This window comes from Bradyrhizobium sp. BRP22 (genome assembly GCF_020194175.1).
Classification (GTDB): Bacteria; Pseudomonadota; Alphaproteobacteria; order Rhizobiales; family Xanthobacteraceae; genus Bradyrhizobium.
In genome coordinates, this window is record NZ_JADYVX010000007.1 from 111185 (window position 1) to 225621 (window position 114437).

Annotated in this window: 98 protein-coding genes, 2 tRNA genes and 2 pseudogenes (2 of these 102 running past the window's edge); 53 read left to right on the forward strand and 49 right to left on the reverse strand. The window is 63.3% G+C overall.

Annotated elements, in window-relative coordinates:
* The 3 genes from I6F35_RS12090 to I6F35_RS12100 form a co-directional block, all read left to right on the forward strand.
* On the forward strand, positions 1-422 hold the end of the coding sequence (locus I6F35_RS12090; RefSeq protein WP_225118033.1) for a phosphatase PAP2 family protein. The gene continues 436 nt to the left of window position 1, outside the view; the window shows 422 of its 858 coding nt (coding positions 437-858); its start codon lies off the left edge, out of view; it ends in the stop codon at positions 420-422.
* 96 nt (positions 423-518) lie between these two features.
* On the forward strand, positions 519-1307 hold the full coding sequence (locus I6F35_RS12095) for a glycosyltransferase family 2 protein (protein WP_225117892.1): 789 nt from the start codon (positions 519-521) through the stop codon (positions 1305-1307).
* Positions 1307-1645: a lipid-A-disaccharide synthase N-terminal domain-containing protein gene (locus I6F35_RS12100; protein WP_225117893.1), complete on the forward strand. Its 339-nt coding sequence runs from the start codon at positions 1307-1309 to the stop codon at positions 1643-1645. Before I6F35_RS12095 ends, I6F35_RS12100 begins: the two co-directional genes overlap by 1 nt.
* A 272-nt stretch (positions 1646-1917) precedes the next feature.
* Here the strand turns inward: I6F35_RS12100 and I6F35_RS12105 are convergent, their stop codons facing one another.
* The 7 genes from I6F35_RS12105 to I6F35_RS12135 form a co-directional block, all read right to left on the reverse strand.
* Complete coding sequence (locus tag I6F35_RS12105; protein WP_225117894.1) at positions 1918-2859, reverse strand: PDR/VanB family oxidoreductase; 942 nt, start codon at positions 2857-2859, stop codon at positions 1918-1920.
* On the reverse strand, positions 2856-3440 hold the full coding sequence (locus I6F35_RS12110; RefSeq protein ID WP_225117895.1) for an MOSC domain-containing protein: 585 nt from the start codon (positions 3438-3440) through the stop codon (positions 2856-2858). Before I6F35_RS12110 ends, I6F35_RS12105 begins: the two co-directional genes overlap by 4 nt.
* 3 nt (positions 3441-3443) lie before the next feature.
* Complete coding sequence (locus I6F35_RS12115) at positions 3444-3833, reverse strand: RidA family protein (protein WP_225117896.1); 390 nt, start codon at positions 3831-3833, stop codon at positions 3444-3446.
* A gap of 36 nt (positions 3834-3869) precedes the next feature.
* Complete coding sequence (locus tag I6F35_RS12120) at positions 3870-4490, reverse strand: DJ-1/PfpI family protein (RefSeq protein WP_225117897.1); 621 nt, start codon at positions 4488-4490, stop codon at positions 3870-3872.
* A gap of 14 nt (positions 4491-4504) precedes the next feature.
* On the reverse strand, positions 4505-5809 hold the full coding sequence (locus I6F35_RS12125) for an MFS transporter (protein WP_225117898.1): 1305 nt from the start codon (positions 5807-5809) through the stop codon (positions 4505-4507).
* 327 nt (positions 5810-6136) lie between these two features.
* Positions 6137-6727, reverse strand: a complete 591-nt coding sequence (locus tag I6F35_RS12130) for an XRE family transcriptional regulator (protein ID WP_225117899.1) — start codon at positions 6725-6727, stop codon at positions 6137-6139.
* A gap of 909 nt (positions 6728-7636) precedes the next feature.
* A complete protein-coding gene (locus I6F35_RS12135) occupies positions 7637-9331 on the reverse strand; it encodes a Na/Pi cotransporter family protein (protein WP_225117900.1) in 1695 nt (564 codons plus the stop codon).
* A 282-nt stretch (positions 9332-9613) separates the two neighbouring features.
* On the opposite strand from I6F35_RS12135, the gene I6F35_RS12140 reads away from it, so the two are divergent.
* Both I6F35_RS12140 and I6F35_RS12145 read left to right on the forward strand, forming a co-directional pair.
* Positions 9614-9859 carry a PilZ domain-containing protein gene (locus I6F35_RS12140; RefSeq protein WP_346283158.1) on the forward strand — a complete coding sequence of 82 codons (246 nt, stop codon included), beginning with the start codon at positions 9614-9616 and terminating at the stop codon, positions 9857-9859.
* A 165-nt stretch (positions 9860-10024) separates the two neighbouring features.
* Positions 10025-10852, forward strand: coding sequence for a tetratricopeptide repeat protein (locus I6F35_RS12145; protein ID WP_225117902.1), 828 nt, complete (start codon positions 10025-10027; stop codon positions 10850-10852).
* Here the strand turns inward: I6F35_RS12145 and I6F35_RS12150 are convergent, their stop codons facing one another.
* The 5 genes from I6F35_RS12150 to metC all read right to left on the reverse strand — a co-directional run bounded on the left by I6F35_RS12150 (position 10853) and on the right by metC (position 16546).
* The gene (locus tag I6F35_RS12150) at positions 10853-12136 is read right to left on the reverse strand and encodes an AAA family ATPase (protein ID WP_225117903.1); all 1284 of its coding nucleotides are present in this window, start codon (positions 12134-12136) and stop codon (positions 10853-10855) included. It lies immediately after the preceding gene.
* The gene (locus I6F35_RS12155; protein ID WP_225117904.1) at positions 12133-12867 is read right to left on the reverse strand and encodes a CpaD family pilus assembly protein; all 735 of its coding nucleotides are present in this window, start codon (positions 12865-12867) and stop codon (positions 12133-12135) included. Before I6F35_RS12155 ends, I6F35_RS12150 begins: the two co-directional genes overlap by 4 nt.
* A gap of 16 nt (positions 12868-12883) precedes the next feature.
* Positions 12884-14335, reverse strand: a complete 1452-nt coding sequence (locus I6F35_RS12160; RefSeq protein WP_225117905.1) for a type II and III secretion system protein family protein — start codon at positions 14333-14335, stop codon at positions 12884-12886.
* A 14-nt stretch (positions 14336-14349) separates the two neighbouring features.
* Positions 14350-15147 (reverse strand): Flp pilus assembly protein CpaB, encoded by a 798-nt coding sequence (cpaB, locus tag I6F35_RS12165; RefSeq protein ID WP_225117906.1) that lies wholly within the window; start codon positions 15145-15147, stop codon positions 14350-14352.
* 205 nt (positions 15148-15352) lie between these two features.
* Entirely contained in the window at positions 15353-16546 is a 1194-nt protein-coding gene (gene metC, locus I6F35_RS12170; RefSeq protein WP_225117907.1) for a cystathionine beta-lyase, read from the reverse strand.
* Between the two features lie 318 nt (positions 16547-16864).
* Between metC and I6F35_RS12175 the strand changes: the two genes are divergently transcribed.
* Genes I6F35_RS12175 through I6F35_RS12190 form a run of 4 tightly spaced genes read left to right on the forward strand, consistent with a single transcriptional unit; the run spans position 16865 to position 21376 of the window.
* On the forward strand, positions 16865-17881 hold the full coding sequence (locus tag I6F35_RS12175; RefSeq protein ID WP_225117908.1) for an amino acid ABC transporter substrate-binding protein: 1017 nt from the start codon (positions 16865-16867) through the stop codon (positions 17879-17881).
* Between the two features lie 18 nt (positions 17882-17899).
* A complete protein-coding gene (locus I6F35_RS12180; protein WP_225117909.1) occupies positions 17900-19102 on the forward strand; it encodes an amino acid ABC transporter permease in 1203 nt (400 codons plus the stop codon).
* Complete coding sequence (locus tag I6F35_RS12185) at positions 19102-20625, forward strand: amino acid ABC transporter permease (RefSeq protein ID WP_225117910.1); 1524 nt, start codon at positions 19102-19104, stop codon at positions 20623-20625. The genes I6F35_RS12180 and I6F35_RS12185 overlap by 1 nt, the downstream gene beginning before the upstream one ends.
* 10 nt (positions 20626-20635) lie before the next feature.
* A complete protein-coding gene (locus tag I6F35_RS12190) occupies positions 20636-21376 on the forward strand; it encodes an amino acid ABC transporter ATP-binding protein (protein WP_249792491.1) in 741 nt (246 codons plus the stop codon).
* A gap of 129 nt (positions 21377-21505) precedes the next feature.
* Here the strand turns inward: I6F35_RS12190 and I6F35_RS12195 are convergent, their stop codons facing one another.
* Entirely contained in the window at positions 21506-22540 is a 1035-nt protein-coding gene (locus tag I6F35_RS12195) for a cysteine synthase A (protein ID WP_225117911.1), read from the reverse strand.
* A 552-nt stretch (positions 22541-23092) separates the two neighbouring features.
* On the opposite strand from I6F35_RS12195, the gene I6F35_RS12200 reads away from it, so the two are divergent.
* From I6F35_RS12200 to I6F35_RS12220, 5 genes are read left to right on the forward strand one after another with little or no spacing between them, the layout of a single operon-like run.
* Positions 23093-24514: an efflux transporter outer membrane subunit gene (locus tag I6F35_RS12200; RefSeq protein WP_225118035.1), complete on the forward strand. Its 1422-nt coding sequence runs from the start codon at positions 23093-23095 to the stop codon at positions 24512-24514.
* Positions 24504-25913 (forward strand): efflux RND transporter periplasmic adaptor subunit, encoded by a 1410-nt coding sequence (locus I6F35_RS12205; protein WP_225117912.1) that lies wholly within the window; start codon positions 24504-24506, stop codon positions 25911-25913. The genes I6F35_RS12200 and I6F35_RS12205 overlap by 11 nt, the downstream gene beginning before the upstream one ends.
* A gap of 51 nt (positions 25914-25964) precedes the next feature.
* Positions 25965-29093, forward strand: coding sequence for an efflux RND transporter permease subunit (locus I6F35_RS12210; protein ID WP_225117913.1), 3129 nt, complete (start codon positions 25965-25967; stop codon positions 29091-29093).
* Entirely contained in the window at positions 29093-32197 is a 3105-nt protein-coding gene (locus I6F35_RS12215; protein WP_225117914.1) for an efflux RND transporter permease subunit, read from the forward strand. Before I6F35_RS12210 ends, I6F35_RS12215 begins: the two co-directional genes overlap by 1 nt.
* Before the next feature lie 34 nt (positions 32198-32231).
* Positions 32232-32954, forward strand: a complete 723-nt coding sequence (locus I6F35_RS12220) for a tRNA-uridine aminocarboxypropyltransferase (RefSeq protein WP_225117915.1) — start codon at positions 32232-32234, stop codon at positions 32952-32954.
* Here I6F35_RS12220 and I6F35_RS12225 read toward each other — a convergent pair.
* Positions 32951-34339 carry an O-antigen ligase family protein gene (locus tag I6F35_RS12225; RefSeq protein WP_225118036.1) on the reverse strand — a complete coding sequence of 463 codons (1389 nt, stop codon included), beginning with the start codon at positions 34337-34339 and terminating at the stop codon, positions 32951-32953. The two genes, I6F35_RS12220 and I6F35_RS12225, sit on opposite strands and share 4 nt — an antisense overlap.
* Positions 34340-34591: 252 nt before the next feature.
* On the opposite strand from I6F35_RS12225, the gene I6F35_RS12230 reads away from it, so the two are divergent.
* Positions 34592-34665, forward strand: a tRNA-Cys gene (locus I6F35_RS12230).
* A 43-nt stretch (positions 34666-34708) separates the two neighbouring features.
* On the opposite strand, the gene I6F35_RS12235 is transcribed toward I6F35_RS12230, so the two are convergent.
* The gene (locus I6F35_RS12235; RefSeq protein WP_225117916.1) at positions 34709-34891 is read right to left on the reverse strand and encodes a hypothetical protein; all 183 of its coding nucleotides are present in this window, start codon (positions 34889-34891) and stop codon (positions 34709-34711) included.
* Positions 34892-35141: 250 nt separating this feature from the next.
* Between I6F35_RS12235 and I6F35_RS12240 the strand changes: the two genes are divergently transcribed.
* The 6 genes from I6F35_RS12240 (at position 35142) to I6F35_RS12265 (ending at position 42180) form a co-directional block, all read left to right on the forward strand.
* Positions 35142-35279, forward strand: coding sequence for a hypothetical protein (locus tag I6F35_RS12240; RefSeq protein WP_225117917.1), 138 nt, complete (start codon positions 35142-35144; stop codon positions 35277-35279).
* A gap of 188 nt (positions 35280-35467) precedes the next feature.
* The gene (locus I6F35_RS12245; RefSeq protein WP_225117918.1) at positions 35468-36370 is read left to right on the forward strand and encodes an ABC transporter substrate-binding protein; all 903 of its coding nucleotides are present in this window, start codon (positions 35468-35470) and stop codon (positions 36368-36370) included.
* Positions 36370-37998: an amino acid ABC transporter permease/ATP-binding protein gene (locus I6F35_RS12250; protein ID WP_225117919.1), complete on the forward strand. Its 1629-nt coding sequence runs from the start codon at positions 36370-36372 to the stop codon at positions 37996-37998. The genes I6F35_RS12245 and I6F35_RS12250 overlap by 1 nt, the downstream gene beginning before the upstream one ends.
* 51 nt (positions 37999-38049) lie before the next feature.
* Positions 38050-39291, forward strand: a complete 1242-nt coding sequence (locus I6F35_RS12255) for an acetamidase/formamidase family protein (RefSeq protein WP_225117920.1) — start codon at positions 38050-38052, stop codon at positions 39289-39291.
* An 84-nt stretch (positions 39292-39375) separates the two neighbouring features.
* Positions 39376-41775, forward strand: coding sequence for an acetamidase/formamidase family protein (locus tag I6F35_RS12260; RefSeq protein ID WP_225117921.1), 2400 nt, complete (start codon positions 39376-39378; stop codon positions 41773-41775).
* Between the two features lie 21 nt (positions 41776-41796).
* Entirely contained in the window at positions 41797-42180 is a 384-nt protein-coding gene (locus I6F35_RS12265) for a RidA family protein (protein ID WP_225117922.1), read from the forward strand.
* 923 nt (positions 42181-43103) lie between these two features.
* Here I6F35_RS12265 and I6F35_RS12270 read toward each other — a convergent pair.
* The 3 genes from I6F35_RS12270 to I6F35_RS12280 form a co-directional block, all read right to left on the reverse strand.
* Positions 43104-43280, reverse strand: a complete 177-nt coding sequence (locus tag I6F35_RS12270) for a hypothetical protein (RefSeq protein WP_225117923.1) — start codon at positions 43278-43280, stop codon at positions 43104-43106.
* Positions 43281-43417: 137 nt separating this feature from the next.
* On the reverse strand, positions 43418-44299 hold the full coding sequence (locus I6F35_RS12275) for an NAD(P)/FAD-dependent oxidoreductase (RefSeq protein ID WP_225117924.1): 882 nt from the start codon (positions 44297-44299) through the stop codon (positions 43418-43420).
* Positions 44289-44744, reverse strand: a complete 456-nt coding sequence (locus I6F35_RS12280) for an Rrf2 family transcriptional regulator (RefSeq protein WP_225117925.1) — start codon at positions 44742-44744, stop codon at positions 44289-44291. The genes I6F35_RS12275 and I6F35_RS12280 overlap by 11 nt, the downstream gene beginning before the upstream one ends.
* Positions 44745-44958: 214 nt before the next feature.
* Between I6F35_RS12280 and I6F35_RS12285 the strand changes: the two genes are divergently transcribed.
* Both I6F35_RS12285 and I6F35_RS12290 read left to right on the forward strand, forming a co-directional pair.
* Positions 44959-45033 (forward strand) — tRNA-Asn (locus I6F35_RS12285).
* A gap of 221 nt (positions 45034-45254) precedes the next feature.
* Positions 45255-46595: an integrase arm-type DNA-binding domain-containing protein gene (locus I6F35_RS12290; RefSeq protein WP_225117926.1), complete on the forward strand. Its 1341-nt coding sequence runs from the start codon at positions 45255-45257 to the stop codon at positions 46593-46595.
* Positions 46596-46644: 49 nt separating this feature from the next.
* On the opposite strand, the gene I6F35_RS12295 is transcribed toward I6F35_RS12290, so the two are convergent.
* The 5 genes from I6F35_RS12295 to I6F35_RS12315 all read right to left on the reverse strand — a co-directional run bounded on the left by I6F35_RS12295 (position 46645) and on the right by I6F35_RS12315 (position 51252).
* A complete protein-coding gene (locus I6F35_RS12295; protein ID WP_225117927.1) occupies positions 46645-46899 on the reverse strand; it encodes a helix-turn-helix domain-containing protein in 255 nt (84 codons plus the stop codon).
* A 306-nt stretch (positions 46900-47205) separates the two neighbouring features.
* Complete coding sequence (locus I6F35_RS12300) at positions 47206-47421, reverse strand: hypothetical protein (RefSeq protein WP_225117928.1); 216 nt, start codon at positions 47419-47421, stop codon at positions 47206-47208.
* Between the two features lie 2 nt (positions 47422-47423).
* Positions 47424-49196, reverse strand: a complete 1773-nt coding sequence (locus I6F35_RS12305) for a Mu-like prophage major head subunit gpT family protein (protein WP_225117929.1) — start codon at positions 49194-49196, stop codon at positions 47424-47426.
* Positions 49196-50605 carry a phage portal protein gene (locus I6F35_RS12310; protein ID WP_225117930.1) on the reverse strand — a complete coding sequence of 470 codons (1410 nt, stop codon included), beginning with the start codon at positions 50603-50605 and terminating at the stop codon, positions 49196-49198. Before I6F35_RS12310 ends, I6F35_RS12305 begins: the two co-directional genes overlap by 1 nt.
* Positions 50605-51252, reverse strand: coding sequence for a hypothetical protein (locus I6F35_RS12315; RefSeq protein ID WP_225117931.1), 648 nt, complete (start codon positions 51250-51252; stop codon positions 50605-50607). Before I6F35_RS12315 ends, I6F35_RS12310 begins: the two co-directional genes overlap by 1 nt.
* A gap of 121 nt (positions 51253-51373) precedes the next feature.
* Between I6F35_RS12315 and I6F35_RS12320 the strand changes: the two genes are divergently transcribed.
* Genes I6F35_RS12320 through I6F35_RS12330 form a run of 3 tightly spaced genes read left to right on the forward strand, consistent with a single transcriptional unit; the run spans position 51374 to position 53771 of the window.
* Positions 51374-51898 carry a hypothetical protein gene (locus I6F35_RS12320; protein WP_225117932.1) on the forward strand — a complete coding sequence of 175 codons (525 nt, stop codon included), beginning with the start codon at positions 51374-51376 and terminating at the stop codon, positions 51896-51898.
* The gene (locus I6F35_RS12325; RefSeq protein ID WP_225117933.1) at positions 51898-53310 is read left to right on the forward strand and encodes a primase-helicase family protein; all 1413 of its coding nucleotides are present in this window, start codon (positions 51898-51900) and stop codon (positions 53308-53310) included. The genes I6F35_RS12320 and I6F35_RS12325 overlap by 1 nt, the downstream gene beginning before the upstream one ends.
* On the forward strand, positions 53310-53771 hold the full coding sequence (locus tag I6F35_RS12330) for a hypothetical protein (RefSeq protein ID WP_225117934.1): 462 nt from the start codon (positions 53310-53312) through the stop codon (positions 53769-53771). Before I6F35_RS12325 ends, I6F35_RS12330 begins: the two co-directional genes overlap by 1 nt.
* Before the next feature lie 311 nt (positions 53772-54082).
* On the opposite strand, the gene I6F35_RS12335 is transcribed toward I6F35_RS12330, so the two are convergent.
* The 3 genes from I6F35_RS12335 to I6F35_RS12345 all read right to left on the reverse strand — a co-directional run bounded on the left by I6F35_RS12335 (position 54083) and on the right by I6F35_RS12345 (position 56487).
* A complete protein-coding gene (locus I6F35_RS12335; protein ID WP_225117935.1) occupies positions 54083-54874 on the reverse strand; it encodes a hypothetical protein in 792 nt (263 codons plus the stop codon).
* A gap of 64 nt (positions 54875-54938) precedes the next feature.
* Complete coding sequence (locus I6F35_RS12340) at positions 54939-55436, reverse strand: hypothetical protein (RefSeq protein WP_225117936.1); 498 nt, start codon at positions 55434-55436, stop codon at positions 54939-54941.
* 109 nt (positions 55437-55545) lie between these two features.
* Positions 55546-56487, reverse strand: a complete 942-nt coding sequence (locus I6F35_RS12345; protein WP_225117937.1) for a RelA/SpoT domain-containing protein — start codon at positions 56485-56487, stop codon at positions 55546-55548.
* Between the two features lie 1173 nt (positions 56488-57660).
* Between I6F35_RS12345 and I6F35_RS12355 the strand changes: the two genes are divergently transcribed.
* The 5 genes from I6F35_RS12355 (at position 57661) to I6F35_RS12375 (ending at position 64651) form a co-directional block, all read left to right on the forward strand.
* Positions 57661-57840, forward strand: coding sequence for a hypothetical protein (locus I6F35_RS12355; protein WP_225117938.1), 180 nt, complete (start codon positions 57661-57663; stop codon positions 57838-57840).
* Positions 57841-57971: 131 nt separating this feature from the next.
* On the forward strand, positions 57972-58637 hold the full coding sequence (locus tag I6F35_RS12360; protein WP_225117939.1) for a protein-L-isoaspartate O-methyltransferase: 666 nt from the start codon (positions 57972-57974) through the stop codon (positions 58635-58637).
* Between the two features lie 331 nt (positions 58638-58968).
* Positions 58969-60348, forward strand: coding sequence for a TolC family outer membrane protein (locus I6F35_RS12365; protein ID WP_225117940.1), 1380 nt, complete (start codon positions 58969-58971; stop codon positions 60346-60348).
* A gap of 402 nt (positions 60349-60750) precedes the next feature.
* The gene (locus I6F35_RS12370) at positions 60751-61533 is read left to right on the forward strand and encodes a DUF2497 domain-containing protein (RefSeq protein WP_225117941.1); all 783 of its coding nucleotides are present in this window, start codon (positions 60751-60753) and stop codon (positions 61531-61533) included.
* A 235-nt stretch (positions 61534-61768) separates the two neighbouring features.
* Positions 61769-64651 carry a valine--tRNA ligase gene (locus tag I6F35_RS12375; protein WP_225117942.1) on the forward strand — a complete coding sequence of 961 codons (2883 nt, stop codon included), beginning with the start codon at positions 61769-61771 and terminating at the stop codon, positions 64649-64651.
* Between the two features lie 52 nt (positions 64652-64703).
* Here the strand turns inward: I6F35_RS12375 and I6F35_RS12380 are convergent, their stop codons facing one another.
* Positions 64704-66956: a carbohydrate-binding domain-containing protein gene (locus tag I6F35_RS12380; RefSeq protein ID WP_225117943.1), complete on the reverse strand. Its 2253-nt coding sequence runs from the start codon at positions 66954-66956 to the stop codon at positions 64704-64706.
* Between the two features lie 246 nt (positions 66957-67202).
* A complete protein-coding gene (locus I6F35_RS12385; protein WP_225117944.1) occupies positions 67203-67814 on the reverse strand; it encodes a DNA-3-methyladenine glycosylase in 612 nt (203 codons plus the stop codon).
* 122 nt (positions 67815-67936) lie between these two features.
* Here I6F35_RS12385 and lipA point away from each other — a divergent pair, with 122 nt between their 5' ends.
* From lipA to I6F35_RS12400, 3 genes are all read left to right on the forward strand, one after another.
* A complete protein-coding gene (gene lipA, locus I6F35_RS12390) occupies positions 67937-68896 on the forward strand; it encodes a lipoyl synthase (RefSeq protein ID WP_225117945.1) in 960 nt (319 codons plus the stop codon).
* A gap of 102 nt (positions 68897-68998) precedes the next feature.
* Positions 68999-69451 carry a DNA topology modulation protein gene (locus I6F35_RS12395; RefSeq protein ID WP_225117946.1) on the forward strand — a complete coding sequence of 151 codons (453 nt, stop codon included), beginning with the start codon at positions 68999-69001 and terminating at the stop codon, positions 69449-69451.
* Complete coding sequence (locus tag I6F35_RS12400; protein WP_225117947.1) at positions 69451-69918, forward strand: SRPBCC family protein; 468 nt, start codon at positions 69451-69453, stop codon at positions 69916-69918. The genes I6F35_RS12395 and I6F35_RS12400 overlap by 1 nt, the downstream gene beginning before the upstream one ends.
* Positions 69919-70025: 107 nt before the next feature.
* Here I6F35_RS12400 and I6F35_RS12405 read toward each other — a convergent pair whose 3' ends face one another.
* Positions 70026-70628, reverse strand: coding sequence for a CinA family protein (locus I6F35_RS12405; protein WP_225117948.1), 603 nt, complete (start codon positions 70626-70628; stop codon positions 70026-70028).
* Position 70629: 1 nt separating this feature from the next.
* Positions 70630-71826 (reverse strand): bifunctional 2-C-methyl-D-erythritol 4-phosphate cytidylyltransferase/2-C-methyl-D-erythritol 2,4-cyclodiphosphate synthase, encoded by a 1197-nt coding sequence (locus I6F35_RS12410; protein ID WP_225117949.1) that lies wholly within the window; start codon positions 71824-71826, stop codon positions 70630-70632.
* Positions 71827-72113: 287 nt separating this feature from the next.
* Between I6F35_RS12410 and dusB the strand changes: the two genes are divergently transcribed.
* The 7 genes from dusB to hflX all read left to right on the forward strand — a co-directional run bounded on the left by dusB (position 72114) and on the right by hflX (position 81593).
* On the forward strand, positions 72114-73115 hold the full coding sequence (gene dusB / locus I6F35_RS12415; protein WP_225118038.1) for a tRNA dihydrouridine synthase DusB: 1002 nt from the start codon (positions 72114-72116) through the stop codon (positions 73113-73115).
* Positions 73112-74287 (forward strand): nitrogen regulation protein NR(II), encoded by a 1176-nt coding sequence (locus tag I6F35_RS12420; RefSeq protein ID WP_225117950.1) that lies wholly within the window; start codon positions 73112-73114, stop codon positions 74285-74287. Before dusB ends, I6F35_RS12420 begins: the two co-directional genes overlap by 4 nt.
* A gap of 9 nt (positions 74288-74296) precedes the next feature.
* Complete coding sequence (gene ntrC, locus I6F35_RS12425; RefSeq protein ID WP_225117951.1) at positions 74297-75739, forward strand: nitrogen regulation protein NR(I); 1443 nt, start codon at positions 74297-74299, stop codon at positions 75737-75739.
* 190 nt (positions 75740-75929) lie between these two features.
* Positions 75930-78302 carry a PAS domain-containing sensor histidine kinase gene (locus I6F35_RS12430; RefSeq protein ID WP_225117952.1) on the forward strand — a complete coding sequence of 791 codons (2373 nt, stop codon included), beginning with the start codon at positions 75930-75932 and terminating at the stop codon, positions 78300-78302.
* A 16-nt stretch (positions 78303-78318) separates the two neighbouring features.
* Positions 78319-79689: a sigma-54 dependent transcriptional regulator gene (locus tag I6F35_RS12435; protein ID WP_225117953.1), complete on the forward strand. Its 1371-nt coding sequence runs from the start codon at positions 78319-78321 to the stop codon at positions 79687-79689.
* Between the two features lie 261 nt (positions 79690-79950).
* The gene (gene hfq / locus I6F35_RS12440) at positions 79951-80199 is read left to right on the forward strand and encodes an RNA chaperone Hfq (RefSeq protein ID WP_027578348.1); all 249 of its coding nucleotides are present in this window, start codon (positions 79951-79953) and stop codon (positions 80197-80199) included.
* An 11-nt stretch (positions 80200-80210) separates the two neighbouring features.
* A complete protein-coding gene (hflX, locus tag I6F35_RS12445; RefSeq protein WP_225117954.1) occupies positions 80211-81593 on the forward strand; it encodes a GTPase HflX in 1383 nt (460 codons plus the stop codon).
* A 171-nt stretch (positions 81594-81764) separates the two neighbouring features.
* Here the strand turns inward: hflX and mazG are convergent, their stop codons facing one another.
* A complete protein-coding gene (gene mazG, locus I6F35_RS12450) occupies positions 81765-82595 on the reverse strand; it encodes a nucleoside triphosphate pyrophosphohydrolase (RefSeq protein ID WP_225118039.1) in 831 nt (276 codons plus the stop codon).
* Between the two features lie 127 nt (positions 82596-82722).
* On the opposite strand from mazG, the gene queC reads away from it, so the two are divergent.
* Positions 82723-83436, forward strand: a complete 714-nt coding sequence (gene queC / locus I6F35_RS12455; protein ID WP_225117955.1) for a 7-cyano-7-deazaguanine synthase QueC — start codon at positions 82723-82725, stop codon at positions 83434-83436.
* Here the strand turns inward: queC and I6F35_RS12460 are convergent.
* Genes I6F35_RS12460 through nthA form a run of 3 tightly spaced genes read right to left on the reverse strand, consistent with a single transcriptional unit; the run spans position 83433 to position 85095 of the window.
* Positions 83433-83813 carry a nitrile hydratase accessory protein gene (locus I6F35_RS12460; RefSeq protein ID WP_225117956.1) on the reverse strand — a complete coding sequence of 127 codons (381 nt, stop codon included), beginning with the start codon at positions 83811-83813 and terminating at the stop codon, positions 83433-83435. The genes queC and I6F35_RS12460 overlap by 4 nt on opposite strands.
* A complete protein-coding gene (nthB, locus tag I6F35_RS12465) occupies positions 83813-84472 on the reverse strand; it encodes a nitrile hydratase subunit beta (protein ID WP_225117957.1) in 660 nt (219 codons plus the stop codon). Before nthB ends, I6F35_RS12460 begins: the two co-directional genes overlap by 1 nt.
* Positions 84469-85095 (reverse strand): nitrile hydratase subunit alpha, encoded by a 627-nt coding sequence (gene nthA, locus I6F35_RS12470; protein WP_225118040.1) that lies wholly within the window; start codon positions 85093-85095, stop codon positions 84469-84471. Before nthA ends, nthB begins: the two co-directional genes overlap by 4 nt.
* A gap of 162 nt (positions 85096-85257) precedes the next feature.
* Between nthA and I6F35_RS12475 the strand changes: the two are divergent.
* A pseudogene (locus tag I6F35_RS12475) lies at positions 85258-85481 on the forward strand (enoyl-CoA hydratase/isomerase family protein); the annotation flags it as partial.
* Between the two features lie 444 nt (positions 85482-85925).
* On the opposite strand, the gene I6F35_RS12480 reads toward I6F35_RS12475, so the two are convergent.
* Genes I6F35_RS12480 through I6F35_RS12490 form a run of 3 tightly spaced genes read right to left on the reverse strand, consistent with a single transcriptional unit; the run spans position 85926 to position 91040 of the window.
* A complete protein-coding gene (locus I6F35_RS12480; protein ID WP_225117958.1) occupies positions 85926-87053 on the reverse strand; it encodes an ABC transporter permease in 1128 nt (375 codons plus the stop codon).
* A 4-nt stretch (positions 87054-87057) separates the two neighbouring features.
* Complete coding sequence (rbbA, locus tag I6F35_RS12485; RefSeq protein WP_225117959.1) at positions 87058-89802, reverse strand: ribosome-associated ATPase/putative transporter RbbA; 2745 nt, start codon at positions 89800-89802, stop codon at positions 87058-87060.
* Positions 89799-91040: an HlyD family efflux transporter periplasmic adaptor subunit gene (locus tag I6F35_RS12490; RefSeq protein ID WP_225117960.1), complete on the reverse strand. Its 1242-nt coding sequence runs from the start codon at positions 91038-91040 to the stop codon at positions 89799-89801. The genes rbbA and I6F35_RS12490 overlap by 4 nt, the downstream gene beginning before the upstream one ends.
* Between I6F35_RS12490 and I6F35_RS12495 the strand changes: the two genes are divergently transcribed.
* Both I6F35_RS12495 and I6F35_RS12500 read left to right on the forward strand, forming a co-directional pair.
* Positions 91030-91323, forward strand: coding sequence for a hypothetical protein (locus I6F35_RS12495; RefSeq protein WP_225117961.1), 294 nt, complete (start codon positions 91030-91032; stop codon positions 91321-91323). The genes I6F35_RS12490 and I6F35_RS12495 overlap by 11 nt on opposite strands.
* 142 nt (positions 91324-91465) lie before the next feature.
* Entirely contained in the window at positions 91466-92305 is an 840-nt protein-coding gene (locus tag I6F35_RS12500; protein WP_225117962.1) for a universal stress protein, read from the forward strand.
* Between the two features lie 244 nt (positions 92306-92549).
* On the opposite strand, the gene I6F35_RS12505 is transcribed toward I6F35_RS12500, so the two are convergent.
* Positions 92550-93680 (reverse strand): histidinol-phosphate transaminase, encoded by a 1131-nt coding sequence (locus I6F35_RS12505; RefSeq protein WP_346283156.1) that lies wholly within the window; start codon positions 93678-93680, stop codon positions 92550-92552.
* Positions 93681-94190: 510 nt separating this feature from the next.
* On the opposite strand from I6F35_RS12505, the gene I6F35_RS12510 reads away from it, so the two are divergent.
* Together I6F35_RS12510 and I6F35_RS12515 are read left to right on the forward strand one after the other, a co-directional pair.
* Positions 94191-95381: an LLM class flavin-dependent oxidoreductase gene (locus tag I6F35_RS12510; protein WP_225117964.1), complete on the forward strand. Its 1191-nt coding sequence runs from the start codon at positions 94191-94193 to the stop codon at positions 95379-95381.
* A 45-nt stretch (positions 95382-95426) separates the two neighbouring features.
* Entirely contained in the window at positions 95427-96230 is an 804-nt protein-coding gene (locus tag I6F35_RS12515) for an NAD-dependent protein deacetylase (RefSeq protein WP_225117965.1), read from the forward strand.
* A gap of 14 nt (positions 96231-96244) precedes the next feature.
* On the opposite strand, the gene I6F35_RS12520 is transcribed toward I6F35_RS12515, so the two are convergent.
* On the reverse strand, positions 96245-97030 hold the full coding sequence (locus tag I6F35_RS12520) for a ThuA domain-containing protein (RefSeq protein ID WP_225117966.1): 786 nt from the start codon (positions 97028-97030) through the stop codon (positions 96245-96247).
* Between the two features lie 177 nt (positions 97031-97207).
* On the opposite strand from I6F35_RS12520, the gene I6F35_RS12525 reads away from it, so the two are divergent.
* The 4 genes from I6F35_RS12525 (at position 97208) to I6F35_RS12540 (ending at position 102717) form a co-directional block, all read left to right on the forward strand.
* Positions 97208-97738 (forward strand): CAP domain-containing protein, encoded by a 531-nt coding sequence (locus tag I6F35_RS12525; RefSeq protein ID WP_225117967.1) that lies wholly within the window; start codon positions 97208-97210, stop codon positions 97736-97738.
* Between the two features lie 337 nt (positions 97739-98075).
* The gene (locus I6F35_RS12530) at positions 98076-99095 is read left to right on the forward strand and encodes a TRAP transporter substrate-binding protein (protein ID WP_225117968.1); all 1020 of its coding nucleotides are present in this window, start codon (positions 98076-98078) and stop codon (positions 99093-99095) included.
* A 45-nt stretch (positions 99096-99140) separates the two neighbouring features.
* On the forward strand, positions 99141-101039 hold the full coding sequence (locus I6F35_RS12535; protein ID WP_225117969.1) for a TRAP transporter large permease subunit: 1899 nt from the start codon (positions 99141-99143) through the stop codon (positions 101037-101039).
* A 28-nt stretch (positions 101040-101067) separates the two neighbouring features.
* Positions 101068-102717: an acyl-CoA synthetase gene (locus I6F35_RS12540; protein ID WP_225117970.1), complete on the forward strand. Its 1650-nt coding sequence runs from the start codon at positions 101068-101070 to the stop codon at positions 102715-102717.
* A gap of 171 nt (positions 102718-102888) precedes the next feature.
* On the opposite strand, the gene I6F35_RS12545 is transcribed toward I6F35_RS12540, so the two are convergent.
* The 7 genes from I6F35_RS12545 to I6F35_RS12575 form a co-directional block, all read right to left on the reverse strand.
* Positions 102889-103701, reverse strand: coding sequence for an MBL fold metallo-hydrolase (locus I6F35_RS12545; protein WP_225117971.1), 813 nt, complete (start codon positions 103699-103701; stop codon positions 102889-102891).
* Positions 103698-104489 (reverse strand): TatD family hydrolase, encoded by a 792-nt coding sequence (locus tag I6F35_RS12550; RefSeq protein WP_225118041.1) that lies wholly within the window; start codon positions 104487-104489, stop codon positions 103698-103700. Before I6F35_RS12550 ends, I6F35_RS12545 begins: the two co-directional genes overlap by 4 nt.
* A 14-nt stretch (positions 104490-104503) precedes the next feature.
* Positions 104504-106447 carry a methionine--tRNA ligase gene (gene metG, locus I6F35_RS12555; protein ID WP_225117972.1) on the reverse strand — a complete coding sequence of 648 codons (1944 nt, stop codon included), beginning with the start codon at positions 106445-106447 and terminating at the stop codon, positions 104504-104506.
* Between the two features lie 57 nt (positions 106448-106504).
* The gene (locus I6F35_RS12560; RefSeq protein ID WP_225117973.1) at positions 106505-107545 is read right to left on the reverse strand and encodes a DNA polymerase III subunit delta'; all 1041 of its coding nucleotides are present in this window, start codon (positions 107543-107545) and stop codon (positions 106505-106507) included.
* Positions 107542-108228 (reverse strand): dTMP kinase, encoded by a 687-nt coding sequence (gene tmk, locus I6F35_RS12565; RefSeq protein ID WP_225117974.1) that lies wholly within the window; start codon positions 108226-108228, stop codon positions 107542-107544. The genes I6F35_RS12560 and tmk overlap by 4 nt, the downstream gene beginning before the upstream one ends.
* Before the next feature lies 1 nt (position 108229).
* Entirely contained in the window at positions 108230-109384 is a 1155-nt protein-coding gene (locus tag I6F35_RS12570; protein ID WP_346283159.1) for a D-alanyl-D-alanine carboxypeptidase family protein, read from the reverse strand.
* A 328-nt stretch (positions 109385-109712) separates the two neighbouring features.
* Complete coding sequence (locus I6F35_RS12575; protein ID WP_225117976.1) at positions 109713-110606, reverse strand: septal ring lytic transglycosylase RlpA family protein; 894 nt, start codon at positions 110604-110606, stop codon at positions 109713-109715.
* Between the two features lie 1214 nt (positions 110607-111820).
* Here I6F35_RS12575 and I6F35_RS12580 point away from each other — a divergent pair.
* Both I6F35_RS12580 and I6F35_RS12585 read left to right on the forward strand, forming a co-directional pair.
* Positions 111821-111948, forward strand: a pseudogene (locus I6F35_RS12580) (SOS response-associated peptidase); the annotation flags it as partial.
* Between the two features lie 135 nt (positions 111949-112083).
* Positions 112084-112344, forward strand: a complete 261-nt coding sequence (locus I6F35_RS12585) for a hypothetical protein (RefSeq protein ID WP_225117977.1) — start codon at positions 112084-112086, stop codon at positions 112342-112344.
* Positions 112345-112875: 531 nt separating this feature from the next.
* On the opposite strand, the gene I6F35_RS12590 is transcribed toward I6F35_RS12585, so the two are convergent.
* From I6F35_RS12590 to I6F35_RS12600, 3 genes are all read right to left on the reverse strand, one after another.
* Positions 112876-113262 carry an NUDIX hydrolase gene (locus I6F35_RS12590; protein WP_225117978.1) on the reverse strand — a complete coding sequence of 129 codons (387 nt, stop codon included), beginning with the start codon at positions 113260-113262 and terminating at the stop codon, positions 112876-112878.
* A 129-nt stretch (positions 113263-113391) separates the two neighbouring features.
* Positions 113392-113607 carry a hypothetical protein gene (locus I6F35_RS12595; protein ID WP_225117979.1) on the reverse strand — a complete coding sequence of 72 codons (216 nt, stop codon included), beginning with the start codon at positions 113605-113607 and terminating at the stop codon, positions 113392-113394.
* Positions 113608-114330: 723 nt separating this feature from the next.
* Positions 114331-114437 carry the 3' portion of a ferritin-like domain-containing protein gene (locus I6F35_RS12600; protein WP_225117980.1) on the reverse strand. The gene runs 391 nt beyond the window's last position, so the window shows 107 of its 498 coding nt (coding positions 392-498); its start codon lies beyond the right edge, outside the window; it ends in the stop codon at positions 114331-114333.

A 114437-nucleotide genomic window follows, 5' to 3' on the forward strand; every position in this document is an offset into this window, starting at 1 on the left:
TCCTGAAATGGATCGTCGGGCGCGGCCGGCCGTTTGTCGGCGGCGAGCCCAACGCCTTCAACTTCTCGCATTTCGCCGGCAGCGAGGCCTATGCGAGCTTCCCCTCAGGGCATGCAACCACCGCCTTTGCGCTGGCCTTTGCGATCTCCGCGCTGTGGCCGCGGCTGCGGTTCGTGATGCTGATCTATGCGCTCATGATCTGCGCTACGCGCCTGGTATTGCTCGCGCATCACCCGAGCGACGTCGTCGGCGGCGCGCTGGTCGGCGTGATCTGCGCCATGGCAGTGCGCTACTGGTTTGCGGCCCGGCGGCTTGGCTTCGCGATCCAGCGCGACGGCACGATTTATCCACTTGCCGGCCCTTCTCTCGAGCGCCTCAAAAGGGTTGCCAAAAGGGTTGCCCGGGGCGCTTCCGCCCCATAAAAGCGGGCGCCGTCCCGCCATGTCAGGCGGTTCCGACCTGCGGGCCGTCCAGAGAATCAAAAATCCAGCCAAGATCCAGTCAACAAGAGTGCCGAATTGCCTTCTTCCGATCAGAGCGCGGTGGCCGTCTCCATCATTGTGCCCGTGCGCAACGAGGCCGAGAACATCGCGCCGCTGATTGCGGAGATCGCTGCCGCGCTCGGTCACCGCTGGGTCTACGAGATCATTTATGTCGATGACGGTTCGACCGATGCGACAGCATCTCGGATCGGCGCGGCCATGACGGAGCGCACCAACCTGCGCCAGCTTCGGCACGCGGTCTCTTCGGGGCAGTCGGCAGCGGTGCGCAGCGGCGTACGCGCCGCGCGCGGCGCGATCGTCGCGACGCTGGACGGCGACGGTCAGAACGATCCCTCGTTCCTGCCGGATCTGATTGCCGCGGTCGAAAGCGGCGGCGGCCGCATCGGGCTTGCCGCGGGCCAAAGAGTGGGGCGCAAGGATACCGGATTCAAGAAATTGCAGTCGCGGATCGCCAACGCCGTGCGTGGCGCGATCCTGCGCGACGGCACGCGCGACACCGGCTGTGGATTGAAGGCGTTCCCGCGCGACGTCTTCCTGATGATGCCTTATTTCGACGGGCTGCATCGCTTCCTGCCGGCGCTGGTCCGTCGCGAAGGATTTGAGATCGCCTATGTCGACGTGGTCGACCGGCCGCGCCGCTCCGGTGTCTCGAATTACGGCTTCTTCGATCGGCTCTGGATCGGGATCATGGATCTGCTCGGCGTCTGGTGGCTGATCCGCCGCAAGAAGCCGACGCCCGTAGTAGCGGAGGTGACCGGGGTCACGGGAGCGACCGGAGATACCAAAGCGACCGAGGAGCAGTGATGCTGATTCAATACGGTGAAGCTCTCGGCGATTATCTCTACGACGTCTTCGTCGCCAAGTTCGATTTCTGGCTGGCGTTCGGCCTGGTCGCGCAACTGCTGTTCACCGCGCGCTTCCTGGTGCAGTGGATTTCCAGCGAGCGCGCCGGGCAGAGCGTGGTGCCGATGGCCTTCTGGTTCTTCTCGATGGGCGGCGGATTGATGACGCTGATCTATGGCATCGCCAAGCGCGAGCCGGTCATCATTCTCGGCCAGGGACTGGCCACGATCATCTATGTCAGAAACATCATGCTGATCGTGAAGAACCGCGGGCAGGGATCGAGAACCCTGGATCGCTGACGCCGTTGCCCGCGGACAAGCGCCGCCGCTCCGGCCTTAGAGCATGATCCGGAAAAGTGGATACCGGTTTTCCGAAAAGATAATGCTCAAACAAAAAGATAGAGCGGGATGATGTTTCGAAGAAAGATCATCCCGCTCTAGGTCGCGATGCTGTCAGCGGCGAGCGCGATCCCGGCGAGGGAGATGTCAGAGCCCTTGCGACCGCGAGTGCATCGTCCACTCACGGCCTGGCGAGCCAGGTTGATGCTGGCATCCAAATCAGGGGACCTTCACTATAGCTCCAATGTTACACTCACCCGGGCGCGCGAGACGCACAGCATCAGCCGGTCCTGCCGCCTCGACGTCGGCAACACCTTGTCGCGATGCAGGACAATGCCGTCGCGATAGCCGCATTCGCAGGAGCCGCAGACCCCGATCTCGCAAGACGACGGCAGCGGGAAATCATGCTCGCGCAGCACATCGAGCAACGACTTGTCCGCAGGCACCAGAATCCGCTGCCCGGTAGATGCGACCGTGGCCTCGAACGGCTCGGGCTTGAAGTTCTCATCCATTGTCATCTGGAAATGTTCGCAGTGAATCTGCTCCTCGGACCATCCCGACAGCGACGACTGCACGGCATCGAGCAGCCGTTGCGGCCCACAGATGTAGACGTGGGTGCCGGGACTGTGCGGACCGATCAGGGCCGGATCGAACCGTTCGCCTTGTTTCGAGAACCAGCACTGCAGGTCGTCGCCGCAGACCTGCGCCAGTTCAGCGAGCAGCGGCGCCTCGGAACGCGACTTCGCACAATAGTGCAGCGTAAACGCCTTGCCCGACCGCTTCAGGCTGCGTGCCATCGCGAGCAACGGCGTGATGCCGATCCCGCCCGCGATCAGGACATAGCGCTCGCCGTCCGACGCGAGAGGGAGATTGTTGCGCGGCGCGGAGATGTGAACCTCGCAGCCCTCCCTCAGCGTCTGGTGCGCCCACACTGAGCCGCCACGGCCGTTTGCCTCGCGTTTGATGGCGATCTCGTAGCGCGCGGTGTCGGCCGGATCGCCGCACAGCGAATACTGCCGCACGCGCCCGTCGGGCAGGCGCATGTCCACATGGGCGCCCGCGCTCCATTCAGGCAGTGCGGGCCGCAGGGGATGAACGAGCTTCAGATGAATAACGTCTGGTGTCGAGTAGCTCAGCTTCTCGACACGCAGCTTCATGATCAAACGTGCCGTCATGTGCTCAACAACTCGATCTCGTCGCCGGGGCGGATGATGCCGCCGCGCTCGATGCCACAGTTCAGTCCGGAGCGATTGTAGAGCGGGAGAAACACCGGCAGACCCAAAAGCTCTTCCAGGTACTTGCACGGAAAGTTCAGTCGCCCACCGCGCAGGATCACGTCGCCGACGCGAAAGCGCCGCCCGACGAGATGGTTCAGCGGAACGCCCTGCACCGTCAGATTGCGGCGGTGGTCGCTCGGCTTCAGCGTGATCGACCCCTCCTGCAGGGGAGGATCGTTGCGGGAGAGCGCATCCAGCGCTTCTTGCTCGATCAGCGTGACCTCGCGCACATCGGGCTTCGGCGAATAGGTGCCGAAACCGTTATAGTAACGGTCGCCGACAATGCCCCGCCCGGTCACGCATTCGGCCTCGGCAAGCTCCTCCATCTCGTAGCTGGCGCCTGGCGCAATGTGGATATGCAGCAGGACGCCGCGCCACTGCGTAGCGCCGCCGTCCTTGGCGACGGCGACCGAACCGGCTGGATGCGCGAACGCCTCGATCATCTTCGGCGGCGGCCGCCCTGGCGAATGCATGTTCATGGCTCATCCTTTCGTGCGCAGCGCAATGGCTTCGATTTCAACCAGCGCATCCTTCGGCAGCCGCGCGACCTCGATGGTCGAGCGCGCCGGCGGCGCATTGCTGAAGACCTGGGCGTAAATCCCGTTCATCACGGCGAAATCGTCCATGTTCTTCAGGAACACCGTGGTCTTGACGACGCTCTCGAACGAGGCGCCGCCTGCTTCCAGCACCGCGGACAAATTGGCCAGCGACTGGCGCGTCTGCTGTTCGATGCCTTCCGGAATCGTCCCGCTTGCAGGATCGATCGGGAGCTGCCCGGACGCAAACACGAACTGCTCGGTGCGCACGGCCTGCGAGTACGGACCCGCAGCGGGCGCGGCCTTGTCGGTGCTGACGAGGAATTTGGTAGTCATGCGGTCTTCTTTCTTTTCTGACGTTCGGGTCGAGGTCTACCCCGCGAGAAATTCCTCGCGGTCCATGTTGGCGTTGCGTGCGCGCTGATATTCGATGACGCGCGCGGTTTCGCTGGCGACAGCTTCACCCAGCATGCGCTGGATGATGTGCAGCGTGGTGTCGATGCAGAGCGACACGCCGCCCCCCGTCACCACCGCACCGCTGTCGATAATGGGAGCTTCCTGCACGTCGATCCGCGGATACGCGGCGCGCATCCGCAGGAGCGGTGACACTTCCGGCGGTACGACCGCGCGTTTGGTGGTGGCGGCGATGCCGTCCAGCACGCCGCTGGCCGCGAGGATCATGCCGCCCGTACACACAGAGGCCACCTGCGTCGAGGCATGGACGCGCCTGACATAGTCGAGCGTTGCCTCCGACGCGGCCTGCTGCTCCCACCCCGGACCGCCGGTCACGATGACGACATCGCACACCGGCGCATCGTCGATGCCGAACTGGGCGATGACATCGAGACCGTTGGACAGGCTGATGATCCCCGCCTTCGGCGCAATGGTGCAGATGCGGATCTGAGGGGCGATCCGGCGTGCCATGGACAGCACGCCGAAAGTCGCGAGATCGATCGGCTCGACGCCGTCGTAGATGAAGATACCGAACAGCATGGAGCTTTCCCGCTTCAGCCGATAGTTTCGTCCTTGGTTTCCCGCGCGGCAAATGCCGCCCACAGCGTCAGGATGGCGATGCCGATCATCATCACCGAGACGCCCGTGGTGCCGCCGAAGTAACCGACCAGTGCCGTAGCGATGATCGGCGAGAATCCGCCGCCGATCGCGGCTGCCGCCTGGAATCCGAACGACGCGCCGCTGTAGCGGACCTTCGGCCCGAACAGTTCGGGGAAGTAGGTGGATTCCAGCCCGAACATCATGCCGTGCCCGAAATTCATGGCGACGATGATGGCCAGCGTCACCATGGCGACGCTCTTGGTTCCTAGCATCCAGAACAGCGGAAACGCGAAGGCGATCGTGAACAGCGCGCCCAGGATGAAGAACACGCGGCGACCGATCTTGTCCGACAGCCAGCCGAACAGAGGCAGCGTGATCAGTTCGAACAATGCGGCATACATCACCGCATCGAGCATCATCTGCTTGGGCAGCGCCAGTGTCGTCGTGGCGTACACCACCACGAACACCGTGAGCATATAGACCCAGGACACTTCGGACAGCTTCAAGCCGACGGCGATGAGGAACGTCTTGAAGTTCTTGCCGACGGCCTCGCCGAACGGGTTCTTCGAGAACGAGTCGGTGGCCCTCATCTTCTCGAAGACGGGCGTCTCCGGAACCCGGGAGCGGATGAACGTACCGAGCGCGAGCAGAACGACGCTGGCCAGGAACGGAATGCGCCAGCCCCACGCCTGGAAATCGGCCTCGGGAAGCTTCGTCGCCAGCGCGAACACCAGCGTCGCCAGCACCAGGCCGATGGGAAAGCCGATCTGCACGAAGCTGCCGTAGAAGCCGCGCTTGTCGGCGGGCGAATGCTCGATGACCATCAGCGAGGCGCCGCCCCACTCGCCGCCGAGGCCGATGCCCTGGACGATGCGGAGCAGGATCAGGAGGACGGGCGCGAGCACACCGATGGAGGCGTAGTTCGGCAGTAGCCCGATGCAGAACGTGCTCAGGCCCATGATGAACATCGTCAGCACCAGCATCGACTTGCGTCCCATCCGGTCGCCGAAATGGCCGAACAGCGCGCCGCCGAGCGGGCGGGCCACAAAGCCGACGGCGTAAGTGCCGAGCGCGGCAAGCGTTCCCGTCAGCGGATCAATGGTCGGAAAGAACGCCTTGTTGAAAACGAGCGCCGCAGCGGTCGCATAGATCAGGAAATCATACCATTCGATGATGGTGCCGACGCTGCTCGCAATCACGATCGATCGCATCTTGGAGCCAGCCGTTCGGGCGTCAGACATGGTTGCAGCAATGCTCATTTCCAACTCCTTATAAAAAGTCCTGAGGAACATATTTCCCCTTTACGAGAGACTTTTCCACGAAAGTGGATGCAAGCGGTGTGCCGGAATCCCCCCGCGGAAAACGCTGAGCTTTTTCGCCAGCTCGAATGATTTGATGAATTTGGAGGCTGCGAGCGTTCAAAAAGCCCGCAAATTTATGGCGCATTCAATTGCGGCAGGCGCGTGCGACAGCGGGCCGACGCCCATCAATTGACCGCGGTGACCGAAAATGCGGCTCCCACTGTCCGTGGAACCGGCAATGGCGGATCAAGGTGCGGATAGGAGAGTAATTTCCACTTCAGTGGATCACGATCGTACCTTCGCGGTGTCGATCACGAGGAAATACTCGCACGGCGTCTTGCCGAGATTGAGGAACGAATGGTCGGCATCCGCCTGGAAATACAGCGAATCCCCCTGATTGAGATTGACGCGCTGGTCGCCGATCGAGACCCGCATCCGTCCGCGCAGCACGAAGATGTATTCCTCCACACCCCGGCGATGGGCCACGAAGTTCCCGGTGTCCGCTTCCGGCGGCAGCGTGTTGAGCACCCAGTCGATCCCGCGCCCGGGAAGGACGGGAGAAATACACCGCCGCAGGAAACCGGATTCCTCGTCCCTCAGGATCGGCTGGCGGGCGGCCGGGATATGAACGATCTCGCGCTCGACCGCCGGTGCCATCAGTTGCGAGAACGTGACGCCCAGCGCCTCCGCCAGCTTGGATAGGATCACCGTCGAGGGAATCGTTTCGCAGCGCTCGATCTTGGAGATCATGGAGCGGCTGACACCCGACGCCTCGGCGAGTTGCTCGAGCGAGAAGTGGTTCTTCTTCCGGAAATGACGAATCTCTTCGGCGAGAACCGAAAGCTGAGAACTGTCAGCAGGATCTAAAGCGCTCAAACCAGGAAGTCCTTTTGGATGCACATTACTCTTAACGGATTCAGAGTGGTATGGGCAATCTGGCGGTTGTATGGGGCAGCGCTACTCTCGCGGATCATCTCCGCTTTGACAGAAAGTTCTGGAAGCTTATTGCTGCCAAGAGCTGCTTCGCCGTGGACGCAAGGGCGATTTCGGCGCGTGGGTGCGACGAACGGTCCGACGGGCAAATCAGGCCAAAAGTCTGTCCAGCCTTGCTACGAAAAATATTCCGCTTCCGTCGTCGGGCAAATCAGTGATTTAACTCCGCGCGTCTCACGGCGGATGAGGGGCGGGTCGCGATCGTCACGAGCGTTGCGGTGGGATGCGGTGGACGCGGGTGTTGCGACTGACGAGCGCGACTATCCGTGGACGGCGAAGTCGTGTGGTTCTGGCGCCCCGACGCTGGCGCTAAGTTCTGTGGATCGAGTATCTGCGGAGCGACGGTGGCAAGAAAGCCCGGTCACCGAGAAGAGCACGAAGTAAGCCGTAAACCATCGCGCAGGGAAAGCCGGAGTTGCTTCGGTTGACCTGTGGTCCTACCCCCGTGCTTTTTGTTGCACGGGGCCCACGGGTGCAACCGGCACCCGGCTTTCCCTGCGCCCTCCGAATCGAGGAGGGTGAAAAGTGTAGCAAACCTCGGACGCAAAGCGCCGCGAGAATGCGAGCTTACGTCCACCCCTTGAATCAGACGTAGGATGGGGAGAACGCAGCGGCGCCACTTGCCTCGGTCGCGATGGGTTTCGCTGCGCTCTACCATCCTACGAGGCTGCTGTTTGAAATTTGAATCAGAACTCTCCCCCGTCATTGCGAGCGCAGCGAAGCAATCCATAGCTTCGCTTGTGACGACGTGGATTGCTTCGCTGCGCTCGCAATGACGGCGGAAGAGACAACCTACCGCGGCGTCGGTTGTGCCATGGTCCCCGGCAGCGCGGTTACATCCTGCTCGGTGCTGCGATCGGCGGTGAGTTCGCCGGCCGCGACGAGGGCGGTATAGGCGACGGAGCAGATGTGCGAATGGATGCGACGGAGGTCGCGCAGCACGTCGAGATGCAGCGACGTGGTCTCGATGGTTTCGGGGCGGCCCTCGCGCAGGCGTTCGAGATGCCGCTCGGTGGCGGCGAACTCGGCGTTGCGCAGCGCGGCTTTTTCCGCAACCAGCTTGCGCGCCTCGTTGAGGTCGCCCGACATGAAGACGCCGAACGCGATCCGGAGCGAGTCCAGCGTGCGCTTGTGGAAGGCCTGCAGTTCCTCGGTGCCTTCAGGCGAGAATTGCAGGCGGCGCTTGATCTTCTTGGTGGCGAGCTCGCTCAGGTTCTTGTCGATGATGTCGCCGATATGTTCGAGATTGATGGCAAACGAGATGATCTCCATCGCGCGCTGGCCTTCGCGCTCGTCGAGACTGCCGCGGGTGAGCTTGGTGACATGGAGCTTGATCGCCTCGTCGAGGCTGTCGACGCTGTTGTCCATCCGCGACACCTGGTCGACCAGCACGCGGTCATCGGTCATCATCGCCGCCATCACCTTGCGCAGCATCTCCTCGACGATATCGCCCATGCGCAGCGCTTCGCGCGCGGCGTCGGCGAGCGCGAGCGACGGCGTCTCGAGCGCGCTCTCGTCGAGATGGCGTGGCCGGGCCGGATCGGTATCCCGGATGCGCCGGGGCAGCAGCGTCTTGAGCAGCCGCGCCAGACGGTCGAGCGCGCCGATGAAGAGGGCCGCTGTCGCGGCGTTGAAGGCGATGTGGAACAGCGCAGTGGCCTTGGCGAGATCCGGCTGCAAAGCGTGCAAATGCGCGGCGACCGGACCCAGGAACGGCGCGATCAGGAGAATGCCGACCACGCGGTTGATGAGATTGCCGAGCGGCAGCCGATAGCTCGCAGGATCGTCGCGGCGCGCCCCCTCGAACAGCGGATTGATGGCGCTGCCGAGATTGGCGCCCAGCACCAGCGCGAACGCCGCATAGGGAGTGATGAACTGCGAATAGGCCAGCGACATCACCAGCAGCACGCTGGCGACGCTGGAATGCACCAGCCAGGTGACGACGGCGCCGATGAAGATACAGAGCACGGGATCGCCGGTGATCGCGTTCATGACGACGCGCACGCCGGGCGCATTCTCCGCCGGCGCCAGCGTATCGAGCAGGATGTGCAGCGACAACAGCATCAGCCCGAGCCCGATCGAGACGCGGCCGATATCCTTGATGCGCGAGCGCGGCCCGCTGCGGAAGGCGACCAGCCCGATGATGAAGAGGAGCGGGGCGACCGCGGCGATGTTGAACGACAGAACCTGCACGATCAGCGTGGTGCCGACATTGGCGCCCAGCATGATCGCCAGCGCCGGAACCAGGCCGACGAGCCCCTCGGACGCAAACGAACTTGTGATCAGCGCGGTTGCCGTCGAGCTCTGCAGCAGGGCGGTGAGGCCGAGGCCGGCGCCGAAAGCGGTGAATCGATTGTTCAGCGCTTTCGCCAGCAGCACGCGCAGATCTGGTCCGAACGCTCGCAGAATCCCGCTGTGGACCATGTGCAGGCCCCACAGCAGCAATGCCACGCCGCCCATCAGATCAAGCAGAACCATGCTTCCCATACTCGTCAGCTTCCCGCCAGTCGGGGACAAAAGATCAGGCTATCGCCAAACGACGGCGGATCAACCCTTTCGTTCCCAAGGAATGGAGGCAGGAATTCACCATCGGCTGGGCCGCATTCGCCCGAGATTGCATCATTTCGAGGAAAAGGCCCGCTGAGCGAGTAAATGGAGTTTGAAGGCGACAGTTCAACTGCGAGCGGTCCTGCTAGCCAGATTCCAACGATTTCTCGCTACAGCAGATCAAGACGTGGGCTAATCAGTGAGCAGGGGCCGGGGATCGACATGTTCGTCAATCGACGTAAGAGCGAGCGTCGTCTGTGCAGGAGTCTCGCCAAAATCCAGTTCGGCACCGGCAGCTTGCCGCGGGACTGCATGATCACCGATATCTCCGAGGGCGGCGTCAAGGTGATCGCCGAATATCCGGAAATACCTTCCGAATTCACGATCATCCTGGGGAATGATCGGCCGCGCCAATGCCGTCTCGCCTGGCGGATCGGCTGCGAGTTCGGGGCTCAGTTCGTCGATTAGACCGCAGGTTGTGGCGCTGTCGAGGATGCATGTCGTCGGTAGCAGCAGCGGGCGCGCAGATGTTCGATTTCGCTTCGAACATGCTGTGCAGCGCGCCCGCTTAACCTGGATTTAGGGTTAAGCTGCGAAGCATTCCGGGCAGTCGCCGACCGTGGTCAGGGGTCCATGTCCCAGAAGTTGCTTCACCGATCTCCCGCCGCAAGGCTCCTCGCCGGCGCGGCAGCATCGGCGGCCCTGGTGCTGGCGCTTGGCGGCTGCCAGACCTCCATCCCCTCCGATATCACGGGTTCGCTCGGCGACAAGGCCGAAGCCAGCCGGTCCTCCGCCGATCCGCGGCGTGACCTCGAGACCTATCAGGAGCGCTTCAAGGCCAATCCGAAGGACGCCGACGCAGCGCTGCAATATGCCAAGGCGCTGCGCGCCACCGGCCAGCGCGCGCAAGCCGTTGCGATCCTCGAGCAGGCGTCGATGACCCAGCCGAACAACAAGGCGCTGCTCGCCGGCTATGGGCGCGCGCTTGCCGACAACGGCAATTTCCAGCAGGCCTTCGACGTGCTCGGCCGCGCCCACAGCCCCGACGATCCGGATTGGCGCATCCTGTCCGCGCAAGGCGCGGCGCTCGATCAGCTCGATCGTCACGACGAGGCGCGGCAATACTATGCGAGCGCGCTCAAGATCGTGCCCGACGAGCCGTCGGTGCTGTCCAATCTCGGCCTGTCCTACGTGCTGTCGAAGGACTTGCCGCAAGCCGAGGAGACGCTGCGCAGGGCCCGCAGCCGCGCGCCGAACGACCAGCGCATCAAGGCCAACCTGGCGCTTGCGGTCGGCCTGCAGGGCCGCACGAGCGAGGCGGAGAGCATCGTGAAGGCGGATTTGGCCCCGGAGGAAGCGGCCGCCAATGTCGCCGCACTGAAGCGTGTGCTGGCCCGCAAGGAAGGGCCGCGGGGTGGTGGCGAGAGGATCCCGGTGGCTGCGGCCGGCGACGCGCGGTAGCTACGCGCCTTTCGATCGGGCGCCGACGGCGCGCAACTTTTCGATGATCGGCGACAGCAGCGAATTGCGCTGCACCCTTGTGTCGGCGCGACCCGTCATCCGCTGCGCAATCTGCAGGAACGTCTTGGTGATGCGATGATTGCCGGCGATCTCTGCGATCATCTGGCCGTTATTGGCGGCCGTGCCGAACAGTTTCGAATCGAACGGAATGGTGGCGATCGGCTGGCTGTCGATGGTCTTGGCGAACGCGCGCACCTCGATCTCGGGCCGCTTGGTCATGCCGACCTGGTTGAGGCAGTAGAGCGGGGGACGATCGTTGGGCCGTGCCGCCTTCAGCGTGTTGATCATGTTCTTGGTGTTGCGCATGTTGGCCAGATCAGGCTCGGCGACGACCAGAATGTCGTCAGCCCCGATCAGCGCGCGGCGGGTCCAGGCGGTCCATTGGTGGGGAACGTCGAGCACGATGCAGGGCGTCGTCATGCGCAGCGTATCGAAGATCGCGTCGAACGCATCGGCGCCGAAATCATAGACGTGGTCCAGCGTCGCCGGCGCAGCCAGCAGGCTGAGATGGTCGGTGCATTTCGCGAGCAGCCGCTCCATCAGCGCGCTGTCCGGACGCTCCGGCTGGAACACCGCATTGGCGATGCCCTGCACCGGGTCCTGGTTGTAATCGAGGCTGGCCGTGCCGAATGCGAGGTCGAGATCGATCACGACGGAATCAAGCCCGATGTCGCGGGCGATGGCCCAGGCGATGTTATGGGCTACCGTGGAAGCTCCGACGCCGCCCTTGGCGCCGCACACTGCGATCATCCTGCCGACGGTGATCGCCTCGGAAGCGGAAAACAGGCTGCAGATCGAGCGCACCACATCGAGCACCTCGACGGGGCCGATGACATAGTCGTTGACGCCGCGTCGCACCAGTTCGCGATAGGGCGCCTTGTCGTCGGCCCTGCCGATCACGACGACGCGGGTGCCGGCATCGCAGACGGTCGCGAGGTCGTCGAGGCCGGCGAGGAAATCGCTGCCGCTCTCGGTCTCGAGCAGGATCACGTTCGGGGTTGGCGCGGTGTGATAGGCATCGATCGCCGCAGCGATGCCGCCCATATGCACTGAGAGATGCGCCTTGGCGAGCCGGCGATCCTCGCTCGCGGCCTTCACGGTCGTCGCGGTCGCCACCGTCGCGCAGAACGCCTGCACCGACACGCGCGGGGCAGGGGCGATATAGTCATCGGCATGCGGCGCGGCTTCGGTTTCGCTGTCAGAGTGTTTGGCGCGGCTGATCATTTGCCTGTGTCGCTGAGCTTGGCCTTGTCGGCTTCGGGGTAGCTGGTAGTGGTGGAAACACCCTTCCGGTACTTCTCGAACGCCGCGTCACGCCGCGGCGCGTAGGCCGGCGTCTCCGTGCGGGGTTGTTCGAGGTCGGCGGGATTGTCGATCATCGCCGCCAGGTTGCGCTGGGTCGCGCAGCCCAGGTTGTAGTAGGGCCTGTTCTGGTTGTAGCCATAGTTGTCGAGCGAGGGGCCGAGATCCTCGGGCCACAGCCCGCAGGGACCAGCGACGGCGGTGATCTTCGGATAGCTCAGGCGGATCGTCGCCAGCGTGCGCGGATCGTCAGGATGGTAGTTGCGCAGCGTGATGGCGCGTGCGGGCACGCCACTGGCCGTGAGCAGCGAGCGGATTTCCTGATAGGTCGCGCCGGCCGCCCGCGCGTTCGGCGTGTCGACCGGTACCTCGGCGATGACCGCGCCGGTGCCTTCGCGGGTCCAACTTCGCGCCAGTCCGATCACGTCGGCGCGTTGCGGGGCAGTGAGGCCGGGCCGTCCGTGCCCGACAAAGATGACCATCGAGCGATCGGCCTCGGTGACGGCAATCGGATGCCGCAGACGGTAGTCGTTGGGAACGGTCGCGGTCGTCAGTTCGTCACCGCCGCTGCGGCAGGCCGCCAGCGCGAGCGACAGACCAATGAGTGCGCCCAGGCGGTACAGTCCGCGATGGTGGTATGTTCTGCCCGTCATTGTCCCGCCCCCAGGCTCAATCAATGATGAAACCGAAATTGGCGGGATAAGCCCCGACCGGCTCGGCCCGGGCCGCCACGCCATAGATGCGGTTGATGCGCGCGAGCAGCGTCGACTGCGAATCGGCGGCCGGCGCGAACCCGTCATCGGGCCGTGACAGTTCCTTCTGGGCGACGGCACGGACGACATAAGGCGTCACCAGCACCATCAGCTCGGTCTCGTTGTTGACGAAGTCCTGGCTCCTGAACAGCGCGCCGAGGATGGGCAATTGGTCGACGCCGGGCATGCCGTTGATGGCCTGCTTGGTCTTCTGCTGGATCAGGCCGGCCATGGCCATCGAGCCGCCGGAGGGGATCTCCAGCGTGGTCTCGGCGCGGCGGGTGGTGATCGAAGGAACCGTCAGCGACGTGCCGGCCTGGTTCAGCGTGATGGCGTTGTCGCTGGAGAGCTCCGACACTTCCGTCATCACGCGCAGGCTGATGCGGCCTTCGGTCAGCACCACCGGCGTGAAGTTCAGGGAGATGCCGAATTTCTTGTACTGGATCTGGGTCGTGCAGACATGCGTGACCGGATCGCAGGAATAGCCCGCGGGAATCGGGAATTCGCCGCCGGCGATGAAGGTCGCGGACTCCCCCGAAATCGCTGTGAGATTGGGTTCGGCCAGCGTCCGCGCAACGCCCGCGCTTTCCATCGCGCGCAAGGTAGCGGTGACGGTGGGAATGCCCTTGGCGACGGCGGAGACGGCGCCGCCATTGTCCGGCACGAGCGGGCGGCCGAACGCCGTGAACGGGTTGGAGTTGTTGAAGTTCACGATCGCCGTGCCGTAGTTCATGTTGGCGGATAGATCGACGCCCATCTGCTTGACGATGTCGCGCCGTACTTCCGAAACATTGACCTTCAGCATCACCTGGTCGCGGCCGCGCACCGTGATGGAGTTGACGACCTTCTCGGCGCCGCCGACCAGCCGTGCCGCGAGATCGCCGGCCTGCTGGGCCTCAATCGGGGACGACACCGAGCCGGTCAGGATCACGCCGTCGCCGACGCCTTCGATCTGGATGCCCGGCAGCGTCTGCTTCAGTGCGGCGCGCACGCCGTTGAGGTCGCGCTTCACCGCGATGTCATAGGAGGCGACCTGCTGGCCATCGACATCGAAGAACACGACGTTGGTCTGCCCGACTGCCGCGCCGATGATATAGGCGCGCTGCGCCGAGCGGACGACGGCGTTGGCGATCTTGGGGTCGGCGACCAGCACGTCCTTCACGTCGCGCGGCAGGTCGACGATCACGGATTTGCCGACGCCGAGCGCCAGGAAGCGGGTCTTGGCCGATGAACTGGCAACCGCTAGCGCGCCCTGGGTCTCGGAATCGGCGGCGACGACCGGCGAGAGCGTCAGTGCGGCCGCGGCCGAAAGCAAGACGATACGGACCGGCGAAGTCCGCACCCCAAATTTGGTTCGACCGCATGTCATGGCAGGCGTCCTTCTCACTTCTGTGTCGTTGTCGAGCTCGGGACGCCGAAGCGAACCACGTTGATGCTCTGGCCCCGCTTCGGGAGCTGGTCTTGGGAGGCATTGTCGGCGACGTTGACATCGGCGATGCTGCGCAGCGCGAGCGACAGGACGCCGGACTGGCGCGACCGCGCCAGCGTCTCGGCCTGCTCGGGCTTCAGTTCAAGCGTGACGGTCTTGCCGAGCAGCGAATTGGCGCCATCCTTTTCCTTCGGCGCCTGGTCGATGGCGAGCACGCGGATGTTGCTCAGGATGATCTCCGAACGGATGATATCCGCGCTGTTCTGGTCCGGGTTCTTCTCGCGCCTCGTAAGGATGACGTCGACACGGTCGTTCGGCAGGATGAAGCCGCCGGCGGCGGTCTCCGCCGAGATTTCAGTCGAGATCGCGCGGCTGCCCGAGGGCAGGATTGCCGCCATGAAGCCCGATCCGTCCGCCTTGACGAGCTTCTGCTCGCGGACCGGCTCGCCGGCGATCAGCGGCGCCCGTGCGATCGAGCCGATCAGGTCCTTGATGGCATCTGGTCTTTCGTTACGACGGATGAAATTGCTGCTTGCGGTCGCCGCCGGCCAGGTCTGCCATTGCAGATTCTCCTGCTTGACCGATTGGCCGAGGCCGATATCGGATTGCGCGACCAGAACTTCGACGGTTGGCAGTCGCTGCTCGACCGGCGCGACCAGACCGGGTTTGGTTTCCGGTTGTGCGACCAAATAGGCCGCGACGCCGCCAGCACCAAGCGCGATGGTCAGGACGACGATTTGTGCGGTCTTCATACGCTTGACTGCTTACACTTACTCGAGACTGCCGACGCCGCGGTGCAATGGCAGCCCAACCCCGGAGCATGAGTAAGGGAACAAAAGTGTAAGGGAACTTGATGAGCGGGATGATTTCGCCGACGCGGATTTGGAGTTCGTCGTCATGGTGAACGCGCGGTTATTGCACGCGCGAAGAAGCCCGCAAAAACCGATGCTCGTGCGCTTACATCGCCGCCTCGAGCGCGGCGAAGCCGCGATCGAGATCGGCCTTGAGGTCGTCGATGCTCTCGAGGCCGATATGGAGGCGCAGCGCCGGTCCGCCCGGCGCCCATTTGGTGGCGGTGCGATACTCGCCGCAGTCGAAGGGGATGATCAGGCTTTCGAAGCCGCCCCAGGAATAGCCCATGCCGAACAGCTTGACGGTGTCGAGCAGGGCGTCGACGGCTTTCTGCGGCGCCGGCTTCAGCACGATGCTGAACAGGCCGGAGGCGCCGGTGAAATCGCGCTTCCAGATCGCGTGGCCGGGATCGCTGTCGAGCGCGGGATGCAGCACCCGCGCCACCTCGGGACGTGCCTGCAGCCAGCGCGCGATCTCCAGTCCCGAATGGTAATGCTGCGCCAGCCGGACCGACAGCGTGCGGATGCCGCGCAGCGCCAGATAGACGTCATCGGGGCCGGCGCAGACGCCAAGCAGGCGAATGCCCTCGGCGAGCAGCGGCCACGCCTTGGCATTGGCCGAAATGGTGCCGAACATGATGTCGGAGTGGCCGCCGATATATTTGGTCGCGGCTTGAATGCTGATGTCGACGCCTTGCTCCAGCGAGCGGTGATAGAGCGGGGTCGCCCAGGTGTTGTCGTCGATCACAAGCGCACCGTGCGCCCGCGCGGCGGCAGCGATCGCGGGAATATCGGGCATCTCGAAGGATTGCGAGCCGGGCGCTTCGACCAGCACCGCACGGGTGTTCGGCTTGAACAGCGCGTCGACACCGGCGCCGGTCAGGGGATCGAAATAGGTGGTCTCCACCCCATAGCGCGCCAGCATGCCGTTGCAGAAATTCCGCGAGGGGCGGTAGACGTTGTCGCAGACCAGGAGATGGTCGCCGGCCTTGAGCACCGACAGTAGCGCCGTGCTGATCGCCGCGAGGCCTGAGGGCGCCAGTCCGACGCCGGCGCATTGCGGCCCCTCCAGTGCTATCAGTACGTCCTGCAGCGCCCGGGTCGTCGGCGTGCCGTGGCGGCCATATTGATATTCGCCGCGATGGGCATGGAGGTCGTCCGCGGTCGGATAGAGCACGGTGGAACCGTGGACGACGGGCGGATTGACGAAGCCCTTCTGCGCCTCGGTGTCCCGGCCGGCGGTCACCAGGCGGGTTGCGGGCTGTTGTGGATGGACCGGTCCGTCGTTGGAAAAGCTCATGCGCTCGCCGTCTTAATGACTTTTTGCCGCAGCAGCCGTGACACGTCGCAAGAAGCGGGCCGGGCCGGGTTTTTAATAACAGGACAGGGAAGAGCCCCGTCAACCCCTTGACCCGGCTCGCCAGTCACTATGTGATGCGCCCAACTTCAAGTCGCCGCACGTTGAGGGGCCTGCCGCGACCTTCGATCCATTGCTTGGCTGATTGGCACGCGAGATGCAGGCCAGATCGGCGATTCGCGAGGGATCATCGGTCGGTCCGTTAACGTTTAAGGCGACCGCACGCAAACCTTCCCGGACGACCCTTGAAAGGCCCAGACCATGAAACGCGTATCGCTGGTTCTTACCCTTGCCCTTGCCGCCGGCCTCTCGGCGCAGGCCGCTTCGGCGCAAACCCTCAAGACGGTCAAGGACCGGGGCCAGCTGTCCTGCGGGGTCAGCCAGGGCCTGCCGGGATTCTCGTCCCCGGACGACAAGGGGAACTGGACCGGGCTAGATGTGGATATCTGCCGTGCGATCGCGGCGGCGATCTTCAACGACGGCTCCAAGGTCAAGTTCGTGCCGCTGTCGGCCAAAGACCGCTTCACCGCGCTGCAGTCGGGCGAAATCGACGTGCTGTCGCGCAACACCACCTGGACGCTGTCGCGCGACACCTCGCTCGGCGCCAACTTCACCGGCGTGACCTATTATGACGGGCAGGGCTTCCTGGTGAAGAAGTCGCTGAAGGTCAATTCGGCGCTGGAGCTGAACAGCGCCTCGGTTTGCGTGCAGACCGGCACCACGACGGAGCAGAACCTCGCGGACTACTTCAAGGGCAACAACATGAAGTATGAGGTGATCGCGTTCGCCTCTGCCGACGAGACGGTGAAGGCCTATGAATCCGGCCGTTGCGACGTCTTCACCTCCGACGTTTCCCAGCTCTATGCCGAGCGCCTCAAGCTCGCCACTCCTGCCGATCACGTCGTGCTTCCCGAGGTGATCTCGAAGGAGCCGCTTGGCCCGATGGTCCGCCATGGCGACGACCAGTGGTTCGACATCGTGAAATGGACGCTGTTTGCGATGGTCGATGCCGAGGAGCTCGGCGTCACCCAGAAGAACGTCGATGAGATGGCAAAGTCTGACAAGCCGGAGTTGAAGCGTGCCTTCGGCACCGACGGCAATCTCGGCGAACAGCTTGGCCTGACCAAGGACTGGATGTCGCGGATCGTGAAGGCGGTCGGCAATTACGGCGAGGCGTTCGATCGTAACGTCGGCGCAGGCTCGAAGCTCGGCATCGCCCGCGGCCTCAACAACCTGTGGAACAAGGGCGGCATCCAGTACGCGCCGCCGATCCGCTAACCCAACTGGCGTGCGGCGATGGCCATCGAGCCCCGCAAACCACCGTCGCAGTTTGTATTCAAGCTGCAACGTGCGCTCGGCGGCCGCGCAGGGTGGGGAGGCTTCGTCCTCCAGCTCCTGTTCGTGGCCGTGCTCGCCTGGATTGCCTATGAGATCGTGGCCAATGCCCGCGCCAACCTGCAGGCGCAGCGGATCACCGCGGGCTTCGGCTTCCTCCAGAACACCGCCGGCTTCGACGTCAGCCAGAACCTGATCCCATATACGGGGTCGGACACCTATACCCGTGTCTTCTTCGTTGGACTGCTGAATACGCTTCTGGTCTCGGTGATCGGCATCTTCTTCGCAACCGTGATCGGCTTCATGGTGGCGCTCGGGCGGCTGTCGCCGAACTGGCTGTTGTCGCGGATTTCCGGCGGCTATGTCGAACTGATCCGCAACCTGCCGCTGCTGTTTCAGATCCTGTTCTGGTATCTCGCGGTGCTCGCAGCGTTGCCCAGCCCGCGGCAGAGCATCTCCGTGTTCGGCATGTTCTTCCTCAACAACCGCGGCCTGGTGATTCCCAAGCCGATCGGCAATCCCGGCTTCGAGCCGTTTGTCGTCGCGGTGTTGATTGCGATCGTGGCGGCGCTGGTGCTGTGGCGCTACGCGCGGCGGCAGCTCTACCAACATGGCAGGATGCTCACGATCTGGCCTTACGTGCTCGGCCTCGTGATCGGCCTGCCGCTGGTGACGGCGCTGATCTTTGGCGCGCCGGTGACCTTCGAGATGCCGGTGCTGAGAGGCTTCAATTTTGCCGGCGGCTCGCGCCTCATTCCGGAGTTCGTGGCGCTGACGCTGGCGCTGTCGACCTACACCGCCGCCTTCATTGCCGAGATCGTCCGTGCCGGCATCCTGTCTGTGCACAAGGGACAGATGGAGGCGGGCTCATCGCTCGGGCTGCATCGCGGCGAGGTGCTGCGGCTGATCGTGATCCCGCAGGCGCTGCGCGTGATCCTGCCGCCGCTCACCAACCAGTATCTCAACCTCACCAAGAACTCCTCGCTCGCGGTTGCGATCGGCTATCCCGACCTCGTATCCGTGTTCGCGGGAACGACGCTGAGCCAGACCGGCCAGGCGATCGAGATCATCGGCATCACGATGGGGGTCTATCTGCTGATCTCGCTGGTGACGAGCGCGATCATGAGCTTCTACGGATGGCGGATCAGTCGGAGCATGGGCTGATGAGCGATATCGCCGTTTCCAACTTCGTCCGCGAGGAACTGGTTCCGCAGCGGCCGGCGCCGGTGAAGACCACGGGCTTTGTGGGCTTCCTGCGCACGCGGCTGCTCAATTCGCCGACCAACATCCTGATCACCCTCATCAGCGTGCTGTTGCTGTGGTTCGTGCTCGTCCCCACGGTCAGATTCCTGCTGGTCGACGCGGTCTGGACCGGCACGGACCGGGCCGCGTGCCTGGCCGAGAATGTCGGGCATCCGGTCGGCGCGTGCTGGCCGTTTGTCCAGGCCAAGCTCAGCCAGTTCATTTACGGGTTCTATCCGGAGCCGGAGCGCTGGCGGGTCAACTTGACCTTCTTCCTGACGGCCGTGCTGCTGCTGCCGCTGTTGATTCCCCGACTTCCGGCCAAGGGCATCAACGCCAGCCTGTTCTTCCTGGCCTTGCCGGTGGTGGCATTCTTCCTGCTGCGTGGCGGCGGGCTCGATGGTTTTGCCGTGAGCTGGATCACGTCGCTGTTGTCAGGCTTCAACGACAGCATCGGTGATGGCGGGCGCAAGCTCGCGGCGGCCGGCGAAGCCACGGCGGTGATCGGGCCGTTGCTCTGGGGGCTCGGAAAACTGATCGTCCTGGTCAGCACGGTGATCTCCTGGGTACTGCTGCCGCTGCAATGGCTGCGTGACCAGATCCAGATCGCCGGTCAGCCGGTCTGGATCGATTTTGCGATCACCGCTGTGATCGTGTCGCTGCTGCTGTTCTTCCTCGGCGGCGGCTTCCGCACCGGCTGGCGGCCGCTGGCTGTGAGCCTCGCGACCTTTGCCGGTATTGGCCTGGTGATATCGATCATGAAGCTCGACCGCGGCGGCTTCCCCGTGGTCGACACCCGGCTGTGGGGCGGCTTGCTGGTGACGCTGGTCGTCTCGGTGACGGGCATCGTCGCCTCGATGCCGGTCGGCATTGCGCTGGCGCTCGGCCGGCGCTCGACCATACCGTTGATCCGCTTCTTCTCGATCGCCTTCATCGAGTTCTGGCGCGGCGTGCCGCTGATCACGGTGCTGTTCTTTGCGACCTACATGCTGCCGCTGTTCGTGCCGACCGGATTCACCATCGATGGCCTGGTGCGCGCGCTGATCGGCATTGCGCTGTTCGCCGGCGCCTATCAGGCCGAGGTGATCAGGGGCGGGTTGCAGGCGATCCCGCGCGGGCAGGGCGAGGCGGCAAGCGCGCTCGGCCTGTCCTGGTGGAAGACGACGGCACTGATCATCCTGCCGCAGGCGCTGCGCCACGTCATTCCCGGCCTCGTCAATAGCTTCATCGCGCTGTTCAAGGATACGTCGCTGGTGTCGATCGTCGCGCTGTTCGACCTGCTTGGATCGCTGCGAGCTTCGTTCAGCGATCCGGTCTGGGCGACGCCGACCACGGCTTTCACCGGCTTTGCCTTCACCGGGCTGATCTATTTCGTCTTCTGTTTCGGCATGTCGCGCTATTCGCTGTTCGTCGAGAACAGGCTGAACGCGCACCGGCGCAACTGAGTGCATCGCCATGAGCTCGAATCCGATCGTCAGCATCAAAGGCCTCAACAAGTGGTACGGCGACTTCCACGTGCTGCGCGACATCAATCTCGAAGTCGCCCGGGGCGAGCGCATCGTGATCTGCGGTCCGTCGGGTTCCGGCAAGTCGACGCTGATCCGCTGCATCAACGCGCTGGAGGAGTTTCAGGAGGGCGAGATCATTGTCGATGGCATCGAGCTTGGTCCGAACTTGCGGCGCGTCGACGAGGTCCGGCGTGAGGTTGGCATGGTGTTCCAGAGCTTCAACCTGTTTCCGCATCTGACCGTGCTCGAGAACTGCACGCTGGCGCCGATCTGGGTACGCAACATCCCGAAGAAGGACGCCGAAGTCGCCGCGATGAAATTCCTGGAGCGGGTGAAAATCCCGCATCAAGCCGGCAAATATCCGGGCCAGATGTCCGGCGGCCAGCAGCAGCGCGTTGCGATCGCCCGCGCGCTCACGATGAATCCGAAGGTGATGCTGTTCGACGAGCCGACCTCGGCGTTAGATCCGGAAATGGTGAAAGAAGTCCTGGACACCATGGTCGACCTCGCCAAGGAGGGTATGACCATGCTGGTCGTCACGCACGAGATGGGATTTGCCCGCGAGGTCGCCGACCGCGTCATCTTCATGGACGCCGGCCAGATCATCGAGTCGAACACGCCGAAAGAATTCTTCGCCCATCCGCAGCACGCGCGGACGAAGCTGTTCCTCAGTCAGATATTGCGGTGATTGTCTCCCTCATGGTGAGGAGTGCGCGATAGCGCGCGTCTCGAACCATAGAGCCCGTGGCCCATCCTTCGAGACGCGGCCTTGCGGCCGCTCCTCAGGATGAGGTCCGTGGGCGTGGCGCCGCCACGCTCACACAAACGGCAGGTCGATCTTGGTGCGCTTCTCGAGCCACGCCGGTACCGGCAGGTTCTTCGAGCGCATGAAGTCCGGATTGAACAGCTTGGACTGGTAGCGGTTGCCGGAGTCGGCGAGGATCGTCACGATGGTCTTTCCGGGCCCGAGGTGCTTTGCCAGCTGGATCGCGCCGGCGATGTTGATGCCGGTCGAGCCGCCGAGACAGAGCCCTTCGTGCTCCAGCAACTCATAGATCACGGTGATCGCTTCCTCGTCCGAGACGAGGAAGGCGTCGTCGACTTTCGCGGTCTCGATGATGGACGTGACGCGGCCAAGACCGATGCCCTCGGTGATCGAGTTGCCCGGCGTCGACTTGGCCTCGCCGTGCTTGAACAGTTCGTACATCGCAAAGCCGTGCGGATCGGCGCAGGCGACGACGATGCCGTTGTTCTTTTCCTTCAGGTAACGGCTGGTGCCGGCGAGCGTGCCGCCGGTGCCGACCGAGCAGATGAAGCCGTCGACCTTGCCGTTGGTCTGCTGCCAGATCTCCGGACCGGTCGACTCATAGTGCGCCTTGGCGTTATCGAGATTGTTCCACTGGTCGGCGAACAACACGCCATTCGGTTCAGTCTTGCGGAGCTGCTCGGCCAGCCGCTTGCCGACATGTTGATAGTTGTTCGGATTGGCATAGGGCAACATTGGTACTTCGACCAATTCGGCGCCGCACAGCCGCAGCATGTCCTTCTTTTCCTGGCTCTGGGTTTCCGGGATCACGATCAGGGTCCGGTAACCGCGGGCGCTGGCGACGACCGCGAGCCCGATGCCGGTATTGCCGGCGGTGGATTCCACCACCAGCCCGCCCGGCTTGAGTGTGCCGCGTTTCTCGGCCTCCAGGATCATCCATTTGCCGGCGCGGTCCTTGACCGACTGCCCGGGATTCATGAACTCGGCCTTGCCCAGGATGGTGCATCCGGTCAGCTCGGAAGCGCGCTTCAACTTGATCAGCGGCGTATTGCCGATGGCTTCGACGACGTCATTGTTGATGGTCATGTCGGGGGTATTCTTTGCCGGTTATTTCGCTCCCGGCTGACCCTAGTGCGGGGGCGGCAAAAGGGAAAGGCCCTTGCGCCGCGGCGCAAGCCGGCCCGAATCGAAGCCCCGCCCGGCGGAAATCCGGCTCGCAACTCCCAACTTGTGAAACGGCTCGCGGATGGTGTCGGTGCATTGGGGTTTTGGGGCAACAGGGGTTCGGAAATCCCCATGAAATGTTCGTAAGATTCGGACGCCTCCCGGCGCTGACGAAATTGAAGTAAGGCCCGTAAAACAAGGACAACTTGGCCTTTCGACGGTTCCCTGGTTGAGCTTGGCCGCAGTCTCCCGTTGGGCCGGCGGGACTGTCCGCTTGCCATGCGCCCGGAGTAATATGACGGGTCGGTTCCATTGGAAGCACCACCCCGTGAAGGTTCTGCAGACCACCCACCAACGCGTTGCGAGCTCGTCGCGACTTGATTCGGCGCGCGGAGGAGAACGGAGGTGAGCCAGCACATCCGGGGGGCTGCTGTCGGCGAACGGCGGCGCGCGCCTGCGTCAAGCCTGGGCGGCGTGCTGCGTGCGCTGACCGGGTTTGTGATCGCGGCGAGCTCGGCCGGCTGCATCCTGACCAAGGACCTTCCCGATCCCGCGCTCGACATTCCCGCCGGTTACAAGGCGGCGCGGCAAGCAAAAGCTTCCGACGCGCCGCCGACGCTCGATTGGTGGCGCGGCTTTCGCTCGACAGAACTGACGAGCCTGATGATGGAAGCCCAGCGGGTCAATCTGGACATTGCGGCGGCCGTGGCGCGTTTCAAGCAAGCGGACGCGCAGGCACGGATTACCGGCGCGGCCCTGCTGCCGACGCTCTCGGCCGCCGGATCAGAGACCTATTCGCGTACCTCCGGCTCGAGCGCGAGCGGGCTGAGCATCGGCGGGCGCGAGGTGGTCAACTACAACGCCTCGCTTGCCGCGAGCTATCAGCTCGATTTCTGGGGCCAGAACCGCGATGCCGCGCAGGCGGCGGAAGAGACCGCGGTCGCCAGCCGGTTCGACCGCGAGGTGGTGGCGCTGACCACGCTCGCCGCCGTTGCCAACGCCTATTTCCAGGTGCTGACGTCGCAGGATCGGATTCGCACCGCCCAGCGCAATATCGCCGCTGCGGAGCGTGTCCTCAACGCGATCAAGGATCGCTTCAATGCCGGTACCAGCACCGATCTCGACGTCGCGCAGCAGGAGAGCCTGGTGGCAAACCAGCGCGCGTTGGTGCCGCCGCTTCGGCAGACCCTCGACCAGAACATCAATGCGCTGGCGACGCTGGTGTCGCGGCCGCCGGAAAGCGTGCGCGTCACCGGCGGCTCGCTCAACAACATCGCCATTCCCCGAGTGACGCCGGGCCTGCCGTCGGAACTGCTGACGCAGCGGCCCGACATCAGGCGGCAGGAGGCGCAACTCGCCGCCGCCACCGCCAATGTCGGCAGCGCCCGCGCGCAGTTCTTTCCGAGCATCCAGTTGACCGGGCAGGGCGGCTATCAGAGTTCGGCGCTGTCGGCGCTGTTCCAGCCGCATGCGGCGTTCTTCAGCCTGGTCGGCAGCGCGACGCAGCCGATCTTCGACGGCGGGCGGATCCTCGGCAATTTCGAGCTGACGCAGGCGCAGCAGGATGAACTGCTGCAAACCTATCGCAAGACGGTGGTGCAATCCTTTGCCGACGTCGACAACGCGCTGGTGGCGATACGCCAGACCACGATCAGGCTGAGGCTGCAGCGCGATGTCGTGGCGGCGTCACAGCGAGCGTTTCAACTGGCCGAACAGCAGTTGCGGGCCGGAACTGCCGACATCGTAACTGTGCTACAAACCCAACAGACTCTATTCCAGGCCGAGGACGCGCTGTGGCAGGCGCAACTGGCCCGGCTGCAGGCGATCATCAGCCTGTACCAGGCGCTGGGCGGCGGCTGGGAGCCAAAGGTGGAGAGACCGGTCGATGCTCTTTAAGCCGGAAGCAAAGGACGACGCGAAGGCTGCGGAGCTGAAGAAGCCGGGCTTGTTGTCGCGCCTGCTCAAGCGAATGGTGTCGCTGACCATCGCCGTCGTGATCCTCGGTGGGCTCGGTTATATCGGCTGGCTGGCATGGGAGCAGAAGGGCGGTAGCCACAACGCCAACGCCCGGCCCGACCTGCCCGTGCCGGTGCTTGCGGCCATGCCGCGCGTGCAGGACATGCCGGTCTATCTCGACGGCGTCGGCTCGGTGCGCGCGCTGAATACCGTCACGGTTCGCTCGCAGGTGGACGGCAAGCTGATCAAGGTGAACTTTGTCGAGGGGCAGGACGTCAAGAAGGACGACGTGCTCGCCGAGATCGATCCCGCGATCTATCAGGCGCAGTACGATCAGGCCGTCGCCAAGAAGGCGCAGGATGAAGCGCTGCTCGCCAACCAGCGGCTCGATCTCGTCCGCTACCAGCAGCTCACCCAAACCAATGCGGGCTCGAAGCAGCAATATGACACCCAGAAAGCGGTGGTTGCGCAGCAGGAAGCGCTGGTGAAGGCCGATCAGGCCGCGATCGACAATGCGGCGGCGACGCTGAGCTACACCAAGATCGTCGCGCCGATCTCCGGCCGCGCCGGCCTCCGTCAGGTCGACCAGGGCAACATCATCCACGCCTCCGACACCACGGGCCTCGTGGTGCTCACCCAGTTGCAACCGATCGCGGTGTGGTTCAGCCTGCCGCAGCAGCAGATCGTGCGCGTGAATGCCGCGGCCGCCAAGGGCGCGCTCGCGGTCGACGTGTTCGGCAATGACGGCGTAACCGTGATCGACACCGGCAAACTGACCGGCATCGACAACCAGGTCGACCCGACCACCGGCACGTTGAAGCTGAAGGCGGAATTTCCCAACGGCAATTTCCAGCTGTGGCCCGGCCAGTTCGTCAATGTGCGGCTGAAGGTCGAGACCCTGGAAAAGGCGATCGTGGTGCCAACCTCGGCGGTGCAGCGCGGGCCGGCCGGAACCTTCAGCTATGTGATCGGCGAGGACAATATCGTCACTGCGAAGCCGGTGACGGTGATCCAGCAGAACGAGCAAGATGCCGTCGTCGGCAAGGGGATCGCGGTCTCCGACCGCGTCGTCACGACCGGATTTGCCAATCTCGCCGATGGATCGAAGGTCATCATCGGCAAGGACGATGCCGCGCCGACCGCCGATCTCGCGCCGCGCAAGCGCAACCGCAGCCCGGACGCGAAGAACGGCCAGAAGGACAGTCAGGCCAAAGACGGCCAGGCCAAGGACGGCGAGCATCGTTCACGGCGTGAGCGCACGCAGGGCGAACAAAAGGGCGCGGGCGGAGCGGCAACGGGGGGTGAAACGTCAGGCGGCGCGGCGAAGTCGCAGCCATGATCGAAGGACCGGCCCGAATGTCTGACTTCGCAAGGACGGGTACGCAAAGCCATGGGCGTCTCTGAACCGTTCATCCGCCGGCCGATCGCGACCTCGCTGCTCGGGATCGCGCTCATGATCGGCGGCGCGCTCGGCTATTTCGCGCTGCCGGTTTCGGCGCTGCCGCAGGTCGACTTCCCGACGGTGCAGGTGTCGACGCAATTGCCGGGCGCCAGCCCCGACGTGATCGCCTCGCTGATCACGGCACCGCTGGAACGTCAGCTCGGTCAGATTCCGTCGCTGTCCTCGATGAACTCGACCAGTTCGTTCGGCGTCAGCCAGATTTCGCTGCAGTTCGATCTCAACCGCGACATCGATGGCGCAACGCAGGACGTGCAAGCCGCGATCAATGCGGCTGCGGGCGTATTGCCGAAGAACCTGCCTTACCCGCCGGTCTACGCGAAAGTGAACCCGGCGGACGCGCCGGTCATGACGCTGGCGTTGACGTCGGAGACGATCTCGTTGCGCGCGATGAGCGATCTTGCCGATACGATCCTCGGCCAGCGGCTGAGCCAGATTTCCGGCGTCGGCCGCGTCGCCGTGCTGGGCGGGCTGAAACCGGCGGTGCGGGTGCAGGCCGACCTGGCACGGCTTGCGGCCTATGGCATCTCGATGGAGGACCTGCGCAACGCGATCGCCGGCGCCAACGTCTCAGGGCCAAAGGGATCGCTCGATGGCGCGCAGCAAGCCTATACGATCGCCGCCAACGACCAGATCGCGGCGGCGGAGGCCTACAAGCCGATCATCATCGCCTATCGCAACGGCTCGCCGGTAACGATCGGCGACGTGGCCGTGATCGTGGACGGGCTCGAGAACGACCGCACCGGCGGCTGGTACCAGGGCACGCCGGCGGTCATCCTCGACATCCAGCGCCAACCCGGCGCCAACGTCATCGATGTCGTCCGTCAGATCCGCGACGAAATCCCGCGACTGCAACGGTTGATTCCGGCCGGCGTCAACCTGACCGTCGTCAGCGATCGCACCGTCACCATCCGCGCCTCGGTTCGCGACGTGCAGTTCACGCTGATCCTGAGCGTCGTGCTGGTGACGCTGGTGGTGCTGTTGTTCCTGCGCTCGCTGCGCGCCACGCTGATCGCGGGCGTGGCGCTGCCACTGTCGCTGATCACGAGCTTCGGCATCATGTATTTTGCCGGCTTCAGTCTCGACAATCTGTCGCTGATGGCGCTGACAATCGGCACCGGCTTCGTGGTCGACGACGCCATTGTGATGATCGAGAACATCGTTCGGCACATGGAAGAGGGCGAGTCGGTCATGGAAGCGGCGCTCAAGGGCGCAAGCGAGATCGGCTTCACGGTGATTTCGCTGACGTTGTCGCTGATCGCGGTCTTCATTCCGCTCTTGTTCATGTCCGGGCTGGTCGGGCGCATGTTCCGCGAATTCGCGTTGACGCTGACCATTGCGGTGGTGACCTCGGCAGTGATCTCGCTGACGTTGACGCCGATGATGTGCTCGCGGCTGTTGACGCATGTCGGTGAGGAATTCGTGCTGCCTGGGCTGGGGGCCATCAGCCGCGCCATCGACCGCATGGTCGCCTTCTACCACCGCACGCTGCTGTGGGTGCTGCAGCGCCAGCGCGCGACTTTGCTGGTGACCTTTGCCACCATCGCGCTCACGCTGTTCATGTATGTGATCGCGCCAAAGGGCTTCCTGCCCTTGCAGGATACCTCATCGATCACCGCAGTGACCGAGGCCGGTCCGGACGTCTCCTTTGCTGAAATGCAGGCGCGGCAGACCAAGGCGGCCGACTTGATCAAGTCGGACCCCGACGTGACCGGCGTGGTGTCCGTGATCGGCGCCGGTTCGGTCAACCCGACCACCAATGTCGGCCGGCTCGTGATGACGCTCAGGCCGCTCGGCGAACGGCGCGACGATGTTTCGACAGTGGTCGCACGGCTGAAGCAGAAGACGGCGTCGATCCCGGGCATGACCATCTATTTCCAGCCGGTGCAGGACGTGCAGATTTCGACCCAGTCGAGCCGGTCGCAGTACCAGTACACGCTGACCGGCACGGACGCGAAAGAGGTGTCGCTCTGGGCGAACAGGCTGGTCGCCGAGATGCGGCGTGATCCGATGTTCCGCGACGTGTCGTCGGAGGCGCAGGAGGCTGGCCTGCGGGCGGCACTCGACGTCAATCGTCAGCGCGCCGGCCAGCTCGGCGTCAGCCTGCAGGCCGTCAACGACACCCTGAACGACGCATTCGCGCAGCGGCAGATTTCAACCATTTATGGGCAGGCCAACCAGTATCGCGTCGTGCTGGAGGCACTGCCGATGTATCAACGCGATCCATCGATCCTCGACAAGCTGTACTTGCCCGGCGTGAACGGCGCGCAGGTGCCGCTGTCGGCCGTGGCGACGCTGACGCGCACCACGGCGCCGCTCGCGATCTCGCACCAGGCGCAATTCCCGTCGGTGTCGCTCAGCTTCAATCTCGCGCCCGGCGAGGCGCTCGGCGACGCCGTTGAAGCGGTGAAGGCAATCGAGAGCCGGATCGGCATGCCCAACAGCATCGTCGGCGTGTACGCCGGCGACGCCGCGGAATTCTCCAGGTCGCTCGCCGGCCAACCGTGGCTGATTCTCGCCGCGATCATCACGATCTACATCGTGCTGGGCGTGCTCTACGAGAGCTACATCCACCCGATCACCATCCTGTCGACACTGCCTTCGGCGGGCGTCGGCGCCATCCTGGCGCTGATGCTGTTCGGGCAGGACCTTTCGGTGATCGGCCTGATCGGCATCATCCTGCTGATGGGCATCGTCAAGAAGAACGCGATCATGATGATCGACTTCGCGCTCGATGCCGAACGGCACCAGGGCATGTCGCCCTATGACGCGATCGTGCAGGCCTGCCTGTTGCGCTTCCGGCCGATCATGATGACGACATTGGCGGCCCTGTTCGGCGCGCTGCCGCTTGCGATCGAAAGCGGCACCGGCGCGGAGCTGCGCTTTCCGCTCGGTATTTCCATCATCGGCGGTCTCCTGCTCAGCCAGTTGCTGACGCTCTACACGACCCCTGTGATCTACCTTGCGCTCGATCGCCTGAACCGGCGCATCGAGCACGCGCTGCCGGATCCGGGTCCGCAGGGCCCGCCGGTCGCGGGGGCGACCGAGGGGATGCAGTAATGGCGTCGATCTCGATCTCGGAGCCCTTCATCCGCCGTCCGGTCGGCACCACGCTGATGGCGATCGGGCTGTTCCTGGTCGGGATCGTGGCGTATGAGTTCCTGCCGGTGGCGTCGGTTCCGAACGTCGATTTCCCGATGATCCGGGTGGCCGCTACGCGACCGGGCGCCGACCCCTCGGTGATGGCGGCAACCGTGGCAGCGCCGCTGGAGCGCCGGCTCGGCGAGATCGCCGGCGTCGAGCAGATCACGTCGACGAGTTCGCTCGGCAACACCAGCATCCAGGTGCAGTTCGCGATCGGACGCAACATCGATCGTGCCGCGCGCGACGTGCAGGCGGCCATCAACGCCTCGATGGCCGATCTGCCGACCGACTTGCCCACATTGCCGATCTTCAGGAAGGCCAATCCCGCGGCGTCGCCGGTGTTCGTGCTGGCGCTGACATCGAAGACGATGTCGACCAGCGCGATGTATGACGTTGCGGATACCGTGCTCGCCCAGCGCATCTCGCAGGTACCGGGCGTGGGTGAGGTCACCGTCTCCGGCGCCGATCAGCCGGCGGTGCGGATCTCGCTCAATCCGGTGGCGCTGTCCAACGCCGGCATTGCCACCGAGGACGTTCGCCAGGCCATCGTCAATGCCAATCCGCTCGGGCCGGTCGGCATCTTCAATGGCGGCCGCCAGAGCGAAACGCTGTCGATCAATCCACAGATGCGGACCGCCGCCGAGTTCCGCAACGTCCTGGTCAAGAGCTCCAACGGCAATTTCGTCCGCCTCTCGGACGTCGCCGAAATCGAAGACAGCGTGCGCAATGTCCGCTCGATCGCCTGGTTCAACAAGCAGCCGGCGGTCCTGATCCAGATCACCAAGCAGGGCGACGCCAATGTCATCGACACCGTCAACCGGGTGTCGGCGATGCTGCCGGAGCTGAAGCAATGGATTCCGGCCGGTCTCGAGATTTCCACCCTCGTGGACCGCACCGGCACGATCCGCGCCAGCGTGCTCGATATGCAGCTGACCCTGCTTGCCACCGCGGGGCTCGTCATGGTGGTGGTATTCATCTTCCTGCGACGGGTGACGCCGACGATTGCTGCGGGTGTCTCGGTGCCGCTGGCGCTGGCGGGCACCTGCGCCGGCATGTGGCTCGCAGGCTTCTCGATCGACAATCTGTCGCTGATGGCGCTGGCGATCTCGGTTGGATTCGTGGTCGACGATGCGATCGTGATGATCGAGAACATGTACCGCAATCTCGAGCGCGGCATGGAGCCTTATCCGGCGGCGCTCGAGGGGGCCAAGCAGATCGGCTTCACCGTGGTTTCGATCTCGCTGTCGCTGATTGCCGCCTTCACGCCGCTGATCTTCATGGACGGCATCGTCGGCCGCCTGCTGCGCGAATTCTCGCTGACGCTGACGTTTGCGATCCTGGTCTCGACCCTGGTATCGCTGACGATCACCCCGATGATCTGCGCGCATTACATCAAGGAAGCGACCTCCGACCGTGCCACCTGGTTCGACCGCCTGATCGAGGGAACCCTGTCGCGCGTCGTGCGCTTTTACACGTGGACTCTGCGCGTCGTGCTCGGCTTCCCGTTCCTGACGCTGCTCGTGTTCTTCGCCACGATCGCGTTGACCGTGACCCTCTACATCAAGACGCCCAAGGGCTATTTCCCGACCGACGACAGCGGCTTCATCATCGGCGCGACGCGGGCGTCACCCGACATCTCGTTCCAGGCCATGCTCAAGCTGCAGCAGCAGGTAGCCGACATCGTTCTGGCCGATCCCGCGGTCGCGAGCATCGGCTCGTCGATCGGGGGCGGCGGGTTTGGTGGCGGCGCAAACCGCGGCACCATGTTCATCAGCCTGAAATCACCGGAGGAGAGGAGCGGGGTTTCGACGCAGCTCGTGATCGATCGCCTGCGCCGTAACCTCTTCATGGTGCCGGGCATCCGCCTGTTCATGTTCGCGGCCCAGGACGTCCGCGCCGGTGGAAGACAGAGCGATTCCGACTACCAGTACACGCTCTCGAGCGCCGATCTCGACTTGTTGCAGAAGTGGGCGCCGATCGTCGCCAAACGCATGGAAACCGTCGAGGGCATCACCGACGTTTCCTCGGACCGTGATCCTGGCGGATTGCAGCTCAACCTGGTGATCGACCGCAAGACCGCCTCGAGCCTCGGCGTCCGCGTGCAGGACATCGACAACGCGCTCAACAACGCGTTCTCGCAGCGGCAGATCTCGATCGTCTATACTCAGCGCAACCAATACATGGTGGTGCTGGAGATCGATCCGAAATTCCAGACGGATCCGTCCAATCTCGAGCGCATTTACGTGGCCGGCGCCAACGGCGTCCAGGTGCCGTTGTCGGCTGTCGTCCATTACCAGCGGGGGCTGGCGCCGCTCGCCGTCTACCACACGCAGTCCTTCCCCTCGACCACGGTGTCGTTCAATCTTCTGCCGAACGTGCCGCTTGAGGAAGCAACTTCGAATATCCAGCGGGCGATCGATGAATTGCATATGCCCGAAGGCATCCGTGGCAGCTTTGACGGCAACGCCGGTGACTTCAACAAGACCAGTGGAAGGCAGCCGCTGCTCATCCTGGGGGCGCTGGTTGCGATGTATATCGTGCTCGGGGTGCTCTATGAGAGCCTGGCGCATCCGCTGACGATCATCTCGACCTTGCCATCCGCAGGGCTGGGTGCGCTGCTGGCGCTGCAACTAACCAACACGCCGCTGACCGTGATCGCCTTCGTCGGCATCATCCTCTTGATCGGCATCGTCAAGAAGAACGGCATCATGATGGTCGATTTCGCGCTCGATGCCGAACGTCAGCGCGGCCTGTCCTCGGCGGATGCGATCTTCGAGGCCTGCAGCGCAAGGTTCCGGCCAATCTTGATGACAACCATGGCGGCGCTGTTTGCCGGCATTCCGCTGGTGCTCGCCACCGGTCCCGGGACGGAGCTGCGCCGGCCGCTGGGCATCACCATCATCGGCGGCCTGTTCGTTTCGCAGATCCTGACGCTCTACACCACGCCGGTGATTTACCTCTTGATCGACCGGTTGCGGCGACGCCCCGAACCTGCGGCGCTGGCGGCGCCCGCGGAATAGTTGAATTGGCGGCCGCGAAGCGTATAGCGGGCGGATGACCGAACCAGACCAGACCATCATTGCCGAGCCGGTCCCGGATTGTCCGCACTGCGGCAAGCCGATGCCGCTGTGCATCTGCGACAGCGTCACACCCATTAAAAACCGGATCGCCCTTTTGATCCTGCAGCATCCGCAGGAGCAGGACAGGGCGCTCGGCACCGCCCGGCTCACCGCGCGCCATTTCGAGGATGCGGTCGTGCGGATCGGGTTGTCCTGGCCGAGCCTGTCAAAGGCACTGGGGCGGCCGGTGACCGACCCGTCGCGCTGGGCCGTGCTCTATCTCGGCTCCGCCAAGGTCGCCGATCTCGATACCGAGGCCGAGGTCGTTGCCATCGACCGCAAGGGCGCACTTGAGCCGAACCAGCGCGGCATCCTCGGACGCATCGAGGGCGTCGTGCTGCTCGATGGCACCTGGAGCCAGGCCAAGGCGCTGTGGTGGCGCAATCCATGGATGCTGAAATGCCAGCGGGTGCTACTCGGCCCCCGCCAGCCGTCACGCTATGGCCAGCTTCGTCGCGAACCGCGCCGCGACGGACTGTCCACTATCGAGGCGGCGGGCATGCTGCTTGCCGCGCTCGAAAAGCAGCCGGACATTGCCGAGACGCTGAACGCCAGCTTTGAGCGGATGCTGGCAAGATATCGTCAGGTGCAGCGCACGATGCCGGAACTTGCCCCAAAGCCGAAGAAGCGCGATTTTCGGCGTCGGAAGCGATCTTAAATCTGCACTGATGTCGGTTGCACCGACGCGCAGGCAGTCGGCGTCGACGGCGCAGCAACGGTCGTCGTTGCGTCCTCCGGCAGGCTCTCCGGACTGTTCCATGGCAGCGTGCCGCGGATGAGCCAAGCGGCCGCGATCTCGATCGATTGCTTCTTCAGGGCTGCGGCGTAGCCAAGAAAGAGAAACAGCGTGATGTCCCGGCTGACCCGGCCGTGGGCAAGTGTCAGCAGAATGGTGAAGGTGAGACCGCAGAGCGCAATCCGGATCTCGGGTGACATCCGCGCCAGTTTGCGCATGCCCGCGCCGCTGACGGAGAGTGTCAACAGGACGAGCGCCACTCCCGCAATCCAGCCGAATTCAATCGCCGCCTGCAGAAAGGTGTTGTGTACCTCGGTGTCGAGGACGCAGCCGAGCCCGATGAAGCGATCTAACCCGAATCCAAATAGGCCCGCGTCTGGAAGAAGCCGGAAGGCGTCCCGGTACAGCTGGCGTCGGATCGCGACGGAATTGTTCATGTGGATCTGGGAGCAGTCGAGTTGCACGGCTGGAGCTGCACTGGCTCTACTGGGGCCATCAGCCCGACCTGTACCGGCGGCGCCGACCTTCGACGATTTCGGCTTCTCGATCTCGACAGCCTCGACGAGTTGCGTCGCGAACGTGGCCGTCATTTCGTGGCGAGCGAGCGTGCCGGCGACGGTTGCCGTGATCACGATGGCGAGGATCGTTGCGCTCAGCCGGCGCCGCGAGGTAGGCGAGAGAATGATGCCGATGGCAAGCGTCACCAGCAGGGCCAGGATCGTGTAGCGAACCATGGAGGCCGCGAAAATCGCGATCGGAATGGTTAACAGCAGCGACGCGAGCAGCGCGTTCCGTGGTGACGAGTTGCCGTTCGCGAGCACCAACAGGCCAAAGCCGAGCAGGGTCGTAAACTGCGCCGGGGCCGCGTCGAACTGGCTGAACACCATCGGCTTGCCGTGATCGCTCCACTGCGTCAGCAGCGCAGGGATCGTCGCCAGCGTGCCTGCGGCGACGATAGCCCCTGCAAGGATCAGCAGACCCCGCATCGGAAAGAAGTGGCCGCCATTCAGCCGTGCGGCGGGGTAGGCAGCGAGCGTCAGCACCAGCAGGCAGAATTCGTTTGGCTCCGCTCCAATGCCGTTCCATGCCAGCGAAATGGCGATGCAGGCGACGAAAATACCGAACAAGGCGTCGCAGGAAGTTGGCGAAAAGGTGCGCCAGTCACCCAGGACGAGCAGGGCGGCGATCGGTGTGGCCAGGAGCAGGCCGGTTACGAGCGATCCGGCATCGAACGCGCCATGCGCGAGCACCGCGAGCGGGCCGGCTGCTAACAACAGTCCGAGCCACGTCGACCTGTCGACGAGCATTCGCAAGGGGGAGAATTCCTTCCAGCCGTAGTCGGCCGAGTTCCAACAGTGGAAAGGATCGACTACGCAACTATTATGAAACTCTCACGACACTTGGCGGGACGACACCTAGGAATGGTTGCATTGCGGCAGAATTTCACACGGCCCTGCGCCTTGGACTACCGCCGTATCGGAGTTTCGGAAATCTGCAAGAACCGGTTCGGGGCCGGTTGCCTAAGCCCTTGAACCTCTGTATTGATCCGCCCCGCTTGGGGCCACGTGGCGGAGTGGTTACGCAACAGTCTGCAAAACTGTGTACCCCGGTTCAATTCCGGGCGTGGCCTCCACTCATACAATCAACGGCTTACGCCTGACAGATGAGAGGCCGCTTCAGCAAGCGGCAAACCAACCATCCGGAAATGGGATGAGCGGCCAGGATGCTTCGTTGTCGTTCGCGGGGCGTGGCGGCGGCTGGAAGCGCGGTAACGGCTGAGCCATGAAATCCTCCTGGGGCGTCGGGGCGACGGCTGCTCGCACGACGTCCAACACCAGATCAAATTCGGCTTCGCTCATTGCGCTCTCCGCGGTTCGGGAGCGCAACGTCGCAAAATGGCTTTGTGGGCGGATTGAGCGGATCGCTCGAATTTTAGCGATTCCGCCACCGCGCCGTAACTTGGTTACCAGAGTCTTGACAGTGCCGTGTGAACGCTATTGCCCGCGGTCTGACCGCACTGTGAGAAAAATCACATTGGACTAAAATCAATTCGCATAAGTCGATCGCGCCTGGCGTAGAGCAGGCACGTGAGCTTAGGGAGATGCGGTGATGAAGGCAAGCACCGTCGGGTTGGCGGCTCTGAAGCGCCGCGCCGGTCGGGTGTCCACTTTCAGCCTCTTCCTCACACTGTCCGCGACCGGCTCGGCCATCCGGCAGGAGGCGTGCGCCGCGGTGTTCGAGCCATGAATCGCGTGGGTCAAATGTCAGGTCATCGCCCGAATACATTTTGAGCAGCCTTTGCCCAAACTGCAGGCCCGCTCCATCCAATTTTTTGTACGCCGCCAGACAAGCTTTTGGGGAGCGGTTCCCCGTAGCCTTCTCGTCGAGCTTTGGGACATGGCCGTGGCCATGACAATGTCGGAGGAGCTGGCAACATGCAGAAGTGGCTTTGTGGGGAAGCACGGCACACGTCACGTTCGTGGCGTCGGGCGTTTCTGGGCGCGATTGTCGCCGCCGGATTTCTGGCGCCGCTAAGCGCGCAGGCGGCGGCGCCGTCGGCATGCGCAGCACTGCAGGAGAAATATCCGGACTGGAAAGGCAAGACGCTCGTCAATGCGATCAACCCGCATACGCCGGGCTATGAATCGATCGATCCGAAAGATCCCAGCAAGTATGTCGGATTCGACATCGATCTCGGCGAGATGATCGGCGAATGCCTCGGCTTCAAACTGACCTACAAGGCTGTGACCTTCGCCGCTTTGCTGACGACGCTGGCCAGTGGGCAGGCCGACATCGTCATCTCGGACATCTACGCCACCGAGGAGCGCGCCAAGGCGGCTGACTTCATCACCTATTCGAAAGTGTTCGATGGCGTGCTGGTCGCCAAGGGCAATCCGAAAGGCATCAACGGCATCAATCTGTCGCTGTGCGGCGCTGCGGCGGCCGAAAACACCGGCTTCGTCGAGGTGCCGCTGGTGCAGGCCCTCATTCCCCAGTGCAAGGCCGCGGGCAAGCCGGAGCCGACGCTGCAGCTCTATGACAACAACGCCAATTGCATCCAGGCGATCCTCGCCGGCCGCGCCGACACTTACATCAATGACGTCAACACCGTCGATAACGCAGTGAAGGCCTATCCCGACAAGCTTGAGAAAGCGATCGCGGTGACGATCCCCTATTCAGTCGGCATCGCCGTGCCCAAGGACAAGCCGAAGTTTCGCGACGCGGTGATGGCGGCGCTGACGGAGATCTACAAGTCCGGCGACCAGCTTGCGCTGCTCAAGAAGTGGGGACTTGATCCCGACAATCTCAAGGAACCGGGCCTTCTTACTGTCAACTGATGTCCCTGTTCCTGCACTATCTCAGCCTGCCTTACCTGCTCGCGGGCATCGAGCTCACCCTGGAGGTGACCGCCCTTGGGCTCGCAGGCGGGCTGATCCTCGGCCTGATCCTGGCCTGGATGCAGCTCAGCCGGTTCTGGTGGCTGTCGGCGATCGCGCGTGGCTACACCGTGATCTTCCGCGGCACGCCGCTGATCCTGCAGATGGTGTTCGCCTACGACGCTCTGCCGCATATCGGCATCAAATTGCCGGCCGTGCTCGCGGCCGGCCTGGCGCTCGCCTGCAACGAGGCGCCATTCATCGCCGAGATGCTGCGCGCCGGCGTGCTCGGCGTCGATCGCGGACAGATATCAGCGGGACAGGCGCTCGGCATGACGCCGGCCGTGCTGATGCGGCGGGTGATCGCGCCGCAGGCGATCCGCACCATGATCCCGGCCTTCGGCAACGAGTCCGTCAGCGCGCTGAAGAACTCGTCGCTGGCCTCCGTGATTGCAGTCCAGGAACTGACCCTGCGAAGCACGCAGCTTGCGTCCTCGACCTTCGATTTCTTCTCGATCTTCTTCGCCTCAGGCCTGATCTATCTCCTGCTGACCAGCGCGATCAGCGGCATCCAGCTCGCGCTGGAATGGCTGCTCGATCTCGACCGTACTTCGCGTGAACGCAAGCTGGCCGACTATCTGCCCTGGCGCCGGGTCGATCTCTTGACCAAGCTCGAGCTTGCGGAGAAGACCGCACCGGCAGTCGATGTCGCGGCTGATATGCTGCCCGACGTCCCGGTGTCGTCGTCCAGGACGCTGACGGCGGATGAGCGTGCCCGGCGCACCGCGACGATCGCGCGCAACAATGTCGCGGTCGAGGTGAAGGATCTCCGCAAGAGCTACGGCGCGCAAGACGTGCTCGACGGGCTGAATCTCACGGTTCGGGTCGGCGAAGTCATCGCGCTGCTCGGACCCAGCGGTTCCGGCAAAAGCACACTGCTCCGCTGCATCAACCATCTGGAGAATTGGGACGACGGCACCGTGCGCGTCGGGGGACGGCGGCTCGGCTTCGACGACAATGGCAAGCCGCTGTCGCCGCGCGCGATCGCCAACGAGCGCGCCAGCGTCGGCGTCGGCATGGTGTTCCAGCAATTCAACCTGTTCAGCCATCTGACCGCGAAGGAGAACGTCGCCGGCCCCTTGCGCTGGGTCCATGGCATGACGCGAGTTGATGCCGACCGCCGCGCGCGCGAACTGCTCGACCGCGTCGGGTTGAGCCATCGCGCCGATGCGCTGCCGCGGCATCTGTCGGGCGGGCAGCAGCAGCGGGTGGCGATCGCCCGAGCCCTGGCGCCAAACCCGAGCGTGCTGCTGCTGGACGAGCCGACTTCGGCGCTCGATCCCGAACTCGTCAACGAAGTCCTGGAAGTGATCCGGCGGCTCGCCATCGACGACGGGCTGACCATGATCATCTCGACGCACCAGATCCGCTTCGCCGACGAGGTGGCCGACCGCGTCGCCTTCCTCAGCGGCGGCAGGATCCTGGAAGAGGGCCCGGCACATGAGGTGCTCTCCAACCCGCGCAACCCCGTCACCGCGCGCTTCCTCAGCGTGATGGAAGCCGACAAGACGCCGGAGCCGGTGAGATGAAGCGTCACGCGCCAGAAGTTCGACCGTTTCGATTCCCGAAGAGGCACTTGCATGAGGCACTTTACGCTGCCGGTCTCGCCGGCCACCGTTCACTGGGGCTACTTCAGCAAGAAGGTCCAGCCTGCGCTCACGCTGCGCTCGGGCGACCGCGCCACCATCGAGACGCTGACGCACCACGCCAACGACGATTACGAGCGCATGATCGCAGGCGATCCCGGCGCCGAGAGCGTGTTCCACTGGACGCGTGAGCACAAGGCGGTAGCGCGCCGCGGCGCCGGCCCGACCGAGGGCCCGTTCATCCGCGGCGCCGGCGAGGGGCTTGGCGTGCACCTCTTGACCGGGCCGGTCGCAATCGAAAACGCCGAGCCCGGCGATGTCCTGGAGGTGCGCATCCTCGACATCAGGCCGCGCCCGAGCTGCAGCGCCTGCCACGCCGGCCGCTGCTTCGGCTCGAACGTCGCAGCCAATTGGGGATTCCACTACCACGACCTGATCGAAGAGCCGAAGCCGCGCGAGGTGATCACGATCTTCGAGCTCGATACCTCGGGCGAGCCGTTCGCGAAGGCCGTCTACAATTACGTCTGGACGCCGCAGACCGACCCCGATGGCATCGTGCACGCGACCATCGACTATCCCGGCGTGCGGGTCGACCACGCGACCATCCGCAAGCGCGAGAACATCCTTACCGGCGTCAAGGTCCCGGCACGGCTGCACTTCGGCACCATGGGCCTCGCACCGTCGGAGGCCGACTATGTCAGCTCGATCCCGCCGAGCTATACCGGCGGCAATATCGACGACTGGCGGATCGGGAAGGGCGCGCGGATGTACTATCCGGTGGCGGTGCCCGGCGCCTTCTTCTCGGTCGGCGATCCCCACGCCGCGCAAGGCGACAGCGAACTCGGCGGCACCGCCATCGAGACCTCGCTGACCGGGGATTTCGAGTTCATCCTGCACAAGAAGAACGATCTTGCCGGAACTGCGCTGGAGGGCCTCACGCATCCGATGCTGGAGACCGATCATGCCTGGTCGGTCTACGGCTTCACCTATCCGAACTATCTCGCCGAGCTCGGCGTCGATGCGCAGACGGAAATTGCCAACCATTCCAGCCTCGACCGAGCGATGCGCGATGCATTCCGCAAGCTGCGGCGGTTCCTGATGACCGTGCACCGGCTGAGCGAAGATGAGGCGATCTCGCTGATGTCGGTGGGCGCCGATTTTGGCGTCACCCAGGTGGTCGACGCCAATTGGGGCGTGCACGGCACAATCCGCAAGAACGTCTTCAGGTGCGACTAATGCATTGAACAAGAGCGACTTTTGATCACCGGCTAGAACCTTCTGGCGTCGTTTTGACGCCGCCATTCCTTGGGAGGATGACGCTTGTCTGGCACGCGGGTTGCTTCGATCGGCTCTGATTGGGTCGAGCCGATGAGCTTCCGTCCGTTCACGAGTGAATCCTACGCGCGAGACGACCGCCTGGAGGCCTGGCGGGACGTCCTGGCCGCGGTCGGCCTGCAGCCGGCTTCCGCAAGCGCATTCGACGATGGTCACGCGACGGCCTCGCACCGCAACGCCGCGGGCGTGGCGCTGACGCGGATCGCCGCGGGATCGCAGGGGATAGCGCCGCTGCCGCAACCGGGCGAGGGATTGCCGATCGCCCTGCTCCCGATCGAGGACGGCGTGATGCTGCGGCAAGGCGCGAGCCACCGTATCGTTCCGGTCGGCCATCTCCTGCTGCTGCCACGTCACGGCGACTGGAGCCTCATGTTCCAGCGCGACATGCGTGCGATCATCCTCTCGGTCACAGCGGAAGCGTTGCACGGACGCATGATCGGCAGGCCGACCGCGTCCGAAGCCCGCATCGTCGCGCCGGGCGGTCTTGCCGACGTCCTCTCGCGCGTGCTGGATGCGACGTCGCGCACCCTGGAGACGCTCAACGACGTCGAATGGGCAACTGTTGCGCAAAGCCTCGTTGATCTCCTGCTGACGCTCGCGCACCAGTCTGGCTCGCCGGCGTCGGATGTAGCCGGCACGGCCACGCAAGCCGCGATCCTGCATCGCATCTGCCAGACCATCGAGCGCAACCTCGACGACCCTGAACTTGCGCCTTCGCGCGTCGCACAGGCCGAAGGTATTTCCGAGCGCTATTTGCAAAAGCTGTTCGAGGGCGTCGGTGACAATTTCTCCCATTATGTGCGGGAGCGGCGGCTGCAGCGCGCCTGGGCTGATCTGTCGAACCCGGCACAGGCGCATCAATCGATCTCCGAGATCGCCTATCGCTACGGCTTTAGTGATTCCGCGCATTTCAGTCGCGCCTTCCGCCACCGCTTCGGCCTGCCGCCGCGCGAGTTTCGCCAGCAGGAGGCCGAGCGCGCAGCGCCGTCGCCGATCGCCGTGGGTCAGCGCGGCTGGCCGCAGGAGGCGCTTGCGCAATTGCGGCCGCACCAGCCATCACGCGCCGGAAGCAATATCGCCGTCGTCATATCCGAGCCGGCCCAAGACGGCGGGCAGGAGTGCCGCCCGGCCCACCACCATCTCCCCGTCGACGCGAGCCGCGTGCATTGGGGCTATTTCAGCCGCACGCTTGCGCCGCAGGCCGAGATCAATTCGGGCGACACGATCACGATCGAGACCCTGACGCAGCATGCCTCGGACGACCCCGAACGGATGATCACTGGCGATGCCGGTGCCGAAAGCGTGTTCGGCTGGACCAGCGACCGCAAGAACGTTGACCGGCGCGGCGCCGGTCCGATGGACGCTTCCGTGTTCGGACGCGGCGCGGGCGAGGGCTTCGGCGTGCACATCTGCACCGGCCCGATCGCGGTGAAGGACGCGCAGCCCGGCGATGTCCTGGAGGTGCGCATCCTCGATATCGTGCCGCGGCCGAGCCGCCATCCGCACCATGAGGGCAGGGTATTCGGCTCCAGCGTCGCGGCGTGGTGGGGCTATCACTACAACGAGTTGCTCGCCGGCCCCAGGCCGCGCGAGGCGGTGACGATCTACGAAATCGATTTCGCAGGCGAGACGCCGCATGCGCGTGCGCTCTACTCCTATCGCTGGGAGCCGCAGACTGATCCGTTCGGTGTGGTCCATACCACCTACGATTATCCCGGCATTCCCGTCGCTCCCGGTTCGGTGAGACGCCGGCACGCCGTGCTCGACGGCATCCGCATCCCGCTGCGGCCGCATTTCGGCGTGATCGCGGTCGCGCCGCGCGAACTCGATCTCGTCGATTCCGTGCCGCCGTCCTATTTCGGCGGCAATCTCGACAATTGGCGGCTCGGCAAGGGGTCGACGGTCTACCTGCCGGTGTCGGTATCTGGCGCACTGCTTTCGGTCGGCGATCCCCATGCCACCCAGGGCGACGGCGAGTTGAGCGGGACGGCGATCGAATGCTCGATGACCGGCACGTTCCAGGTGATCCTGCACAAGAAAGGCAATCTGGCCGGCCAGCCATTCGCCGATCTCAGCTATCCCCTGATCGAGACCGCGACCGATTGGGTGCTGACCGGCTTCAGCCATCCGAACTATCTCGCCGAGTTCGGTGCGCAGGGACAGAGCGAGGTCTATGCGACGTCCTCGCTCGACCTTGCGATGAAGGATGCGTTCCGCAAGATGCGGCGCTTCCTGATGAACGTCAAAGGGCTCAGCGAGGACGAGGCGATCGCGCTGATGTCGGCGGCCGTCGATTTCGGCGTCACCCAGGTCGTCGACGGCAATTGGGGCGTGCACGCCATCCTGAGCAAGTGCCTGTTCGAGGATCGGCCTCCTCAGCGATAGGACAAGAAAAGGATCACGACATTGAAATTCCACATGATCGCGGGCGGGCCGAAACCCGTGGCGCCCTTCAGCCACGCGGTCGAGACCGACGGCTTTGTCTTCGTTACGGGCCAGATGCCGGACACGCCCGCAACCCCAGGCGTGCTGCCGGAGGGCATCGTCGCGCAGACCAAGGCGGTGATGGAAAACCTGCGCGTCGTGCTCGCGGGGCTCGGCCTCGGCTTCGAGCACATCGTGATGTCGCGCATCTATCTCACCCGCTTCAAGGAAGATTATGCCGCGATGAACGAGACCTATCGCAGCTACTTTCCGCCGGACCGCCTGCCGGCGCGCACCTGCGTCGGCGTCACAGGGCTTGCCTATGATGCGTTGATCGAGATCGACCTGGTGTGCCGCCGGCCGTAATGGGTCGGCGCGTCCCGCTGTCATTGCGAGCGGAGCGAAGCAATCCATCTCGCCACTTGTGGAGGCATGGATTGCTTCGTCGCTTGCGCTCCTCGCAATGACGGGGAAGAGTTCTGATTCAAATGTCAAACAGCTTCTCCGCTGTCATCGTCCGGCTTGACCGGACGATCCAGTATTCCGGAGGCGGTGGTGCTTATGCCGAGAGGCCGCCGGATACTGGATGCCCCGCCTTCGCGGGCATGACGGTGGAGTGGATGTGAATTCGCGTTCTCGCGGCATGATGTGCCCGAGGTTTTCATCTCGTTTCGCCCTCTCATTGAAGTGAGGGCGCAGGGAAAGCCGGGTGCCGGTTGCACCCGTCGGCCCCGTGCAGCAAAAAGCACGGGGTAGGGCCACAGGTTCAACCGATTCACACCGGCTTTCCCTGCGCGATGGTTTACGGCTTACTTCGCGCTCTTCCCGGTGACCGGGCTTTCTTGCCACCGTCGCCCGCAGATTATCTCCGCGAACTTAGCGCCAGCGTCGGGGCGCCAGAACCACACGACTTCGCCGTCCGCTGATAGCTGCGTTCGTCGTTCGCAGCACCCGCGTCCACCGCATCTCACCGCAATGTTCGTGACGATCGCGAGCCGCCCCTCATTTGGGTGAGACGCGCGGAGTCATAGTGCTGATTTGCCCGACGGCGGAAGCGGAATGTTTTTCGCGCGAGCGGTGGACAGGGCAAATCACGTTGGAATCGCTTCGAAAAATGTCCCGAGCCGGATTCGGTTTACGACGCGCTCGCGTCGTAAACGTCGGCTGTCCCGCGGCATCTCGGAGCCCGTAGTCGGCGCGCAACCGCGTCGCCGTGCCCGCGCTGGCGACCAGGATCACCCGCCGCGGCTCAACAGAGTTCATCCACTCACGGTCCGTACATTCGCGAGCTAGGCGGCGTCCTTGGCCGCCATCGCCTTGCGCATGTCCGCCGCCAATTCGCGATAGCGCATGGCGAGCGTGAGATACAATTCGCGCTTGGCCCCATCCGTTGCCAGCTTGGCAATCAGCTCGCATTCGGCCGTCAGCGTTTCACATCGCTCTAATCTATCCTGAAGGGTGGTCATGACTGGCGTCTCCCCTAACGCCGTTGAGGGAAGATGAGGTTACGCCTGCAGTTTAGGTCACGGCGAACATCGTTATGCGATAGAACTAAATTTTTGACGGAGCTGCTGCCGCGCTGCCGGTGCGGGCTCTCTTGCTCTCAAAACAGCAGCGATCGGTGCACATGCACTCCCGCTATCGCGCCGTCGCCGACCGCAAGTGACACCGAATGCGGCACTCGCGCGACGTCGCCGCAGGCAAAGGCGCCGGGCACCGTCGTTTGCTTGCCCTCGTCGGTTCGGATCTGGGTGCCGAACGGGGTCTCTTCCATTTCGCAGCCAAGCGCCTGAGCCAATGGCGTCGCGGGGGCGTTACGCGTGGCGGTGAAGAGGCCGGCGAACGGCAGGATGCGTCCGTCGTGCAGTTTGACATCGGCATGGCCTTCGATCCCAGCGATCCGACCCGCCTCAATCGTGACGCCGCGCCCGGCAAGTTCGGCGCGGATGCCCGCGTCCGGCTCAAAAGCACCGTTGAGCAGGAGTGTCACGTCTCCCCATTCCGTAAACAGGATGACGTGATGGAGTGCGTCCGGTCCTGTGGCGATCAGTCCGATCCGTCCTTCATTGAGTTCATATCCGTGACAATAAGGGCAGTGAAACACGCTTCTGCCCCAGCGCTCGGCGAGCCCGTCAATGGCGGGCAGTGCATCGCTGACGCCGGTGGCAAGAAGAAGCCTCTTGCCATGATGGAGTCCGTTATCGGCAGTTGTCACCGCGAAGCCGTCTGCCTGTCGCTTCGCATCCGTTGCGGTCCCCTCCAGCCATGTGAGCGTCGGATAGGCCTTGAGTTGTTCGCGCGCGGTGCGGGCGATCTGAGCCGGATCGACTCCATCCTGACCGAGAAAGCCATGGGATTCCGAGACAAACCGGTTGCGCCGGATGCCCGCGTCGACGACGAGCACCTTGCGTCGGGCGCGCAGGAGTTGAAGGGCCGCAGCCATGCCGGCATAACTGCCTCCCACGACGATCACGTCATGAAGCATTTCGTTTCCTTTCCTTCACGTGCGCCGCATGGCGCCGCGAGAATTCCGCGCTGAGATCGGCGAGGGTGATGGCGCCGAAGCGGTCGAGCAGCAGCGCCTCCGCTTCGGCAAAGGCTTCGTCCAGAACGGCATTCACCGATTGCTCGACCAGGCAATCCGGGTTTTCGTTGCGGTTGCCGATCGCGAACACCGCAGGCTCGCCGAGCGCCTCGTGCAACTGGCGAAGGGTGACGGCTTTCAAATCGGCGGCGAGCGACCAGCCTCCCGCATGACCTTTCGCGGACTGGACGAGGCCAACATTTCGCAAAAGACCCATCGTCCGGCGCACCACCACCGGATTGGTGCCCATGCACTCGGCCAAGTGCTCGGAGGTGAGGGGCTCGCCGCGCTCAGCCATGTGCAAGAGGGCATGGAGCACGGACGAGAGACGGCTGTCTCGTTTCATGTAACTTCGTTTATTACAATACCGATCGCGTTTCAAGGCAGGCGGCTTAGAGCATTTTCGGTTCTGATTGAATCAGAACCGGGCTTACCGATATGGGACAGCAGCCAATGTGATTGGCTGGCGGTTCTCGTTCGGTCCGGCCCATTTGGTCCTTTGCAAGCCGGGAAGGCTTTGTTATAGGGCTCCCCGCAAGCGAAACGCCGGTTTCGCCCATTCCTCGGTAGCTCAGCGGTAGAGCATTCGACTGTTAATCGAATGGTCGCTGGTTCGAATCCAGCCCGGGGAGCCAATAGGCTCTTATTCGCGGTTGTTTTTAGTGGTCCGCGAACCTCCACAAACCCCCGCAACGTATTGAACTGACAGCCTTTTCCGGCCAACGTCGCGTCACGCCCCTGTTCGCGGACCGCCAGCAGCAACCGGCAGCAACCGCCCGAACTGACAATATCGATGACAGTATCGAAAAGAACAGAACGGGCACAATGACAGTATCGAGCCGAAGGCAAAGGGATCATGTCACTGAATGCCATCAGGGTTGGGAACCTGAAACCGAAGAACGCCGACTACCGCGTCGCCGATGGCGGCGGCCTGTACCTGCTGGTGCGCCCCACCGGGTCCAAGTTGTTCCGGTATGACTACCGCCTCAATGGAACCCGTCGCACCCTCTCGATTGGCGAGTACGCTGCGGAGGGCGATGGGGTCCGCTGCTTCACCCTCAAGCAGGCCCGGGACGAGCATGAGGCGGCGCGGGCCGCCATCGCCCGGGGCGAGCACCCGGTCAGTCCGGCGCAGCGCGCCGTCAAGGCCGAGGCGGCGGCCGAGGTCGCCGAACAGGCCCGACTGGAGGCGGCCGATCGCACCTTCGGCGCCCTGGCCGACGAGTGGCTGGCGGCGCGCAGGGTCGGCAACTCGCCTAAGACGGTCGCCCGCGACGTCCGCAGCGTCGCCTATCTCAAGGGCGGCTATCGCGGCGCCAAGGGCTTTGGCGATCTCGACGTCGCGGCGGTCGAGACCGCGCACCTGTCGGCCCTGGCGGAAAAGTTCAACAAGCCGACCCGCATCCGCGTGATCTCGGCGGCGCGCAAGATCATGGCCGTTGCCAAGCGCCGGGGATGGATCAAGCACTCGCCGTTTTCCGACGTGAACTTCAACGAAGGTCTGCCCAAGCACCGCGAGAAGAAGCGCCCGGCGATCACCGAGGAGAAGCGGTTCGGCGCGCTGCTGCGCGAAATCGACGGCTATGAAGGCCGTGGCAACAACCTGACTTGGTACGGTCTCAAACTGCTCGCCCTGACCTTCGTCCGTCCCGACACAATGGCGAAGGCGGAATGGAAGCACTTCGACTTGAGCAAGGCGCGCTGGGTGATCCCGTTCGAAGCGCTGAAGATGGAATGGCTGCGCACCGAAACCGGCGAAGCCCTAGAGGATTTCACGGTCCCGTTGTCGCGGCAGGCGGTCGCACTGCTGCGCGAACTGCACAAGATCACCGGCAAGGGCCGCTATCTGTTCCCGGCCTGTGGCGTCGGTCCCAATCCTGGCGAGGTCATGAGCGAGAACACGCTGAATTATGCGCTGCATTCGCTCGGCTACAAGGGCATCCACTGCGCCCATGGCTTCCGCTCCAGCGCGTCGACGATCCTGAACCGGCAGCGCACGCCGGAAGGCCGTCGCGTGTTCGAACGTTCCCTGGTCGAGCTGCAGCTTGATCATCAGGACAGCTCGACCCGCGCGAAATATGACCGTGACGACTGCATGCCGGAGCGCGAAGAGCTGATGCAGTATTGGGCCGACCTGATCGACACGCTGCGTGACGGTGGCCGCTCCAAGGCGAGGCATCTCAAGGCCGTCGCCTGATCGTTGAAATTATCAACCAAAAAAGCCGCCCATCAAGGGCGGCTTTTTCTTACTGCGCGGCGGCCTTCGGTTCGATCCGCTTCAACGAAGCGTTGAAGGCATCGATGCTGTCGGCGTCGATCATCGTGCGATGGCCGCGCTTGTAGGCGATGATCTCGCCCGCGTTGATGTACTCATAGCACTTGGTGTGACCGAACCGCCCATACTCGCACGCCTCGCGCACGGTCAGCAGCCGACGCGCGGGCGCGCTGGTGCCATCCGCGCGCGGCGGCAGCGGCTTGTTCGATGGGTTCTTTTTGATCATGGTGGCGTTCTCTCTCGTATCGTCCTGACTCGCGGTGGTGGTGCGCGCACAAGGACGGAAACAAATCCCGGCTGTTTCGGGAAGCCGGTTATCCAACGCGATTTGCGGTCGCCGCTTAGTCGTGGTGGAAAAGGAGTTTGGTTGGTCGCGCCTGTGAACAGCAACCTGCGGACGAGCACGTCCAGGGATAATTGCGGCCTTGCCACCTTGACCCCGTCAAAGCGCCGGGCAACAGCGAGGAGGTGGCTTTTCGTTGTTGGGCTGGCCGCGTCGCCCTCAATGAACGCTGTGCCCGATCTCCGTAAATCAATAGCCTTTGCTCGACCGCACCACGCCGATCGTCTGCAACGTCGTGCCAGTCGCGTGCGCGATCTCAGCCTGCAGCGACGCGATGGCAGCGCGCATCTCGTCGCCGCTGCCATATGTCACGTTTTTGCCTTCGTAGCTGACCGAGCGCGCGCCGCTGCGATAGGCACGGCGCAGCTCTTCAAGCTGCGCCTGCAATTCGAGAACGTCAGTCATCCTTACGCCCCGGCGTTCGCGTACCAGCCGCGCCAGTCGACGAAGCCCGCGCCGAAATCGAGCCTGACCTTGACCTGCACGCCGTCGACTTCGAAGCCCGCGCGGGTCTCGACCTGCGGACCGGGCGCGCCAGCCAGATACGCAAATTCAAGCCCGTCGATCTCGCTGGCATCGGCGACGAGATACCAGCGCGTCGCGTTGGCAAGGCGCGGTTCGATCACCAGGGACAGCCGAGCGAACGGATTGACGTCGTCGGTGTTGGTGGCCTGGATGGCGGTCAGCAGTTTCTCGCACGTCGTTTCGAGATCGGGCGGCGCCAGCAGAAAGCGCGGCGTGACCGAGATCAGGCCGCCGCCCTTGGCAGTCTGCTTGCGCATCGCCAGCCGCGCGGCCGACAGCGTGGTTTCGCTCGGCGCCGCGCCGCTCGCGGCTTTGTTGCCGTGGTCGGTGTGGAACAGCGCCTTGCCGTCCGACATGGTCGGTCCGTTTCCGCTGCCGGTCACCACGAGGTCGACCAAGAACTGAGCCTCAAATGCTCCAGCCGCCTGACCGAGCCGTCGCGACAGATCGGAGAAGGCACCGAGATCATCATTCACCATGGCTTTGCGCGAGATGCCGAAAATCCGGCCGTAGGAGTCGATCGCGTAGGACTCGCCGCTTTCCTCCATCGTTCCCATCGTAAACTCGCCGGTCTCGTTCACCTTCGTCAGCGTGAAGCCGGACGCATCGAGCTGCAGGCGCGACTTCTTACGGAAGTCCTGCGCGCTGGTTTCGCGCGCGAGCTGACGGATGCCGGATGGCGCCGACTGATAGGCCGCGCGCAGCGTGCGCCCGACCGTATCGCCAAGGATCAAGGCGAAGTCGCTCGTCGAGTGCAACGCGCGGGTGATCATGGTCTCGGCGGTCATGCCGGTGGTCGAGATGCCATGGCGACGCAAGGTCTCGCCCGCGAGATCGGCAATGCGCATGCCGATGTACTGGCGCGCCGGGCCGCTCGGCGTGGCGTTCGGCGCAATGCGCTGATACAGCGCTTCGCCCGCCGCGCGGACGAACACTTCAGGATTGTCCAGGGTGATCACGTTATGCTCCGATCGGCTGCTGTGAACGACGACGTTCCGCTGCAGCATGTCATTGAGAAAGGCGCGGCGCGCATCTTCGATGCTGGCGCCGAGTTCGATCAGCGCATCGACACGGGCAGTCGAGGCGCCGGTACGACGGCCGAGTTCACGGATGGCGCGATCGTCACCTGTCACATTTGTGACACCCGCTCGCGTGCGCGCAGTGGGGTCGGCAGGCACCGCAACGAACGACGCCTCGCGCACCGACCAGCGCACAGCAGTCATGGTACGAATGCCACTCGCATCCTTGCCCGCCTTCCACTCGTCGACCGCATAGCCGACGCTCAGATTGCGGATGATGCCGCTGCGAATGTCGGTGATCACAGGCGCGATCTCCGGGCGAGACGAGAAACGCAGGCGCGCAACCACTTCGCTGCCTTCAATCCACACGTCATCGATGGCGCCGAGCACGTTGTCGATACCGGTCTGGCGGTGACTGTCGAGCACGCTCGCGCCGCGCGTGACGGCAAGGTCGAGACCGGTCGGGTCGAGCACTTCAAGAAACTCGCCCCGCTGGTCGCGACGACGCACGGGCGTGGTCGACGCGATCACGGCGTCGATCGTCAGGTTGGTTTCGTCGAACGTGCGCGGGCGCGGGATGGCGTCGCGATGTTCAAGTTGGATTGCGCTCTCGCGCAAAAGCAGTGCAGTACGCATTAAGCGTTCTCCATATCGGGTTGGTTGCTGATGTTGGTGGCACTCGCCGACAGATCATCGGCGTAGGGATCGGCTTCGATCTCAGCATCGACGTCGGCGACGTCGCGGCCGTTCTCGGCGATGATTTCTTCGCGCGACTTGACCTTCGCGGCCAAGTTCAGGGTGTCGGCTTTCGCTTTCTTCAACTCGTCGATCGCGGGCCATCCTGGGAACAGGAACTGCGCCGTGTAACGCTCGGGGTTGCTCTCACAGTCGGGCGCACGCATGCGGCCGGACAAAACCTCCAACAGCACGATGCGATCCCAAATCGGATTGAGCAGTTGCGCGACGAGATGGTTCTGCTGGATCGCCTTCACCCGGCGCCGAAAGCTCGACATGCCGAGCTGCCCGGCGCTGTAGTTGATCGCGCCATAGTCGCCCGTTGCCATGAAGGGAGGAACGCCAGCGCCCGCGCAAATCTGCCGGGCGATGTAGGACATCACTTCGGCGACGGTGGACATCTCGGAAATCGGCGGGAAGCTCGCTTCCGTGCCGGGCGGCAGGCGCATCACGGCGCCGGGTTCAAGAAACAGCGCATTCGGATTGGTGGTCTCGTCGAACGGCAGCGCGCCCTCGATATCACGCAGCAGCATCGTCACCAGGGCGGTGGTTTTCAGCTTCACGATCGAAGCGTCGACCGCTTCGTCGAGCTGCAGAGCCAATCCCGCGATCGGCAACAGCGGCGAGATGCCGCGCGGCACACCAGGGAAGCGCGGTTCGAACACGTGACAGACATCGAGCGCAGACACGCGCACGGCAGGCGCGACGCTCGCAAATGGCGCATCGGGCGGCGTGCGGAACACCCAAAATGCAACGCGGCGACCATCAGCATCGAACTCGACACCGGCAACGATGTTCGGCAGATCGCCCGTCATGCCGAGCGACGGCACGGTCCGGCTGGAGTCAACTTGATCGGCCGTGAGCAGGCGCAGTTGCAAGCGCATCGTGTTGGGATCGACGACCATCTGCGTGAAGCTCTCGCCGTCGACATAGAAGCCGCGCGCGACACGCGAGAGATAGCCGCCGAGCGACATCGTGCCCTCGATGTCGCACTTGGCATAGAAGGCGTTCCAGGCGGCTTGCAGTTGCGCGGCGATCCCCGGGTCGGGATGCGCCGGGCGCACGCTCGGACCATCGCCGACGATCGCCGTCACGCTATTCTGAATGATGCTGGCGACCAGTGCATTGTTCTCGGATTGATGCGCGATCTTGCGTGACGCCAGCCGACTGGCGGCGAGCTGCTGGCTGATCGGCGCGTGCAGGGCATAGGACGACGGCCATTTGCCGCTGCCGGACGTAATGTCGTAGCCGGAAAATGCTCGGGTGAAGGCGCGGAAGGCGTTTTTGGTACGGGTGAGAATGCCCACCATCACGACACCGCGACGATGGGCGACGCCTCGCGCTCGCGCATCGCCTGCCACTGCTCGATGACCGGCGACGTGCGCGGCGCAATGACAGCGGCGAGCAGATCGGCGCCCGCATCCAACTCTTCCGGCGTCGGCCAAATGCGCGCCGGAAATTCAACCTGGTGCTGCTCGGCGCGACGCCGCACGGTGGCATAGGCTTGATGCAGCGGCACGCAGTAGAAAGCCACCTTCGGCGGCTCGGTGCCGCTGCCGGTGGCGAAGTGATCGGCGACGACGTTGATGGCTTCGGCAACAGTTGCCGCCGTCAACACGACCCAGCGTCGGCTATCGTGCGCGAGCGCGAGATGGACTTGCTCTCCGTCATCGAGCGCGTTGAAGCGACTGATGATCTCAAGCTGAATGTCGCGCATCACACGATCGACGACACCACGCGCGGCGCCGGTCTCGACCAGCATGTCGAGCGCGGCGAGGATCACGGCGTCAGCCGCGAGCAGGATTTGATCGCGCCAGAGACCGTCACCTTTCTGGTCGGAGCTTGGCACGATCAGCGGCTGCAGATGACCGCGCTTCTTCATGGCCTTTCGAACGTACTCGGTGCGGCCGATCAGTTTGTCGAACACGTGCGCCGGAAGTGGCGTCAGGCAAAACATGGTCGAGAGTTCCTTAGTGCAATGCGTCGGCTGGTGACGCCGTTGTCTCTTGACGGAGATACAGAACTCCGACTACACGTGCAACACGTAAGCCATTGAAATAACTGGTGATTTTCGGACGGTGGCGATTGGTTGCGACGGCCAGCGGACGGTTTTGGAAGTCGACGGAATGGCAAAAAAAATCCCGCCCCCTTGGTCGGCACAACCGGGGAGCGGGCTGGATGATGAGGAAAAAATGGATCACGAAATTCTACATGATTTCGCGCCGCAGTGTCGAGAGCACGAAGGTGACAGTGCGGAGCCGCGATATCGGTTTCCGCATTTTGGCGCGAATGGCTTCTATCCGGGTCGCGGCAGGGCGCCGAGCCCGCTGCAGCCTGAGCAGATCGCGACGGCGATGGCGTTCCTGCAGATGTTCCGGCCGACCAAACACGGCACGCTTTCCAGTTACTTCTTGAAGCACGCTGCGGAGAATTGGGGCGGCAAGATCGGGCTGTGCTCCTACGTTTCCAATGGAGCGCTGATCCTGGCGGCGCTGATGCTCGGTCTTGTGGTCGAGCCGCATCGACCTGACTGGCTGTTGAGTCCGAACGCCGACATTGGCATCAGCAGGCGCGATTTCCGTCGCATCACGGGGTCGTATTGATGAACGCGATCGGATCACTCGACGGCCTCGCCGACCCGACGATGCGCCCGACCGGCAATCGGCAGCTCGACACGATGAACGAGCGGTTCTTCGTCGTCCGGGAGGGCGGCAAGGCATACGTCGGCATGTTTGAACACGAGCGCGGGCGCGCGCTGCTGATCCTGATGGGCTTTGCCGATTTCAGGAATTTGCACATGCACCAGAAGGTGAAGGTCAAGGGCCAAAGCGTGCCGCTCGGCAAGTGGTGGCTGGAGCATCCGAAGCGGCGCCAGTATGAGGGCCTGATCTTCCAGCCCGGCAACCACGCGCGGGTGATCAACGGCAAGCTGAATTTGTGGCGCGGCTGGGCTTTCGAGCCGAAGCCGGGCGACTGGAGCAAGTTGCGCGAGCACATCCGGCAGGTGCTGTGCTCCAGCAAGCAGGAGCTGTTCGACTACGTCATGAACTGGCTGGCCTGGAGTGTTCAGCATCCCGACGAGCGCGCCGAGGTCGTGCTGGTGATGAGAGGCAGGAAAGGCACCGGCAAGGGCACGCTCGGCAACGCCATACGCAAGCTGTTTGGCCAGCATGCGCTGCAGATTTCCAGCTCGCAGCATCTGGTCGGGCGCTTCAACGGTCACCTGCGCGACTGCGTCTTTCTGTTTGCCGATGAGGCGTTCTGGCCGGGCGACAAGGCGGGCGAAGGCACACTAAAGCGGATCGTCACCGAACCGACGATCATCATCGAGGGCAAATATCGCGACGCCGTCGAGGTGCCGAACCTGTTGCACATCATGATGGCATCGAATGAGGACTGGATTGTCCCGGCAGGCGAGCACGAGCGCCGCTATGTGGTGTTTGAGGTCAACGACCTACATCTGCAGGACATCCCATGGTTTAAGGCAATCAACGATCAGTTGGAGAACGGCGGCTACGGGGCAATGCTGCACGATCTCTTGCATCGTGACATCAGCGGCTTTCATCCCCGGCAGCTTCCAAAGTGCAACGATCTCACCAGCCAGCAAGCGATGTCGCTGTCACCGCTGGACAGTTGGTGGGTCGAGTTAATAGAGAACGGCACGCTCGCGGGCTGTGACCCCGCAGCGCCGTACATGGCGCGGTCGGGAGACTACCCCGAAGTTATCAAGAACGACTGGGGTAGCGTCGTGCGCATCGACAAACATCCTGGTCTCTATACGGCGGCGCGAACCATCGAGCCGCGCCTGCGCAATGTGAGTGAGCACAAGCTCGGTGAGCACCTGAAGAAGCAGGGCTGCACGAATGACATGAAGGTGTTGCGACGGCGGGGCTGGATGTTTCCCACACTGGAAGAGTGCCGCAAGAAATGGGAGCAGCGCTTTCCCGGTTGGAAGTGGCGCCATCCTCATCTTGCCGCCTGGGAGGCGAACGATCTCGATGACGTGCCATTCTGATGTGCCGGTTCTCGCCAAAACCGGAACAGTTGTTCGGCAGCGTCATCAGCCGCTTGCCCGCCCGTTCCGCTTGCGCCGCTTCACAGGCGCACACAGCGGCGCCGTCATTGTCGCAAATTCTTTTCTTCTCCAAAGCGGAACAAGTGGAACATGGAGCAAGTAAGTGGCGAAAGCGCTTTCGCGACCAAGAGATGGCGGTATGCCGCTTGCCAGTAGGGAAGCGGGCCGCGAGCGGCACAAGCGGAACGGATGATGGGATCGACATGAACCACGCCAACCAGACCCTGACCGGCATCGTCGCCACCGTAAACATGATCAGGCGGTTCGCCATCGAGGTCGCGCGCGACTTCGATGACGACCACCTTGCCGTCGTCGAGCAGGCGTTGCGCTCGGCTGCCGACGCCGTCGCAAGGGAGCGCGCGATCGAGCGCTGCCTGATCGATGATTGGGCGGGGAAATAAGAATGCTTTGGCGCTTACAACAACCTCGACGGGTCCTGTGCCAGAGCCACCCGGGGCGGGTCGCGCCCGCGCGCCCGCCATGGCTAGGCGCAAAAGTTCCAAGGGCTACAACAACAAAATTTCAATTTCGATGGGTCAGACGAAATATAAACCTCAACCCCCTAGGAAATCTTCGCACTAGCTACCCAGTGGGCGCGGGCGCGACCCTCGCCCTGGTCTATGGACAGGACCCGCGAGCCAATCATGCGATCGATAATTCGACCGGATACCTGCGCCTCGCTTGCCGCGTACCGTGCAGGTGGAATTTTCGACTAGGTCCGCTCGCTCAAAATCCGAGCGGTCTCCGCTTCAATACTGTTGATGATGCCATCCGCTATGCGGGTCATTTCGTTTAGAACGGGAACGACCGGATGACGCGCTACAATAGGAACCTCTCCGAACGCTATATATGCGGGGAAGGTAATGTCCGCGAAGTAACTTCCTCCTGGCTCTAAGACGGCGAGCGTGATTTCGTTCGTGCTCGGGTCGAACCGGGGCGGGAAACTAAGCTCCCTAACCAATCTGAATTGGATGTGGTTTGCGAAGACATCCCCGGTGAGATTTATGCCTACCTTGTACGTCTCCTTGTGCTTGTTAGGGTTTGATATGGCCGAGAGGGCATAGAGCAGATCGTTTCCTCCTGGATAGTCCTTGCTTCTGGGGTATCCCTCGAAGCCTTTGAGCAGTGGGTGAAGCTCGGCCGGAATGTTCTTGCAGCTCCCTCTCGGGCGGAACATGTCTTCAAAATTCGCTTTTGTCCCGGCGAGGGGGAAGTAAATCTTCGCGCTCTCCTTGGCTCCGAGTTCGATGGATGCTCGCCACGCCGCCTGATCCAAGGCGCTGCGGAGCGCGTTGACGATATTGGCGGCTCGTGTGCTGAGGGTTTCGGGCGCTGGCGAGAGCTTGATGCCGATCACCTTTGCGCCGGGTTGTCTCTCCACGTCTTCGAAAAACCGATATGCGCTCTCTCTATTGAACACCGCTCGCTCTCGGGCTGCGAAGTCCGAAAGGTCCTCCCGAGCCTGTGTGATCCATAGCTTTGAGCTGATAAACGGACCGGTCATTTTCCGATCTCCGCGACGTGCAGTCTGCGGGCCAGTCGTCGCAGCCCGGGTTCTTTCCTGAAATTCATCGGCGCCTTCGTCGCTCAATCTGTCGCTGCAGGGCAAACAGTTCGGCTTCCAGGTCTTCGAAACTGGTCACCGTCCGTTGAATGTCTTCTTCTGTGAAATCGCGGTGCAGTTCCTCGTTGGGCCGCGCGGTTGTGGCCCGAACGGTGATCGTTTCGGTATCGACGTCGAATGCCCACCAGTGGCCGTGCGCGAGCATGTTCCGCACGTCGGAAGGTGGGATCGCGCCGCGCAAACAAGCGACGATGTCTGAACCTTCAGGAATGCCATCAACGTGCTTGCTCTGATGCTCTTTAATGAGCTTCTTCATCGCCTTCGGCCTAGCTCTTGCAGACAGGCGATTTTCCGGCTGTTCGCCGAACGTGGGGTCAAACGTGATAACACCCATCAGGTCCGAAACTCGCCTTTCAAATTCTCCATGGGCAAACATTAAGCGCACAAATGCTCGGGTGAACGGCTGGAGGGCTGGCGCATCTGCATCGGGGAAGTAGTGCATTTGGGGAACCGAGTTTGATCACAATCGCGGCGGTTTGTTTGTCGTAAGTCGGACAAGAAAAACTCGACAACAATGACAACTGGGGAGCGTAGGGTGAGTCAGGCTCGTTTCATGCGGATAATCCATCCCTGCCGCTCCTCATCAACCGCAGGAAGTCACCCACGTCGCGGAAATAGTTGCGAAAAGCCGATGTCATCTCGGCAACGCTATCCGCACCAACCAGGACGATGTCGTCCTCCGGGAATTGCTTTTCTAACTCTAACAGTGCGGTGGACGCCTCTAGCTCAAGGTCGAACGGGTGCATTTTCAGACCTTCAGCTTTGGTAGACTGTAAGATGACGTGCTTCGACTTCGCCTGATCGTCAATCCATTTGAACGCTGCGAGATTTAGCAGCATGTCCATGACACCAATTTGCGCATCGAGTGCATCAAGCTCCTCGACTAGCTGCCGGTCGGATAGATCGGGGAGGCACGATTTACGCTCTTCATGCACGCGGGCGAGGATTTCGCTTGCGAGGCAGAACAGTCTAATGTGGCGTCGATCGCCGCGATCAAACTTAGGTTCGTTCTCGGTCAACTGCGTAACGACCTCGACCGCAGTTGCCCAGGCATGTTGCAATTGAGTACGGTATTGCAGCTCAATCAGCAAACCATTGCATATTGGCGACCTCTTGCGGCGAGCGCGATACTCATAGACATCGTGGATGCCGCGATAGCCTCGCTCGGTGGGCGAAGTTATATAGTCGTACTTGGCGGGATCGTTCTTACGGATGTGATTGAATTTTGCTCGGTGCAATTCGTCGCGAAAGCTCGTCAGTGCAACGATGCTCGGAAAAATCATCCGGCAGCCTGCTACATCGTCCATTCGCGCCAATTGCATGCGCGGGTAGCGGGACAATTTGTCGATAATAGTCGATCGTCGCTTTAGACGCTGCGCGACCTCAATCTCTTTGCCGCGAGCACGCTGGCGAAGCAGCGATTGGAACGAATTGATTACATCCTTGTGCGCGAGCCGCCACAGCTCAAGTGAGCGGATTTGCGTGCCCGACAACGTTCTCGCCCTGAGAGCTTCCCCCGCGCGGTTAATCGCCTCTCGAGACCCCCAAGGGCGTGCTGTGCTCAGCTTGATCATAGTCGAAGTGCAGAAGCCCTAGTTAACGCCTACAGGGCCACGCACGTGCTAACGCTTCCCGCGCCAACTTGCTGAAAGTTTCATGCAACCGCGAGGGCCGGCCATCAATGTACTGGACGACGACGCGCACGGCCTGGGAAAGGTTTGCTCCATCTGGCGGGCACACGTCTGGATCGGTTTCTGAAATGGCTATGAGAGCGCCGTTGCAGACGCCCTTGTCGAAGGCATCGGTTCGTGCGGGGATCGCGCTCGGTTGTAGCACTAGGCGACATCCAGGCATGATGTTGTTCGCCGTGGTTTCAAGTGGCTCCGCGTAGGCAATCGCGTAAACGCTCAAGCTGACCGAGAGCACCGTAAACCGCGCCAAAGTAAGCATGCCTTCCCCCATCCCCGCGATTAAATCATTGCGCGTGGCTACGGCTTTCGTCAACCTTTTGGATAGGCCATTGGATAACCATTGACGAACGGCGCGAGAGGTCGTGCTGGCTTATCATAACAAGAAACCCCGGCATCTCTGTCGGGGCTTCGGAACGAGTTTCATGATCTCAGGGCAGAACTGAACCAATCCCCTCGATTACAGGACTCCTATGTTCGCCACAGCACGTTACGTCTCTGTCGGTGCCTGCCACCCGACTAGCCGGGAGACTGTGGTTATCCCCACCGGGATTGGGGGGTATTTTCCAGCACGCTCAAAATGTGGGTCAAAACGACCTCCATCGTTGCGGCAGTTCCAATATAGGAACAATTGACACGTCAACAAGCGATGAAATGACAGTATCGAATGACAGTATCGAAGCCATTTTAGCAGGCGGGGCTCCAGGAAAGGCCTGGAAAGTAAGACATTTATCAATTAGCTTGACTCCAGCCCGGGGAGCCAATTTCCAAATTGAATCAAAAAATTAGAGTGCATTCTTGAGGTCGTTGCTTTGGCTCTGCGCAAGCCGGATACAGTCGAATCCGATCCGCCGCATCGATTTCAAGGTGCCGTGACGGGCGCGACTCCATCGCATTTGCGCGCGCCGTCGGGACAGCCGCCAAATCGACTCATTCACGGTCGACCTTGTCGAGGCAGGCTCCTCGCGAGGTGATTCCATGCCTGAGTTCGAAACCGAGGTACCGAGAACCACACCCTCGATCGTCCCGAGCGATATCCCGACGATGAGCGACGATGAGTGCCTCCGGCGGCTGGCGCAAATCGTCGAGGAGCATGATTCTGCGCAGCTCGACGAGGCCGCGAGACTGATCGGCCGGCTTGCAGTCGCGATTGAATAGGCGGCGTTCCCCTGCAGGAACCCGCGGCAGACACGTCCATCGGGCGTGTTGCGTTTTCATCCTGCTTGTTCCAAAAGACGGCGGTCTCACTTCCTTCGCGGCCGCGCCGCGCGACTTGCAGGTTTCAGTCCATGTCCGGTTTCTCGACTGCGCGCCAGAAAATGGTCGATGGCCAGGTGCGCACCAGTGACGTCACCGACGCGCACATCCTCGATGCAATGCTCGCCGTCCCGCGCGAGGCCTTCGTTCCCGACAGCAAGCGCGCGCTCGCCTATCTCGATCTCGACCTCGATGTCAGCGAGGGCGGGGGACCGAAGCGCTATCTGATTAAACCCGCCGTGCTGGCCAAGATGCTCCAGGCGGCCGAGATCAGCTCCACCGACCGCGTTCTGATCGTTGGCTGCGCCACCGGTTATGCGGCTGCTGTGGTTGCACGCTTCGCCGGGGAGGTGTTTGCCACCGAAAGCGCCCCGGCGCTCGCCGACCGGGCGAGGGCCGCGCTCGCGGCGGTTGGCGCCTCGAATATCACGCTGACCGTTGCGCCGACGGCCAAGGGCGATGCCGCGAGTGCGCCGTTCGACGTCATTGTCCTCAATGGCGCCACCGAAATCGTGCCCCAGGAACTCTGCGAGCAGCTCCGCGAGGACGGGCGGCTGGTCGGCGTGTTTGCCCTGTCGCAGCCGCAACGCGCCGCCATCGTGACACATACCCATGGGGATTTCGGACATCGGCCGCTGTTCGATGCGACGGCGCCCGTCCTGCCGGGCCTGGAGCGCCTGCCGGCCTTCGTGTTCTAGGGTCGACCGGCCACGCTGCCGGGCGAAAGCCGCATTCCGGGCGCTTCCTGCGAATAGGGATTCACATCAAGGGCAGGATTCCCAGCGTGATTTGGCCGCGTAGGTCCCGATCGTGGCGGCCCGGTGGCGATTCCAGGCGTTAAAATCCCGTTCTGAATCAGAAGTGTGGCCCGTTTGCCCCACGTGAAGAGTTTCCACCGGGTTCCGTTGCGAGGTAGTTCCGTCCAGCCTAGCTGCGGAATAAGGTGAGGCGGGACTCACTTCGATCGAAGCGACGCCCGGTTCATGTTCTCGAGCCGGGTGGTAAATGGCAATGGATGGATTATTGGGGATGCGTGGGGTGAAGGTTGTCACCAGAGCCGCGGCAGCGGTCCTTTTGTTGGCTTGCGTAGGACCGACAGCGGCCCTGGCCGACACGATCGAGGCCGCGCTGGTACGTGCCTATCAGAGCAACCCACAGCTCAATGCACAGCGTGCCTTCGTGCGCAGCACTGACGAAAACGTGCCGCAGGCTTTGTCGGGCTACCGTCCGAGAGTGGCGATCACGGCGAGCGGCGGCTACCAGTATACCGATGCCATCACGAGCGGGCAGGGCGCGCACGGGACGCAGATTCCGCGCGCCGTGGGCGCCACGATTTCGCAGACTCTGTTCAATGGATTTCAGACCGCCAACCGAACGCGGGCTGCGGAGAGTCAGGTCTCCGGCGCACGCGAAGCGCTGCGAAATATCGAACAGACGGTGCTGTTCAGCGCCGCCTCGATCTACATGGATTACTTGCGCGATGCGGCCATCGTCGAGGTTCAGCGCAGCAATACGCGCGTGCTCGAGCAGACGCTCAAGCAGACCCGCGACCGCTTCAATGTCGGCGAGGTGACGCGCACCGACGTTGCGCAATCGGAGGCTCAGCTCGCCGCCGGCCGCACGCAGCAGCTCACGGCCGAATCCAACCTGACCACGACGCGATCGAACTTTCGCCGCATCATCGGCACTGAGCCGACAAATCTCGCGCCGGGCTCGCCGGTCGATCGTTTCCTGCCGCCGAGCCTCAATGCCGCCATCGAGCTCGCGCTGACGCAGAATCCGAACGTGACCGCGGCGATGTTTGGCGTCGACGTCAATTTTCTCAACGTCAAGATCGCCGAGGGCGCGCTGTTCCCGAGCGTCACGCTCCAGGCCACCGCGCAGCAGGCCTATGAGCAGTCGTTGATCATCCAGCGGCAGTTTCAAGCGTCTGCGCTGGCTCAAATCAACGTTCCGATCTATCAGGGCGGCGGCGAATATTCGTTGATCCGCCAGAACAAGGAATCGTTGGCCCAGCAGCGACTCGTGCTCGAACAGACGCGTGATCAGGCCCGCGCCAATGTCGTCACGGCATGGGGGCAGTTGCTGGCCGGCAAGGCGCAGGTGTCTTCCGCTCAGGCGCAGGTGACGGCATCCGAGATCGCGCTCAACGGCGTGCGCGAGGAAGCCAAGGCCGGGCAGCGCACCACACTCGACGTGCTGAACGCGCAGCAGGCCCTGGTCAACGCCCGCAACGCGCTCGTCGTTGCGCAGCACGATCGTGTCGTCGCCTCCTACAGCGTGCTGCAGGCGGTAGGGCGGCTGTCGCCTCAGGTGCTCAGCCTGCCGACCACAACCTACGATCCAAGCGTGCACTACCAGCAGGTGCGTGATAGCTGGGCCGGAGTTCGAACGCCCGACGGCCGTTGATCGTCGCTCCCGCGTCATTGTGCTCTGAACAATGAATTGGGCCCGCCAGCCGCGGGCCCAATTTCATTTTCGAGCTCCCGTCTTTCCCGCGCGGCCGGCGAAGTGCATATGTCGCGCAGTGGTCATAAGGACGCCGCAAAACTTCAGGGCGCGCGTTGCTTGCAATCGATTGTTGCCCTGACATACCGTTCCCATAGGCAACAGAACGATTCGCAACGCCTATTTGCGTCTATCGCTGTGGATCGGTTGCGGTGAGGGCAAACGGTCCGCGTGCGATGCACCGGTAACCGTTGATCTGGGGACAAGTCCGGACTCGAGCGATGAAAAATTCCGGCCGCTTCATCCGGAACCGCCGAATCTCGTGCGGCTTGGTGTAGGATAAATTTCGATGTGGAGTCGGAAATGACGCAACCTGCAAAGGTCCAAGAGCCCTCGATGGAGGAGATTCTGGCGTCGATCCGTCGCATCATCGCCGATGACGAGGCCAAACCTGCTTCCGCCGACAAGCCGGCAAACGAGCGGCCGGCAAACGACAAGCCAGCAAGTGTCGCGGCGCCGGAGAAACCGGCGGTCGCCGCCACGCCGGCTCCCAAGCCGGTGGTCAAGGACATGCCATCTCCGACTCCGGCAACGCAATCAGCGGCGGTGAAGCCGGCGGCAGCAGCGCCGAAGCCTGCGCCGGCGCCACCGGCCAAGACCAATAGTCAGGACGACATCGACGCCATGCTGGCGAGCCTGGACGAGGCGACGCAGGAAGCCGAAGTCAGGTCGCCGCAACCCGATGGCGACGTCTTCGAACTGACCGACGAAATGGCCTTGCCGGATCCTGCGCCGACGCCCAAGCCGCCACCGCCGACCTTTCAGAAGGTTGAACCGCAGGACGACATTGAATTCACGGAAGCCACCAAGCCGCCGCCGGCGCCTCCTCGGCAGCCGGCCTATGAGCCGGCGACCGAGAGTTCCTATGGTCAGCAGCCGATCCTGTCGCACTCGACCATGAATGCGGTCGAAAGCGCGTTCAATTCGCTCGCCAACACTGTGCTCAGCAACAATGCACGGACGCTGGAGGATCTGGTCAAGGAAATGCTGCGGCCGATGCTTAAATCCTGGCTGGACGACAACCTGCCGGGACTGGTCGAGCGGATCGTGAAAGCCGAGATCGAGCGGGTTTCCCGCGGGCGTTAGCTGCGCAGGCTGCGCTCCCCCTCAATTCAGCCATCCCGAACGGGTGTTATGGCAGCTTGGACGCGCCGGTCCGGTTGACTCGGCGTGTTCGGGCGGCTTTCTAGAGCTTCGGTTCTGATTGAAATCAGAACCGAAGCTCCAGGTTCTTGTTTTGACGCGTTTTCTTCACGCGAACCGGTGTCCACTTCGCTCGAAAACGCTTCCAGTGCTCTCAAGCATCCCCATTTGTAGTGCCATGATCGAGAAAAACTACCAGCCTGCCGATATCGAAAGCCGGATGTCCCGCGTCTGGGAGGAGAGCGAGGCCTTCAAGGCCGGTCGCCCCGAGCGGCGCGACGCCGCCCCGTTCACCATCGTGATCCCGCCGCCGAACGTGACGGGCTCGCTGCACATGGGACATGCGCTGAACAACACGCTGCAGGACGTCCTCTGCCGCTTCGAGCGCATGCGCGGGCGCGACGTGCTCTGGCAGCCGGGCACCGACCATGCCGGCATCGCCACCCAGATGGTGGTCGAGCGGCAGTTGATGGAGCGGCAGGAGCCGGGTCGGCGCGACATGGGCCGCGCCAAATTCCTCGAGCGGGTCTGGCAATGGAAGGCCGAGAGCGGCGGCACCATCATCAACCAGCTCAAGCGACTAGGCGCCTCCTGCGACTGGTCGCGCGAGCGCTTCACGATGGACGAGGGCCTGTCACGCGCGGTCGTGAAGGTGTTCGTCGAGCTCCACCGCGAGGGGCTGATCTACAAGGACAAACGGCTGGTCAATTGGGACCCGAAACTGCTGACCGCGATCTCCGATCTCGAGGTGCAGCAGGTCGAGGTCAAGGGCCATCTCTGGTATCTGCGCTATCCAATCGAGGGCAGGGCATTCAGCCCTGACGATCCCGCAAGCTTCATCGTGGTCGCGACCACCCGTCCCGAAACCATGCTCGGCGATACCGCGGTGGCCGTGCATCCGGACGACGAGCGCTACAGCGCGCTGGTCGGCAGCCACGTGATCCTGCCGCTGGTCGGCCGCAGGATTCCGATCGTCGCCGATGATTATTCGGATCCTGATAAAGGCTCCGGCGCGGTGAAGGTCACGCCGGCGCATGACTTCAATGACTTCGAGATCGGCAAGCGCCACGGGCTGGCGCAGATCAGCGTGCTCGACCAGGAAGGCAGGCTCTCGCTTGTCGGCAACGAGGACTATCTGCGCGATCTGCCCGAGGGCGCGCTGCAGTTCGCCGAGGAATTCCATGGCGTCGACCGCTTTGCCGCGCGAAAACGGATTGTCGCGCGATTGGAGGATTTCGGCTTCCTCGAGAAGATCGAGCCGAACACGCATATGGTGCCGCATGGCGACCGCTCCGGGGTGGTGATCGAGCCGTTCCTCACCGACCAATGGTATGTCGATGCCAAGACGCTGGCGCAGCCGGCGATCGCAGCGGTGCGCGCGGGCGAAACCAGCTTCGTGCCGAAGAACTGGGAAAAGACCTATTTCGAATGGATGGAGAACATCCAGCCCTGGTGCATCTCGCGCCAGCTCTGGTGGGGTCACCAGATCCCGGCGTGGTACGGGCCCGACGGCAAGGTCTTCGTCGCCGAGACCGAGGAGGAGGCCGTCGGCAACGCGCTCGGCTATTACGTCGAGCAGGAAGTCATTACGCCGGAGCAGGGCCACGACATGGCGGAGGATCCCGCCAAGCGCGAGGGCTTCATCACCCGTGATGAAGACGTGCTCGATACCTGGTTCTCGTCCGCGCTGTGGCCGTTCTCGACGCTCGGCTGGCCGGACGAGACGCCGGAGCTGCAGCGCCATTACCCGACCGATACGCTCGTCACCGGTTTCGACATCATCTTCTTCTGGGTCGCTCGGATGATGATGATGGGCCTTCACTTCATGAAGGAGGTGCCGTTCTCGACTGTCTACATCCATGCGCTCGTCCGCGACGAGAAGGGCGCGAAGATGTCGAAGTCGAAAGGCAACGTCATCGATCCGCTGCATCTCATCGACGAATACGGCGCCGACGCGCTGCGTTTCACGCTGGCGGCGATGGCGGCGCAGGGACGCGATATCAAGCTCTCGACGCAGCGCGTCGAGGGCTACCGGAACTTCGCCACCAAGTTCTGGAACGCCTGCCGATTCGCCGAGATGAATGGCTGCGTGCTGCCTGACGGTTTCGAGCCGGCCCAGGCCAAGGAGACGCTCAATCGCTGGATCGCGCACGAGGCGTCCCGCGTCACGCGAGAGGTGACCGAAGGAATCGAAGCCTACCGCTTCAACGACGCGGCGAACGCGATCTATCGCTTCGTCTGGAACGTCTATTGCGATTGGTATCTCGAACTCGCCAAGCCGGTGCTTTTGGGCGAGGAGGGCGCGGCGAAGGCCGAGACCCGCGCCATGATCGCCTGGGCGCGCGACGAGATCCTGAAGCTGCTGCACCCGTTCATGCCCTTCATCACCGAGGAGCTCTGGGCGGTGACGGCCAGCCGCGACGGCCTGCTGGTGCTGGCGCCATGGCCACGCAAGGCGCACGCGCTGACGCCTGAGCAGATCGCCACGCTTTCGCTGGCAGGTCCGACCGACGCGCTCATTCCGCCCGTGATCGCTGCGTCCGAGGATGATGCCGAGGAGGACTTCAGCGATCCCCATGCGGAGGCCGAGATCGGCTGGGTGGTCGACCTCGTCACCGCGATCCGCTCGGTGCGCGCGGAGATGAACATTCCGCCGGCCACGCTGACGCCATTGGTGCTATCAGGCGTTTCGGACGAAACGAAACAGCGGGCGCAGCGCTGGAGCGATGTCGTCAAACGGCTGGCCCGGCTCGCGGACATCTCCTTCGCCGATGCCGCCCCCGAAGGCGCGGTGCAGCTATTGGTGCGCGGAGAGGTCGCGGCGCTGCCGCTGAAGGGCGTGATTGATCTCGCCGCCGAGCGCGCCCGGCTGGAGAAGGAGCTCGCGAAAGCCGACGCCGACATCAAGCGCGTCGACGCCAAGCTGTCCAACGAGAAGTTCGTCGCCAACGCGCCGGAAGAGATCGTCGAGGAAGAAAAGGAAAAGCGCGAGGCGGCGCTGGAGCGCAAGGCAAAGATCCTCGAGGCGCTCGAGCGGCTGAAGAAGGCTTCTCAAGGGTAGTGAACGGTCGGGTGGGCACGCTTCGCTTTGCCCACCCTTCTACCCGGCCTTTTCAGACGAACGTGAAATCGGTCGCGTGAAGCTGATCCAACGTCGTGTTCCTGATCTCGACAGAATTGTTGCTGTCGAAGGTGATCACGACGCTGGTGCCGCTCTGGGCCATATGCGATTGCACGGCGTTGAAATCGGCAAAGACGGTGCGGTTGAACTGAATCACGTCTTGTGCGCCGTCGGTGTTCTGGAAGTCGATGATCGCATCCTTGCCGAAGCCCGGGCTGAACACGAAAGTGTCGTTGCCCGCACCGCCTGACAAAGTGTCGCTACCGCCGCCGCCGGTGAGCCTGTCGTCGCCGCTGCCGCCATACAGGATCTCGTTGCCGGTTCCACCCACCAACGTATCGTTGCCGTCGTCGCCCGACATTTGCGTCGCGGCCGGACCGCCTTTCAGCGAGTCATTGCCGGCGCCGCCGTACAGGGTGTCGTTGCCGCCGCCACTGGAGAGATAGTCGTTACCGTCGCCGCCATTGATGAAGTTGGCGACCCATCCGCCATAGAGCTGGTCGTTGCCGGCGCCGCCGTCGAGCAGGGCGCCGGTATCGCCGTTGCCGGCCTTGATGATGTCGTTGCCATCGTCGCCGTAGAGTTGATCGGTCGCGGTGGCAATGCCGGGGCCGCTGTTGATCGTATCATCGCCGGCGCCGCCATGGATCACGTCGGCACCGGCGCCGCCATTGATCACATCCTTGCCTGGACCGCCGTCGATGACGTCGTTGTCGGTCGATGAGCCAAAGAACAGGTCCTGTCGGCCGCTCATGTCATAGTGGATCGCCTTGTTCTGATAGAGATTCCAGGTTCCCGGCGAACTGGGATTGACGGCATCGGCGACCGACAGATGCTCGCCATTCACCGTGATGTCCTTGATGTAGAGATTGCGGTCGCCACCGGCGCCTGCGATGTCGTTGATGAAGGCGAGATCGAGGCTGGAGATCGTCGCGGGATTGGCGAATGTGAAAGTGAATGTCTGGAAGCCTGATGGGTCGGTCGCATTGTGGAACTCGACGGTGCTGCCGACCTGCTGGCCGTTGACCAGAAGCTGCATCTGCGCGCCGATGCCGTCGACGACGGAGCTGTAGCCGGTCACCGTGACGGTCGTCGCCGTCAATCTCGGAATGGTGTCGGGACCGCCGGTGATGGTGTCGTTGCCGTCGCCGGCCTTGATCGTGTCGTTGCCGACCCCGCCCGACAGCACGTCATTGCCGCCGCCGGTGTCCATCAGATCGGCGGATGGGGAGCCGGTCAGCGTCTGGCCGGGCGGCTGACGCTCGCCGCCATACCATTCCGTGATCAGCCCTTCCGCCGGCTTGCCCTGGGGGGAGTAGCCGAGCTCCGAATATTTGTTGTTCGCATCCCAGTTCCAGATCGAGGCGCCCCTGAACCAGCTTCCGCCTTCCGATCCCCACACCCGAAAGAAGGCGTTGAACGCGTCATACTGCTCCTGGACATCCTGCGTCGTACTCCCGGCCCAGCCGCCTGGGCTGATATTGGTGCCGTCGACGCTGCGATAGCCGGTTTCGGTGAAGAACACCTGCTTGCCGTATTGAAGGGCAAGGGAGTGGAAGAAATCGACCGGCGACTTGTGGTCCATCACCTTGGCCCAGTAGTCATCGGTGGACATGGTGTTCCACGCATTGACCATTTCCTGGACGGTCGGATCGCGCTCCGTCGTCAGCGGCGGATAGGCGTTGATGCCGATGACATCGACCTTGTCCCAGAAGCTGACATTGATGGCTTCGTCGGTCGCAGCGGCGTAGGTGATCTCGCCGTGGTACACGGCGCGCACGGAATCGATGATGTCGACCCAATCGTCGCGATATTCGGGGCCGGAGAGTTTGGCGAGCTCGTTGCCGATCACGAACATGCTGACGCCAGCCTGCTGCGCAAGCTCCGCCATGTGCACGATCTCGGACTTGTAGGAGGCGAAGAAGGCGGCGGGATCGTCCGGAACCAGGACGTGTGCAAGCGAGCCATCGAGGGCAGAGACCATGGGCTTCAGCGCAACCGAAAGGCCGAGGGCTTGCGCATTCGCGATCGCCTGAAGAATGTTGGCGTCGCTCTCGGTCTTGCCCGGATCGGCAAACACGTCGTCCGAATTCCTGGTGTTCGTAAACAGCCGAGGCGCCAGCTCGATCGAATTTGCATTGGTGTCCGCGATCGCCTGCATGGCATCGCGCGCCGCACTCGTGACGAACGCACCATTGTAGTTGGATGGAAGTCCGAATCCTTCGACAGTAAACGCGCCAGCCATCGGCACAGCTCCTCAGTTTCTTTGGTTTCTTTTCGCTGTTTCGGTGACCCGGCATTTTGCGCAGAACTCATTCGCCTGCGCTGTGTTCCGTCTTTTCAGCAGAGCACAATTCATGAGCACTCACACGCGTGCAGCGAAGCGACGCGAGATGACTGTGCACACGCAACGTGAGCGTGTCGTGACCGGATTGCGTCGATGTTGCGATTGTTGATGCGTGCCGCGTTACGATGGCAATGCAAGTTCGACTCAAACTGGAAACGGCTTGCTCAGAAATTTCGAACCCTTCAAGCCGTAACGCCAAGGCAGATCGATCGCCTTGGTGATTCCGATTCGCACGCCTGCGACAACATCGACACTGCCGGTCCGCGCGTGCAGCGAGAACGGTGCCTGATCGAGTGGCAGGGCGTTGTGCTCAATCGTTATGCCGAGTGCTTCGGTCAGTTTGCCGGGACCGGAACATAGCGCGTGCGCCTCCTTGAGGTGACGCCGGCGCCGCATCGTTGCGATCCCATGCGTGGGCTCCAGCGCGCGGATCAGCACGGCGCTCGCCGAGCCTTTTTCCTCACAAACCAGATTCACGCACCAGTGGATGCCGTAGGAGCGGTAGACATAGGCAAAGCCCGGCGGGCCGAACATCACCTGGTTGCGCGCCGTCGGCCCGCGATAGGAATGGGCGGCCGGATCGGTGTGGTGATAGGCTTCCACCTCCACGATGGTGCCGCCCACACCATTGAACAGCAGGGTTGCGCCGATCAAATCGGGCGCAACCTCATGCACGCTGCGGTCAAAGAATGAGCGTTTGAGCGCCTTGCCAAGGCGGATCGGTGGTTCGCCCGGCGATCTGGGATTTTGAACCATTTTGGTGGGAATCAGAGGGGACTGCTGCCCATATCTTGCACGTTCTGTTAGCATGGGCGAGCCGGGTTGCGGGTTCGGGCAATACGGATTAGCTAACAGTCTCGAAGATCCGCAGATTTGCCATGGTCACCCTGATCGACACCATATCAGCCAATCCGGTGCGCCCGCGCCACCCGGAAAAGGTGAACCGACCCGACGCGCTGTCGCCGCCGAAGCCGGACTGGATCCGGGTGCGCGCGCCGAACACGCGTGGCTATGCCGATACCCGCAAGATCGTGAAGGAGAACGGCCTCGTCACCGTCTGCGAGGAGGCCGGCTGCCCGAATATCGGCGAGTGCTGGGACAAGAAGCACGCCACCTTCATGATCATGGGGGACACCTGCACCCGGGCGTGCGCATTCTGCAACGTCAAGACCGGCATGCCCGGCGCCCTCGACGCTGCCGAGCCGGAGCATGTGGCGGAGGCGACCTTCAAGCTCGGGCTCTCACATGTCGTCATCACCTCGGTCGACCGTGACGACCTTGCCGACGGTGGGGCCGAGCATTTCGCCCGGACCGTCCGCGCCATCCGCGCCCGCTGCCCGAACACCACGATCGAGATCCTCACTCCCGACTTCCTGCGCAAGGACGGCGCGCTTGAAGTCGTGGTGGCGGCAAAGCCCGACGTGTTCAACCATAATCTCGAGACTGTGCCCTCACGCTATCTGTCCGTGCGGCCGGGCGCGCGCTATTTCCATTCGATCCGCCTGCTGCAGCAGGTGAAGGAGATCGATCCGACGATCTTCACCAAGTCCGGCATCATGGTTGGCCTGGGCGAGGAGCGGCACGAGGTGCAGCAGGTGATGGATGACCTGCGCTCTGCCGACGTCGATTTCCTCACCATCGGCCAATATCTGCAACCGACACGGAAGCATCACGCCGTGATGCGCTATGTCACGCCCGACGAGTTCGCGGGCTACGAGAAGGTCGCCTACACCAAGGGCTTCCTGATGGTGTCGGCAAGCCCGCTCACGCGCTCGTCCCATCATGCGGGCGACGATTTCGCCAAACTGCAAGCGGCGCGCCTGGCGCGGTCGCGCTAACGCCGGATCGCACCGATGCGACGCATTCTTGTGATGGGGTCCTCGGGATCCGGCAAATCGACCTTTGCGCGAAGGCTTTCGGCGGCTACGGGCATTCCGTTCGTGTCGCTGGATGCGATCTACTGGAAGCCAGGCTGGGTCGCGTCCGACACCGGGGAGTTCCACGAACGCGTGACCGAGGCGGCGCTTCGACCGCAATGGATCATGGATGGAAACTACATTTCAACCGGGGCCGGTGAGCTGCGTCGCCAAATCTGTGATCGCGTCATCTGGTTTGATCTTCCACGCCGGACCTGCGTGCTCGGTATCGCGAGGCGGATAGCCGGAAGCTATGGCCAAGTTCGACCGGAAATGGCCGAGGGTTGTCCGGAACGAATCGATCTCGAATTCTTTCGATACGTCTGGACGTATCGGCAGCAACAGCGGCCGAAGCTTCTTAAATATTTCGAGGGCCTGCGACCCGACCAATCGCTTGTCTGTTTCACCGATCGGACACAGGCGAGCCTCTATTTGAAGGAGCTCTCGCGGATGCCCCATGCGGCGAGTATCCACTGATGCCGAGATTTTCCAGCAAGCGGCGGGTCCGTCACTCCGCGCCGCAGATGTTCGATCTGGTCGCCGACGTCGAACGCTACCCGGAATTCGTGCCGCTCTGCCAGGCGCTGAAGGTCCGGCAACGCACGCCAAAAGAGGACGGCACCGAAGTTCTCGTGGCAGACATGACCGTGTCATTCAAGCTGGTGCGCGAAAGCTTCACCAGCCGGGTCACGCTTGACCGGCCCAACCTGAAGATCCTGGTTGAATATCTGCGCGGCCCCTTCAGCAATCTGGAGAACCGCTGGAGCTTCGAGGCCAAATCCGAAACCGAGTGCGACGTCGGCTTCTTCATCTCGTACGAGTTCAGAAGCCGGATGCTGGCGATGCTGATGGGATCGATGTTCGATGCCGCATTCCAGCGCTTCGCCGCGGCCTTCGAAAAACGCGCGGACGTAGTCTACGGCAAGCCGGCAGGCGCATCGTAGGCTATCCCCGTCATTGCGAGGAGCAAAGCGACGAAGCAATCCATTCTGTCCACACGTGGGAGAGAATGGATTGCTTCGCTTCGCTCGCAATGACGGCGCGAGAGCTATTACGCCCGCGGCGGTCTGCGCCGCTTGACGGCGCTGCGGCGCGGGGAACGCGCGACGCGGGGGCGCAGGCGGCTGACTGCTTCGCGGCGCGGCTTGACCGCGGCCTGCGGGCCGCGGGCCAATTCCATCAGCATGCGCAGGGCTTCCACCACGGACCGTTGCCGCACCGTGCTGCGCCCGATCGCGCCAAAGCGGTGTTCGCGATGCATGATCCGGCCGTCGCGGGCCGCGACCGCGAAATGTACCAGGCCGACCGGCTTGCCTGGGGTGGCGCCGCCGGGGCCGGCGATGCCGGTGATGGCGACCGCAAGATCGACGCCGGCGCGCTCCAGGGCACCGACCGCCATCGCGGTAGCGGTCTCCTTGCTGACCGCGCCGAAGGTCGAAAGCGTCAGCGCCTTGACGCCGAGCATCGCCCGCTTGGCCTCATTGGAATAGGTGACGAAGCCGCGATCGATGACGTCGGACGAGCCGGGAATATCGGTGAGCGCGCCCGCGACCAGCCCACCGGTGCAGGACTCCGCCGTCGCGATGGTCAATTTTCGCATCCGGCACAGATCGAGCAGCGAGCGGGAGAGGGCGCGCGCATCGCTGCCGCTCATGTTACTCGCTCCAACCTTTATCGTTCCAAGGCAGACGAATGGTGGCGCTCGCGGTGGCCGCGATGCCTTCCTCGCGGCCCGTGAAGCCCAGTTTCTCGCTGGTGGTCGCCTTTACCGCGATGCGCGAGATGCTCACGCCCGTGATCTCGGCGATCTTCGCCCGCATGGCGTCGCGCAAGGGGCCGATCTTCGGCCGCTCGCAGATCAGCGTGACCTCGAGATTGGCGATGCGGCCGCCGCGCGCGGTGACGCGATCGACGGCATATTTCAGGAACCGGTCGGACGAGGCGCCTTTCCACTGCGGATCGCTCGGCGGGAAATGCGAGCCGATGTCGCCGTCGGCGAGCGCGCCGAGGATGGCGTCGACCAGCGCATGCAAGCCGACATCGCCGTCGGAATGGGCGAGAAAACCTTTCGAGTGCGGCACGCGTACGCCGCAGATCATCACGTGATCTCCCTCGCCGAAGGCATGCACGTCGTAGCCGGTCCCGGTCCTGATATCGCCGAGCAGGCTGGCGAGGCGGGCTTCCTCGCGGACGAAGTCTTCGGGTGTGGTGAGTTTCATGTTCGCAGGATCGCCTTCAAAGGTCGCCACCGTCAATCCCGCCCATTCGGCAATCGCGGCATCGTCGGTGAAATCGCTTCTGCCCTCGCGCGCGGCGCGGCGATGGGCATCGAGTATCACGTCAAAACGAAAGACCTGCGGCGTCTGCGCGATGCGCAGTCGCGCGCGATCGGGAGTCGCTTCGACGTCGCCGTTGGCGCCGGTGAGCTTGATGGTGTCGGTGACGGGGACAACGGGAATGGCGGCGCCGGTACGGCCGGCCGCGTCGATCGCGCGCGAGATCAGCGCCTGCGTCACGAACGGCCGCGCGGCGTCGTGGATCAGCACGATATCGGGCTTCTCGCCTGCCAGCGCCTCGAGTCCCGCACGCACCGACGCCTGCCTCGTCGCACCACCATCTGTCGGTGGCCGGTGGCGAAGGCCCACGACTGCTTCATTGAAGAGGGCGGCATCATCAGGATTGACGACGGGCTGCACGGCGAAAACATCAGCGTGGGTGCTGAACGGCTCCATCGCCCGGAAGATCACCGTCTGTCCGCCGATCATCCGGTATTGCTTCGGCCCGCCTGCGCCGGCGCGAAGCCCCCGGCCGGCTGCGACAAGGATGGCGGCGGTACGCTCAGGTCTGGGCATCGACGAAACTGTATACGACTCGGGGATTGAGGAGGTGCGCCGGCCGCTTCGCCGGCGCACAGCCCTTACCATGCTGGATGCGCAATGACAGAGCTATTCCCATTCCCTGTGGGAAAAGCAGTTCTTGTTGCAGTGCACTTGCGCAGATGATAGAAATGTCTAAACCGTAGGCATAAGGCTTGACTGCACAAGAATTGTGCTCAAAATACAGGGCAGCGGGGCGATGAGGCTGCCGCCAGTAGAACGAGAAGCCCGTGACCGGCCTCGCAAGAACACGTCGTAAGCAATTGAAAATAGGCGATATTACCATCGCTAACCCGGTGCTTCTCGCCCCTATGTCCGGCGTCACCGATGCGCCGTTCCGGCGTCTTGCGGCGAGTCTTGGCGCGGGACTTGTCGTCTCCGAGATGACCGCAAGCGACGATCTTGCGCAGGGCAGGCCGATCTCGCTTTTGCGCTGCGAGGCGGCCGGGATCGGGCCGCATGTGGTCCAACTGGCAGGTTGCGAGACCCGCTGGATGGCCGAGGGCGCGAGGATCGCGGAAGCCGCCGGCGCTGACATCATCGATATCAACATGGGCTGCCCGGCCCGGCACGTGACCGGCGGCCAGTCCGGCTCCGCTTTGATGCGCGACCTCGACCACGCCACAAGCCTGATCGAGGCGACGATCGCGGCGGTCAAGGTGCCGGTGACCCTGAAGATGCGGCTCGGCTGGGATGACCGCTCGCGCAACGCGCCGGAACTGGCGCGCCGCGCCCAAGCTGCGGGCGTGCAGATGGTGACGGTACACGGCCGCACGCGCTGCCAGTTCTACAAGGGCGAGGCGGATTGGGCCGCGGTGCGCGAAGTCCGCGATGCCGTGTCGATCCCGCTCGTCGTCAACGGCGACATCACCTCCTTCGAGACGGCAGTGACCGCGTTCGAGCAGTCCGGCGCGGACGCGGTCATGATCGGACGCGGGGCGCAGGGCCAGCCCTGGCTGCCCGGGCAGATCGCGCGCCGGCTCGAGACCGGCGTCGCCGAGCAGGCGCCGCCGCTCGTCGAGCAGCTTCACCTCGTTCGTGAACTCTATGATGCCGTCCTCAGCCATTACGGCGTCCGTGTCGGGCTCAAGCACGCACGAAAACATCTCGGTTGGGCGCTGGAGATCGCCGCCCACTATAGCCGCGCTCCGGCAGCGACGCTGAGGGGGTGGCGGCAAAGGATCCTGACCTCCGACGAACCTGCGAGCGTGCATCAATCGCTTCAGAATGCTTACGACGATTTCGCATGGAGTGCTGCTGCATGACACCAGTCGCAGAGACTCGCCGGCGCACGCCCTCCGACAGCGAAGCCATTCTCAACGCGCTGCCGAACCCGGTGCTGCTGGTGGCGCCGGATGGCCGCATCGTCGACGCCAATATCGCCGCGGAGTCGTTTTTCGAGATCTCCACGCAATTCCTGCAGCGGCAGTCGCTGAGGGAACTGGTGCCGTTCGGCAGCCCGCTGCTCGCGCTGATCGACCAGGTGCGCACCAGTGGCTCCCCGGTCAACGAATACAAGGTCGATCTCGGCACGCCCCGGATCGGCGGCGACCGTCAGGTCGACCTGCATGTGGCGCCGCTCACCGAGCGGCCGGGGCATATCGTCGTGATGCTGCAGGAGCGCACCATCGCCGACAAGATGGACCGGCAGCTCACCCATCGCAGCGCTGCGCGCTCGGTGATCGCGCTGGCCGCGATGCTCGCACATGAGATCAAGAACCCGCTGTCGGGCATCCGCGGCGCGGCGCAACTGTTGGAGCAGCAAGCCTCCTCGGACGACCGCATGCTGACCCGGCTGATCTGCGACGAGGCCGACCGTATCGTCACCTTGGTCGACCGCATGGAAGTGTTCGGCGACGATCGGCCGGTCGCCCGCGGGCCGGTCAACATCCATTCGGTGCTCGACCACGTCAAACGGCTGGCGCAGTCCGGCTTCGCCCGCAACGTCCGTTTCATCGAGGATTACGATCCGTCGCTGCCGCCGGTGCTCGCCAACCAGGATCAACTGATCCAGGTGTTCCTCAATCTGGTGAAGAACGCAGCCGAGGCTGTGGCCGATCTCGGCACCGACGCGGAAATCCAGCTCACCACCGCGTTCCGTCCGGGCGTCCGCCTGTCGGTGCCCGGCAAGAAATCGCGGGTGTCGCTGCCGCTGGAATTCTGCGTCAAGGACAACGGCTCCGGCGTGCCGGAAGATCTGTTGCCCAATCTGTTCGATCCCTTCGTCACCACAAAACAGACCGGCAGTGGGCTCGGGCTTGCGCTCGTGGCCAAAATCGTCGGCGATCACGGCGGCATCATCGAGTGCGAATCCCAGCCGCGGAAGACCACCTTCCGCGTGCTGATGCCAATGTACAACCCTGCCAAACAAATCGACCAAAGCAGCCGCGAGGACGTTCCGGGTACGCCGTCGCATGCCTCCCAGGACGCAAGATGAGGAACAACAATGCCCGCAGGTAGCATTCTCGTCGCTGACGACGATACCGCCATCCGGACGGTTCTCAACCAGGCTCTGTCGCGCGCCGGCTATGAGGTGCGGCTGACCGGCAACGCAGCGACGCTGTGGCGCTGGGTCAGCCAGGGCGAGGGCGATCTCGTCATCACCGACGTGGTGATGCCCGACGAGAACGCGTTCGACCTGTTGCCGCGCATCAAGAAGATGCGGCCGAACCTGCCCGTCATCGTCATGAGCGCGCAAAACACTTTCATGACGGCGATCAGGGCGTCCGAACGCGGCGCCTATGAATATCTGCCCAAACCCTTCGACCTGAAGGAACTGATTACCATCGTCGGTCGCGCGCTCGCCGAGCCGAAGGAGAGGGTGACCAGCGCGGCGGACGATTCCGAGTTCGACTCGATCCCGCTGGTCGGCCGGTCGCCGGCGATGCAGGAAATCTACCGCGTGCTGGCGCGGCTGATGCAGACCGACCTCACCGTGATGATCTCGGGCGAGTCCGGCACCGGCAAGGAGCTGGTCGCCCGCGCGCTGCACGACTATGGCAAGCGGCGCAACGGCCCGTTCGTCGCCGTCAACATGGCCGCGATCCCGCGCGACCTCATCGAGTCGGAATTGTTCGGCCATGAGCGCGGCGCGTTCACCGGCGCCAATACCCGCGCCTCCGGCCGGTTCGAGCAGGCCGAGGGCGGCACCCTGTTCCTCGACGAGATCGGCGACATGCCGATGGAGGCGCAGACGCGGCTGCTGCGTGTGCTGCAGCAGGGCGAATATACCACCGTCGGCGGACGTACTCCGATCAAGACCGACGTGCGCATCGTCGCCGCCAGCAACAAGGATTTGCGCATTCTGATCCAGCAGGGCCTGTTCCGCGAAGACCTGTTCTTCCGCCTGAACGTGGTGCCGCTGCGATTGCCTCCGTTGCGCGAGCGGATCGAGGATCTGCCCGATCTGATCAGGCACTTCTTTGCGCTCGCCGAGAAGGACGGCCTGCCGCCGAAGAAGCTCGACGCCCAGGCGCTGGAGCGGCTGAAGCAGCACCGTTGGCCCGGTAACGTTCGTGAGCTGGAAAACCTCGCGCGCCGGCTGGCGGCACTTTATCCACAGGACGTGATCACCGCGTCCGTGATCGACGGCGAACTCGCCCCGCCGGCCGTCAATTCGGGCGGCAATACGCAGCACGGGGTCGACAATCTCGGCGGCGCGGTCGAGGCCTATTTATCCTCGCACTTCTCGGGCTTCCCGAACGGCGTACCGCCGCCGGGGCTGTACCACCGCATCCTCAAGGAGATCGAGGTGCCGCTGCTGACGGCCGCACTCGCAGCCACCCGCGGCAACCAGATCCGCGCCGCCGACCTGCTCGGCCTCAACCGCAATACGCTGCGCAAGAAGATCCGGGACCTCGACATTCAGGTCTACCGGAGCGGGGCATAACCCCGATCCCATCGTTCCGGGTTCACGCTGCGCGTGCCCCGGAATGACCGGATATCCGAATGGCTGTGGAATCTGAGCTCATTCTTGAGCTGGCGCCGCGGAATTGTCGCAATTCGGCAACATTGTGATATGATTGCATCAGTCCGCTCAAGTAGCGGACGTTGAGGCCTTCAGTCCATCCTTGCCGGGAATGACCAGCCCAGAGACCACGGCGCAGCCGTTCGATCCATCGCGTACCGAGAAAAGGGGACTGCCGCTTGCGAAGTGGCTGGCTCCCTTTGCGATTGCGATTGCGCTCTTGTCGGCGTTCCTGACGTTCGTGGTGCTCACGGGCCTGACCCCGATCGAGCCGACCAAGCAGGTCGTCTATTCATTTCTCGCGATCAACGCAGGTACGATCCTGCTGCTGGTCGGGATCATCATCCGCGAAATCTGGCAGGTGATTCAGGCCCGGCGCCGCGGCCGTGCGGCGGCAAGGCTTCACGTCCAGATCGTCAGCCTGTTTTCCATCATTGCGGTGCTGCCTGCGGTGGTGGTCGCGATCGTCGCCAACGTTATGCTCGACCGCGGTCTCGACCGGCTGTTTTCGGGACCGACGCGGGTGGCGATCCAGAACTCGGTGACGATCGCCAAGGCCTACATGCAGGAGCATGCGCAGCTCATCCGCGGCGACATCCTGGCGACGGCAAATGACCTCGCCCATTCCAGGCCACTCTATGACCAGGATCGCATGACGTTCATGCAGCTCCTGACGGCGGGCGCGGCGGCGCGCAATCTGCCGGTTGTGGTGCTGCTGGACAAGGACGGCCACGTTCTCGACAGCGTGGATACCGGTATTCATCTGAACTACGCATTGCCGCCGCTCGATATTCTCAAGAACGTCAACGAGACCGAGCCGGAAATCTCGGTTTTCCCGGAAAGTTATGTCGCCTCCGTGGTCCGCCTGCGGGCCTATGATGACATGTTCCTGTACGTAGCGCGTCTGCTTGATCCGACCATCGTTGCCCAGCTCAAGCAGACCCAGGCCAGCGCTGCCGAATATGCCGCGATCGAGTCGCAGAGGCTCGGCATCCAGGTGACTTTCGCGCTGGTGTTTGCCGTGATTGCACTGACCATTCTGGTGGCGTCAGTGCTGATCGGGCTCAATTTCGCCAACTGGCTGGTGTCACCGATCCGCAGCTTGATGAGCGCTGCCAACCAGGTGTCGACGGGCGACCTCAACATCCAGGTTCCCGTCCACAAGTCGGAAGGCGATCTCGCCCAGCTTGGGCAGACCTTCAACAAGATGACGCAGGAATTGCGGACCCAGCGCGACGAGCTCGTCAATGCCAGCGAACTGATCGACAGCCGCCGCCGCTTCATCGAGGCGGTGCTGTCATCGGCCAGCGCCGGCATCATCGGCGTCGATGCGTCCGGCAGCGTCGGCATCCTCAACCGCTCGGCGGAGAAGCTGATCGGCCATGCCGAATCCGAGACCTTGGGCCATCCGCTCTCGGACGTGCTTCCCGAGCTCGACGAGATGATGAAGACGGCACGGGAGGGCACCCAGCGCCTGGTGCAGGGCCAGATCACCATCACCCGCGACGGCTACGAGCGCAATTTGTCGGTCCGCATCTCCGCCGAGAAGACCAGCCACTCCTGGGACAACTACATCATCACGCTCGACGACATCACCGAGCTCGTCTCGGCCCAGCGCACCTCGGCCTGGGGCGACGTCGCGCGCCGCATCGCGCACGAGATCAAGAATCCGCTGACGCCGATCCAGCTTTCGGCCGAACGCATCCGCCGCAAATTCGGCAAGACCATCACGGAACCAAAGGATAAGTCCATCTTCGACCAATGCACCGACACCATCGTGCGCCAGGTCGACGACATCAGGCGCATGGTCGACGAATTCTCGCGCTTTGCCCGCATGCCGAAACCGGTGATGGAGGGCGAGGATGTCGCCGACACCGTGCGGCAGGCGGTGTTCCTGATGAAGGTCGCGCACCCCGAGCTCGATATCGAGGCCGAGATCAAGCAGGACCCGATGCGGGCGCAGTTCGATCGCCGGCTGATCTCGCAGGCGCTGACCAACATCATCAAGAATGCGACCGAAGCGATCGAGCAGGTGCCGGCGGAAGAACTGGGCAAGGGGCGGATCGACGTCATCGCGCAGCGCGAAGGCGAGGAGATCATCATCGACGTGATCGACAACGGCATCGGCCTGCCGAAGGTCGCGCGCGCGCGCCTGCTCGAGCCCTATGTCACGACGCGCCAGAAGGGCACCGGGCTCGGGCTCGCGATCGTCGGCCGCGTGCTCGAAGACCATGGCGGCCGCATCGAGCTCAAGGACGCCTCCGATTTCCGTCCCGGGCAGCGCGGGGCCTGGATGCGGCTTCGATTTGCCGTCTCCGGCCAGCCGCCGAAGGCCGAGACCAAGGAGCCACCTCCAACGACCGGCCCCGAGCAGCAGCCGTCAGGGCCGCCGGACGAAGAAAAAAATCCGCCGGCATCCGCGACCAGCGAGCCGGCATCCACGACCAATATCCAAACAAAAATCAAAGCCGCGACAGGCGACTGACAGGCAGGTGTAACCCATGGCAAGTGACATTCTGATTGTCGACGACGAAGCAGACATTCGCGACCTCGTTGCGGGCATTCTCGAAGACGAAGGCTTTTCCACGCGGACCGCGCGCGACAGCGATTCGGCGCTGGCGGAGATCGCCAACCGCCGTCCGCATCTGGTCTTCCTGGATATCTGGCTGCAGGGCTCCAAGCTCGACGGGCTGCAGCTTCTGGAGCAGATCAAGAAGGACAATGCCGACCTGCCGGTGGTGATGATCTCCGGCCACGGCAACATCGAGACCGCGGTCGCCGCGATCAAGCGCGGCGCCTATGACTTCATCGAAAAGCCGTTCAAGTCGGACCGGCTGATCCTGGTCGCGACCCGGGCGCTGGAGAATTCACGCCTCAAGCGTGAGGTGAAAGAACTCAAGCAACAGGCTCCAACTGCAAGCATTTTGACTGGCCGCTCGGCCTGCATGAACCAGCTCCGCCAGACCATCGAACGTGCCGCCAAGGCCAACAGCCGCATCCTGATCGTCGGGCCGGCGGGCTCCGGCAAGGAACTGGTGGCGCGCACGCTGCACCAGGCCTCGAGCCGCGCCGACGGCCCGTTCGTCGTCATCAACGCCGCCGCGATCACGCCCGAGCGGATGGAGGTCGAACTGTTCGGCGTCGAGGCCTCCAATGGCGAGCAGCCGCGCAAGCCGGGCGCGCTGGAAGAGGCCCATGGCGGCACGCTGTTCATCGACGAGATCGCCGACATGCCGCGCGAAACCCAGAACAAGATCCTGCGCGTGCTGGTCGACCAGACGTTCCAGCGCTCCGGCGGCACCGCAAAGGTCCATGTCGACGTGCGCATCATCTCATCCACGGCACGCAACCTGGAGGAGGAGATCGCGGCCGGGCACTTCCGCGAGGATCTCTATCACCGCCTGTCGGTGGTGCCGATCCGCGTACCGCCGCTGTCCGAGCGGCGGGAGGACATCCCCGAACTGATCGACTATTTCATGGACCAGATCTCGGCGGCGACCGGCCTGCCGAAGCGGCAGATCGGCCAGGATGCGATGGCGGTGCTGCAGTCCCATGTCTGGCCCGGCAACGTCCGCCAGCTCCGCAACAATGTCGAGCGGGTGATGATTCTGGCCGGCGGCGGCCCGGAGGCGATCATCACGGCGGACATGTTGCCGCAGGACGTCGGCTCGATGGTGCCGGCAATGCCGACCAGCAGCAATGGCGAGCACATCATGGGGCTGCCGCTGCGCGAGGCGCGCGAGGTGTTCGAGCGAGACTATCTGATCGCCCAGATCAGCCGGTTTTCCGGCAATATCTCGCGCACCGCGGAGTTTGTCGGCATGGAGCGCTCCGCGCTCCATCGCAAACTCAAGGCGCTGGGGGTCGGCTGAGCCATCTGGTCGCACATCCATGCAATTAACTGGGAATGATCGCTTTTTTCCCCATGCTTTTGCGGCAATTGCCGATTCTTGTTCATGGGTGGCGTGCCAACCGGCTTGCCTAATGGGCGGGCCTGCCCTCTAATCCTACCGCCGCGCCTGTCGGAGGGGGAACTCAGGACAGGCCGGCGACCGGGGAAAGGCCCCATCAGAGGGCTCCAACCGGTTCCAACATTCCAATAAGAAGAACCACAAGACGGCGGGACAACAAAAATGGCGGCAGACCGCGCTCAAAATCTACAAGACACCTTCCTAAATCATGTTCGTAAGACCAAGACGCCACTGACGATCTTTCTGGTGAATGGCGTGAAACTGCAGGGTATTGTCACATGGTTTGACAATTTCTGCCTTTTACTCCGGCGCGACGGTCATTCGCAGCTTGTCTACAAGCACGCGATCTCGACCATCATGCCGGGCGCACCGATCCAGTTGTTTGAAGGCGGCGAGGATACACAGGGTTGAGAGTGAACTGATTGGAGCCCCGTAATCGTGAAGGGGCCGCCGACCGGCCACGGTCGGCGGAGGGAGTTCAGACGGGGCGGGTGATTGTCATCGGCCCCTATATGCGCATGCGCCGCGGTGAGCCCGAGGCGCAGGCGGATGCCTATGTCCGCGACTTCGAGGCGCGGATCGAGGAAGCGGCTGGGCTTGCGCGCGCCATCGACCTCACGGTGATCGATGCCGTGATCGCTCCCGTCAGCCAGATCAGGCCGGCGACCTATCTCGGCAAGGGCAAGGTCGAAGAGATCACTGGCCTTGTCGCCGGCCACAACATTGAGCTCGTGGTGATGGATTGCGCGCTGTCGCCGATCCAGCAGCGCAACCTTGAGAAGGCCTGGAACACCAAGGTGCTCGATCGCACCGGCCTGATCCTGGAAATCTTCGGCCGTCGCGCCAAGACCAGCGAAGGCGCGCTGCAGGTCGAGCTTGCGCATCTCAATTACCAGCGCAGCCGGCTGGTGCGGTCATGGACCCATCTGGAGCGCCAGCGCGGCGGCTTCGGCTTCATGGGCGGCCCCGGCGAAACCCAGATCGAGGCCGACCGCCGGCTGATCAGCGAGCGCATCACCAAGCTCGAAAGCGAGCTGAAGAAGGTGCAGGCGACGCGGCGATTGCACCGCGCCGGCCGGCAGCGCGTGCCGTATCGCGTGGTGGCGCTGGTCGGCTACACCAATGCGGGCAAGTCGACGCTGTTCAACCGCCTGACCCGTGCCGATGTCCAGGCTGCCGACATGCTGTTCGCGACGCTCGATCCGACCCTGCGTGCGCTGCATCTGCCGCATGGCGGCAAGGCGATGCTGTCGGACACCGTCGGCTTCATCTCCAACCTGCCGACGCAGCTCGTCGCGGCATTCCGCGCCACGCTGGAAGAGGTGCTGGAGGCCGACCTCATTCTCCACGTCCGCGACATTTCACATGAAGACGCCGAGGCCCAGGAGCGCGACGTCGAGGCGGTGCTGCGCCAGCTCGGGATCGATCCCGATGCCGATGGCGGTCAGCGCATCATCGAAGTCTGGAACAAGATCGATCGCTTCGATCCCGAGGAGCGGGCGAATTTGCGCAACATTGCCGCCCGCCGTCCGCCGGAGCGGCCGGCCTTCCTGGTCTCGGCCTGGAGCGGGGAGGGCGTCGACGAACTGCTCGCCGCGATCGAGGATCGGCTGGCGGCCAAGCGCCTGACGCTGGATCTGTCGATCGACGCCGCCGACGGCGCCGGCATCAGCTGGCTGCACCGCAATTCCGAGGTGCTCGACAAGAAGCTGCACGACGGCCGCTTCGACATGACGGTCCGTATCGACGAGACCAAGCGCGATATCGTCGTCTCACGTTTCGACGCCGTGCCGCACGTTCTCTGACGTCGCCCCGGCGAAAGCGCGTAGCTACGGACTCGCCGTCATTGCGAGCCAACGGGTCGCGCGAACGCGCGCCCGATGACAGGCTCCGCGAAGCAATCCATGCCGCCACTTGCGGAGAGATGGATTGCTTCGTCGCTTCGCTCCTCGCAATGACGGATGGATTAGCCTGGCTTACGCCCCATCCGCGCTACGTGCACCTTTCGCCTCGTTCCACAGCGCGTCCATCTCCTCCAGCGACGCTTCTCCAAGCGCTCGTCCCTTCGCCTCGAGCGCTCGCTCGATATAGGCAAAGCGGCGCTCGAATTTGGCGTTGGTGCCGCGGAGCGCGGTTTCCGGATCGGCACCGACGTGCCGCGCGAGATTGACCACGGCGAACAACAGGTCGCCGGTTTCTTCCGCCAGCTCGTCGGCATCGGCGCCGTCGAGCGCGGCCTCGATCTCGTCGGCCTCTTCGCGGATTTTCTTCAGCACCGCGCGCGGATCGTTCCAGTCGAAGCCGACGGTGGAGGCCTTGCGCTGCAGCTCCATGGCGCGGGTCAAGGCAGGCTGGCCGGCCTTGACGCCGGACAGCAGTGATTTGTGCGCGACTTCTTCCGGCGGCCGGCGCGCCGCACGCTCGGCCTTCTCCTCGGCCTTGATGCGATCCCAGACTTCCTTGACATGGGCGGGGGCGAGATTGCCGTCCTTGTCGGCGAACACGTGCGGATGCCGCCGGATCATCTTCCTGGTGATCGCCTCGACGACGTCACCGAACGCAAAGGCGTTCTGCTCCTCCGCCATGCGGGCGTGGAACACGACCTGCAGCAGGAGATCGCCCAGTTCTTCCCTGAGATCGTCAAGGTCGCCGCGGGTAATGGCGTCAACCACTTCATAGGCTTCCTCGATGGTGTAGGGCGCTATCGTCGCAAAATTCTGCTCGAGATCCCAGGGGCAGCCGGTCACCGGGGTGCGCAGCGCCGCCATGATCTCGATAAGGCGTGAAATGTCGCGGGAAGGGGTCATGCGGGCACCGGAAATCTGCTTGTCCCGCTTTATGCCGTAAGCGACGGCCGTATCCCAGCGGAACGCGGCGAAATATGCCGATTTCCACTGGTTGGCGGCCATCTCAGGCGGTGCTAAAGCGCACGCCATGAGCGACAATTTCTCGTCTGAAACCGCGCTGGTGTTGTTCTCCGGCGGGCAGGATTCCACCACCTGCCTTGCCTGGTCACTCGAGCAGTTCGCGCGCGTCGAAATGCTCGGCTTTGCCTATGGCCAGCGCCACGCGATCGAGCTCGATTGCCGCGAGCGGCTGGTTGCGGGGATCAAGGCACTGCGGCCGGACTGGGCTTCAAAGCTGGGCGAGTGTCACACGCTGGAAATCCCGACGCTGGCCGAAATCTCCGACACCGCGCTGACGCGCGACGTTGCGATCGCGATGGGCGCGGACGGCCTGCCCAATACCTTCGTGCCGGGCCGCAACCTGGTGTTCCTGACCTTCGCCGCCGCGCTGGCCTACCGGCGCGGCATCCGCCACATCGTCGGCGGCATGTGCGAGACGGACTATTCCGGCTATCCCGATTGCCGCAACGACACCATCAAGGCGCTGCAGTCGGCGCTCAGCCTCGGCATGGCCAAGGATTTCGAACTGCACACACCGCTGATGTGGCTGAGCAAGGCCGAGACCTGGAAGCTCGCCCTTGACCTCGGTGGCACCGGCCTGGTCGACCTGATCCGCGAGCACTCCCACACCTGCTATCTCGGCGACCGCGGCGCGCCCCACGATTGGGGCTACGGCTGCGGCGAATGCCCGGCGTGCACGCTACGGGAGCGGGGATGGCGGGAGTATGTGGCCAGCCGCTAGCCCGCAAAGTCCTCTGGCCGCAGTTCGATCGGCTTGCCGTGCGGGGTGCGGTCGGCGGCGTGGTCCCAGGCGTTGCGGTAGCGGTGCAGGGTCTCGGTGGTGGTGACGCCTTTTTCGGCGATCAGATGTTCCAGTGTCGCGAGCCAGTGGTGGTAATAGGTCTCGCCGGTGTCAGGGTCACCTTCTGCCTGCGCGCGCTTGATCTGGTCGGCGAGGGCTGCCGCCCATTCGCGCCACGTGAACAGGCCGCGCTCGTGCAGCGTCAGCGCCATCGCAAAGGCCTGCGCCTCCCAGGGTTCGCGGAACACCGGGCCTTCATCGTCGCGCGGGATGCTCGGCACGGCGGCCGTGGCGCGCGCGGCAGCAGCGCTATCCATCAGGCCGGCTCCAGATATGGCTCGAAGGCGTCGACCGAAATCTTGACGGTCGGATCGGACTCCGGTCCCCACAATTCGGGCCCAGCGAACACCACGGTGTAGAGCCACTGCGGGTTCTCGCCGGCTTCCATTGCGGCCGAATCCGGAAACACGTGACAGCCATGGTCGCGCTCGACCACGCCGACATGGCCGCGCACATAGCGGGGCAGCCGCGTGTGGGTGAGGGGATGGATGTTCTTCGCGCGCACCTTGTCGCCCGGCTTGAACTTCGCCGGCGCCGACGCCGCGCGACCGAACTTGCCGCGCACCATCACGCGCTCGACGTCATCGAGCGCGAATTTGCCATGCTTGAGCGGCTTCGGCGGCTGCACCGCATGGCCGGCCGCGACTTCCTCTTTTGCGATGAACCCCTTCTCCAGCAGCAACTCCTCGAGCCCGAGCAGCCACTTCTTGTAGTAGGAACTGGCAAGGTAGACGTGCGGCGGCAAGGTTTCGCGATAATAGCGCGAGGTGTCGATGTTGAAGGCACCAGCGGCGCCCATGGCGCGCACCATCGCCATCACCCGCGCTTCCCAATCTGCATGGAACATCGGCTCGTTCGGTTCGGGCTCGACCTTGCCGAACCCGTCCATGCCGCCCATGTCGTGCACGCCGTTCATGACGGCGCTCCCGGCTCTTTCGGAAATCCAGTGCCGATCATGGAATCGCGCGTGACGAGGTCGGCAAGCTGCGCCTCGCTCCAGCCTTCCGTGCCTTCAGGGCGCATCGGCAGCACCAGGAAGCGTGTCTCGGCGGTCGAGTCCCAGACCCGGATTTCGGTCTCCTTCGGCAGCGTCACGCCGAAATCGGCGAGCACGCCGCGCGGGTCTTTCACTGCGCGCGAGCGATAGGGCGCGGCCTTGTACCAGACCGGTGGCAGGCCGAGCATCTCCCAAGGGTAGCAGGAGCACAAAGTGCACACGACCATGTTGTGGCGATCAGGCGTGTTCTCGACCACGACGAGATGATCGCCGACGCGGCTGACATGGCCGAGGGTGCCGACGGCCTTGGTGCCGTCTTCGAGCAGCGCCTTCTTGAATGCAGGATCCGTCCAGGCTTTGGCGACGACCTGCGCGCCGTTGTGGGGGCCGATCCGGGTCTCATAGGCCTGGATGATGGCGTCCAGGGCGGCCGGCTCGACATAGCCCTTCTCGGTCAGGATCGTCTCGAGCGCGCGCACGCGCAGCTCGGTCTCGGACAGTTCCGAATGGTCGTGGTCGTGATGATGATCGTGATCGCTCATGGCGGTGAAGATAGGCGAAGAAGCCGGGGTATGTCGAGGCATAGAGACAGCCTGTTTGAGCATGATCTCCGCGCAAACGCTTTGCGTTTGTCGCGAGGGAAAACCGGTTTCCACTTTTCCGGATCATGCTCTAGCATTTTCGGCCATGACAGGGAGGCAATCGTGGCGGAATACGTAAAAATCGAAAAAGGCCTGGGTCCGGAAGGCCGCATCGCGGTCGTGCGCTTCGACCGCGGGGACGGAATCAACGCGCTGTCGCCGGAGGCGCTTCGCCAGCTCACCGACGCCGGAAGCCGCGGTTCAAGGGACGATAGTGCCTGCCGTTATCGTCGCGCTCCCGTCGTCGTATGCGCGTCCGCAGCCATTTCGAGGCAGGTCTCGAGCTCGACATAGCTCGGCGTACCATCGATGCTGGATTCGCTGATACATGTCGCCTTGTCCTGCGTCGTGAACTTGCTCCATTGTCCGGCCAGTTGCGTTCTGGCCTGCTCTTCGGCCTTCACGCATGACGCCAGGGTTTCTCCGCCCCCCACCGTCTCTGCCGTTTCGGCCTTGCAGATGCGGGCGACGTCGAATTTGGGCACCGGGTCCGCTGCATGAACGCCGTGTGATGCCGTGATTGAAACGGCCGCGCCGAGCGCGGCAAGAATGATGGATTTGCGCATGTTCGACCTCCGGTCGCATCGATCATCGTTAGACAAGCTCGTTCGATGTTGCCGAAGATCAAGCCGCCGGCCGAGCACGTGAACGTGATCGTCCGAAGCCCCGCGTGGAATGCGGCTATCCCGCAAAGCCTGGAGATGTTCTAGGCGGGCGGGCGCGGTGCGTCTCTAGCTTGACGCCGAACTGAGCGTGGACCGGAAGCGCAGCAGCGACAGCATCAGGAACAGCGAGGCGATACCGGCAACGGCGAGGAATTGCGGCCACACCACATCGAGGCCGGCGCCACGATAGAGGATCGACTGCGCGAAGGAGACAAAGTGGGTCGAAGGCGATGCCTGCATCACGGTCGCGAGCCAGGTCGGCATGCTCTCCAGCGGCGTGGCGCCACCCGACAGGACGTTCATGGGGACGGCGACCAGCATGTAGAGCAGGCCGAGCTGCGGCATCGATCGCGCAACCGTGCCCAGAAACAGCCCGATCGCGGTCGCGAAGAACAGATAGAGGATCGTTCCAAACATGAACAGCGGGATCGAGCCTGCGATCGGGATTTTCAGGAGCAAGCGGACCACCAGATAGAGCGACAGCGCAACCGCGACCGCGATGACGAAGCCGTTGGCCCAGATCTTCGACATCGCGATCTCGAACGGGCTGAGCGGCATCACCAGCAGATGATCCATCGTGCCGTGCTCGCGCTCGCGCACCAGCGCTGCGCCGGCGAGGATGATCGCGAGCATGGTGACGCTCGAAATGATGCCCATGACGCTGGAGAACCAGGCGGTCGTCACGTTGGGATTGAACGCGATCCTCACCGCCAGATTGACCGGCGATTCCGGCACGCGCTCGACCTGCGACACGAACTGGGCGATCTCGGTGTTGATGATCTGTTGCGCGTAGCCCGATCCCAGGCCGGCCTGGATCATCGCGGTGGCATCGACATTGATCTGCAGCCCGGGCTGGCGACCCGCCAGGACGTCGCGCTGGAAGTTCGGGGGAATGTCGATGACGAAGGTGTATTTTCCTGTGTCCATCAGGTGCTCGATGTCGGCCTGCGCGATCGCCACCGGCTCCTTGAAATAGGGCATCAGGAACGCATGCGTGATCCGGCGCGACAACTCCGAATGATCTTCATCAACGATCCCGATCGAGGCATGGAACACCTCCTGGGAATTGCTTTGCGCCTGGCTGATCACGGCAAGCGAGAACGAGTAGATCACGAAGCCGAGCAGCACCCAGTCGCTGAAGAAGCTGCGCAGTTCCTTCGTGCCGAGCCAGAAAATGTTGGAAAGAGAGCGCATGGCCTCATCGCTCCTGCTTTGGAAGCAGCACCATGCTGAGCACCGTCAGCACGGGGACGAAGACGAGCAGCATGAGGATGCTCGAACCGAGATCGGCGAGGCCAAGTCCCTTGGTGAAGGTGCCGACGCTGATCGGACGATAATAGCTCATCGGGAAGCAAAGGCCGATGAGCTGCGCCGAACCGGAAAGCGAGGATACGGGCGTCATCATGCCCGAAAATTGCTGGGCCGGCAGGATGGTGAGGATCGCGGTGCCGAACAACGCAGCGATCTGGGTCGTGCAGAAGGTCGAGATCAGCATGCCATAGCCGGTCGTCGTAAAGACGTAGATGGCCGTGCCGGCCAGCAGCGCAACGAAGCTGCCCTTCAGCGGCACGTTGAAAATGAACACCGCCATCGCGAACATGATGATGAAATTGATCAGCGCGACCGCCACGTAAGGCAGCTGCTTGCCGACGAGAAATTCCAGCCGCGTCACCGGGGTGACGTAAAGATTGGTGATCGAGCCGAGCTCCTTCTCGCGAACCACCGCGAGCGCCATCAGGATCGCCGGAAACAGCGCCAGCATCATCGCAAGTGTCGAGGGCACCATCGCGTAGATGCTGTCGAAATCCTGGTTGTACTTGAAGCGGACTTCGATATTGGCGGGCAGGGGCGCGGCCGCCACCGTCGTCTTCAGCACGGGATTGCTAAGATAGAGCTGGTGCATGCCTTGCAGATAACCCCTGATGGTCGAGGCGCGGAACGGCATCGCGCCGTCGATCCATGCGGACACATAGGCAGGCCGCCCGCGCTTGATATCGAGGCCGAAGTTCGGGGGAATCTCGATGCTGACGCTGATATTGCCGTTCTTCAGGCGCCGATCGAGATCCGCATAGTCGGTCAGCGCAGGCTTTTCCACGAAGTAGGGCGATCCTCTCAGCTCGGACAGATAGGCGCGACTTTCGGGCGTCTGATCGCGGTCGAGCACGGCAAAAGTGAGATTGTTGACATCGGCCGAAATGCCGAAACTGAAGACGATCATCAGGAGCGCGGTGCCGAACAGGGCGAACATCAGCCGGATGCGATCGCGCATCAGCTCAAGGCCCTCGCGGATCGTGTAGGCGAACAATCGCCGAAAGCTGAAAAAGCTGCGCCTGCCGTCGCGGCGGGCCGGCTGGTTCGGCCCGGCGGCTGTTGCCTGCGGCTGGTCGAGGGTCAGGGCCGAAGGCGTGCCCGGCTTTTCCTGCTCGAGGAAACCGATGAACGCCTCCTCGAGGCTCCGGGCGTTTCTCGCCTTGATCAGTCCGGCCGGTGTGTCGGTGGCGAGCACGCGGCCTTCGTGCATCAGCGACAGCCGATCGCAGCGCGCCGCCTCGTTCATGAAATGCGTCGAGACGAAAATGGTGATCCCTTGATTGCGCGACAGGTCGATCAGAAGCTGCCAGAACTGGTCGCGCGCCAGCGGGTCGACGCCGGAGGTCGGCTCGTCCAGGATCAAAAGGTCTGGCTTGTGGACGACGGCGACCGCGAGCGACAGCCGCTGCCTGATCCCGAGCGGGAGCGAGGAGGCGAGGTCATCGAGATAGTCGGCGAGATCGCATTTCACGATCAGCTCCGCGATGCGCGCCTCGGCAAAAGAGGAAGGCAGGTGAAACAGGCGCGCGTGCAGCACGAGGTTCTGGCGAACCGTGAGTTCCCCGTAGAGGGAGAAGAATTGCGACATGTAGCCGACATGGCGGCGCGCTTCGAGATCGCCGGCGCGCAGCACCTCGCCGAAGATCAGCGCCTCGCCCTCGGACGGCGGCAGGAGCCCGGTGAGCATCTTCATCGTCGTCGTCTTGCCCGATCCGTTCGAGCCGACGAAGCCGAAGATCTCGCCGCGGCGGATCGTGAAGTTCACGCGGTCGACGGCCGTGAAATCGCCGAACCGGCAGGTCAGGTCCCTGGCCACAATGACGGGCTCGGCGTGACCGTCGAGCGGCAGACCGATCGGCTTTTCGTTGCCGGTGCGCTGTCGCTGCGGGAGCAGGGCGACGAACGCGTCTTCGATCGATTCGGTGCCGGTCTCTCGTTTGAGATCCGAGGGCGATCCGGTCGCGAGAATCTTTCCCTCCTTCATCGCAAACAGCCAGTCGAAGCGCTCGGCCTCTTCCATATAGGCGGTGGCGACGAGCACGCTCATTTTCGCGGTGCGGCCACGTATGCGGTCGATGAGATCCCAGAACTGGCGGCGTGACAGCGGATCGACGCCGGTCGTGGGCTCGTCGAGAATCAGGAGATCGGGATCATGGATCAGCGAGCAGCAGAGCCCGAGCTTTTGCCGCATTCCGCCCGACAGCTTGCTGGCTGGGCGGTCAGCGAACGGTGCAAGCCCGGTGCTTTCCAGGAGCTCATTGATGCGCCACTCGCGCTCCTTGCGCGACTGCTCGAACAGCCGGGCGAAGAACTCGACGTTCTCCTTAACGCTCAGGTCCGGATAGAGATTCTTGCCGAGCCCCTGCGGCATGTAGGCGATGCGCGGACAGATCAGGGCGCGTTCCGCGGCCTTGGCGATGTCGGTGCCGAGCACGGCGACCGCGCCCTCCTGGATTTTCCGCGCGCCCGCGAGGATCGCGAGCAGGGAGGATTTGCCGACGCCGTCGGGCCCGATCAGGCCGACCAGGCGTCCGGCGGGAATGTCGGCCGAGATGCAATCGAGCGCCGTCACTGAACCGTAACGATGGGAGAGAGCCCGAACGATCGCGACCGGATCGTCGCTGCCGTTCATGGAGCACCCTGCAGCTTCGCCGGCCACGCGATCGCGGGATCCCAGCGAACATAGGCGACACCGGGCAGGCCGCTTCTGACCGCATCCGCACGCGCAAGCAGGCGTTCCGGATCGATGCGGACCCGGATGCGAAACATCAGCTTGTCACGCTCGGTCTTGGTCTCCACCGTCTTCGGCGTGAACTGCGCCTGGCTGGCGACAAAGGAGACCTTCGCCGGGATCGGGTGATCGGGGTAGGCGTCGAGCACGATGCGGGCGTCGGCGCCGACCTTGACCTTGCCGGCTTCCGCCGTCGGCAGGTAGACGTCCATGTAGACATAGGTCAGATCCAGCATCGTGAAGACCTTGCCGCCGGCCGCACGGACTTCGCCGATATTGGTCAGGCGGTACTGGATCCGCCCCGACTTCGGCGCCACTAGGGTGTTGTCAGCGATCTGTACCCTGTAGAGACCGGCATCGTGTTGAGCGGCTTCGAGTGCGTGCTGCGTTTCGAGCACCTTGGCTTGGGCGGCGGCAAGCGCACCGTTGGCGGCGTCGAGCAGTTGCCTGCGCTGATCCAGCAATTCCTTGGTCGCCCACCCATTTTTGTGGAGGTATTCCGTTCGCTGGTTTTCCTGCTCGGCCAGCGTCTTCTGGGCCTGCTGCTGGCTAAGCACGGCCTGGGCTTCCTCGATGGCTCGCTGCGCCTGCCGGCCCTGCGCCACCGATTTCGAGAGCGACTGCTCGAGATCGCGCGTATCCATCCGCGCCACGACCTGTCCGGGCGCAACCATGTCGCCGATATCGGCCAACAGTTCGTACACACGCCCGGCATATTTCGTGCTGATGTCGATTTCGTCGGCTTCGATACGACCGTTGCCGACGCTGATGCCGACAGGAAGCGGCGGATGCATTTGCTTCCAGACATAATAGCTGCCGCCACCGGCGCCGAGCGCAACGAGGAGGAGCGCCGCCGCGATCCGCAACCCGCGCCCTTTGCCGTTTGGGCGGACCGGCACGGGCAGATGCTGGGAGGCGGGAGCAGGCGCGGGCCAATGAGACGCATCAGGCGCGTGCGTGCCTCCTTTGATCTCTTCGATTTGATCTTGCATCGGTCGGTGCCTTAGGGTTGTAGAACGTGTCGTCAGTTTGCACCGCCGCATCCGCAGGCTGTTGACGTAACGCAAATTCCATTGCCGGATGGCATTGGTTGCAGGTTCAAAGCCAGACCGGCGCACCGGCGCGTCGATGCCCGCCACAAAATTGATCTCGCTCAACGCGCGCCGCGGCGAATGCCTCATGTTGCGTTCGATCGCGCAACGAAACGGCGCGCTTTTCGATCACCGAGGACAAGCCATGGCTGACAAGAAGAACGTGATTGCCGGCGAACCCGGAACTGTCACCCCAAAAAGCCTCCAGGCCAGCGACACGCAGGCAAAGGAAAAGGGCTGGGTTCTGGATTGTCTGGAAGATGACGAAGTTCGAGAAGCGCTGAACCGCCTCCATGCCCGCGACGAGCGAACGGCTCCCTCGCGAGGTTGAGACGAAGACCGTCGCGCGAGGCCGTCGATGGGCATCGGTGATCGGCGTGCTCCTGGCCTCAACGCAGCGGGCGTGATCCACCTCAACGGCTATTGTCCTGACCCGCGCTACGCGTTTTTATCAATTCGCTGGGGAGTTTTCCGTGCCGCTGAGAACGATAGCCGTCTTCTTCGATCCGTCGCCCGCCGGCGAAGCGCGTGCGGACTATGCCGTCAAACTCGCATTCCGTCACCGCGCGCATCTGGTCGGAATCTTCGTGGTGCCATTTGGCTGGGACGGCAATCCATCCGAATCCTTCGTTCGAGGACAGGCCGCGGTTCGCGAACTGATCCAACGTCATGCGGCAAGCGAACTGGCCGCGACGAAGGCCGCGAGCCAAAGCTTTGCGGCCGTCTCCTCCCGTGAGGACATCAGCTACGAATTTCGCTTCCTCCGTTCCGGGGAGGCCAATGACGAGTCGATGCTGAACGCGCTTCATTCCGACCTCGTGATTGTCGGCAGTCCGCGATCGGGCGGCTTGCCGCAAGAAAGGTCAGCGGAATCCCTGCTGCTTGCGGCCGGTGTACCCATTCTTCTGTTGCCCGATCATTGGCGTGGGACGGCGGCCGAGCACATCGTGATCGGCTGGAACGCCAGCCGCGAGGCGCGCCGTGCCATCGCTGATGCGCTTCCGCTGCTTGCAGCCGCGCAATCGGTAACCGTCCTCCTGGTCGATTCCCACAAGAATGCCCGCCATGGCCAAGAACCCGGGGCCGATGTGGGGCTGTATTTGTCCCGTCACGGCGTGAAGGTGGCGGTCGAGCGGATCCAGTCCAACGGCGCTCCGGTGGCGGATGCGATCCTTGGTTTTGCCAAGCGCCATGCCAGCGATCTGATCGCTGTTGGCGCCTACAGCCATGCGCGAACCGCCCAGATGATCTTCGGCGGCGTGACCCGCGCTCTGCTGCGGGACGCAACCGTTCCGCTGTTGCTCGCGCATTGAGGCCGCAACTAACGCTGAAAATCGCAACCTCTGCGTCACCGATTCGATGACGCGGAACGCAGGCGAAATCTGACGCTGCAGCTCTTCGCCCTCCGGCGTCAGGCGGATGCCGAGCTTGTCCCGCTCGAACAGACGAAAGCCGAAAAAATTCTCCAGCGTCTGGATAAGGCGGGGTCGAAGGATTGCAGACCTTTCAGAACATCAAATATGTGAGTGAGCATCGGCCTCGGGCCTGACGGAGGGCTCAGGTCGAACGCAGCAGCTCCGCGACAGCCCGCCGGGCGATCGCGTTTTCCTCGGGCAGGCCGATCGAAATGCGTACCCATGTCTCGAGCGGCGGAAAGCTGCGGCCGATCTCGATGCCTTGCGCTGCGAGCGCGGACGCAACCACCTGATGTGGTCGGCCGGAGTCGAAGAAAACAAAATTGCCATATGACTCCGTGAAGCGGACCTTTCGCTGCCGGAACAGCTCGTGCCACGCATCGCGCTCGGCCGTGACCTTCGCGCGAACGGACGGGATGTAGTCTGGATCTTGCAGACTGGCGTTTGCCGCAACGAGGCTGAGCTGATTGAGGCCGAAGAAGGCGCCGATGCCGAGCTGCTTTAGGGACTTGGCCAGCTCGGCGGGCGCGAGCGTGTAGCCGATGGCAAGGCTCGCAAGCCCGTAGATTTTCGCAAATGTCCTGAAGACGGCGACCTGATCGCCGTCGTTGACGAGGCGCGCGACGGTTCGCTTCTCGAAATCCGGCGTGAATTCAAGATAGGCCTCATCGACGATCACCAGCGTGCGCCTGGAGAGTTCGTGCACGAAGTCGATGAAATGCGCAGGCTCGCTCACCGTGCCGCTCGGATTATGCGGATTGACCAGATAGACCGCGCGCGTGCGCCCATTGACCTTGCCGGCGATGGCAGGGAGATCGTTCTGAAGCTGGTCGTTGAGGGGAACACCGACGACGATGCCGCCGGCGGGGGAGACGGCATCCACCAGCGCGGTATAGCCGGGTTCGGAATAGACGAACTCGCCGCCCGGACCACCGCGGGCCGACAGATAGAGGCCGAGCACGTCGAGGATCTCGCCAAGCACGACCTGATCCGCTGCAACATTCTCGCGCATGGCAATCGTCTGCGTCAGTTCGCCGAGCTCATCGCCGGTATAGCGGCTGAGACCGGTGAGATGCGCCTTGATCGCTTGCAGCGCCAGGGGTGAGGGACCGAACGGGTTTTCGTTCAACGAGAGGCGAATTCGGTCAGGTTTTGATGCATCGGCCATGGCTGGATACAAGAGACTGCTGGCTGCGGCGGTACTGATCAGCAGCCAATCGCGTCGAGAAAGCTCGGTCAGGGTGCTGCTCCGTACGATGGATAGCGGTCGCATGAACTGCGCCTGCGACGACCGACTATAAGCGACCAACAGGACGATCGAAAACACGTCAGATTGCACCGTCGCGCGATTGTTACGCTCGGTGAAGAGGGACGGTCCCTTAGCCAAGCATCATACGACGGACTCCAAGCAGCATCACCAAACTTGTTTTCTCATTGGAGAGGCGCAGAGAACAAATTCAATGTCGTACGGCCAAAAATGGATTTTGCGACCATCGAATTGTCGGCCGTATTCTGCGAAGTTGTCAGTCGAGTTATCGTGATTGGCTGATCTCATCGTCATGACAGATGCGTCACTGCCCCAGATCTCGGGAGTCTCGTCGAGATCCCGGCTTCGGGCGCCATCGGAAGTCTGCACGGCGGCACGGCAACTGGCCGAACGAGGCGAATTGCAGCACGACGTCCAGTACGAAGGCACGACATTGCTCGACAATCCGGGCCTGGCGCGGCCGCGACCGGGCGCTTGGCGCAGCCGCGCGACGGAGCGCAGGATAAGGGAATCGGCATGACGATAGTCCAGAAGCCGGGCGGGATCGTTGGATGGCCGATCTTTCCAAGTCCGACGCAATTTCCTGACAGCCCGCTGTCGAAATCGCTCCAGCAGCCGCTGCTGCTCGGCCTGTTCCTGCCGATCCAGGCGGGCGGCTGGAGCGCCTCGACCTTGCCGCGATCGACCACGTGGACCTTCGACTATAACCGCGATTTGACGCTGAGCGCCGAGGCGTTCGGGTTCGATCTCGTCTTCGCGTTGTCGCAATGGCTGCCGAAAGGCGGCTACGGCGGCGTGTTCACCGGCGAGGCGCTCGATTCCTTCATGACCACGGCATCGCTCGCGGCGGTCACGTCGAAGATCATGCTGATCTCGACGATCCACGTTCTTTACGGCCCGATCCATCCGCTGCATCTCGCCAAATATGGTGCGACGCTGGATCATGTTTCGGGGGGACGCTGGGGCATCAACGTCGTCACCGGGCATCGCGCGATCGAGCACGAAGCCTTCGGCTGGAACCAGATCGAGCACGATCGCCGCTACGAGTTGGCGGCGGAATTCATCGAGGTGCTGCAGCGGCTGTGGAATGATAGCGAGAACTTCTCCTTCTCCGGCAAGTCGCCGTGGCGATTGAGCAATGCCTTCGTCACGCCGAAACCGCGGTTCGGCCGGCCTGTTCTCGTCAATGCCACCGGCTCGGACGCCGGCATCGCATTTGCCGGCCGCTATTCGGATATCGTCTTCATCACCAGCCCCGCCGGTTCGTCCTTCGAGAGCGCGATCGAGGCGCTTCCCGCCCATGCGCAACGCGTCAAGCAGGCCGCGATCGATGTCGGGCGCGAGGTGCGGACGCTGCTCAATCCGATGGTGATCTGCCGCCAGACCGAACGGGAGACCTGGCAGTATCACGATGCTATCGTCGATCACATCGACCCAGTCGCCAGCATGCAGAATTTTGCCAGCGACGCGCACGCCTGGAAAGGCCGGGTAGGGCGCGATGCGCCGAAACGGCGGGCAATCGGCGGCAATATCGAGGTGATCGGCACGCCGGAGCAGGTGGTCGATCAGTTCCTGCAGCTCAAGAAGGCCGGGATAGACGGTCTTCAGCTCAGCTTCTTCGATTTCAAGCCGGACCTCGACTTCTTTGGCCGTCGCGTGCTGCCGCTGATGGAGCAGGCGGGTCTGCGCCTGCCCACGATAGCCTAGCCGCCACTGGCGCCAGCGACACTGGTGCACTAGATAGTGGCGGCAATGCAGAACCGTGCGCTTGAAGACTTCATCGACCGTCACTCACGTCTGTTCGTTCTGACGGGGGCAGGCTGCAGCACAAATTCCGGCATCCCCGATTATCGCGACCGCCACGGCAACTGGAAGCGCACGCCGCCGGTGACCTACCAGGCCTTTATTGGCGAGCACGCCACCCAGCAGCGCTATTGGGCACGGAGCCTGATCGGGTGGCGGCGGTTTGGCAGCGCGTTGCCGAATGATGCCCACCATGCGCTGGCCAGACTGGAGGCGAACGGGCGGAGCAAGATCCTCCTGACCCAGAACGTGGACGGGCTTCACCAGATCGCGGGCAGCAAGCAGGTCATCGACCTGCATGGACGACTTGACACGGTGCGATGCCTCCGATGCGCGTCGACGACGCCGAGGTCGACCTTTCAGGACGAACTGGCACGCCTGAACGGCGGATGGCTCGCTCTGGAGGCCGCGGATGCTCCCGACGGAGACGCCGATCTTGAGGAGGATTTCTCGAGCTTTGTCATCCCGTCCTGCCAATCGTGCGGCGGCGTTCTCAAGCCGGATGTCGTCTTCTTCGGCGAGAATGTTTCGCGCGACATCGTCGCGACCGCCAAGAGCCATCTGGACGAAGCCGACGCCATGCTGGTGGTCGGTTCCTCGCTCATGGTCTATTCGGGCTTTCGGTTCGTGCAGATGGCGGCTCAAAAGGGCCTGCCGATCGCAGCCATCAATCTGGGCCGGACCCGCGCCGATCACCATCTCACGCTGAAGGTCGAAGATCGCTGCGAGGCCGCGCTTGCCTTCCTGCTGTGAGAAATCCAGCGAAGCTACGGTGATCTCCCGATAGACCAAAGGATGGCGTTCACAAGGAGGCGCTGAAATCGAGCGTCACGCCATACCGAGGCCTCGTGGCCCAGCGCCGTATAGAACACGCGCCCCTCGCCGTAAGATCGGGTCCAGGCGAGGGGCCAGCCATAGGATCGTTGATGCACGCCCGCCTTGCCAAGCTCCACCGAGTTTGGGTCGAGGCGCAGGAGGACGTGCGAGTTCCGATCGTCGAAGTCCCTGATCTGGTAGATCTCATCCTCGATTTGCAGGGTATCGCCGAGATCCGTCACCAGAGCATTACGGGGATCAACGACCTGGATCGTCACGGCCTGATGCCATCGATGACCATCGAAATAGCCGCCGATCAGATCAAGATAGTCCGGCCAAGTGTAGAACGTGTCCGTGGCTGAATGGACACCGAGGAAACCGCCGCCCGAGCGCACAAAACCAAGGAGGGCCGTTTTTTCAGCGTCGCTCATTGGGAGCTCTCCCGTGGTGTAGAACATCACTGCGGCATAGCGCCTGAGATTCTCGATCGAAAAGGCAGACGGGTCTTCGCTGGCCGTGACCTCAAAAGCTCCGGAACTCGCTCCAAGCTGTGTCAGGATTGACTTGGAAAGCGGTATGACTTCGTGCCGGTAGCCGGCGGAGAGTGTGAAATAGAGGATGCGCGCTGGCTGGCGCTCCGCACGGGCGCCGAGCGGTTGAATGGCTGCCGCGCTGCCGAGAAGCGCTATGAACTCGCGTCGCCTCACCGTCACCCACTGCTGCGTTGTCTTGCCCACGCTAGCATTTGGCGGCGCGATCGTGGCGCATGCGCCGTCCAGCGATCGCCTTGCTGCCGCCTGCGTTAACGTGTATCGACATCGCGCTCCCAAGATCAGCAGCCTGGCATAACAAAACCAATGACTTATGGGTTTGTCTGGTTGTCATCCCCCGGAAATCCTTTTTTCGGAACATAGATGAAACTCCTGGTTTCGCTCTGCCTTTGGCTAGCCGCTTGCTGCTATCCGGCAATTGCTCGAGCTGAATCTCCCGCGGCGATGATTTCGGGCTATCGCGCTCAGCACGGGGAGGGCCGTGTCGTCCTGGATGCGACGCTCACGCGAATTGCGCATGAGCAAGCCGCAGCGATGGCGGCAAAGGACCGGCTCGACCATGATGTCCTCGGCCCATTCAACTCCCGCGTCCGGCCGTCTGGCGCAGGCCGCGCGGCAGAAAACATCGCCTACGGTTATGACAGCTTCCCCAAGACGCTCGACCAGTGGATCAATTCGTCGGGACACCGACGAAATCTCCTGTTGCACAATGCCTCGCGTGTTGGCGTCGCCAGTGTCAAAAGTTCGACCGGGCGCACCTATTGGGCCATGGTGATTGCGGGCGATTACGAGCGTCCCAAGCCGTCGAAAGGCTCAAAGCAGGCAACGGTGACCAAGCGCAAACCCCGCGCTGTGGAGAGCTGTCGTCTGAAGATCCTGAGCATGTGCCTCTGATCTCGGAGGCGGCGGCAGCTATACCAGCCGCATGTCGCGACCGCCAACATCGAATTCGCATAAGGTATATTATGGAATATTTTTATATACAATCAGATCAAAGCTTTAGACGAAACTTCTCGCAGAACGCCGGTCTGCGGCTCCGCGGCGGGTTTGCCGTTCGCGGGCTCCTCCGTGATCACAACCGGTCATCTGCGTGTGAGCATCCGGCCATCCCACGCTCTGTCTGAAAGCCGATATTGCCGCCGGCCCCAGACGCTGCAATAAGCGCCGGCGAGATCGCTTGCCGACCCCTGCGGCACGGACAACAACAAGCCTCATAAAGGGAGAAAACCAGATGAGCTTTTCACGACGCGCGCTACTGAAGGCATCGGCTGCCTCGGCCGTTTTGGGCGGCCTTGGCGCGCCATTGGTGGCCCGCGCGCAGACGGCCGAGTTCACCTACAAATACGCCAACAACCTCCCGGACAGCCATCCCATGAACGTCCGCGCCCGCGAGATGGCGGCGGCGATCAAGACCGAGACCAACGGCCGGTTCGACCTGCAGGTTTTCCCCAACAACCAGCTCGGCTCCGATACCGACGTGCTGAGCCAGATCCGTTCCGGCGGCGTCGAGTTCTTCACGCTGTCCGGCCTGATCCTGTCGACCCTGGTGCCGGCAGCGTCCATCAACGGCATCGGCTTCGCTTTCCCGGACTATGACACGGTCTGGAAGGCCATGGACGGCGGGCTGGGCGCCTATGTCCGCGGCGAGATCAAGAAGGCCGGCCTCGAGGTGATGGAGAAGATCTGGGACAACGGGTTCCGCCAGACCACGTCGTCGACCAAGCCGATCAACGGGCCGGAGGATTATAAAGGCTTCAAGATCCGCGTGCCGGTCTCGCCGCTGTGGACCTCGATGTTCAAGGCGTTCGACGCCGCCCCCGCCTCAATCAATTTCAGCGAGGTCTATTCGGCGCTGCAGACCAGGATCGTCGAGGGCCAGGAGAATCCGCTCGCGATCATCTCGACCGCCAAGCTCTACGAGGTGCAGAAGTACTGCTCGCTGACCAACCACATGTGGGACGGCTTCTGGTTCCTGGCCAACCGCCGCGCCTGGGAGAAGCTGCCGGAGGACGTCAAGACCGTCGTCGCCAAGAACGTCAATGCGGCCGCCGTCAACGAGCGCGCGGACGTCGCCAAACTGAACGCCAGCCTGCAGCAGGAATTGGCCGGCAAGGGCCTCGCCTTCAACCAGCCCAGCATCACGCCATTCCGCGAGAAGCTGCGCGCCGCGGGCTTCTATGCCGAATGGAAGGGCAAATACGGCGACCAGGCCTGGGAGCTGCTGGAGAAATCCGTCGGCAAGCTGTCGTAAGCACGCAGCGCGCCAACACAACAATCTCTAGTGCAGGGGGCCGTGATGGCTCATGCCGAACTGAGCGAGATCATGGCCGGCGAGGCGGATCACCCCCCTCGCCGCCGTTCATTGACCGAGTCGGTCGAACATGCGCTCGGACGGCTGGTCGAGATCCCGGCGGCGCTGCTGGTCGTAGCCGAGATCGTGATCCTGTTTGCCGGCGTGGTCGCGCGCTATGGGCTGCACAGCCCGCTGATCTGGTCGGATGAACTGGCCTCGATCCTGTTCCTGTGGCTGGCGATGCTGGGCGCTGCGGTTGCGTTCCGCCGCGCCGAGCACATGCGGATGACTGCAATCGTCGCCAATGCGCGTCCGGCGATGCGGGCCTATCTCGATCTGGTGGCGACCGCCGCGGCGCTGGCGTTCCTGCTTCTGATCGCGTGGCCGGCTTACGAATACGCCTACGAGGAAAGCTACATCACCACGCCGGCGCTGCAGATCCTCAATAGCTGGCGGGCGGCGGCGCTGCCGACCGGGATCGGCCTGATGGCGCTGTTTGCGCTGCTGCGGCTGGCGCGCGCGGCCAGGGCGCGGACGGTGCTGGCCGCAATCGCATCGGTGGCGATCGTGATCGCCGTGTTCTGGCTGCTCAAGGGTGCCTTGAAGCCGCTTGGCAATCTCAACCTCGTCATCTTCTTTGTCGGCGTCACCGGTTTCTCGGTCTTTGCCGGCGTGCCGATCGCGTTCGCCTTCGGACTTGCGACCTACGGCTACCTCGCGCTGACCACCTCTACGCCGCTGATGGTGCTGGTCGGCCGCATGGACGAAGGCATGAGCCACCTGATCCTGCTGTCGGTGCCGCTGTTCGTGTTCCTGGGGCTTCTGATCGAAATGACCGGCATGGCGCGGGCGATGGTCGCGTTCCTGGCGAGCCTGCTCGGCCATGTGCGTGGCGGGCTGCATTACGTGCTGGTCGGCGCGATGTACTTGGTTTCAGGGATTTCCGGCTCCAAGGCTGCCGACATGGCGGCCGTCGCGCCGGTGCTGTTTCCCGAGATGAAGGCGCGCGGCGCCCGTCCCGGCGATCTCGTTGCCCTGCTCGCGGCGACCGGCGCCCAGACCGAAACCATCCCGCCGAGCCTCGTACTCATCACCATCGGCTCGGTGACCGGCGTCTCGATTGCCGCGCTGTTCACCGGCGGCCTGCTGCCGGGCGTCGTGCTGGCAATCACGCTGTCCATGCTGGTCTGGTGGCGCTACCGCAAGGAGGATTTGCAGCATGTGAAGCGGGCGAGCGGCGCCGAAATCCTGCGGGCCCTCATCATCGCCCTGCCCGCGCTGGCGCTGCCTTTTGTGATCCGCTACGCCGTTGTCGAGGGCATCGCCACCGCGACGGAAGTCTCGACGATCGGCATCGTCTACGCCTTCACCGCCGGCTTCTTCATCTATGGCCTGTTGATCTACCGCAATTTCGACTGGCGCCGGCTCGTGCCAATGTTGGTCGAGACGGCATGCCTGTCCGGGGCGATCCTCCTGATCATCGGCACGGCGACCGGGATGGCCTGGGGGCTCACCCAGTCCGGTTTCTCCCGGGCGCTTGCCGCGGCCATGACCGGCCTGCCCGGCGGCTCGGCGAGTTTCATCGCGGTGTCGATCCTGGCATTCGTGATCCTCGGCAGCGTGCTCGAAGGGATACCGGCGATCGTGCTGTTTGGACCATTGTTGTTTCCGATCGCGCGCGCCGTCGGCGTGCATGAGGTGCACTATGCCATGATCATCATCCTGGCGATGGGCATCGGATTGTTCGCACCGCCGTTCGGCGTCGGCTATTATGCGGCCTGCGCCATTGGGCGCGTCGATCCGGCGCAAGGCGTGAGGCCGATATGGGGCTATCTTCTGGCGCTGATGGTCGGCCTGATCATCGTCGCGATCTTCCCGTGGATTTCCATCGGGTTCCTGTGAGACTTTAAATCTTTAATGGGACAGAGCCATGAGCGCAGCCCAGAACCAGTACAATATCGGATTGGACAAGACGCCGGCCAACTACGTGCCGCTGACGCCGCTCAGCTTCCTGGCGCGTTCGGCCGCGATCTATCCGGACCACATCAGCACGGTCTATGAAGGCCGCAGCTTCACCTGGGCCGAGACGTACGATCGCTGCCGGCGCTTCGCGTCCTATCTCGCCAGCCGCGGCATCGGCGTCGGCGACACGGTGGCGGCGATGCTGCCGAACATTCCGGCGATGAACGAACTGCATTTCGCCGTGCCGATGACCGGCGCAGTGCTGAATACGCTGAACATCAGGCTCGACGCCCCATCGATCGCATTCCAGCTCGATCATGGCGGCGCCAGGATCATCCTGGTCGACCCCGAATTTTCGGGCGTCATTGCCGACGCCCTGAAGCTGATGAAGGGACCTAAACCCTTCGTCATCGACGTCGACGACGCATCATTCGGCGCCGGCAATCGCATCGGTGAGATCGAATATGAAGCGGCCCTCGCGCTGGGCGATCCCCATTTTGTCGAGCGGCGGCCCGACGACGAATGGGAAGCGATCGCGCTGAGCTATACGTCGGGCACCACGGGCAATCCCAAGGGCGTGGTGACGCATCATCGCGGCGCCTATCTTAATGCCGTCAGCAACATCCTGGCGGGTAATCTTGGCCAGCATCCGGTGTATCTGTGGACGCTGCCGATGTTCCACTGCAACGGCTGGTGCTTCCCTTGGACCATGGCGGCAGCCGCCGGCGTCAACGTCTGCCTCCGCAAGGTCGAGCCCACCAGGATCTTCGAGCTGATCGCCAGACACGGCGTCACCCACATGTGCGGCGCTCCGATCGTCTATAACGTGCTGATCAACGCGCCCGACGCGCCGAAGGGGGCGCACGCAAGGCCCGTGATCGGTTTGATCGCAGGCGCCGCCCCGCCGGTCGCGGTGCTCGAAGGTGCCGAGCGGATCGGCATCAAGCTCACCCATGTCTATGGCCTGACCGAGGTCTATGGCCCCGCTTCCGTCTGCGCCGAACAGCCCGGCTGGGACGAACTGCCGCCCGCGCAGCGCGCGCAAATGAAGCGGCGGCAGGGCGTGCCCTACCCGCTGGAGGAAGCCGTCACCGTGCTCGATCCGAAGACGATGCAGCCCGTGCCGCGCGACGGCGAGACCATCGGCGAGGTGATGTTCCGCGGCAACATCGTGATGAAGGGCTATCTGAAGAACGAGAAGGCGACACAGGAAGCCTTCGCCGGCGGCTGGTTCCACACCGGCGATCTCGGCGTGCTCGACGAGCACGGCTACGTCATCATCAAGGATCGCTCGAAGGACATCATCATCTCCGGCGGCGAGAACGTCTCCTCGGTCGAGGTCGAGGACATCCTCTACAAGCATCCCGCCGTGCTGTTTGCGGCGGTGGTCGCCAAGCCCGATGCGAAATGGGGCGAAGTGCCCTGCGCCTTCATCGAACTGAAGGAAGGCGCGAGCGCCACCGAAGCCGAGATCATCGCCTTCTGCCGCGATCAGATGTCCGGCTTCAAGACGCCGAAGGCGGTCGTGTTCGGACCGATCCCGAAGACCTCGACCGGCAAGATCCAGAAATTCATGCTGCGCGACCAGGTCGGCTCGGCGAAGGCGATCACGGCGTAGCCGCGACCACCGCCGTCATTGCGAGCGAAGCGAAGCAATCCACGCTTCCGCTTGCACCTGTGGTTGGATGGATTGCTTCGCTTCGCTCGCAATGACGGTAGAGACTGGCGTCATAGCGTGCCCACCACCGCGAGCACGGCACTTGATGGTGGGCACGGCGCTTGCGCGCCTTTACCCACCCTTCGTCTGTGCCAACACCAGCCGCATCCCGTCATAGGCCGGCACCACGCCGGCGGGCAGGCTCTGGCGCAGCACCTCGTAATCGAGATCGGCATGCATGTTGGTGATGACGGCGCGCTTCGGCTTGAAGCGGTCGATCCATGACAGCGCGTCGGCCACGCTGAAATGGCTGGAATGCGTCGCATAGCGCAACCCATCGACGATCCAGAGATCGAGGTTCTGCAGCGCCGGCCAGCTCGCTTCGGGGATGTCGTGGAGATCAGGCGTATAGGCGGCGCCTCCGACGCGAAAGCCAAGCGCGGGAATCCTGCCGTGCTGAACCAGGAAGGCGGAAAGCTTGAGCGGACCACCCTTCCCTTCGGTGGTGTGATGCTCGCCCGCCTCGATCGAATGACGCGTCAGGATCGGCGGATAATCGCTGCCCTCGGGCGAGATGAAGCAATAGGAGAACCGCGCCATGATGTCCTTGGCGGTCGACTGGTTGAAATAGACCGGGATGCGCCGGCGCTGATGCAGCACCACCGAGCGAAGGTCGTCGATGCCATGGGTCTGGTCCGCGTGCTCGTGCGTGAGGAATACCGCGTCGATGTGATCGACCTCGGCGTCGATCAGTTGCTCGCGCAGGTCGGGCGAGGTGTCGATCACGATCCGCGTGGTCCCGTGCGCGCCGTTGCGCTCGACCAGCAGCGAGCAGCGGCGGCGGCGGTTCTTCGGATTGTTCGGATCGCAGGCGCCCCAGCCGAGCGCCGGGCGTGGCACGCCGGCGGAGGAGCCGCAGCCTAAAATCGTCAATGTGATCGTCATGCCGCCTCTTTCGGAGCCGGCACTTTCGAGAACAGCCGGAAGAAATTTTCGGTGGTCTGCCGCGAGATTTCCTCGAGCGAAACCCCGCGGGTTTCGGCCAGGACCTTGGCGACCTCGACCACGTAGGAGGGCTCGTTGCGCTTGCCGCGGAATTTGCCGGGCGCGAGATACGGCGAGTCGGTCTCGACCATGATGCGATCCGCAGGCAGTTCGGCCGCGAGCGCTCGCAAGCTTTCCGATTTCTTGAAGGTCAGGATGCCCGTGAACGAGATCGAGAGCCCAAGCTCGATGGCTTTCATCGCCAGTTCGCGCCCGCCGGTGTAGCAATGCAGCACCGCCTTGAACGGGCCCTTTGCCACCTCGTCTTCCAGGATGCGGCCGCAATCCTCATCTGCCTCGCGGGTATGGATCACGAGCGGCAGGCCGGTGGCGCGCGCGGCGGCGATATGGGCGCGAAAGCCTCGCTCCTGCGCCTCGCGCGAACCGTGCTGGTAGAAGTAATCGAGCCCGGCTTCGCCGAGTGCCACGACCTTCGGATGCCTGGTCAGCTCGATCAGTTCGGCCGGCGGGATGCCGTCTTCCTTGTCGGCCTCATGCGGATGCGTGCCGACCGAGCAATAGACGTTGGGAAAGCGCTCGGTGATCGCAAGCAGGCCGTCGAGCCGCCGCACCCGGGTCGAGATCGTGACCATGCGTCCGACGCCCGCGTTCTCTGCGCGCGCGACGATGGCGTCGAGATCCTCGGCCAAATCCGGAAAATCCAGGTGGCAATGGCTGTCGACCAGCATGTTCTTCCAACCGCTCAATCGGCCTTTGGTTCGACGTAGCGCGGAAACACGCCGACCGGCGGCGGCAGTTGGACGCCCGGTCTCAGCCGCTCGCCAAAAGCAGCGAATTGGCGCGACTTCTGATCGTCTCCGGGAATGCCCAGACTATCGAGCAGCTTGGCCGAGGCTTCCGGCATCACCGGCTGCGTCAGGATCGCGATCTGGCGCACCACTTCGGCGGTCACATACAGCACTGTCTTCTGCCTGGCGGGATCGGTCTTGGCCAGTGCCCACGGCGCTTCGCCCGCAAAGTAGCGGTTGGCTTCGGCCACCACGGCCCACACCGTGTTCAGCCATTGGTGGATCTGCTGGGTCGCCATCGCTTTTCGCGACGCCTCCAGCATGGCGTCGGCTTGCGCCAGGATCGTTTTGTCGCTGTCGGAGAACTCGCCGGGCTCAGGCAGGACGCCGCCGAGTTGCTTGGCGATCATCGACAGCGAACGCTGCGCCAGATTGCCGAGATCGTTGGCGAGGTCGGCATTGATGCGCGCGACGATGGCCTCATGACTGTAGTTGCCGTCCTGCCCGAACGGCACCTCGCGCAGGAAGAAATAGCGCATCTGGTCGACGCCATACTGATCCGCGAGATTGAAGGGATCGACGACATTGCCGACCGACTTCGACATCTTCTCGCCTCTGCTGAACAGGAAGCCGTGGGCATAGACGCGCTTCTGCACGGGGATGCCGGCCGACATCAGGAAGGCCGGCCAGTACACCGCGTGGAAGCGGATGATGTCCTTGCCGATGATGTGCACATCCGCCGGCCAGTAGCGCCAGTTCGGATCGTTCTCATCGGGATAGCCGACCCCGGTGATGTAGTTGGTGAGCGCGTCGACCCAGACATACATCACGTGCTTGGCGTCGTTGGGTACCTTGACGCCCCAATCGAAGGTGGTACGCGAGATCGAGAGATCCTTCAGCCCGCCCTTGACGAAGCTCATGACTTCATTGCGACGCGAGTCAGGTCCGATGAAATCGGGCTGGCTTTCATAGAGATGAAGCAGCTTGTCCTGGTATGCCGACAGCTTGAAGAAGTAGCTCTTCTCCTCGACCCATTCGACCGGCGTGCCCTGCGGTCCGCGGCGGACATTGTCCTCCCCGACGACGGTCTCGTCCTCGGCGTAGTAGGCCTCGTCGCGCACCGAGTACCAGCCGGAATAGCTGTCGAGATAGATATCGCCGTTCGCCAGCATGCGATCCCAGATCGCCTGCACCGAGCGGTGATGGGCCGGCTCGGAGGTGCGGATGAAGCGGTCGAACGAGACCTTCAGCCGCTCGTCCATTTCCTTGAAACGGGCGGCGTTGCGGTCGGCGAGTTCGGCCGGCGTCAGCCCCTCGCCTTGGGCGGTCTGGATCATCTTCTGCCCGTGCTCGTCAGTGCCGGTCAGGAAGAACACGTCCTTGCCGTCGAGCCGCTGGAAGCGCGCCAGCGCGTCGGTCGCGATCGCCTCATAGGCGTGGCCGATATGCGGCTGCCCGTTCGGATAGGCGATCGCGGTCGTGATGTAGAACAGGTTGCCGCGCGTGGTCGCCGGCGCGGGCCGAGCAGCGGGAGCGGATTGCGCGGGCTTCGGCTTTGGCTTCGGCGCCTTCTTCACAACCGGCGCGGGCGCGGGCTTGCTGACCGGCTCCGGGGCAGAGACCGGCTGCTTCGGCGCAGCCTTCTTCGCGACTTTCGCCGTTGATTTTTTCGCGGTGTTCTTGGTCTTGGCCGTTGTCTTTCTGGCAGTCGTCTTCTTGCCCGCTGCTTTCTTGACGGCCGTCTTCTTCTTGGCAGCCTTTTTCACTGCCCTCTTGGCTGTCTTTTTCGCTTTCCTCGCAGGAGCTTTCTTCTTTTTTGCGCGCGTCTTCACCGCGGCCTCGGCGGCACGGCGGGCTGCCTTCTTCGTCTTTTTCTTTTTCGAAGCTTTCCGGGCCACAACGAATTCCTTAAGTGCAGTTCAAGCGAAGATTATCGGGATTGGTGAGACGGCGGATTACCGCACGGCTTCCGCGAGCATCGAAAACACCGAGAACACCAGCGGTTTGCGTTCCAGATTGTACGATTCGGTATCGCGCGCGGCGAGGACGATCTTTTCCCATACCTCCGCCAGCCGTGCAAGGCGCGGCAGGTTGGCGTTGGCATCGCCGGTGCGCAGCTTTTCGCTGATCCAGCGCTCGACGCCTTCCATGAAAGCCGCGAGCGCGACACGATCGCTCAAGCCGAGCGCGTCACCGAGCGCATGCAGTTCGCGCGGATCGACCTGCGGCAATGTCGCAAGCAGCGCCGCGGTCTTCTGTTGCAGCTTCAGCGCGTCGCCGCCGAGCAGGTTCAACGCCCGCGCCACGCTGCCCTCGGCCGCCGCAGCGGCCTCGAGCAGCGCCGCATCGTCAGGCCCGATGTCGGCAGCCGCTGCAGCAGCGCGGATCACATCGTCGGTATCGAGCGGCCTGAGCAGCAATTTGCGGCAGCGGGACAGGATCGTCGGCAGCACCCGCGACGGCGCGTGGCTGACCAGCAGAAACAGCGATTGCTGCGGCGGCTCTTCGAGGATCTTCAGGAGCGCGTTGGCGGCATTCGGATTGAGCTCGTCGACGGTATCGACGATGCAGACGCGCCAGCCCTCGACCGCCGCCGTCGAGCCGAAGAACGAAATGGTTTCGCGCGTCTCGTCGACCGTGATCACGGTCCGCAGCACGCCGCGGTCGTTGAGCCCACGCTCCAGCACCAACAGCCCGCCATGGGCGCCGGCCGCGACCTGTCTTGCCACCGGATCCTGCGGATCGACCGCCAGCGTTTCCGCCTGCTGCACAGCCGGTGCGAGCGGATGACGGTGCGCCAGCACGAAGCGCGCCATGCGATAGGCCAGCGTCGCCTTGCCGATGCCGCCAGCGCCGCCGATCAGCCAGGCGTGCGGAATGCGGCCCGAGCGATACGCCGCGAGCAGCGCCGCCTCCGCCTCGCGATGCCCGAAGAAATCGGGCGTCTCGCGCGGATGCCGGACCGCGATTTCCTGCTCGGCCTTGCGCGGGCTCATGCGTGGCTCGCCGCCGGAAATGCCGTGAGAAGATGTTCGCGCAGCGCGTTCCAGATGCGCTCGCCGACCGCATCGGCATCGGCATTGGCATCGATCAATACGCAGCGCTGCGGGTCTTCGACCGCGAGCTGTTTGTAGGCTTCGCGCAAATCCTGATGAAACTGGACGTCCTCGGACTCGAACCGGTCGGGCGCCGCATCGCCGCGGCGGGCTGCCGCCCGCTTCAGGCCGACCTCCACGGGCACGTCGAGGATGAAGGTGAGATCCGGCTTGAGGTCGCCGATGGTGACGCGCTGCATGGCATTGACGAGGCCGAACGGCACCTGCCCGAGCCGGCCCTGATAGACCCGCGTCGAATCGAAGAACCGATCGCAGAGCACCCAGATGCCCTGGTCCAGCGCCGGGAGGATCACGGTATGGACGTGGTCGTCACGGGCGGCCGCGAACAGCAGTGTCTCGGCATCGGGTCCGAGCAGCTTGCCCATGCCTGACAGCAGGAGATGGCGGATGACTTCCGCGCCCGGCGAACCGCCGGGCTCGCGAGTGACGATGGCGCGCAGCTTGGCCGCGTTCAGCCGTTCGGCAAGCCGTCGGATCTGGGTGGATTTTCCCGACCCCTCGCCGCCTTCGAACGTGATGAAGCGCCCGCGCACGGATCGTCGTTTCGCCCTAGCCTTCGCCATGTCAGAGCTTCTCGACGCCGGCGCGGAACATGCCGATGACCAGTTCCTGGGCGCCGTCGAGCGCCCGGCGCACGGTCGATCCGGTGCCGATCGCTTCCGCCGCGTAGACCGGCGTCTCCACCGCCAGATTGCCGCTGCGCCACACCTTGACGACGCCGATCTGCTGCCCGGCCTCGATCGGCGCCCGCACCGGGCCGTTATAGACCACGCGCGCCAACAGCCTCTCATTGCCGTTCTTCGATACCATCACCTTGATCGGTTCCGGGCTGGTCAGCTTCACCGAGCGGGTTTCGCCGCCGAACACCCTGGCGTAGCCGATGGTCTGGTTGGCGGCGATCAGCGTGCGGGTTTCGAAGTTGCGGAAGCCCCATTCCAGCATTTTCTTGGCCTCGCTCGCGCGGTCATCGGCATCTTCCAGCCCGTTGACCACGACGATCAGCCGCGTGTCGTTCTGCACGGCCGAGCCGACCATGCCGTAGCCGCCTTCCTTGGTGTAGCCGGTCTTCAGGCCATCGGCGCCGTTCAGCGAGTTCAGAAGCGGATTGCGGTTGAGCTGGCGGATCTTGTTCCAGGTGAATTCCCTCTCGCCGAACAGTTTGTACATGTCCGGATAGGTCAGGATGATGTAGCGCGCGAGCTTTCCCAGTTCGCGAACCGTCATCTTGTTGCCGGGGTCGGGCAGGCCGTTGGAATTGGCGAAGGTCGACTTCGTCAACCCGAGCTCCCGAGCGCGCTTGGTCATGAAGTTGGATGCGAAGTCGCGCTCATTGCCGGCCATGCCCTCGGCGAGCGCGATGCAGGAGTCATTGCCGCTCTGGATGATGGCGCCATGCAGGAGGTCATCGACCGAGACCTTGCTGTTGATGGCGGCAAACATCGTTGAGCTGCCGGAGGGCGCCCCGCCCCGCCGCCAGGCGTTCTCGCTGATCCGGTATTCGTCCGTGAGCTTGATGTCGCCCTTCTTCAGCGCGTTGAACACGACTTCCACCGTCATCAGCTTCATCATGCTGGAAGGCGCGCGGAGCTCGTCGGCGTTCTTCTCGAACAGCACGCTGCCGGAGGAGGCCTCGATCAGGATCGCGGTCGGCGCATCGCCGTCGAACCCGCCCTCTTCCTTCTTCGCGCCCTGCACGCTGTTGTTGGCGGCATAGACCACCGTGCCGCAACCGATCGCAAGCGCGACCGCAGCCGCCGCCAGCGCGCGCCAAGGCAGGCGCGACATGAAGGCGGATCGAGAAACAGCGATCATCGGCGATGTCCTGAAACGAGGGCCTTCTACCAGTTGGAAGTATCGCAAACAACTGAGGTTTTGGCCGCAAGGCCCGGGCCGGCGCGCTTCTTCGCAGAGAAAATGATCCTATCGCGGAACCGCGCCGGTTTCCTGCAGCAAATCCGGCAAAGACGGCGGAAACGCGTACGCCTCAGGCGCTCGGCTGCAGCTCGCGCTGATCAGGTTTCTGAGGTAAGCGCGCGAAGCCGTTGATTCAGTACAGCCCCCGGCCGCTCAGCACCTCCGCCGGGCCGCGCGGATCGATCGGAACATAGGCCGAGCGGGCATCGGTCGCGTAACTGCCATTGGCGTCATACGAGACCTGCCGGACATTCTCGCTGCTCCGCCCTCGCCCACGGCTGGAGGCGGACATTTCCGAGGTAGCATTGGTCGAGGCGTAATCGGCCGACGTATTGCCCAACGAATAGGGCCGTCCCTCCGGCAGCGGAACCTCGCCTCGGATCCGGCCGGCCGAGGACGACATGTCAGGCACGAACGGCCTGGCCGAGGCGATCCGGACCGTGGACGGCGACGGCGCAGGTGCGCCGGTCCGCAGCGTCGCCATCAATTGGCGGTCGTCTGAACCCTCGAGTGGCGCCCGCCCGACATACTCGACGCGGACGCGGGCGATGCCATTGCCTCTGAATTCAAGCAGTTCGGCGGCTTTGTTCGAGACGTCGATGAGGCGGTTGCCGTGATAGGGGCCGCGGTCGTTGACGCGCACGATCACCGACTTGCCGTTCCGTAAATTCGTCACCCGAGCATAGCTCGGCATCGGCAGCGTCGGATGGGCGGCGGTCAGCGAGGCCATGTCGAACACTTCGCCGTTGGCGGTCAGGCGGCCGTGGAAGTCATCGCCATACCAGGAGGCGAGCCCCTCCGCGCGGTAGTTGGCGTCTTCCTCGGGCACGTACATGCGCCCGGCCACCATGTAGGGCTTGCCGACCCGATAAGTCCCGCCGCCCTTCGGCACCGGCTCGCCGAAGGCAACCACGCGCGGGCTGGCGGAAACGCCGTACTTTGGATCGACGCGTCCCGCGAATTTGTTCGAGGAGGCGCAGTTGGCGAGCACAAGGCAGGTCGCGACCGCAGCCGCACTCCGCACCATCGCCCGAATCGGATCTTGCCGTCGCTTCCCCATCGACCCCAACTACCACGCTTGCCGGACGCGCGCCCTCGCTCGAGGCCCCTTCGCGTCACGATCCCCAAAGATGCGGCCCACCTCCGCATCAGAAGGTGAAGATATCGCAACCGGAACACGGCGGAAATGGGGAGAGCCGTACCGTGGTAAATCATCAGTTGCGCCCTCCCCGGCCTTTTACGGGCGAAAGCTGTCCCGCTTTCAAACATCTGTTGCAGCAAATCATCACTTCACGGCCGATCGCGGCCTTGGCGTCAGGATTCTTTTGACTGTGCAAGGCCGCAGTCGTTCTCTCCCTCGTGCGCAGGGGGCGCAAAGGAAGTTCTGAAATGATCGAGACGGTTACGGCGGTGATGGGCCTGGTGAGCGCGGGGATCTTTCTGGCCCATGCCTATGAGGGTTTTCGCACCCGGGCATAAAGCCCAACGCGAAACGGAAAGACGCATCACCTCTTTCCCGAAAGGCATGTTCGTAAAGCTTTAATAGATTCGGACGAGCATCGGAGTGTAGCAGGTGCATCATGCGCAAACACGACTTGGTCTCCGACGGATTTCTGACGCTCACAGCAGCAAGCTTCGTGCTGCTGTGCTCGAGCCTGCTGGCCTTCGCGCTGAGCTAGGCTGAGGCGCGCCTCTCCCCTGGGGTATCCCCGGGCCTTACGGTGTTGCGCACGCTCATTCAACGTGCGCCCCGTCGAAATACAGCTCTCGCATACGTTCCGGTGATCTCGCCTCCCGCGCGACGGCATCCTTGGTGCAAGCGCATCAATGCCGGCAGCCTTTCCTCCGCACCGACCGGCTTCGGCCTCGACACGGTCCGCCTCGCGGATGCCTTCTGCGCGGCTTCGGGCGCCGCCTAAGCGCGCCTATCGGCGCCCGTGGAGCTCGCTTCCCGCCCCAGTCAACTTGCTCGTCTCAGCGCCGCCGGCGACCCTAGAGCATTTTCGGTTCTGATTGAATCAGAACCGAAGCTCCAGATTCTTGTTTTGACGCGTTTTCTTCACGCGAACCGGTATCCACTTCGCTCGAAAACGCTCTAAGCGCGACCCAACTGTTTGGAACCCTTGCCATCGTCGCGAATTTGTAAGCCCGCACACATGATCACCAACCGTGTTGTGCACTGTCCCCTAGCAGCTCGGTCCGCCCCCTGGCCGGGCTGCTTCTTTGGGAGTCCGAGCCTGTGGCTTCCTCACCACCCAGCCGAACGCTGTCGTGGCGCCGATCCACCCCAAACCGACGTTGGTGATCCTGACGACGCCCTGAAGATCGTCATGCGCGGCCCCGACAAGGAAGACAGGCTCGCCGCATGAAATTCGTTGAAGCAAACGGGCCAACGCCACGATCGAGCGTCTCGACATCCAGTGTCGGTTTTTGGAAATAGCGGACTGGAACCTTTATTCGCGAGCTCTATTGGCTCGCTGTCCAATTGCTAGGAGGTCAACACCATGACCAAACTTCTTCTAGCGACATTCGCTGTTCTCGCGATCGCGGCACCTTCATTCGCACAGCAGGACAGAACGACTGGTCAAGCGCCGCCATCCGGTGCTTCCTCGTTCTACCTGACTCAAGACCCTGCGACGATGAAGTGTAAAGTTGTCAATGCCCAGCCTGCCCCTGGTGACAACACGAAGGTCATTGGTACGGCTCACCCGACGCAGGCGGAAGCGCAAGCAGCTTTGCAGGCTGAGAGAACTTGCGCGAAGTAAAGGCCCGACATCGCGCACCGTCGCGCCGCTGCGAAAATGCAGAGGCAGCCAAAGGGTGAACCGGCCTTACTCATTGTCCGCTTCGGGGAACGGCTGTTGCGTCCTTCGGCCCAGGAAAGTGTCCGGCCTGCACTCTTGAAGGAGCGCTCGCGATCTGGCGACGACCTCCTGTGCCTGGCTCTTTAGTTCGACCGCGTAGGAAGGTAGGTAACTTTGACCGTGAGGAGTATTGCCGTTTTGTGGCATGGCGCGCTCCCTTGGCTATGCAGGCGGGAGCGCGATCGGTCTCTCAGCCACCGACGCCTACGGACAGAGCCTCAGCCGGTGATGTGCTCTTAACTAGCACGACCCCGCTCTGTTCAAAAGTGAACTTAGGGCCCTGTGACATTCAGCTTACGACAACGGGATATACCCACTCGCAGTCTGGCTCAGCCGGAGCCCCGGCCCGCGCCAAAGGTCCCAGCTCTTGGACAAAGCCGGAGACCCTTACGGCGCTGTCGCATTGCCCGGCTCGGGAAAAGGGCCGGTTCGTCAATCCGCGTTTTTTGGAAATAGCCGGTCGCGAATGTAGCGCGAGGTCGGCGTCAAACGGACAGCTCCCGGCTTGTGCCAAGCCACGCGATCGATCTCCTTTTCGTCGCCGATCGTCAGCTTACCCTTTGTTTTCTTGGCCACGAAGATGGCATCGCTCATTTTGCGACCGGACCGCTTGTTCTTGGTCTTCAGTTCTTTCCATAGCTGCAATCTGCCTAGCTGGAGGTCTGGAAGCTCCTCCTTGATCTCCCGCCTCAGACACTGTCTTTCCGTTTCCCGCGGCCGTTTACGGCCGCCTGGAAACATCCAGAGACCGTCGGATCGCCGCCTCACCAGCAGAACTCTACTGCCCTTGGCTGCAACCAGCTTTGATGACTTTGCCATCCAATAGGCCGCCTCCTGGTCGAATCGTTCGATTGTAACGTGAGTGAAGGCTCGGCACAAAGACGCGCCGGCTCAACAGGAATCCAGCAGCGCGCGGCTGGCCCGGCTCTGCTTCTTGCGGCGAGCGGATCAGGCTGATTTGGGCTTGTTGTTCAGATGAACCAGAGCGCGACGCCCAACATATGTTAGATCTCCGAGCGTGGTTTTGCCGCCGCGCGCGGCCGCTATGAGTTGCTCGGCGATATACTTTCGGCTCTCGTGGTCGCCGCCCTTCGGCAACTCGGCACAGACCTCGTCCAAAACAATATCCATGTTCGCTTGAACGCGGTCGCCAAACTCGCCCATGCTCAGCCCCTGATCTCGTGAAAGTCTCTCATTTAGGTGCACGCAAGCTAAGGACCTCGTTCAGCTCAGCAGCGCGCTCGGCTTGCCGCGCGTGCCGGAGCAATTTCTTCCTCTCGGCACCCGGCGATAGCTCTTTGGCGCGAGTGCGCGCCTGCTGAGCTGAGCCGATCAGTCGCTCCTGGAGTGACGTGGTCTGTTTGGTTCGATTGCGCTTGCGTCTGGCATCCATGCCTGAACGTTAGGTCGCCGATGCCGGGCCTTCATTAACCTGGGTAAGTGCCTTTACGCGTTCAGCGACTTCAAGCACTGCTCCGATTTTATCAATCATAGCTTCGAGGCGTCCGGAGCGAAGCCCCAGCTCAGGAGGCAGAGCTGGGGCCCCTGCGGCGCTCACGCAGCGGGCAAGCCCGAAGGCTCCCCAATCGGGAATGGACGCTCCTTGAAGGGGGCACGCATTAACTTGCTTTGTGCTGTGGAAAAATGTCGGCCCCCAAGCTCTTTCCGCGTCGGGGTGTTTTCGCAAAGAAACGGCCCCAGCTCGCGAGAAGCTAGGGCCTCGAGGTCGACGGCTGGCTCGACCGGCTCGCCTGTGACTGCGGCGGTGCCGGCATGCCCTACCCATCTTGCAATTCCAGCGATGACGAGGCCGGCCCGCCAGAGATGCCAGAGGGCTACGAGGTGACGATAACCGGCGAAAGGTCGGGGCCGCCGGGAGAGCGCAGCTCACGCCGCCTGGCGCTGCTGATCAACGTACTGCATCGTGACCTTCTCGACATTGGCCTCCACCCAGGCTGCCATGCGCTCCTCCTCTTTGAGGGAAGTTTCGAGCA

What these genes read in the sequence shown, in the direction of transcription:
- I6F35_RS12100 (WP_225117893.1), top strand. Translation starts at nt 1,307, where the DNA reads ATGCTGATTCAATACGGTGAAGCTCTCGGCGATTATCTCTACGACGTC.
- I6F35_RS12105 (WP_225117894.1), bottom strand. Translation starts at nt 2,859, where the DNA reads ATGACGGCACGTTTGATCATGAAGCTGCGTGTCGAGAAGCTGAGCTAC.
- I6F35_RS12110 (WP_225117895.1), bottom strand. Translation starts at nt 3,440, where the DNA reads ATGAACATGCATTCGCCAGGGCGGCCGCCGCCGAAGATGATCGAGGCG.
- I6F35_RS12115 (WP_225117896.1), bottom strand. Translation starts at nt 3,833, where the DNA reads ATGACTACCAAATTCCTCGTCAGCACCGACAAGGCCGCGCCCGCTGCG.
- I6F35_RS12120 (WP_225117897.1), bottom strand. Translation starts at nt 4,490, where the DNA reads ATGCTGTTCGGTATCTTCATCTACGACGGCGTCGAGCCGATCGATCTC.
- I6F35_RS12125 (WP_225117898.1), bottom strand. Translation starts at nt 5,809, where the DNA reads ATGAGCATTGCTGCAACCATGTCTGACGCCCGAACGGCTGGCTCCAAG.
- I6F35_RS12135 (WP_225117900.1), bottom strand. Translation starts at nt 9,331, where the DNA reads ATGGGAAGCATGGTTCTGCTTGATCTGATGGGCGGCGTGGCATTGCTG.
- I6F35_RS12140 (WP_346283158.1), top strand. Translation starts at nt 9,614, where the DNA reads ATGTTCGTCAATCGACGTAAGAGCGAGCGTCGTCTGTGCAGGAGTCTC.
- I6F35_RS12145 (WP_225117902.1), top strand. Translation starts at nt 10,025, where the DNA reads ATGTCCCAGAAGTTGCTTCACCGATCTCCCGCCGCAAGGCTCCTCGCC.
- I6F35_RS12150 (WP_225117903.1), bottom strand. Translation starts at nt 12,136, where the DNA reads ATGATCAGCCGCGCCAAACACTCTGACAGCGAAACCGAAGCCGCGCCG.
- I6F35_RS12155 (WP_225117904.1), bottom strand. Translation starts at nt 12,867, where the DNA reads ATGACGGGCAGAACATACCACCATCGCGGACTGTACCGCCTGGGCGCA.
- I6F35_RS12160 (WP_225117905.1), bottom strand. Translation starts at nt 14,335, where the DNA reads ATGACATGCGGTCGAACCAAATTTGGGGTGCGGACTTCGCCGGTCCGT.
- cpaB (WP_225117906.1), bottom strand. Translation starts at nt 15,147, where the DNA reads ATGAAGACCGCACAAATCGTCGTCCTGACCATCGCGCTTGGTGCTGGC.
- metC (WP_225117907.1), bottom strand. Translation starts at nt 16,546, where the DNA reads ATGAGCTTTTCCAACGACGGACCGGTCCATCCACAACAGCCCGCAACC.
- I6F35_RS12175 (WP_225117908.1), top strand. Translation starts at nt 16,865, where the DNA reads ATGAAACGCGTATCGCTGGTTCTTACCCTTGCCCTTGCCGCCGGCCTC.
- I6F35_RS12180 (WP_225117909.1), top strand. Translation starts at nt 17,900, where the DNA reads ATGGCCATCGAGCCCCGCAAACCACCGTCGCAGTTTGTATTCAAGCTG.
- I6F35_RS12185 (WP_225117910.1), top strand. Translation starts at nt 19,102, where the DNA reads ATGAGCGATATCGCCGTTTCCAACTTCGTCCGCGAGGAACTGGTTCCG.
- I6F35_RS12190 (WP_249792491.1), top strand. Translation starts at nt 20,636, where the DNA reads ATGAGCTCGAATCCGATCGTCAGCATCAAAGGCCTCAACAAGTGGTAC.
- I6F35_RS12195 (WP_225117911.1), bottom strand. Translation starts at nt 22,540, where the DNA reads ATGACCATCAACAATGACGTCGTCGAAGCCATCGGCAATACGCCGCTG.
- I6F35_RS12205 (WP_225117912.1), top strand. Translation starts at nt 24,504, where the DNA reads ATGCTCTTTAAGCCGGAAGCAAAGGACGACGCGAAGGCTGCGGAGCTG.
- I6F35_RS12210 (WP_225117913.1), top strand. Translation starts at nt 25,965, where the DNA reads ATGGGCGTCTCTGAACCGTTCATCCGCCGGCCGATCGCGACCTCGCTG.
- I6F35_RS12215 (WP_225117914.1), top strand. Translation starts at nt 29,093, where the DNA reads ATGGCGTCGATCTCGATCTCGGAGCCCTTCATCCGCCGTCCGGTCGGC.
- I6F35_RS12220 (WP_225117915.1), top strand. Translation starts at nt 32,232, where the DNA reads ATGACCGAACCAGACCAGACCATCATTGCCGAGCCGGTCCCGGATTGT.
- I6F35_RS12225 (WP_225118036.1), bottom strand. Translation starts at nt 34,339, where the DNA reads ATGCTCGTCGACAGGTCGACGTGGCTCGGACTGTTGTTAGCAGCCGGC.
- I6F35_RS12235 (WP_225117916.1), bottom strand. Translation starts at nt 34,891, where the DNA reads ATGAGCGAAGCCGAATTTGATCTGGTGTTGGACGTCGTGCGAGCAGCC.
- I6F35_RS12240 (WP_225117917.1), top strand. Translation starts at nt 35,142, where the DNA reads ATGAAGGCAAGCACCGTCGGGTTGGCGGCTCTGAAGCGCCGCGCCGGT.
- I6F35_RS12245 (WP_225117918.1), top strand. Translation starts at nt 35,468, where the DNA reads ATGCAGAAGTGGCTTTGTGGGGAAGCACGGCACACGTCACGTTCGTGG.
- I6F35_RS12250 (WP_225117919.1), top strand. Translation starts at nt 36,370, where the DNA reads ATGTCCCTGTTCCTGCACTATCTCAGCCTGCCTTACCTGCTCGCGGGC.
- I6F35_RS12255 (WP_225117920.1), top strand. Translation starts at nt 38,050, where the DNA reads ATGAGGCACTTTACGCTGCCGGTCTCGCCGGCCACCGTTCACTGGGGC.
- I6F35_RS12270 (WP_225117923.1), bottom strand. Translation starts at nt 43,280, where the DNA reads ATGACCACCCTTCAGGATAGATTAGAGCGATGTGAAACGCTGACGGCC.
- I6F35_RS12275 (WP_225117924.1), bottom strand. Translation starts at nt 44,299, where the DNA reads ATGCTTCATGACGTGATCGTCGTGGGAGGCAGTTATGCCGGCATGGCT.
- I6F35_RS12280 (WP_225117925.1), bottom strand. Translation starts at nt 44,744, where the DNA reads ATGAAACGAGACAGCCGTCTCTCGTCCGTGCTCCATGCCCTCTTGCAC.
- I6F35_RS12290 (WP_225117926.1), top strand. Translation starts at nt 45,255, where the DNA reads ATGTCACTGAATGCCATCAGGGTTGGGAACCTGAAACCGAAGAACGCC.
- I6F35_RS12295 (WP_225117927.1), bottom strand. Translation starts at nt 46,899, where the DNA reads ATGATCAAAAAGAACCCATCGAACAAGCCGCTGCCGCCGCGCGCGGAT.
- I6F35_RS12300 (WP_225117928.1), bottom strand. Translation starts at nt 47,421, where the DNA reads ATGACTGACGTTCTCGAATTGCAGGCGCAGCTTGAAGAGCTGCGCCGT.
- I6F35_RS12305 (WP_225117929.1), bottom strand. Translation starts at nt 49,196, where the DNA reads ATGCGTACTGCACTGCTTTTGCGCGAGAGCGCAATCCAACTTGAACAT.
- I6F35_RS12310 (WP_225117930.1), bottom strand. Translation starts at nt 50,605, where the DNA reads ATGGTGGGCATTCTCACCCGTACCAAAAACGCCTTCCGCGCCTTCACC.
- I6F35_RS12315 (WP_225117931.1), bottom strand. Translation starts at nt 51,252, where the DNA reads ATGTTTTGCCTGACGCCACTTCCGGCGCACGTGTTCGACAAACTGATC.
- I6F35_RS12325 (WP_225117933.1), top strand. Translation starts at nt 51,898, where the DNA reads ATGAACGCGATCGGATCACTCGACGGCCTCGCCGACCCGACGATGCGC.
- I6F35_RS12330 (WP_225117934.1), top strand. Translation starts at nt 53,310, where the DNA reads ATGTGCCGGTTCTCGCCAAAACCGGAACAGTTGTTCGGCAGCGTCATC.
- I6F35_RS12335 (WP_225117935.1), bottom strand. Translation starts at nt 54,874, where the DNA reads ATGACCGGTCCGTTTATCAGCTCAAAGCTATGGATCACACAGGCTCGG.
- I6F35_RS12340 (WP_225117936.1), bottom strand. Translation starts at nt 55,436, where the DNA reads ATGCACTACTTCCCCGATGCAGATGCGCCAGCCCTCCAGCCGTTCACC.
- I6F35_RS12355 (WP_225117938.1), top strand. Translation starts at nt 57,661, where the DNA reads ATGCCTGAGTTCGAAACCGAGGTACCGAGAACCACACCCTCGATCGTC.
- I6F35_RS12360 (WP_225117939.1), top strand. Translation starts at nt 57,972, where the DNA reads ATGTCCGGTTTCTCGACTGCGCGCCAGAAAATGGTCGATGGCCAGGTG.
- I6F35_RS12365 (WP_225117940.1), top strand. Translation starts at nt 58,969, where the DNA reads ATGCGTGGGGTGAAGGTTGTCACCAGAGCCGCGGCAGCGGTCCTTTTG.
- I6F35_RS12370 (WP_225117941.1), top strand. Translation starts at nt 60,751, where the DNA reads ATGACGCAACCTGCAAAGGTCCAAGAGCCCTCGATGGAGGAGATTCTG.
- I6F35_RS12375 (WP_225117942.1), top strand. Translation starts at nt 61,769, where the DNA reads ATGATCGAGAAAAACTACCAGCCTGCCGATATCGAAAGCCGGATGTCC.
- I6F35_RS12380 (WP_225117943.1), bottom strand. Translation starts at nt 66,956, where the DNA reads ATGGCTGGCGCGTTTACTGTCGAAGGATTCGGACTTCCATCCAACTAC.
- I6F35_RS12385 (WP_225117944.1), bottom strand. Translation starts at nt 67,814, where the DNA reads ATGGTTCAAAATCCCAGATCGCCGGGCGAACCACCGATCCGCCTTGGC.
- lipA (WP_225117945.1), top strand. Translation starts at nt 67,937, where the DNA reads ATGGTCACCCTGATCGACACCATATCAGCCAATCCGGTGCGCCCGCGC.
- I6F35_RS12400 (WP_225117947.1), top strand. Translation starts at nt 69,451, where the DNA reads ATGCCGAGATTTTCCAGCAAGCGGCGGGTCCGTCACTCCGCGCCGCAG.
- I6F35_RS12405 (WP_225117948.1), bottom strand. Translation starts at nt 70,628, where the DNA reads ATGAGCGGCAGCGATGCGCGCGCCCTCTCCCGCTCGCTGCTCGATCTG.
- I6F35_RS12410 (WP_225117949.1), bottom strand. Translation starts at nt 71,826, where the DNA reads ATGCCCAGACCTGAGCGTACCGCCGCCATCCTTGTCGCAGCCGGCCGG.
- I6F35_RS12420 (WP_225117950.1), top strand. Translation starts at nt 73,112, where the DNA reads ATGACACCAGTCGCAGAGACTCGCCGGCGCACGCCCTCCGACAGCGAA.
- ntrC (WP_225117951.1), top strand. Translation starts at nt 74,297, where the DNA reads ATGCCCGCAGGTAGCATTCTCGTCGCTGACGACGATACCGCCATCCGG.
- I6F35_RS12430 (WP_225117952.1), top strand. Translation starts at nt 75,930, where the DNA reads ATGACCAGCCCAGAGACCACGGCGCAGCCGTTCGATCCATCGCGTACC.
- I6F35_RS12435 (WP_225117953.1), top strand. Translation starts at nt 78,319, where the DNA reads ATGGCAAGTGACATTCTGATTGTCGACGACGAAGCAGACATTCGCGAC.
- hfq (WP_027578348.1), top strand. Translation starts at nt 79,951, where the DNA reads ATGGCGGCAGACCGCGCTCAAAATCTACAAGACACCTTCCTAAATCAT.
- mazG (WP_225118039.1), bottom strand. Translation starts at nt 82,595, where the DNA reads ATGACCCCTTCCCGCGACATTTCACGCCTTATCGAGATCATGGCGGCG.
- queC (WP_225117955.1), top strand. Translation starts at nt 82,723, where the DNA reads ATGAGCGACAATTTCTCGTCTGAAACCGCGCTGGTGTTGTTCTCCGGC.
- I6F35_RS12460 (WP_225117956.1), bottom strand. Translation starts at nt 83,813, where the DNA reads ATGGATAGCGCTGCTGCCGCGCGCGCCACGGCCGCCGTGCCGAGCATC.
- nthB (WP_225117957.1), bottom strand. Translation starts at nt 84,472, where the DNA reads ATGAACGGCGTGCACGACATGGGCGGCATGGACGGGTTCGGCAAGGTC.
- nthA (WP_225118040.1), bottom strand. Translation starts at nt 85,095, where the DNA reads ATGAGCGATCACGATCATCATCACGACCACGACCATTCGGAACTGTCC.
- I6F35_RS12480 (WP_225117958.1), bottom strand. Translation starts at nt 87,053, where the DNA reads ATGCGCTCTCTTTCCAACATTTTCTGGCTCGGCACGAAGGAACTGCGC.
- rbbA (WP_225117959.1), bottom strand. Translation starts at nt 89,802, where the DNA reads ATGAACGGCAGCGACGATCCGGTCGCGATCGTTCGGGCTCTCTCCCAT.
- I6F35_RS12495 (WP_225117961.1), top strand. Translation starts at nt 91,030, where the DNA reads ATGCCCGCCACAAAATTGATCTCGCTCAACGCGCGCCGCGGCGAATGC.
- I6F35_RS12505 (WP_346283156.1), bottom strand. Translation starts at nt 93,680, where the DNA reads ATGCGACCGCTATCCATCGTACGGAGCAGCACCCTGACCGAGCTTTCT.
- I6F35_RS12510 (WP_225117964.1), top strand. Translation starts at nt 94,191, where the DNA reads ATGACGATAGTCCAGAAGCCGGGCGGGATCGTTGGATGGCCGATCTTT.
- I6F35_RS12515 (WP_225117965.1), top strand. Translation starts at nt 95,427, where the DNA reads ATGCAGAACCGTGCGCTTGAAGACTTCATCGACCGTCACTCACGTCTG.
- I6F35_RS12525 (WP_225117967.1), top strand. Translation starts at nt 97,208, where the DNA reads ATGAAACTCCTGGTTTCGCTCTGCCTTTGGCTAGCCGCTTGCTGCTAT.
- I6F35_RS12530 (WP_225117968.1), top strand. Translation starts at nt 98,076, where the DNA reads ATGAGCTTTTCACGACGCGCGCTACTGAAGGCATCGGCTGCCTCGGCC.
- I6F35_RS12535 (WP_225117969.1), top strand. Translation starts at nt 99,141, where the DNA reads ATGGCTCATGCCGAACTGAGCGAGATCATGGCCGGCGAGGCGGATCAC.
- I6F35_RS12540 (WP_225117970.1), top strand. Translation starts at nt 101,068, where the DNA reads ATGAGCGCAGCCCAGAACCAGTACAATATCGGATTGGACAAGACGCCG.
- I6F35_RS12545 (WP_225117971.1), bottom strand. Translation starts at nt 103,701, where the DNA reads ATGACGATCACATTGACGATTTTAGGCTGCGGCTCCTCCGCCGGCGTG.
- I6F35_RS12550 (WP_225118041.1), bottom strand. Translation starts at nt 104,489, where the DNA reads ATGCTGGTCGACAGCCATTGCCACCTGGATTTTCCGGATTTGGCCGAG.
- I6F35_RS12560 (WP_225117973.1), bottom strand. Translation starts at nt 107,545, where the DNA reads ATGAGCCCGCGCAAGGCCGAGCAGGAAATCGCGGTCCGGCATCCGCGC.
- tmk (WP_225117974.1), bottom strand. Translation starts at nt 108,228, where the DNA reads ATGGCGAAGGCTAGGGCGAAACGACGATCCGTGCGCGGGCGCTTCATC.
- I6F35_RS12575 (WP_225117976.1), bottom strand. Translation starts at nt 110,606, where the DNA reads ATGGTGCGGAGTGCGGCTGCGGTCGCGACCTGCCTTGTGCTCGCCAAC.
- I6F35_RS12585 (WP_225117977.1), top strand. Translation starts at nt 112,084, where the DNA reads ATGACCAAACTTCTTCTAGCGACATTCGCTGTTCTCGCGATCGCGGCA.
- I6F35_RS12590 (WP_225117978.1), bottom strand. Translation starts at nt 113,262, where the DNA reads ATGGCAAAGTCATCAAAGCTGGTTGCAGCCAAGGGCAGTAGAGTTCTG.
- I6F35_RS12595 (WP_225117979.1), bottom strand. Translation starts at nt 113,607, where the DNA reads ATGGGCGAGTTTGGCGACCGCGTTCAAGCGAACATGGATATTGTTTTG.